The organism is Aliihoeflea aestuarii (genome assembly GCF_024105665.1).
In the GTDB taxonomy this organism is placed as follows: domain Bacteria; phylum Pseudomonadota; class Alphaproteobacteria; order Rhizobiales; family Rhizobiaceae; genus Aliihoeflea; species Aliihoeflea aestuarii.
In genome coordinates, this window is sequence record NZ_JAAAMK010000009.1 from 56,980 (window position 1) to 162,527 (window position 105,548).

Here is a 105,548-nt window from a genome sequence, read left to right on the forward strand (position 1 = left end):
GCAACTCGGCGCCATCGACGGTGCGGAAGCTCAATTGACGGGCGCATACGGCATTCGCCTGCATGAAGTGGCGAAGAATGTCGCGTTCACGAACCACATCCAGTTGTTTACGGGCCTCGCGACATCCGAGGCCTGGTGGCAGTCGCTGCCCGAAGACATTCGCGCCATCGTGGATGAGGAATTGCAGCGCGCCGGTGACGAGGCGACGCGCATGACGGTCGAGCGCCTCGGGGAGGTTCAGGCTGAGATGGAAGCGGCAGGCGTCACGTTCAACGAGGTGGATGTGGACGTGTTCCGCGAGGCGACGGACGGCGTCTATGCCGCCACCGGCCTTGCCGAGGCGCGTGAGGCGCTTGCACCCTATCTGCCGGGCGGCGCCGACTGATCCGTTCCGACGAGGGCCGGCTCTCGGGCCGGCCCTCGTCTTCCTGGAACCCGAACCCGCAGGTCATTCGATGGCGACGTTCTGGAAATTCTACGACCGGCTTGAAACGGCCCTCGCCTTCCTGGCGATCTGCGCAATGGTCGTGGCTGTGCTGATCGCGGCCGTGGGGCGGACGATCGGCGCGCCCGTCGCCTCCGCACCGCAATTCGCCCAGCTCTTCCTGATCTGGTCCTGCATGCTCGGCGCGGACCTGACCATGCGCGCGGGCGACCATATCCGGGTGACGGCGCTGCCGGATGCACTTCCCGCTATGGGACGTCGGGTGCTGACGATCCTTTCGATCGCGCTCATCTTGCCCTTTCTCGGCTTCATCGCCTGGAAGGGTTATGAGCTGTCGATGGGCAACTGGCAGCGCCCGCTCGCGACATCCGGCCTGTCTTATGGGCTCGTCACGCTCGCGCTGCCCGTCGGTGCGGTGCTGATCGCCATCTCGTTGCTGCGCCGCTGGTGGGAAGGAGGCCTGCTCAAGGTCTTCGAGCCTGACGACGAAAATCCAGAGACTGTTCTATGACAACTGGCCTCATCCTTGCTGCCGCGCTGGGGCTCATTGTCCTCGGCATGCCCGTCGCGTTCGCCATCGGCATCGCCGGCACCGGCTATTTCTTTTTGCCCCATGTCTTTCTCCCCGAAAGCACGGCGGTGCAGCGCATCGTCGCCGCGTCGCAATCCTTCCCTTTGCTGGCCGTTCCGCTGTTCATCATCCTCGGCAATCTGATGAACGTCGCCGGCATCACGCCGCGCCTCGTTTCGCTGGCGACGACGCTGGCAGGCTGGATGCGCGGCGGACTGGCGCAGTCGACCGTCGTGCTCTCGCTTTTGATGGGCGGCATTTCAGGATCGGCGGTCGCGGACGCCGCCATGCAGTCGCGCATCCTCGGCAAGCCGATGATCGCGCAGGGCTACGGCCGCGGTTTCACCGCCGCCATCCTGTCCGTTGGCGGACTGATCGTCGCCACGCTGCCGCCGAGCCTCGGACTGATCCTCTACGGTTTTCTCGGCGAGGTCTCGATCGGCCGCCTGTTCATCGCCGGCGTCGTGCCGGGCTTTCTGCTCACCATCATTTTGATGATCGTTACCTGGTTCATGTCGATCAAACGCGGATACGATCCGATCAACGATCGCCTGCCGACGCGGCACGAAGTCTGGCGCGAGTTCAAGGGCGGCTTCTGGGCGGTCATGTTCCCGATTTGGCTTCTCGTCGGCATCCGCTTCGGTTTCTTCACACCATCCGAAGCGGGCGCCTTCGCCATCGTATACGCGCTGTTCGTCGGGTTCGTCATTCATCGTCAGATGACGATCGCGGATCTGATCGACGCGCTCGGCAAGAGCGTGCGCGATGTCGGCATGATCATGCTGGTTATCTTGCTGTCGGGCACGTTCGGCTATGTTCTCACCTTCGAACGCGTGCCGCAGTCGATCGCCGAAGTCGCGCTGACGGCGTTCAATAATCCCACGGCTTTGCTGTTTACGATCGCCGGCTTTCTGCTCGTCATCGGAATGTTCGTGGAGGCGACAGTGCTCGTGATGCTTCTGACGCCGATCCTCGTGCCGGTCATCACCGCTGCCGGCATTGACCCGGTTCAATTCGGCATTGTGATGATGACCATCGTCACCTTCGGCGGCATGACACCGCCGGTCGGCGTTTCGATGTTCACGGTTTGCGGAATCCTCAAGAGTTCGTACAAATCCTACACGATCGAGCTCGTGCCCTTCGCTGCTGCGGTTCTGTTCTTCGTTTCGATGATGATCCTGTTCCCGCAGATCGTCCTCTTCCTGCCAAACTGGCTGATGTGATGACCCTGCATCCCGACCGTCTTTTTCCTTCCGATCCGGCAATGCGCGAACTCGCCCGCAGCCTTTATGCGAGCGTCGCCGATGCACCGATCGTGTCACCGCACGGTCATACCGAACCGCGATGGTGGGCGCTCGACGAAAGCTTCGCCGACCCCGCTACGCTGTTCGTCACCCCGGACCATTACGTGACGCGCATGCTGGTTTCCCAGGGCGTTCCGTTCGAGGCACTCGGGATCGGAGCCGCAAAGGAAGAGGACCCGCGCGAGATTTGGCGCACTTTTGCAGCACATTTCCACCTCTTTCGGGGAACACCCTCACGCCTTTGGATCGAGCATTCGCTGGAGACTGTTTTCGGCATCACCGAGCGGCTTTCCGCGGCGACGGCGGATGCGATCTATGACCGAGTGGCCGAGGCGCTGCCGCGCGACGAATTGCGCCCGCGCGCCATCGCGGAGCGGTTCCGCATCGAAGTGGTCGCGACCACGGACGGCGCACTGGACGATCTATCCTATCATCGTCAGGTGCGCGAAAGCGGCTGGCCCGTCCGCATCGTGCCCACCTATCGCCCTGACGCGGTGGTGGATCCCCAAGCCACCGGTTTTGCGGAGAATGTCGAGGAACTCGGCCGTGTCGCCGGCATTTCGACGGCAAGCTGGCAAGGCTATCTCGACGCTCACCGCGCGCGGCGTGCCTTTTTCCGCGATCATGGCGCCACCGCGACGGACCATGGGCATGCAACGCCGCAAACGGCGGACTTGCCGCCCGATGAAGCGGCCGCCCTTTACGAGAAGGTACGCACCGGCAAGCTCGACAATGGCGCGGCAGAGCTTTTCCGCGCCCAGATGCTGACCGAAATGGCACGCATGTCGGCGGAGGACGGGATGGTCATGCAGCTCCATTCCGGTTCACACCGCAACCACTCTGCCCATGTGCTGCAAACCTATGGCCGGGACAACGGTTTCGATATTCCTCTGCCGGTTTCGTTCACCGACGCGCTTCGCCCGCTCCTGAACGCCGTTGGGCATGATCCCGATCTGCGTCTCATCCTGTTCGCGCTCGACGAGGCAACCTACACGCGCGAACTCGCACCGCTGGCAGGAGCCTGGCCGTCGATCCTTCTCGGCCCGCCATGGTGGTTTCACGACAGCTTTGAAGGGATCATGCGTTACCGTCGCCAGGTGACCGAGACGGCAGGCTTCTATAACAGCGCCGGCTTCAACGACGACACACGCGCGTTGACTTCGATCCCCGCGCGCCACGATCTTGCACGGCGCGCCGACGCCAGCTTTCTGGCCGAACTCGTGACCACACACAGGCTAGACGAGGACGAGGCGCACGATTTGGCGTGGCTCATGGCTGGTGACCTGGCAAGGAAGGCGTATCGCTTCTAGCACTGCTTTAGACCAGACGGCGGATGTGTGTCCTCGCGCCTCTGATCGCGCAGGCTACAGCCTGAAGTGCAACTCAACGCCTGTTGCTGACCATCAAATTATAGAACCCCGAACTCGTCAAAAGCCTGCTTGGCGGGCATTCCGTTCCTGATCGCCGTTGCGACTTCGACGGAGTCGTCACGACGGGCTTCGACGCGGCAGGCGTGCAGGCGGTTGCCACCGGGCTTTTCGACGCCGGACTGTCGCGAGAAGACGTCGCGAAGGTCATGGGCGGCAATGCGCCCCGCGTGCTGAGCGCTGGCGTTCGTCCGCTACAGCCGTGCCCCCCTAACATTACGGTGGTCACCCCATCTCTGCCAGTTTGAATGAAAGGAGCCTTTGACCGCTACGACGCCCCAATTCAGGGCTTCGTGGTGAGTTGACAGCTACTGAAGCAGCCATGACCGTAGCCGTCCTCACATTCCTAAAGCAGTCGGGCACCGGGGCCGTCTTCCGCCAGATGATCATCCGTGTTGACCAGAGGGCAACGTTTCACGCTCAGGCATCCGCAGCCAATGCACATCGCCATCTTATCGCGGAGCGCCGTGAGAAGCTCGATCCGCCGCGTCAAATCGTGATGCCAGTTTTCGGCAATGCGCTCCCAGTCGTATGTGTTGGGGGACGTGTCCTTTGGCAGTTGCGAGAGCGCTTCGGCTATCTCGGCTAGCGGGATGCCCGCGCTCTGCGCGATCTTGATGACCGTCACGCGTCTCAGGATTTCGCGCCGATAGACCCGATGATTGGCCGAAGTTCTTTCGGATGCGATCAGCCCCCTGCGTTCATAGAAATGGAGCGTGGAAACCGGTAACCCGCTGCGGCGCGAAAGTTCGCCGACCGACAATTCCGTCTTCGCCATTCGGAAGCTCCTTGACCTCAACCAATGTTGAGGCCGTAGCAACATATCCGTCAAGAGGAGACGGGCATGGCGGACACGGGCAGCGACGCAGGGAACACCGACACATTCTTATCCTGGAGGGAGTTTCTTGGAAGCCCTTATGCGACATCTCTCGCGCTGGTTTGCATGGCCGTCTGGCTGCACGCCGCCGACAGCCTGATCGTCGCCACGATGCTCCCCTCCATCGTGTCCGAAATCGGCGGGACCGCCTTAATCGGCTGGTCCGTCTCGCTATATGAAATCGGCTCGATTGTCGCGGGAGCCACCAGCGCGCTGCTGACCATGCGCTTCGGCCTGCGCGCGCCGATGAGCATGGCCGCCATCCTGTTCGGGTTCGGCTGCATCCTCAGCGCCGTCAGCCCGACCATGCCATTGCTTTTGACGGGACGCGCCCTGCAAGGGCTGGGTGGCGGCGGTCTGGTGGCAATAGGCTTCGTCGCGGTCGGGCTGATCTTCCCGCGCCGCTACATTGCGCGCGCGATGGCGGCTGTCTCGACCCTTTGGGGCGTCTCGGCATTCGCCGGGCCGCTGGTCGGCGGCTTCTTCGTGGAATATGCGACTTGGCGGTGGGGCTTCGTCTTCTTTGCCTGCCAAGCATTCGCGCTCGCAATCTGGATCGTCCTGCGGAGCGACAAGGGCGCGACACGGTCCACGGCCGACGTCGCTGCATTCCCTGTCGGGCGTCTGGCCTTGCTATGTCTTGCCGTCGTTCTGGTCGCCTTTGGCGGCGTCGAGGTCTCGGTCCTGCGGACGCTCACTTCTGTCGCCGCTGGTCTGGTCTGCCTTATCGGCTTTCTTTGGCTGGACGCGCGCGCGGGCGACACAAGGCTTCTTCCGCGTCACCCATTCGATCCGTGGCGGCCGAATGGTGCCGCGCTGCTCATGATTCTGTCCATGTCGATGGCGACCATCGCCGTCACGGCGTTCGGGCCGCTGCTGATAACAGTCATCCACGGCGCATCCGCGTTGACCGCCGGTTACATCGTCGCCTGTTCGTCCATCGGCTGGACGGTCATGGCCGTTCTGGTCAGCGGATTGCCCGAGCGGTTCGACCGGCTGATGATTGCGCTCGGCATGACGGTCGTAAGCTTAAGCATCTTCGGCTTTTTGTATGCGGTTCCCAACGGCCCTATCTGGCTTATCGCCATCTTCGCGGCCATGGAGGGTGGCGGCTTCGGGGTGGCATGGACATTCATTCTCAGGCGAACGGTGGCGCTCGCCGATACGGGCGAGGTTCAGCGCGTTTCCGGAGCGATCCCTACGGTACAGAGGCTCGGCTACGCTCTCGGCGCGGCCTATGTCGGGATCGTGGCGAATGCTTCGGGCTTTCTGACCATGGAGACGACCGCAGACGCGGCGCAGGTTGCCCGATGGGTCTTCGCATCATGCGTGCCATTCGCAGCGATCGGGCTGATCGCCATGAGCGCATTGATGCGGGATCGGACAGGGCGCATTGTCGAAGACCGGCGCTAGAAACCCTTTTTGCGGCGCGAACTGATCGCCAGTTTCTCGACCAGTTCATCGGTAATGGGCCTGCTCGCCGAGAAATGGGGAGCCTTAGGAATTCACGTTGTTCCTTCTGGTGGATGACGTTCATCCATGAGGCTGCCGATGGTTGCCAGAAGCTCGGTCTGGGCCTCAAGTGCTTTCAGACGCGTTTCACATCTGAGAAGTTCCTGGCTGTGCTGCTCGACCGATTGCGCCAAGCTCTCGTCCGAGGGCATCTGATCGAACGCTTCGAGCGCGAATCCGGCGTCGTTCCGGCGCTCCTCGTAGCGGCGGCGCAAGCCGTGCTGCTCCCGCTCTATCTCCTCACGAAGTGACGACAGCGTCGTGGCCAGGCGCATGAACCGCAGCCGGTCGGTTTCCTCATCCCGGGCAGCGTTCCGCGTCCGGAAAGGTTTGAACAATTTCATCGGTTCCCTCCTCCGGCCTCTAACGGGATGCAACGGCAATGTTGCGCCTTGCCAGCGATTCTTCCCACGCCAGCGCGTGATTGACGATAAGCTCCAGATCGTCATGTTCGGGTTGCCAGCCAAATTGCCGCCGCGCGCGATCCGCGTTGGCGACCACCGTGACCGCGTCGCCCGGTCGTCGCCCCGCCACATGAACGGGAAAGTTGACGCCGCTCACCCGCTTGACCGCCTCGATCACCTCATGGACCGAGTATCCACGACCATACCCGCAATTGGCAATAAGGCTTTCGCCGCCATCACGCAGCCTTCGAAGCGCCAGATAGTGCGCGTTCACGAGATCGCTCACATGGATGTAGTCGCGTATGCAGGTGCCGTCCGGTGTCGCGTAATCGGTCCCGAAGATGTCGATATGCCGGCGTTTGCCGATGGCCGCCTCGGCCGCAACCTTGATCAGGTGCGTTGCGCCGCGGCTCGATTGTCCGGTCCGGCCGTTCGGATCGGCACCGGCGACATTGAAATAGCGCAGCGCCGTATAGCGGATGTCATGCGCCGCAGCAGCGTCCCGCAGCATGAGTTCGGTCATCAGCTTCGACGTGCCGTAAGGGGATTCGGGCAGTGCCGGCGTGTCCTCGCTAAGCCTTGCCTCACCGGGCGAGCCATAAACGGCGGCCGTCGAGGAAAAGATGAAGTTCGCAACGCCGTTTCGAACGGCCGCAGCGATCAGCGAGCGGGATTTGACGGTATTGTTGAGATAGTAGCCGAGCGGGTCGGCGACGGAATCCGGCACGACGATCGAGCCCGCGAAATGGATCACTGCATCGACGCCATGCTCGCTCATCACCCGGTCGACGAGGCGGTCATCGCCAATGTCGCCTATGATGAGCGCGACATCGAGCGGCAGCACCCAGTCGAAGCCGGTCGATAGATTGTCGATCACCACGACGTTCTCTCCCGCTTCGACCAGCTTCCATACCATGTGGCTGCCGATATATCCGGCACCACCCGTCACCAGAACCGTCATTTGAGCTTCCCGTGCAAAAATTGGAATCATGTCGACTGCCGAGCTTCGCGTGACTTCGGCTTGACCGCGCCTGCGACGGGAAGCCTCTTGCCGGCATTGAGGAGAAATACCGGCAAGGCGAAACGGTTGATCAGATGCAGGCCGATGATTGCCGCGACGAGGGCAAGGAACGGCTGCAGGAAGAACGAGATCGGGAAAAGATCCGATCCGTAATTGCCGAAGACCCGCCGCAGCAGAATCCCGCCGAAAGTGAAAAGGATGGCGTGGCTGCAAAAAAGGAAAAACGTGTAAGGCTCCAGCCGGATGAAGAGCGCCGAGAACCGTGACCGGCGCACGATATCCGTCAGGAGCCAGAATCCGGCCGCCATGGTCAGGCGCAGCAGCGTGTCGAGCACGATGCGCAGCGTCTCGTTCATGTCGCCGATCGAGATGCGCCCGATGCGAATGGCGAGGAAGACCGCGACCATGACGACGAGCCCCACCAGGAATGGGCGCAGGATACGGTCCAGCTTGAGCTCTTCCATGCCGACCAGCCGAAGCCACATGCCGAGCGCGAAGAACAGCAGCAGTTGCGGGCGCTGCATCACATACCAGTCCGAGCCGATCAGCATGTAGACGACGAGCAATACGAAAACCGCCGGGACCGAGCGGCGCAACCCCATCAGCAGAAGCGGCGACAGAACACAGCACACGAACAGATCGCGCAGGAACCAGAGAGGCACGACCAGCGGCCATTCGGTCACGGCCAGAAAGGCGTTGGCGATGCCGAGCACGGTCGCCTCCGGCATATCCTGCCAATTGCCGGACAGCATGCCATAGGCAAGAAGAAGCACCAGCATGACCGCGTTCCACGAAACCAGCGGTATCGCGATGGTGCGCAGCTTGGATGCGATTACATTCCCCGAGCCTGACTTGACGAGGCTCGAGACGATGAAATAGCCCGACACGATGCCGAGCAGCGAAACGGAACTCAGCCCGATCAGCCGCGTCAGGGTGAAATAGACGATGTCGAAAAAACCGGCCTCGCGATCGTAGACATTCTCGGCTATTCCAGGCTGCACATGCACGAAGGTCATGAAAAAGATGCAAAGCGTTCGCGCGATCGCCACGCGTTGCGACATGGAAGGCGAAACGGGTGGCACGGTGGAAGATGCAGGATGGTGCTGCAGCATCGGCTTCTCCGGTCTTGCGCGGCACGGATGGTCTCGCCAGGTTCGGCGTGCGCAGGCTTGAGATGATTTGATGACAGGCTGGAAACTGCCCAGGCTTTTCTCGTCGGAAGACGGCGCAACGACGAGCCGTAGCCTCCCGAAGCGGCTTCGCATCGGCATAGAGGGCGTCGCGACCTATGCCGTCGGTGACGTGCATGGCTGTCTGGACGAGCTTCTGGCTCTTGAAAAGCTCATGATCGACGACGCGGCGAAGTTCGCCGGCGAGAAATTGATCGTCATGCTCGGCGACTATGTCGACCGCGGCCCCCGGTCGGCTGACGTCCTGGAGCATCTGTCGAATCCGGCTCCTGCGAACTTTCACCGGCTTTGCCTTCTGGGCAATCACGAGCGATTCATGCTCGATTATCTCGACGATCGAATCACGCTGGCCGACTGGCTGACGGTGGGCGGCCTGCCGACCATCCTGTCCTACGGTGTAGAACCTGCCGTCGTTCAGGCGCTGAATTCCGATCCGGCGAGCGTCGACGCCAAGGTCAGGGCCGCCATTCCCGCCCATCATGTCGATCTGCTTCGAGCGATGCCGATCCTGATCGATACCGGTCACTATCTGTTCGTCCATGCCGGCATCCGGCCCGGCATCCCGATCGACGACCAGCGCGACGAAGACCTGCTCTTCATCCGCTCGTCGTTTTTCGAGGTTTCGGACAGGCTGCCGCGCTACGTCGTTCACGGGCACACGCCCATCGAAAAGGCCGAACGCATCGGCCGCCGCGTGAACCTCGACACCGGCGCGTTCAAGACCGGACGCCTCAGCGCTCTGCGCATCTGGCAGAATCGCGGCCGCTTTCTTTCGAACATGCACTAGCCGTTCTGCTCGCCGTAATAGGCGGCATAGCGATGGAAATAGCGTTCGGCCCCGCCAGGCGCGCCGTATTTCGGCAGACGCTTCATGTCCGTCTTGTTGAGGATGACGCCGATGGTCTTGGCGGCGATTTGCGGCTCGCCCTGCAAGGTCTGGCGGACGAGCGCGCGTGGCGTGCCGCCCCATTCGCTGACGAAAATAAAGCCGTCTGCCAGCGGCGCAAAGGCGCTGGCATCGATCACGGGACCGAGCGGAGGCAGATCGACGACGATGTAGTCGAAGTGACTGCGCATGTCTTCGATCATGGCGCTCATGGCTTCGCCGGAAATCAGTTCGCTCGTGTGTGACAGACGCCCCCTGATGACGACCGGCAGCACGGACAGACCCGATTTCTGATCGGCCAGCAGCGTATTCTTCCAGGACACGCGTCCGACCAGAGCTTCGACGAGGCCCGTCTTCGGCTGGGAGCCGAGCCGGCGGCTGAGACCCGGATTGCGCAGATCGCCGTCGATCAGGAGCGTGCGCGCGCCATTGGCGGCGAGCAGTCCGGCGAAGTTTGCGGCCGCGGTCGTCTTTCCCTCGCGCGGCAAGACGGACACGAAGCCGATGACTTTCGAGGGCTTGTCGTGGAGAACGACGTCGCTCGACAGCTTGGCCCTGCGCAACGTATCGGCAAAAAGCGAGGCGGGCGAGAACACTGCGATCCTGAGCAGGCTTGATCCGGTATGGTCGAGCGCATTCGGCTCTCCAGTCGGCGTGCTTCCCTGTACCTTCGCCGTCGATCGCGTCGACCCCAGAAGCGGCAGATAGCCAAGGAAGTCGAGGACCAGATCATCCCGCACGTCATCGCCGGTGCGGAAGAACCGTTCGCGGAACTCCAGAAGGCCGCCGAGGCCCGCACCCGCCATCAGGCCGAGCACCATCGACAGGCCGAGGACCAGCGCCTTGCGCGGGCTCGACGGCGAAACGGGATTGCCGGCCTGCGAGATGATTCGCGCCTCGGCGATCGGGAAGGATTGCTGCTGCGAGGCTTCCTCGTAGCGGGCGAGGAAGGTTTCGTAGAGCGTGCCCAGTGCCGAGGATTGCTGCTCCAGTTCGCGCAGTCTGACCATCGACTGGCCGGTTGCCGAGCTTTCACCGCTCATCGCGCCGACATTTTCGCGAAGCGAAGTCTCGCGGGTACGCGCCACTTCATATTCGTTTCGATAGCTTTCGGTGACCTGCCTCAACTCCTGAAAGATCTGGCGGCGCAACTCGCCGCTTTGCGCGCGCAACGCCACCGCCTGCGAGTGATCCTCGCCGAAACGCCCTTCGATCTCGTTCGCACGCTCGCTGATCGACAGGTAGCGGGCCTTCAGCTCCGTCAGCACCGAACTTTGCGCCAGGTCGGTCGGAATGATGGCGTTTTCGACGGCCGCTTCCTCACCGCTGTCGATGATGGACCTGTACTGGTTGTAGCGGGCCAGCGTATTGGCCGTTTCGGCCTGTGCAAGAACGAGCTGGTTGTTGAGATCGGACAATTGCTGCTCGGACACGAGTTCGCCGCGTGCTGCCGTCAGCCCGTTTTCGGCGCGAAACTGCTCCGCGGCGAGCGAAGCAGCGAGCCAATCGGCCCGCAACTGCTCCAGCCGTGCCTGCAACCAGGTCACCGCATGCTGTGTGGCATCGAAATTGGCGTCGAGCTGGTCGGAGAGATATTGATCGGCGTAGGCCCGCGCGATCGCCCCCGTAAGCTCGCGATCCTTGGCGCTGTACTTGACTTCGATGACGTAGCTTCGGCCGACCCGCTCGGCGACGAGGTTTTGCTGCAGGATCGCGGTGGCACGCCCGATCCGCGCGTCTTCGCTCGGCTCGCCCGAGCGAGAGGTGCCGGAGGCGAAACGCACGATCGATGTGACCTGACTGCGCAGCCAACCCTGTGGAGATTGCGGCGGGTCGAGAAATGCGGGGTTCTCGTGCAGGTCCAGCGTTTCGACGACCACGCGGGCAAGCCGCGCCGACTTCAGGATTTCCACCTCGCTGGCGACCATGGAATCGGCCTGGCTCGGCCCGGGACGCGGCTCGCGTTCCTGGGCGAATTGCGTCAGGCTTTCGTCGAGCAGAATCCGCGTCGCCGCCGTATAGGTCGGCGGCGTCAGAACCAGCATGACCGCGCCCAGGAAAAGGCCGACGCCTGCACAAAGCATGACGAGCGACAGCCGCCGACGCGCAATGGCGAGCAGGCGGTCGATGTCGATGAACTGGTCGGTTTCGTCCAGTTTCGTCAGGCGTCTTGTATCGAGGGCGCGGTTGCTGTGATGCATATGGGGTCGCGCCAAAGCGCGTCTCGCTTTCTGTCTCGGCTCAGGCGGAGCGATTTATGCGCGATGGCGTGCCGGCGCCGCGCGCATGGAGGGCGACAAGCTCGGCGATTGGTCCGTAAACGAGGTCGCGCAGATCTTCACGCGCCAGCGCCATCGCGACATTCGCCTCGATGAAGCCCGCCTTGGAACCGGTGTCGAACATGCGCCCGGTGAAGGGTGCCGCATGAAACGGCTGCGTCCTTGCCAGTCGGGCCATGGCGTCGGTGAGCTGGATTTCGTTGCCTGCACCGCGCTCCTGCGTGCCGAGAAGATCGAAGATTTCGGGCTGCAGGATGTAGCGGCCATTGATGTAGTAGTTCGACGGCGCCTGCGACGGCTCGGGCTTTTCCACCATCTCGGTGATCGCGAAGCCCTCCGCAACCGGCTCGCCCTTGCCCACGATGCCGTAGCTTTTGGTCTCGAGCGGATCGCACTGCTCGACCGACAGGACATTGCCGCCCGTCGAGCGATAAAGCTGCATCGCCGTTGCAAGGCATCCCTGAACGCCGAACGACACCATGTCGGGCAAAAGAAGCGCGAACGGCTCGTCGCCGACCAGATCGCGCGCGCACCACACTGCATGGCCGAGCCCGAGGGGCACCTGCTGGCGCGTAAAGCTCACATTGCCGGCATCGAGCTGCAATTCCTCGATCACCGCCAGTTGGGCGGTCTTGCCGGCACGGGTCAGCGTCTCGATCAGTTCGGGCTGAATGTCGAAATGATCCTCGATGACGTGCTTGTTCCGACCGGTGACGAAGACGATGTGCTCGATGCCGGCCTCGCGTGCTTCATCGACTGCATATTGCACGACGGGCCGGTCGACGACTGTCAACATCTCCTTCGGCATTGCCTTGGTCGCGGGCAGGAACCGGGTTCCGAGGCCCGCAACCGGGATCACCGCTTTTGTGACTTTCTTCATCGTTTTATCCGTTTCATGGTTCTATTGGCCCCCGCCGAAAACCGTCGCCGTCACGTTTGTTCATCCACCGCCCGCCAGAGCGCCTCGATGCCCTGCGAGCCGCCGCAGGCGAACCATGATGGGCATCTTCAGGTGCCGTATCGCCGATGGGTCACGCCATGCCGCGCGTATCGCACCGAGCGCGGACCGGGCTTTGATATGACCGACGATATCGAGAAAGGCAGCGGCCTCCTGGAGGCTGCGGGTGCGCAGGGTCTGGGCGGCCGCAGCTTCCTTATCCAGCGCATGGCGCACCAGAAACCGATCGTCGGCCTCCAGCATCGCAGCGACATGATAGGGCTTGAGAACGCGCGAGACCGATCCGTCGACAAGGTGATACCGATAGCCCGGAATCTGCTCGACGATGCACCGTGCGCCGTGCGCAAGCGCATCGGCAATGAGCAGATAATCTTCGCCGATACGCAGTTCCTGGTCGTAGACGATGCCATGCGCCTGCAGAAATTTCCGTTCGATCACAGGCTTCAGGTAACCGAGCGAGAATTCGCCCCCGAACAAGGGATTGCCGGCAATGAACGATGCGAGGGTGATCGACGGCAGCGCACTCAGCCGCTCGCGTCCGAACATCGGTCGAACGGATGGCGACGCGCCGCGCTCGTCGATCACTTCGAGATCGTCCAACACGATCTGCGCATCCGCGTCGCGCGCGCGCGCAACCAGCCGTTCCATACGATCGGGCGCAACGGTGTCGTCGGCGTCGAGAATGGCGATGTAGCTGCCCTTTGCAAGGGAGAGACCGGCATTGCGGGCAGCGCCGGGTCCTTCGTTGACCCGCTTTTCGACCAGCACGATGCGATCGTCGGCAATCTCCCGCACACGCTCGCATGTCGCATCCGTCGACCGGTCGTCGACGACGATCACCTCGACCGTGACGTTGTGTTGCGCGAGCGCGCTTTGCACCGCCCGGCCGATCGTCTCCTGCGCATTGAAAGCGGCGATGACGAAACTGACGTCAGGCTGCATGATCGCGGCTCCTCTGGACGGCCGTGGGCTCGCCGTAAAGCGCGATTTCGCGCACGCCCAAAAGGCTGCTGACCACGCCTCCATGCATGATCCCGCGCAGCGCATAGCGATTGCGCAGCACCGGAGAAAATGCCGTCAGCGCCGCCCCGCCAGCGCAGAACGCGACCTTTGCCGCCGCAAGCGCCACCGATGCCAGGGACACGCCTCCATTGGCCTGAGCGATGAGCCGCCCATGAGTCTGGCCGGTGCGGAAGCGGCGTTTCGCGAGCCATCCAAACCGGGCGCGATCTGCCGGGACCGGTTCGCTCGCAAGGGCTTCATCGGCGAAAGCCAGACGCCCGCCATCGCGAACCATGCCGGCGAAATATTCGGTATCCTCGCCGCCGCTACGCCCCAGCGCGAGGTTGAAGCGACGCCCTCGCAGCGAAGGTGCCGCGATGTGCATCAGGACGTTGCAGGTATAGCCGGTCAAAAGCTTGCCGCGCACGAAAACGGGGTTGGTCGAGTGGAAATCGCCGCGACGCATCCATTTGGGTGCAGCCTCGTCATAGATTGCCTCGACCGGCCCAAGCACCGCATCCGCACCTGTGCTGCGCGCCGTCTCGACCAGGGCCGCGAGCCATTGCGGCGACGCGCTGCAATCGTCGTCGATGAAGGCAAGCCACTCGCTTTGCGCGTGGTCGAGGCAGGCATTGCGGGCGAGCGAAATGTTCGATGCCGGGCAGTGGACATAGGCGACGGGAAAAGGCAGCCGACCGGCCATATCACGTACGACCGCTGCGGCGCTTGGCGTCACATCATTGTCGGCGACGATCAGGCGCAGTTCCACTCCCTCCGGCACCGAGAGCGCTCCCAGCGAACGCAATGTGTCGGCGAGTTGCGGACGCCGATAGGTGCAGACTGCGATGTCGATGCGCAGCTTTTCCGTCATCGTGCCGCCGTCCTTCCGGTTGCGCGTTGCGGCGTTACGAGTTGCAGCCAGAACCCGGCCGACCACGCCAGATGCATGATCATCGCCGAGACCCCGGCAAGCAGGCCGTGACGCTGGCGGCGGACCAATGCGAGCCATGCGCCATAGCCAAGGCACGCGGCTGCCCACAGCAGCACCGGCACGATGGCGGCGACGCTGACGACCGCGAGCAATGCGCCTGCAACGGCGGGCGCGATCATCAGCGGGATCATCTGGCGGATTTTCGGGATGGAGCGGTGCTTCACGACGTTGCGGGCACGCCCGCGACCATAGGCGAGATACTGCCGGAAAAGCGCGCCGGGCGTCGAGCGCGGGTAGTATGTCATCACGGTGCGATCCGTCATCCAGATATGAAAGCCGGCGACGTTCAGCCGGTGGTCGAGCTCGGCATCCTCGTTATGGCTGAAGCTCTCGTCGTAGCCGCCGACCGCCCGGAAGGATGCGACAGACATGAGCGCGTGATGTCCATGGTCGATCCACCGACCATTCGCCCCGGCCCTGTGCTTGGAGCCGCCATTGCCGAGCGGCGAATTCTGAGCCAGCGCCGCCGCCTGCTGAAACGGCACGCCGCCCTCGGTCTTCATTGCAACGACCACCGAATCCGCGCCGGTCCGCACGGCCTCCTGAACCAGCCGGTCGCAATAGTCTTCCGGATAGCCGCCATGGGCATCGATGCGGATGAAATAGTCGAACGCGTCGCCATGGAGGACAACGGCGAGATTGACGGCCGCGCTCTGGATTCGGCGCGGGTTTTCAACCAGGCGAACACGCGGATTGCGCGCGGCGATGCCCTCGACGAGGGTGATCGTGCCGTCGCTGCTGCCGCCGTCCATCACCAGGATCGGCATGTCGAGACGCTCGGCGGACGGCATAAGTCGCGCGATCAGGTCCGCGATATGGGCCGCCTCATCAAGACATGGGATGACGACCATGACCTTCGGCGCCTCGGCATCACGTTCGCCCGCCATCATACGCTCTTCGAGTTCCTTGAGCGTCATGCCGCCACCTTCGATGCCGGTTCACGACTGGTTGCGGCCAGCCGTGCGACGAGGTCGCGGCAGTCGTCGCGGGTCGCGGTCCAGGTCGCACCATCGATCGCGTGGAGCCGTGCCCGCTGTTCGGCAAAAAGCCGATCGGCCCGTTCGTCAAAAAGCTGCACCAGACCGTTTGCCGAACAATCGTCGAGCACGATACCGATGCCGCGATCGGTCAGGAACCGTCCTGTCTCGGTGCCGGCTCGCGCGATCGGCACCGCGCCGTATCTTCCGCCTTCATAGAGGCGGTTCGGCAGGAGCCATTCGGAATTCATGCCTTCCTCGAAGAAGTCGATCGCCCAGTTGAAATCAACCTCGCGATAGATCGCTTCGAGATCGTCCGGATTGCGATAAGCCCCGTGGAAGGTGACATGCGGCGCGGCCGCGACACGGGCATCGAAATCGGGAATCGCATCATAGGCCGGCCGGCCGCGCAGGATCAGTTCGATCCGCCCGTTCAACCTGCGCGCCGCCTCGATCAACATGTCCAGTGAGCGGGTACAGCGCAGCGCACCGAACCAGCCGATCTTCCACGGCTCGCCATCGATATGTGCGGGCAGACGTGCGGGTGATGAGCTATCAAGATCGAAGACCTTGTTTTCAAGCAGCATCGCCGGCGCGTCGATCTGTCCGTAGGGCTCGAAATATTCGCGCAGGAAAGCCGGCGAGCTCGTCAAAAGCATTCGAACATCGCGCCCGAAACGTCGCTCGGCGGCTCGCATCGTGCGGGCAACGGCACTCTCGCCCAAAAGCAGGCGATGGATGTCGAGGCTCTCATAGACGATCGCCGGCCGCGTCGGAAAAAGACCGGCTGCCCGGTCGGCCAGCGCCAGCATCTCAAGGTTGCGTGCAATGACGACATCCGGTCTGGCGATCCTGCCCAACCGCGTCCGCAACGCCATGGCCGCTCCGGCCACAGCCGCGATGCGTTGCGCGAATTTGCCGTCCCGCGTCACGCCGAGGTCGATCGGCGCGTTCGTGCCAAGCCGTGCGGGTGCCGCGCGGTCGTCGCGCCGGAAACCGGCGACCGTGACCTGAGCACCGCCCGCCTCCAGCATCGCGGCGCGGCGGCTGACGGCGGCATCGGTCAGGTCATGAACGAGGTAGAGCACGCTGAGCATGGTTCTAATCGGTTCCGGCGAGACGGGTCGGCGCTAGTCGGCGCAGACGATGGATTCGGGGAACTGGCATTCATCGCCCGCTGCGGTGAATGCCACTCGCTGGTATTCGGCCGCGATTGGCTCTTCGGGCGCTTCGAACTGTCCCATCCATGAGACCAGCGTGTCCGAACCCCATAGGCTCAGATAGATCTTCGAAGCATGGCTCGGCAGCTTTTCCGGGTCGGTTTCTTCGTGGACGAGTTCGCCATTGAGATACCACGCGATGCGGCCTTCCTCCCAGACGAAGGCATAGTCGTTGAAATCGTTCGCCGCCCCGCCGGGCACCTCGACCAGTTTCTCGGCACCGACATTCTCACCGTCGACATATTGGTTGACCTGTACTTTCGACGGATCCTTTCCGAGCACCTCGAAGTCGATCTCGTCATGCGGCTGGTTATGAACCGGGCCGATATAGGTGAAGAAGCTGCTGTTGAGTCCGGAGCCCTCGACTGCCTTCATCCGAACCTCGTAGGTGCCGTAGCCGAACCGTGCATGCGTCTGCACTTCGCCGCAGACATAGTCGCGGTCATTGTAGGTTTGCGCCGCGAAGCCGAGGCGCAACACGCCGTCTTCCGCCGAAACCTGATCTTTCGACCAGGTACAATTCTGATGATCGCCGTTCGACCAGCCGTCGGAAACATACCAGCGGCTCGATGCCAGTTCATCGAACTCCTCGACAAACGATTCGCCGCCCTCGACCGCATGCGCCAGCGACGCTCCGGAAACCAGCGTCAGGTTCGCGGCAAGGCCGATCAGAATGTTCCGGGCGGTAGATGAACGGTGTGGGTTCGGTTGGTGGGCCATGGGTCGCCTTCCTTCTGTGTCGCCCCCTCCCAAGGGCATCGTCACAAACCTCCCGATGAAGCTTATGGTGCGCTGCAAATAGCCTTACGACCAGATGAGAATGTGACTGCGGACATGATCGGGGATAACGAATTGTGAGACAGCGTTAGTATCCCTTCTGTCGAAGCGGGCTCGCCCGAGCCGCAAACCCGTCATTTGTATGCTGCACTGCGATAATCGTGCGGTAACGCGATCAGGACACCGGGCTTGTCTGCGGACGCCCGCGAAGCTTTCCGATCATGCCCCATAGATCGCGCAGCAGCGCGCGTTCGGTCAGGAGGATGAGCACCGCATAGACGGTCGCACCGACGGCGCCGCCGATGATGATCTGGATCACCGCGCCGAAATTCATCTCGCTCAGTTGCTCCAGCAGGAAGCGTACCGCGAGCGCCATGGCAAATGCGCTGAGCATGGGTCGGCAGGTGACGACGAAGTTGCGCAGGAACGGCAAATCATCCGTCCGAAACACGGTCCAGCAATAAAAGACGAGCGTGATGGCGTTGGCGATGCACAGCCAGATCATCGCCGATACGAGGCCGCCGGATATCGCGCCATAGGTCACGGCGGCGCTGACGAGCACGGCACGAGCAACGGCCACCCACCACAGGACATGGCTTTTCCCGACGCCTTTCAGATACGGAATATAGGTGCTGCACGGAGCCAATATGCCCTTGGAGAGAGCCAGAAGGCCGAGCACCGGCCATGCCCAGGCCCATTGCTGCCCGAAAATGACATACATGCCCGGCTCGGCGATGGCCCAGATGCCGAACATCAGGGGCGCGAGGACGAGACTGCAGACCTGCGTCGACAGGAATAGCGCGCGCGTGCGCCGCTGCCGGTCGTCGGCGATATGGCTGAACGTGGGAAAGAGCACCCCCATCAGCGCGGCGAGAACGACCTGGTTCGGGATGCTTGCGAAGCGATTGGCCGCCGAGTACGCGCCTGCCTCCGCAATACCCAGAAATCGCGATACGATCACGAGTGGCGACTGAAACGTGATGAAGTTGAATATCTCCGAACCCATCAAACCTGCACTGTAGCCCCAAAGGGCGCGGATGCGCTCGAACGAGAACATCAGGCGCGGCCGGTAGCCGGTTGCGTAGAACAGCCCGATAAGCCGAAGCGTGGCGGAGATGAAAAGCTGAGCGACGAGCGCCCACAGCCCCCAGCCGGCAAGCGCCAGCACAACTGCCGATACGGCTCCGACGGATTCCGACAGAACGCTCCAGAACGCGTCCCGGTCGAAGGCCATCCGCCGCGCCAGCAGCGCATAGGCGACGTCGCCGCAAAGCTGGATCGGAATTATGAGGGCCATCACCTTGACGACGCCGCCGCCGCCAGGCGCGCCCAACAATGCGGCGAGCGGCTCGGCAAAGACGTAGAGGGCCACGGCCATCACGATCGCCATCGCGACATTCGCCCAGAAAACCGAATGCACCGTCGTTTCGTCCTGCGTGCGTTCGACGACCAGAGCGGCGGCCAGACCCGCGCCGCCGATCATGGTGAGGAACAGAACGACCAGTTGCGCGACGGCGACGATGCCGAACTCTTCCGGTGTCAACAACCGGGCAAGGATCGGGACGGTGACAAATTTCAGCCCGAATGTGCTGGTCTTCGACAGCATGCTCCAACCGACATTGTTGGTCACGGTTCTGAGCGAGATCACTGGCGGCATCGGGCAGTCTTCTTTCTTCGTGGTCGCAAGCTCATACAATTTCGCGCCACCGACATGCATCCGGCGCATCTTGCGTCCCACCGCCCGAGTGGCGGCGTGAAGCGCGGTTCCTCCCTAGTCAGCAAAGGCGCACCAAGATGACGAAGTGCAGCGTGGTCATCCCCTATTACCAACGCGACGCGGGCATATTGCGCCGCGCTCTCGTCTCGGTGTTCGCACAGTCACACGCCAATTTCGACATCATCGTGGTCGACGACGAATCTCCCTGCCCGCTCGAGCCCGAACTCGACGGCTTCAGTGCCCAAGAGCGCGCTCGAATCCATATCGTGACCCAGAAGAACGCTGGCCCGGGCGCGGCCCGAAATGCCGGTATGGACGCGGTTGCGGCCGACAGCGATTATGTTGCCTTCCTCGATTCAGACGATGAATGGACGCCCGATCATCTCAAAATCGCGGTCGATCACATGTCACGTTTTGAGGCCGACTGTTATTTCGCGTCGATTTCGGGCGGTGACGCGTTCTACTACCACTTCGGCGTGTCCGCGCTTTCTGACGTGACCAATATCGTACGGCTCAATGACGAGCCGCCGATCGTCGAAATTCCGGACATAGCCAGCGTCATGCTGCGGAACTGGAGCTTCATGCATCTTTCGGCAATGGTGATCGGCGCGAGGCTTTTCCGCACCACGCGCTTCGAGGCGAGCCTGCGCCTCGCAGCGGAGGATGTGCTCTTCTTCTACGAATGCGTGCGCAATTCCGGCCGGACGATCCTTTCGGACGCCGTCGGTGCGACGCGCGGCGAAGGCATCAACATCTTCCACGGCGTCGACAGTGCCTCGCCATTGTTCCTGAAGCAGCAGTTCAACACCTGGGCAGCGCTCGACCGGCTCGGCACGCGCTTCTCGCACGGTCCGGACGATCGCGCCTCGATCGAGGCGTACAAGCAGACGGCGCGCCAGCAGGCTCTTTGGGGGCAGGCGCGGCTGGTGCGGAACCGGCGCGCGCCGCAGTTTCGCCAGCTCGCCCACTGGGCATGGCGCGACCCGCGCATCGTGACGAGCGCGATGCGGCTGGCCGTCGGAAAGCTCCTGCCGAAGGCCGCTCAGCGATGACGCCATTCTACTGGGAATCCGCACACGGCAATTTCGGCGACGACCTCAATCTCTGGCTCTGGGACTTTCTGCTGCCGGGCTTTCGCAGCGTCGCGGACGACGTTCTGCTCGTGGGCGTCGGCACCGTGCTGAATGCCAGCCTGCTGCCCGAACAGGGACGCAAACTGGTGATCGGCAGCGGTTTCGGCTACGGAAAAGCTCCCGACATGACCGGGTCCGATTGGGACGTGCGCGCACTGCGTGGACCATTGACGGCCGCAAAGTTCGCGTATGATCCGTCTTTGGGCATTGTCGATCCGGCCGTCATGGTGACCGACATGCCCGAATTCCAGACGATCGCGAAGACCGGCGGAGCCGTGTTCGTTCCCCATTGGGAATCGACGATCGGCGGGCTTTGGCCGCAATTATGCGCCCTTGCAGGGATCGGCTACGTCGACCCTTGCGGCGAGGCCAAAAACGTCATTCGGCAGATTGCGGGTGCCGATCTCGTCATCGCCGAATCCATGCACGCGGCGATCCTGGCCGATGCGTTCCGCGTACCCTGGGTCGCCGTGTCGACATCCGACAGCATCAACAGCTTCAAGTGGAACGACTGGGCACGATCGCTCGGCCTGACCTATGTGCCGCGCCGCATACCCCTTTCATCGCGCGCCGAAGCGATCACCAAGGGGGCCCGTTTCTGGGGTGTCGACTACGCCGAGCGGACGCATGCTGCGGCGGCAAGAGATGACGATATACTCGTCGAGGACCTTCGCAAGACGGACGCAGCGAGCGGCTTGCGGGGGGCGACCAAGACCCTGCTTGGAAGCCCTGCCGCGTTCGCGTTGTGGCGTGCCGCCCGCGCAACACCGCAACTGAGCGACGCGGCTGTCTTGCAGGCACGCAAGGAGCGCCTGCGCTCTGTCCTCGATGAGGTGCGCCGCGACTATTTCTGAGCCGTGACACGCCCGGCGAGCAGATAACGCGGAGGCTCCACTTCGCGAACCGGCGAGCCTGCCCGACGGCTCTTTGCCGCATGCCATTTGTCCGATGCCACACCGGCGATGACGGCCGGCATCGCGAGCGGGCGCAGCATCATTCCCGCTGCCGCGCCGAACAAGCCGGATTGCGCCTTGCGATCGAGGAAGTTTCGCAATTCGTAACGCGCGCGGATATGGCGTTCGTGTCTGCGCAGGATTTCCGCGTCCTGCTTGCCAAGCGGAAGAGTTGCGAGAATTTTCCTGTCGGCCTCATAGAGATGCTTGAGGTCAAGCGTACGATGCCGGCCGCTCAGCGAGTCCGCGCGCACGGTTGCACCGTATCCGCAATGGCGCACCACCTTGTAGCGTGCCCCAAACGCCAGTGCGCGGGCATAGAGATCGAAATCCTCGCCAAGCCGCAAAGACGGATCGTAGCGAAGGTTGTGCCGGTTCAGGAAAGACCGGCGCATCACCGGCTTCAGGAAGCCGATTTCGCCTCGTTCCGCACCCTTGCGCGAGATGTTGCCTTCGATGAATTCCTTGAAACCGACGAAAGACGGTTCGGGATCGAATACCGGAACCTGTGGCATGCTTTCGGCAAGGCGCTCATCGAGAAACAGGATGTTGTCGGCGACGAAATCCCAATCCTCGCCATCCAGCATGAAGTCGAACCGACCGGAAATGAAGAAATCGTCGGCATCGAGGATCGCAAGGAACGGTGCCGACGAATTCTCGATCGCGACATTGCGGGCATGCGCGGGTCCGTGATTTTCAGGCAGGCGCAGGACACGCAGCCGGCCGGACCCATCGTCGGCCGAGCGTGCGGCATTTTCTGTCGCATCGTCGCGTGATCCGTCATCGACGACGACGACTTCCGCCACGCGTGCCTCGGCAAGAGCTGATGAGGTTGCCCGGGCGATCGTCGCGCCGGCATCCTTGGCCGCGATGATTACGCAGACATCGGCATGAGGAGACTGTTCGCGACGTGGCGCCATGCTGACCATTCCTTCCCGGCCCGATATCAGGGCCGCAGCATATGCGCTTTAGCCGTTCGAGAGCGAGACATCGATCAGAACTGTGGCGAGACGTTGCAGAAGAAAAGGTCGGTGGTCAAAGACGCCGGGAGTCCGGCAAGCCGCCGATGCGGCCTGGTTTCGTCGGGCTGGACGGGTCGGAACTGGGCACTTCGGCGCGCGCGTCCTGCGCAGAACGCTTACCTTCGGGCTTTTCGCGCGCCACGAGCCAAAGAACGGCCACCGCATAGCCCGCCTGGATCAGGACGGCGCAAATGAGCGTGTTGATCAGGGTCGTGGCTACGGATTGCGTCAACGCATACGTCACCACCGCGAAAATCGCGATGGCCACCAAGAACCCGCGCAGAAACAACGAGAAAGACATTCTCCACCCTAAGCAGGCAACCGGACATGAACCATTTCGGCAGGACTTTTGATCAGTCTCTTGCCGAATCCGTTACAAAGCCGCAGCGCACTTTTCCGACCTATAATGGCTCCTGCCCTGCTCCGCAATTGAAACCTCACATCAAGCAAATGTTATGCTGCAATGCGATAAATCAAGATGAATGTATTCGAGCATGAAATTTTATCTATTTCTGATAGCATTATTAAATTGAGATATTTAGAATTAATTTCTATGGAACATAGAGAAATACAGCACAATTAAATGCAATTAAAGATCGGCATTTATAGTTGAAATCCAGATTCTGAAGCCAGCAAAATCCCTTATAATTACCAATAGTTACAAATTATGATGCAATTTTGGCCAGATGTCGGATTGTGAGCACAGATTACCCTTATCCCTCTCCGGCGATTCATGTTGCAATGCAAAGCGACGATCGCCTGCGTCCAAGCTTGGAGAGCCGAATGAAACCCGCCCAACGTGCGCTCACGCAAGGTGAGAAGCCCGACCTTGCCCGAGACGAACTCCCGGCGATCGGTGGCGTATGGAAAAGGTGCTTCGATGTTTGCGGTGCACTTGCCGGCCTGATTGCGCTGAGCCCGCTCCTGCTGATGCTGGCCGCCATGGTCAAGCTCTCGGACGGCGGCAGCGTCCTTTACCGCCATGGTCGCATCGGACGAAACGGCAAGGTGTTCGACTGCCTGAAATTCCGCACCATGGTGCCCAATGGCGACGAAGTGCTGGCCGCGTATCTGGCCCAACATCCAGAAGCCCGCGAAGAATGGCTCGCCACGCGCAAGCTCAAGGACGACCCCCGCGTCACACGTCTCGGCGTCGTGCTGCGCAGGCTCAGTCTCGACGAACTGCCCCAGATACTGAACATCCTTCAGGGCGACATGAGCATCGTCGGCCCGCGCCCTGTGGTGAAAAAGGAACTGGAACTCTACGGCAAGGCCGCGAGCTACTACCTGAATTCGCGGCCCGGCCTGACCGGCCTTTGGCAGATAAGCGGCCGCAACGACGTCTCCTACGACCAGCGCGTCGCCTACGACATGCACTATGTCGAGAACTGGTCGATCGTCTTCGACATGAAGATCATTTTGCGGACCGTGCCGGCAGTTTGCATGGCTCGGGGCAGCTACTGATGCGGATTCCGTTGGTGCGCGGCCTTGCCGGCGCTCTTTGCGTTCTGGCCGGCTCGGCTTCGCTCGTGGTCGCCGAACCTTACACGCTCGGCACGATGGACAAGCTCAACATTCGCATCGTCGAATGGCAGACGGCAGAGGGCACCGTACGAGACTGGTCCTCGATCAGCGGCGAATATGTCGTCGGTCCGTCCGGCGTCATCTCGGTCCCGATCGTCGGCGAGATCGAGGCCGACGGCCGGACGACCGCCGAACTGGCAACCGAAATCGGCGACGCTTTGCAGCAAAAGCTCGGTCTCATGGACCGCCCGGAAGCCTCCGTCGAGCTTTCGGAATACCGGCCTTTCTTCCTGGCCGGCGACGTGGCGACGCCAGGGCGCTACCCGTTCGATCCGGATCTGACCGTGCTCAAAGCGGTCAGCATTGCAGGCGGCATGCGCCGCTCGTCGCAGACGGGGATGCGCGTAGAGCGCGACTTCATCAACGCAAGCGGCGACGCCGAGGTGCTTCGCGCCGACCGCGCCCGCCTGATCGCCAAGAGAGCCCGCCTTCAGGCCGAAAGCGCCGGTCGGATGGAAATCGAGTTTCCCGACGAGTTGGCAGATACCGAGCACGGGCAGAACCTGATCGAGGACGAGACGGCTTTTCGTCAAGCGCGCGCCGAACGCCTTGAGCGCCAGCTTGCTGCCTTCGACGACCTCACGGAACTTCTGGAAAACGAAATCGTCGCGCTCGAACAGAAGACCAGAAGCCAGAACGAACAGATCGAACTGGCGCGCAAGCAATTGGCCGGTATCGGTGACCTTGCCGACCGTGGCCTCGTCGTCAACGAACGCGTGCTTTCGATCAGCCGTTCGATTGCCGATCTCGAGGGCCGGGTTCTCGACATGGAAACGGCGGCACTGCGTGCCAAGCAGGACATCGCTCAAGCAACGCAGGACGCCAACACGCTGCGCAACGATCGCGACGCCGAAGTCGCTCAGGAGCTTCAGCAGACCGAAGCCAATCTCGAAGCGGCGAACCTGAAAATCCTGACCAGCAACAGCCTGATGCAGGAGGCGCTCGCAATCGCGCCTGAAGCCGCGGGTGCGGCCGGCGCGGTCGAACCGGACATCACCTATTCGATCGTGCGCGAAGTCGACGGAGAGTCGCGCGAAATGCCGGCCCAGGAGCAGACGCCGGTACTGCCGGGCGATGTCGTCAAGGTGAAGATCGAACCTGTCGCTGCATCGGCCTTCGAGCCGCGCAGCTAGGACCAGCCGATGCGCATCGCCAAGGCAGCGCTGATCACGCCGGAGCGTAATTTCGCCTATGGCCTGACCGCGATTGCGCTTTCGATCTTCGTCTTCGCGTATTCGACCCGTTTCGGCCAGATATCGATTTTGGTCTTCTATGCCCTCTGGCTGCCACTGGTCCTGGTCGACTATCGCCAGGTGCTCGGCAACTATGCGCGCTATCACTGGATTCTGGCATTCGGCGCCTTTGCGTTGCTTTCGACCTTCTGGTCTCTGTCGCCCGGCACGAGCGCGCGCGCCAGTGTGCAATATGCAACCCACATCGTCTGCGCCCTCATTGCAGCACGCGTCATCGGCGCGCGAACGCTGAGCTACGGCATGGTCGCAGGGACCGCGCTCGTGCTCGCCTACTCCTTTCTCTTCGGCGGGTATCATTTTGACCCGCTCGACGGCACCTATAGCTTCGTCGGCGCCTTCTCGTCGAAGAACCAGCTCGGCTTCTACGCGTCGCTCGGCGTTTATTTCGCTTTTGTCGTCGCCTTTCTCCTGCGCGCGCCCGTCTTGGTAAGGCTTGGCGTGATCGCAATCGGCGGTATTTCCGCCTACGCGCTCGTCGCCTCGCAATCGGCAACGTCGCTGATCGGCATCGTTCTCACGCTCGCCGCAATGTGCGCAATGCGCCTGGTGCTGATGTTCTCGACCGGTACACGCAAGATGATATTTGTCTGTGGCGCGATCCTTGCCGTCACGGGGATTTTCATTGCGCTCAACGCCGGAGCGCTCGATGCCGTGCTCGCCATTTTCGGAAAAGACGCCACGCTGACGGGGCGGACATATCTGTGGTCCGAAGGTCTGGCCTCGATCGCACAGGCCCCGCTGCTCGGCGTCGGCTATCAAGGCTATTGGGTCCAGGGCTTCGCAGAAGCCGAGCGGTTATGGGCCGAATTCTACATCGCGACGCGGACCGGCTTTCATTTCCACAACACCTATATCGAAGCGCTGGTCGAACTGGGTGCAGTTGGCTTCATGCTGATCTGCGTGCTGATCGGCCGCGTTCTTTTCGCTCATCTGGGACGGCTTCTGTCCCATGCCAGCGATCCGTCGGCTTACATCCTCTTCGGGCTGGCGGTGCTGCTTCTCATCCGCTCGTTCGTCGAAGTCGACATTCTCTACCCGTATACGATCGGATCGTTCCTAATCTACTACGCGGCAGGCCAGTGGGCGCTCCGCCCCGCGCCCGGGCAGGATCGGGCAAACACTCCGCCGCTCGGTGCCGCTTATGTCGGCGTGCCGTCAAGACCAGTCGCATCGCCTTGACGACAACAGGCCGTTCAGGTTCCGGAACCCGGCGTCTATAGTGCGATCGGAAACATCGCAGCGGCGATGGTGCGGGTGGTCGGAATCGAACCGACACTCCTTTCGGAACCGGATTTTGAGTCCGGCGCGTCTACCAGTTCCACCACACCCGCACGGTGCTGCCCCTGCATGCAACATGCTCAAGGGGTGGTCGACCGCTCCTATACAACAGCTGCCTGACGAATTCTAGGTTTAAGTTGCGTTGTTAATAACCCCGACATTTCAGCATATTAGCGGCCTTTCGCTCCATGACATGCTGCTCACCGCCCAGTCGTCACAGGTCTCTGTGAGCGAGGCATCTCACCGGCAAAGGCCGGGTTGGAGAGGATGCTTCGAGCAAGTTCGTCCGCTGACCTGTCGCTGCCCAAAACGAGGCTCGATTGACGGGCCGCTTCCCTGCGTGATCCGGGAATTGGTCTGCACATGATCTCAGGTGTCGGCGCTCGATTGGCACAGCGCACAAAGCGCCCTGTTACGGTCGTTCTGTTCGTCACCGCGCTTGCGGGCAATTCATCCATCGCAGCGCAGAATAAGGAACTATGGGAAGAACATCAGGACCGGCTCCTGCGCTGCAGCGAGCCGCTTCGACCACCTGAGTGCTCTATCGAGTTCATGACCGGTGGCCGAATTTTAAGCGACTGCGACAAGGTCGATTGCGGTCCGGTAGCATCACGGTCTTGCGGGCGGCGGGCGGCTTTGCCATACGGGGCGGGCATTCAAGCTCACCGCCTCTTCTCGGGGCCATCCGGTCCGGCTCGACCGGGTAGATCTCCCATCGCCGATTCGGACGGTTTCATGATCAGACGCCTTTACGACTGGACGATGTCTTTCGCACGCACGCGCCATGCCGAACGTGCGCTGGCAGGCGTATCCTTCATCGAAAGCTCGTTTTTCCCTATTCCGCCAGATGCGCTCCTCATTCCCATGGTCCTGGCCGAGCGACTGCGCTGGTTGCGCTACGCGCTGGTCTGCACGATCGCGTCCGTGCTGGGCGCGCTCCTCGGCTACGTGATCGGCGCGTGGCTGTTCGACGCCATCGGAAGGCCGATCCTCGCCTTCTACGGAAAAGAAGATTCGTTCACGCAGGTCGCCGACTGGTACAACACATGGGGCGGCTGGGGCGTGCTCTTCGCCGCCGTCACGCCCTTCCCCTACAAGGTGCTGACGATCTTTTCGGGCGCAACCGGCCTCAACCTCGTCACCTTTGTGATCGTCTCGATCATCGGGCGCGGCTTTCGCTTCTTTCTGGTCGCCTGGCTTCTCTACCGGATCGGCGAGCCGATTCGCCTGTTCATTGAAAAGCATCTCGGCCTTCTTTTCACGGCATTCATGGTATTGCTGATCGGTGGCTTCGTCGCCATCCGCTACATGTTCTAGGGCATCGCTCCATGTCTCTCGCCTCTCCCGTTGGCCGCCTCCAACATTTCGCGCTTGCCTTTCTGGCGGTGGCTATGACGGTGACGGTCGGCACTGCACTCGGCTTCCAGCATCTGGGCGGCTATATTCCGTGCAAATTGTGCATCGAGCAGCGCACGCCCTACTATATCGGCATTCCGGTCATCTTGGCGGGCCTTGCAGCCGCTCTGGCGAAAGCGCCCGCCTTCCTCGTCCGCGCGATTATCCTTGCGGGCGCATTGCTGATGACATGGAGCCTTTATCTGGCGGTCTTCCATGCCGGCGTCGAATGGGCGTGGTGGCCGGGGCCGACCGATTGCGGCGTGGCGGTCATGCCCTCGACAGGCGGCAACCTTCTCGACGCGCTCGACAGTGTCGTTCCACCCTCCTGCGATCAGGCGGCGGGGCGTTTCATCGGCCTGTCGTTTGCCGGCTGGAATGCGGTAGCGAGCTTCTTCCTTGCCGCCATCGGCTATGTCGCGGCGTTCAGGAAGGCGTGAGTTCGCGACCCGAAATTCGTCAGTGTGAGTCGAAAATGGTGGCCTGCGAGAACCGGAGCGGAGCGTACTTTCGGACGTGAGCACCGGAAGCGCAGCACGACGCTGTTTGCAGGCCACTCTGGCGGATTTCCCTCACGGCTCCAGTTCGACATCCCAGTAGAGATAGTCCATCCAGCTTTCGTGCAGATAGTTGGGCGGAAAGAGCCGTCCATTGTTGTGCAGATCATGGACTGTGGGCTGATAGGGCTTTTGCTGCGGCCACATCCTGGCCTCGCGCGGCAACATGCCGCCCTTCTTCAGATTGCAGGGCGAGCAGGCGGCGACGACGTTCTCCCACGTCGTGGCACCGCCGCAGCGGCGCGGAATGACATGGTCGAAGGTCAGATCCTCATGCGTGCCGCAATACTGGCACTGGAAACGATCGCGCAGGAAGACGTTGAACCGGGTGAAGGCGGGGTGGCGCGAGGGCTTCACATAGCTCTTCAGGCAAACCACGCTCGGCAGCTTCATTCGGAAGGACGGCGAGGAAACCGCGTGCTCGTACTCCGCGACGATGTTGACCCGATCGAGGAACACGGCCTTGATCGCGTCCTGCCACGACCAGAGCGACAGGGGATAGTAGCTGAGCGGGCGATAGTCCGCATTCAGCACCAATGCAGGCAAGCCATCCGGCGAGACGGCAACCGTCAAGACCTCACCTCCATGCGTCAGCAGCGATCATGCGCATAATCTACGCCTGTCGTGACAAGGATGTGAAGCGGCTTGTTGACGCGGCGTCACTTATCCAGTCTTCGTTTCGCGCGCCGCATCCTGCGGAGTGAGCACCGCATCGGCGCTGCGGCCCATCGTTGCGTGATGATAGGCCCAGAACAGGCGCGCGGCCACGCCGCGCCAGGGCGACCACGCCTCGGCAATGACATGAAGGTCCTTTTCGCCCGGCCGCTTGTCCATGCCGAAGGCCCGGCCGACCGCATTTTGCAACGCCACGTCCTTGACCGGAAAGATGTCCGGGTGCCCTGCCGAAAAGAGGAGATAGATCTGCGCCGTCCATGGGCCGATGCCGTGAAGCTGGGTCATCTGCGCGATCGCGTCCTCCGCTTCGAGCAGGCAGAGCGCGTCGAGATCGACCGCGCGCCCTTCGAGAGCCCCCGCCAGCGACAGGATCGTCTTCTGCTTGGGCCGCGAGAGACCGGCAGTTCGCAGCATGTCCTCACCGCCTGCCAGAATCGCCGCCGGCTCGATCGGATCGGCCAATGCGCTGAGCTTGCGCATCATCGATTGCGCCGAGGCGCGCGAGACCTGCTGCGACACGATGATGGAAACGAGGCTCGCAAAGCCCGGATCGCTACGCCGAAGCGGCACCTCCACAGCCGTCTCGACGACGGCGGCAAGCCGGGCATCGGCGGCCACGAGCGCCGCCAGCCCTTCCGAAATATCGTCCAGCGTCTCGATCCGGCGCATCGGCTTTGTCCTTGTTCCTCGCCTCCATGCAGCGTAGCAATCGGGTGAACCCTCCCGCAATGATGAGCGCGAATGCCTCGACCCGTCTTCCGCTTTGCGCCGAGCCCCAACGGACCGCTTCATCTCGGCCACGCCTATTCGGGCCTTCTCAATCACGATCTCGCGCGTGAGGTCGGCGGCCGCTTCCTCTTGCGCATCGAGGACATCGATCGCGACCGGTGCCGTCCTGCATTCGAACGCGCGATCCGCGACGACCTCGCCTGGCTCGGCCTCGAATGGGAAGAGCCCGTGCGCCGGCAATCCGACCATTTCGCGGACTATCGGGCCGCGCTCGACCGGCTGATCGAGGAAGACCTCGTCTACCCCGCCTTCCTGTCGCGCGGCGACGTGCGCGACTATATCGCGGATGAGGAAGCGCAAGGAACCTCGTGGCCGCGCGACCCCGATTGCGCACCGCTTTATCCGGTCATCGAGAGAAACCTTTCCAGACGCGAACGTAACGCCCGGATGGATGCCGGCGCGCCCTTCGCATGGCGGATCGACATCGACGCCGCGCTTGAACGCCTTGCGGGACCGCTCGACTGGCTGGAAGACGGCGCGGGCCCGCAGGGCGAAACCGGTATGATCGCGGCGAATCCGAGGGCATGGGGCGACTTCGTGATCGCACGCCGCGATATTCCGACGAGCTATCAACTGTCGGTCGTCATCGACGACGCGCTACAGGGCATTACCCATGTGGTGCGCGGGAGCGATCTGTTTCACGCGACGGCCGGCCAGCGGCTCCTGCAGGAACTGCTGGGCCTGCCCGTCCCGGTATATTTCCACCACGATCTCGTTTTAGGCGAGGACGGGCGCAAGCTTTCCAAAAGCCGCGGCGACAGCGGCCTTTCGGACCTGCGCCAGGCCGGGATGACGCCGCACGACATCCGCCGGATGGTTCACCTGATTTAAAGCCGCAGGCGCGTGGCCACCGCCTTGATCGCGGTAAGCGCGACGATGGCGGCGCATGCCCCGGCCGTGCCGTAGATGATCCCCATCCGCAAATCGCGAAATACGTAGCCGAAATGGTTGCCGATCCCGATGGTGAGGAAGAAGCCTGCGGCAAGTACGAAGGTATTTCCCACCGCGCCGAAACCGTCCTCCCCAAGGATCGTATCGAGGAAAAGGCCGAGCAGAAACGACAGGATCACGACCGACGCCAGCGCCAGCGCCATCCAGATGAAACTCAGATTCATAAGCATGCGATATCCTTCCCTGTTCAGGTCAAGGATGCGCCCCGTCTGCAATCACCCGCATCGAGGCCAAACTGCGCTTCAATTCTTTCGATTTGCTTGAACGGACGGCAGCAATTAGAGCGGCTGGTAGTCCTCCAGCGAGACTTCGATGCCCTTCCTCATTCGCTTTGCGCCCGTCGCCTTCGTGCTCCTGTGGTCCACCGGTTTCATAGGCGCGCGCTACGCGATGCCATGGGCGGAGCCTTTCGCCTTTCTGTCCGTGCGCTTCGCGCTGACAGTGCTCTGTCTTGTTCTGCTGCTGGTGGCGATCTCGTGGCGTCCGATGAAGCCGGTGCAGGCCATCAATGCGATGGTCGCCGGGGCCTTGATCCACGGCGTCTATCTGGGCGGCGTCTTCTGGGCGATTTCGCGCGGCATGCCGGCCGGGCTGTCGGCCCTCGTCGTCGGGCTTCAGCCGCTCGTCACCGCCATTCTCGCTTCCGCCTTCCTCGGCGAAAGGCTGACGGTGCGTCTGTGGACGGGCATGGCGCTCGGGCTTGCCGGCGTCGCGATCGTGCTGGCACCGAAGCTCGGCTCCATCGGCGGCGTGACGGGCGCCACATTCGGCGCCTGCATCGTCGCGACGCTTGCCATCAGCGCGGGAACGGTCTGGCAAAAGCGCTTCGTGGCGAGCGGCGACCTCGTCATCGGCACCATCTGGCAATATGTCGGCGGATTTGCGCTCGTGCTCGCGGCGACCTTCGCCTTCGAAACGCAGACCTATGAATTGACCGGCGAACTCGTCTTCGCCATGGCCTGGCTGGTCATCGTCCTGTCGCTCGGCGCGATCTTCCTGTTGATGTATTTGATCCGCGAGGGCGAGGTCGCCAAGGTCGCCTCCCTGTTCTTCCTCGTGCCGTCGGTGACCGCCGCCATCGCGTGGGCGCTCTTCGGCGAGGAACTCAACCTCGTCCAGATGGGCGGCATGGCCTTGACCATGATGGGCGTCCTGATCGCGACCCGGCAGGGTCAGCCGGGAACGCGGGCGCGCGCCTCGAAATAGCGTTTCATCGCTGCGTTCAGCTCGCCGCCCATGATGAAGATCACGGAGACGATGTAGAGAAACACCAGCGCGATCATGATCGACGCCAGTCCGGCATAGGTCGACGCATAGGATGAGAATTGCGACAGATAGTTCGCAAAGAGCGTCGAACCGACGATCCAGCCGATCAGCGTGAAGATCAGGCCCGGCACGATGTCGCGAAACCGGCGACGGCCGGCCGGCAGCCAGAAATGGACGGCCGCAAGCCCAACCACGATGACCAGCGAGGCGACGATGAAGCGCCACAGCGTGATCGTGCCGGTATAGGGATCGAGCCAGGGCGCATTGCGTTGCGCGATCCCGGCAATCAGCGGCGCGACGACCAGCAGCGCCGAAACGACGACGAACCCGACCGTCGCGATGAAAACGAAAGCCAGGCTTTGCAGGCGAAGGGTGAAGATCGACCGGGTCTCGCTCACGCGATAGGCGCGGTTGAGCGAGACGCGCAAAGCCTCGATGCCGTTCGAGGCGAAGAATGCCGCGATGACGACGCCGATCGTCAGGAAGTCGCCGCGCGGCACGGTGAGGACGTTCGTCACCTCATGTGCGATCGGTCCCGCGATCTCATCCGGCCAGGTGTCGAAAACGAGATGCACGGCCGTATCCGCGAAGGCTTCGGCACCGAGAAAACTCGCCAGCGACGTCGCGAAAATGAGGAATGGGAAAAGCGCGAGCAGGGACGACAGGGCCAGATGGCTCGCCATCGCCCAGCCGTCGTCGTTGTTGAAATGTCCGAGCGCATCGTAAAGCACCCGTTTGGTCGCGACGATTTGTCGGATCATCGGCGGTCCTGCAAAGACATCGGCCAATTCTGCCTCGGAGCGCTTCTGCCACATAGGGTCAAGCTACGATTCCCGCCAGCTTTCGGTTTCAATTTATAGCGTCGTCCTTTCCCGAAACTCACCGGGTGAGGCAATCGGCCGCCGCTACTGGAAGATTGCGCGGGTGCGGTCCATAATACATCACGACGACTTCTCCAATCCCCATCCGCCGTCGGGAGCCACAGGCCACGGCATTCCTCCGATCGGAATCATCGATGTCCACCGCCTTCAACGTCATCGCCGTTCTCTTCATGGTCGCGGTCGCCTTCGTGCTCGTGCGCGGGCTGATCAACATGATGAGGGGCGGCTCCGGCAATACGTCCAACAAGCTGATGCAGGCACGCGTCGTCCTCCAGTTTCTCGCTTTGGTGTTCGTGCTCCTCGCGCTCTACTTCTCGCGCCAGTCGGGAGGCTGAATTGGTCGTTCTCAACCGCATCTACACACGCACCGGCGATGATGGAACCACGGCGCTGAGCAGTGGCGAACGCCGCCCGAAATACGATTTGCGCGTGTCGGCCTACGGCACCGTCGACGAGGCGAATGCCTGCATCGGCATGGCGCGGCTGCATACGGCTGCCGCCCATAGCGACATCGACGCGATGCTGCTGCGCATCCAGAACGACATGTTCGATCTGGGCGCCGATCTGGCGACGCCGGATACGGGCGAAGAGCTTTCCTACGAACCGCTGCGCATCGTCGCTTCGCAGGTGGCCCGCGTCGAAGCCGACATCGATTTGTTGAACAAGCGGCTGACGCCCTTGCGCACCTTCGTGCTGCCGGGCGGTTCGCCCGCCGCCGCCGCGCTGCACCTTGCCCGCACCGTCGCGCGCCGCGCCGAACGGCTGATGGTGGAGCTGTCGCGCGTCGAGGGCGAGATCGTCGGCGCGGACGCGATCCGCTACGTCAACCGCGTGTCCGACTTCCTGTTCGTGGCGGCGCGCGCGGTCAACGATGACGGCCAAGCCGATGTGCTTTGGGTTCCCGGCAAGAACCGCTAGAGGGTCGGGACCTGCTGATTTGATAAAAAGGGCGTTTCAGATGGCAAGATATGCGAGAAAAAGCCCGAAGAGCGGGGTTAGTGCCCCGGTCGAGGGGTTTGACGAAGCAGGTCGGCGCCATCTGAAACGCCATTTTCAAATAAGCGGGTCCTGACCCTCCATGTTCATCCCGCTTCACGACGCCAACCATCTTCGCCACATCAAGAAGCAATATGTCACCATCGGGCTGATCGCCGCGAACGTCATCGTCTATTTCCTGACGGCGGCGGGCGGCTGGGAGGCCGCGCAGGCAGCCGCTTTCTCCTACGGCTATATTCCCTCCGTCGCGTTCGACTATGCCGACCTGCCGCCCGAGCTGGAGGCTGTGCCGGGTATCGCGACCTACATCACCTACGCCTTCCTGCACGGCGATATCTTCCATCTGGGCGGCAACATGCTCTTCCTGTGGGTCTTCGGCGACAATGTCGAGGACGCGATGGGGCACTGGAAATTCCTGCTTTTCTATCTTGTCTGCGCGGTGGCCGGCGCATGGCTGCACGGCGTGATGGCTCCCTTGTCCGACGTGCCGCTGATCGGCGCGTCGGGCGCGGTCGCGGGCATCGTCGCCGCCTATCTCCTGTTGCATCCGCGCGTGAAGATCTGGATTCTCGCCTTCGCCCGCATCCCCTTGCGCATCCCGGCGTGGATCGCGCTTGCCCTTTGGATCGGCTTCCAGTTCGTGATGTTCGCCATCGCCGGTGAAGACCAGATTTCATGGGCCGCCCATATCGGCGGCATCGTCGCGGGCGCGGCGCTCGTCACCGTCCTGAAGCGACCCGAGGTGCCTCTGTTCGACCGCAGCATCGTGACGCCGGATGCTGTCGTGACGGACAATTCCGCCGAGCGGATCGCGAGCGACGTGCATCGTCCGCGAGGTCCCTGGGAGCGGTGACATTTCAACCGTTTCGACCCGCCATGCCCATATTGACGCCTATTCCGGCACGAACTAGGGTCCGCCGCGATTGTACCGGGGCCGCGCCTGATGGCGCACCGCCCCGGGATGTCGATTTCAGACATGTGCGTCGGATCGGCTTTGCTAATGTGTCCGCTCGCACAAACGGAAAGGTTTCTCACGCATGAAGGTTCTGGTCCCCGTCAAGCGGGTTGTGGATTACAACGTCAAGATTCGCGTCAAGTCGGATGGGTCGGGCGTCGATCTGGCCAATGTGAAGATGTCGATGAACCCGTTCGACGAGATTGCCGTCGAAGAGGCGATCCGTCTCAAGGAAGCCGGCAAGGTCGAGGAGATCATCGTGGTCTCGATCGGCCCCCAGCAGGCGCAGGAGACGATCCGCACGGCGCTCGCGATGGGCGCGGACCGCGGCATTCTCGTCAAGGTCGACGAGACGACCGAGCCGCTGACCGTCGCCAAGATCCTGAAGGGCGTGGTGGACCAGGAACAGCCCGGCCTCGTCATTTTGGGCAAGCAGGCGATCGACGACGACGCCAACCAGACCGGCCAGATGCTGGCCGCGCTGCTCGGCTGGTCGCAGGGCACGTTCGCCTCGAAGGTGGAACTTGGCGACGGCTCGGCCAAGGTTACGCGCGAGGTCGATGGCGGCCTCCAGACGATCGATTTGAAGCTGCCGGCCATCGTGACCACCGACCTGCGTTTGAACCAGCCGCGCTATGCCTCGCTGCCCAACATCATGAAGGCCAAGAAGAAGCCGCTCGACGAGAAGTCGGCCGCCGATTTCGGCGTCGAGGTGGCGGCGCGCCTCAAGGTGTTGAAGACGGAAGAGCCGGCCGGCCGCAAGGCAGGCGTCAAGGTCAAGGACGTGGCGGAACTGGTGTCCAGCCTCAAGTCCGCCGGCGTGATTTGAATTTAGAGGGATAGGAGAACACGAAATGGCTATTCTTCTGATTGCCGAACACGACAATGCCACCCTTTCCGACCAGACGGCCAAGGCGCTGTCGGCCGCCAGCCAAATCGGCAGCGATGTCGACGTGCTCGTCGCCGGCAAGGGAGCGCAGGCCGCAGCGGACGCGGCAGCCAAGCTCGCCGGCGTGCGCAAGGTTCTGCTGGCCGAAGCCGATGAACTGACCGAGCGCCTCGCCGAGCCGCTCGGCGCCCTGATCGTCAAGCTCGCCGACGGCTACGACGTTATCGTTGCGCCCGCGACGACCATGGCCAAGAACGTCATGCCGCGCGTTGCGGCGCTTCTCGACGTGATGCAGATTTCCGAGATCACGGACGTCGTCTCGGCCGACACGTTCAAGCGCCCGATCTATGCCGGCAACGCGATCCAGACGGTGCAGTCGAGCGACGCCAAGAAGGTGATCACCGTGCGCACGGCCTCCTTCCAGGCGGCCGGCGAAGGTGGCTCGGCCTCCATCGACACGATTTCGGCAGCCGACGATCCGGCCCTGTCGACTTTCGTCGAGAACCGGATCGCTGAATCCGACCGTCCCGAACTGACCTCGGCGAAGATCATCATCTCGGGCGGGCGCGCGCTCGGCTCGAAAGAGAAGTTCGAGGAAGTCATGCTGCCGGTCGCCGACAAGCTCGGCGCGGCGGTCGGCGCGTCCCGCGCGGCGGTCGATGCCGGCTACGCGCCGAACGACTGGCAGGTCGGGCAGACCGGCAAGGTCGTCGCACCGGAGCTCTACATCGCCGCCGGCATTTCCGGCGCGATCCAGCATCTGGCCGGCATGAAGGACTCTAAAGTCATCGTCGCGATCAACAAGGACGAGGAAGCGCCGATCTTCCAGGTTGCCGATTACGGCCTCGTGGGCGATCTCTTCACCATTCTGCCGGAGCTCGAAAAGGCGCTCTGACCGGCCGATCGCGAATTGTTGCAAATGATAAGGGCGGGGCTGGACGAACCAGCCCCGCCCTTCTACTTTGCATCGCAACATAAGAAGACGGCCAGATACCGAAGGCGCGTCTCGACGGGATTGCATGACGATGACAGGAACGATCAGGACGATCGGCGTGATCGGCGCCGGACAGATGGGCGGCGGCATCGCGCATGTCGCAGCCATGGCGGGCTATGGCGTCAAGCTCTACGACATCTCGTCGGACCGGATCGAATCCGGCATCGCCACGATCAGCGGCAACCTCGCCCGTCAGGTCTCGTCCGGAAAACTGGAGGAGCCGCTTCGCCAGAAAGCGCTTGCCGCCATTGCGCCGGCGGCCGAATTGCAGGACCTGGCCGATTGCGACCTCGTCATCGAGGCGGCCAGCGAGGACGAAACGATCAAGCGCAAGATCTATGCGCAGCTTTGTCCGCTCCTCAATCCCGAAGCGATCCTGGCGACCAACACGTCGTCGATCTCGATCACGCGGCTTGCCGCGCAGACGGATCGGCCCGAACGCTTCATCGGCATCCATTTCATGAACCCGGTTCCGGTCATGAAGCTCGTCGAGCTTGTTCGCGGCATCGCGACCGAGGATTCGACCTTCGAAAGCGCGCGCGACTTCATCAACAGCCTCGACAAGACGATCACCGTGGCAGAAGATTTCCCTGCCTTCATCGTCAACCGCATCCTGTTGCCGATGATCAACGAGGCTATCTACACGCTCTATGAGGGCGTCGGGTCCGTCGAGGCGATCGACACGGCCATGAAGCTCGGCGCGAATCATCCGATGGGACCGCTTCAGCTTGCAGACTTCATCGGCCTCGATACGTGCCTGTCCATCATGCAGGTGCTCTATGACGGGTTGGCGGATTCGAAATACCGCCCCTGCCCGCTCCTGGTGAAATATGTCGAGGCGGGTTGGCTCGGCCGCAAGGCCGGACGCGGCTTTTACGATTATCGCGGCGAACATCCGGTGCCGACGCGCTAAAATTAGGCAACCCTAAATTGTGGCATTTCAGCCACCGCGTCGAATTTCAGTCATCATCACGTCACAGTTTACTCTTGATTGCGCAACTTTCTGACATCCTCTCCGTTGCTGCGTCGTTCTCACTGGAGGGATTCCCTAATGAAGCGCATTTTAATTGCGGGCTTTGCCTCGCTTGCTGCCAGCACCGCGATGGCTGCTGACGTGATCTACCAAGAACCAGCTCCGATGCCGATGAATGTGGTATCGGGCGTTAGCTGGGAAGGTTTCTACGCCGGTGTTCAGGCCGGTTACGGATTCGGTTCCGCCGGGGATGTATCGATCTCGCCATTCACCTTCGGTCCGCTGATAACGGCTTTCACCCCGCTCGGTGATCCGGCGGGCTCCAGCATCGCACGGGCGAGCGACTTCTCCGACGGCTTCGTCGGCGGTGCACATATCGGTTATGACTGGCAGCGCGGAAACATCGTCTTCGGCGGCGTCCTCGACATCAACTACACGGATGTCAGCAGCGTCGAGAGCATCTTCTCCCGCTCGCCGGCCGAATACACGTTCGTACGTGATATGAACTATATGGCGACGTTGCGTGCGCGTCTCGGCTACACCTTCGCCGACAACCGCTGGCTCGCCTACGTCACCGGTGGTGCAGCCTATGGCGATTTCGACATCGCCTACATTCAGGGAGCCGCCTCGCCTGCGTCCTTTACCACCAGCGGCGATACCGACAGCTTCGGCTACACGGTCGGTGGCGGTTTGGAGACGATGCTGACCGACAATCTGTCGATCGGCGTCGAGTATCTCTACACGCGCTTCAGCAACGACTTCCAGGCGAACCTGACGGGCGGCCCCTTCGGCGGTCCGGGCAGTGCGAACCCGGCACCCGGCACGACGCTGGAGCCGTCGGATTTCGACTTCCACACCGTCACGGCAAAGATTTCGTACCGCTTCTGATCGCGGGACGACATTGCAACAGCGAAAGGCCGGCGTTCAGCCGGCCTTTTTCATTTCCGATTCCATCCGGGCCGCGACGCGGTTGCGACCCGCCGCCTTCGCCTCGTAAAGCATATGATCCGCTGTCGAGAACATTGCGCGAAAGGTCGTTTTCCCGACGAAAGGCGCGCAGCCGATGCTGATCGTCAGGCGATGCATCGTGCCGCACGGCATCTCGATCGGCATATTCTCGACGGCGCGCCGGATTCGGTGAGCGATCCCGACCGCCTCGGCGGCGGTGACACCGCGCACCATGACGGCGAATTCCTCCCCTCCCACGCGACCCACCAGATCGCCCTGCCGCACGCATTGGCGGATGACCGTCGCGATCCGCACGAGCGCGACATCGCCCCGGTCGTGGCCATACGTATCGTTGATCTGCTTGAAATGATCGGCGTCGATCATCAACAGCGCGCCTTGCGCGGCATCGCCGCTGTGCTGCATCGCCTTTTCGACATGCGCGACCAGCGCACGCCGGTTGAGGCATTTCGTCAGATGATCGGTTGATGCGAGTTCGGCAAGCTGATGGTTCGCACTCGCCAGCTCCCGCATCTTGAGCGTCAGGTAGAAAAACAGCGGCCCCGCGAGGATGATCGGCAAAACCGCGGCGCTGATCAAACCCTGTCGCAGGGCATCATCGTCGAAATTGCGAAACGCGATCCAGTTATAGGTCAGCGAAATGGCAAGGCAGCCAAGCGTGCCGCAGATCGTCCAGCGCGCAAGCATCGATGCGCCGCGTCTCGATATCCGGCTACGCGCGGATGGGGGCATACTGTCCAAGCCGTCCCTCCTCCAAGTCAGCTTTTCCCGATTTTTAGTCGCCGCGAATAAAGATTCGGTTAGACGAAGCGCCCGTTTTGTCGGGACCTGTCCATCTTCCTGTTAAGGCAGTGCACAAATGGCGATTGCCCAGGCTTTACAAACGCAAAGCGAGGTTGGAATATCCCGCCCAATCCGGGCTCGATCCAGATCCGGGCGTAAACCAGACTCAGGAACACTCTCCAAAGGGAGGCATAGCATATGTCCAATTTCCGCAAGATCTTTGCTGCTTCGGTGGCAGGCACGGCCCTGCTGGCAGCCGGCGCCGCATCCGCGCAGGAAGAGATCAACGTCGGCATCATCCTCGGCTTCACCGGCCCGCTCGAAAGCATCACGCCGGGCATGGCCGCAGGCGCAGAGCTGGCTTTCTCGGAAGTCAATGAAAGCGGCCTTCTGCTCGACGGCTCGACGTTGAACCCGATCCGCGCCGATTCCACCTGCATCGACAACGCTGCTGCGACCGCTGCTGCCGAGCGCCTCGTGACGACCGACAACATCGCCGCCATCATGGGTGCCGACTGCTCTGGCGTGACGATCGGCATCGTCAATGCCGTCGCCGTACCGAACGGCGTCGTCATGATCTCGCCATCGGCGACGTCGCCTGCGCTGACCACGATCGAGGACAACGACTACTTCTTCCGCACCGCACCGTCGGATGCACGCCAGGGTGAAGTTCTGACCGAAGTCCTGACCAGCAACGATATCTCGTCGGTCGCCGTTTCCTACACCAACAACGACTACGGCAAGGGCTTCTCCGACGCCTTCGTCGCGGCCTTCGAGGCGGCCGGCGGCACGGTGACGATCGCCGCTCCGCATGATGACGGCAAGGGTGACTATTCGGCCGAAGTCGGCGCGCTCGCGGCGGCCGGCGGCGACCTTCTCGTCGTCCTCGGCTATGTCGACCAGGGTGGCGTCGGCATCATCCGCTCGTCCGTCGATACCGGCGCGTTTGATCGCTTCGCGCTCGGTGACGGCATGTACGGCCAGAGCCTGATCGACGCGATCGGCGACGATCTCGAAGGCACGCTCGGCGTTCTGCCGGGCGCGGAAGGCGAAGGCTCCGAGCTGTTCGCCGGCCTTGCCGAAACTGCCGGCTTCGACCCGACCAGCTCCTACACCGGCGAAAGCTACGACGCGGCGGCGCTGATCGCGCTCGCCATGCAGAAGGCCGGCTCGGCCGACCGCACCGCGATCCGCGACGCGATCCTCGAGGTCGCCAACGAGCCGGGCGAGCCGATCCTGCCGGGTGAGCTTGCCAAGGGCCTCCAGATCCTCGCCGATGGCGGCGACATCGACTATGTCGGCGTCACCAATGTCGAGCTGATCGGCCCCGGCGAAGCTGCCGGCACCTACCGCGAGTACATCGTCGAGAACGGCGAGTTCAAGACTGTCGGCTATCGCTGATCTTCGGCAAGTCGTGTAAGATTATGGCCCGGCGATAACCTCGCCGGGCCATTTTCGTTCAAAATCGTCGCACTCACGAGACTGTTTGAGTCCCGCTATCGACTTTTGGGTTTTCAATCGCTATTGGCGCTCCCACGAATTGCGGGGCGTCAGGCCGTAGCCTTGCAAATCCGGCGCGGGGGAGCGTCAGGGACCGTTGCGAGAGCCGATGCGCAAACGCGCATGACGGGCTGCCGTATCGGATTGCACCCCTTGCGACGGCACAATCAAGAAAAACGCGGCCAAGGGGAATTGCATGATCAAAGTGGACGATCTGCATATGCATTTTGGGGGCATCAAGGCGGTCGATGGCGCAAGCATCGAAATCGCCAAGGGCTCCATCACCGGTCTCATAGGCCCGAACGGTGCCGGAAAGACCACGCTCTTCAACGTCATCGCAGGTCATTACAAGCCGACATCGGGTACGGTCTGGCTCGACGGCGAGGACATCACCGGCATGGCGCCGCACGAGCTTTTCCACATGGGATTGCTGCGCACCTTCCAGATCGCGCACGAATTCTCGACGCTGACCGTGCGCGAGAACCTGATGATGGTGCCGCCGGCCCAGCCCGGCGAAATGCTCGTGGATGTGTGGTTGCGGCCGGGCAAGGTTCGCGAACGCGAAATCGAAGTGCGCAGGCGCGCCGACGAAGTCATCGAATTCCTCGAGATCAGCCACGTCGCCGACGAACTGGCCGGCAACCTCTCCGGCGGCCAGAAAAAGCTTCTGGAACTTGGCCGCACCATGATGGTCGACGCCAAGATCGTCTTTCTCGACGAGGTCGGCGCGGGCGTCAACCGCACCCTTTTGAACACGCTCGGCGATGCGATCATCCGCCTCAACAAGGAACGCGGCTACACGTTCTGCATGATCGAGCACGACATGGATTTCATCGGCCGTCTTTGCGACCCCGTCATCGTGATGGCGGAAGGGCATGTGCTGGCCGAAGGCACCGCCGACGAGGTCAAGGCCAACGAGCAGGTCATCGAGGCCTATCTCGGTACGGGCCTTCGCGAAAGGCCGAAGAAGGGAGCCGTCCAATGAGCTTCCTGATCGGTGAGAACATGACCGGCGGCTACGGCGGCGCGGACATTCTCCACTCCTGCACCATCGCCGTCGAGAAAGGCGAGATCGCCGTCATCGTCGGCCCCAACGGCGCGGGCAAGTCGACCGCCATGAAGGCGATGTTCGGCATGCTGGGCCTGCGCGAAGGCCAGGTGCGCCTCGGCGAGACGGACATCACCACCCTGTCGCCGCAGGATCGCGTGAAGGCAGGAATGGGCTTCGTGCCGCAGACCTCCAACGTTTTCGTCACGATGAGCGTCCAGGAAAATCTGGAAATGGGCGCCTATATCCGCACCGACGATTTCTCCGACACGATGGCGCAGGTCTTCGACCTGTTCCCGATCCTGAAAGAGAAGCGCAAGCAGCCGGCGGGCGAACTGTCAGGCGGCCAGCGCCAGCAGGTCGCGGTCGGCCGCGCGCTGATGACCCAGCCTTCGGTCCTGATGCTCGACGAGCCGACGGCGGGCGTTTCGCCGATCGTCATGGACGAACTCTTCGACCGCATCCTCGACGTCGCCGCCACAGGCATCGCCGTCATGATGGTGGAGCAGAACGCGCGTCAGGCGCTCGCGATCGCGGATCGCGGCTACGTGCTCGTTCAGGGTCGCAACCGCTTCACCGATACCGGCGAAGCGCTTCTCGCCAATCCCGAGGTTCGCGCCTCGTTCCTGGGAGGTTGACGATGGATTTTCTCAATGCCCTCGTCATGTTCGCCAATTTCGTGTTCCTGCCGGGTCTGGCCTATGGCGCGCAGCTCGCGCTCGGCGCGCTCGGCATCACGCTCGTCTTCGGCATTCTTCGCTTTTCCAATTTCAGCCATGGCGACCTGATGGCCTTCGGCACCATGATCACCATCCTGGTGACCTGGTGGCTGATCGGCGCCGGCATCACGCTCGGGCCATTGCCGACCGCGCTTCTGGCACTGCCGATCGGCATTGTCGGCGCAATCCTCATGTCGCTCGCCATCGATCGCCTCGTGTTCCGCTTCTATCGGCGGCAAAAATCGGCTTCGATCGTGCTGGTCATGGCCTCGGTCGGTGTCATGTTCATTCTGAACGGCATCGTCCGCCTCATCATCGGCCCCAACGATCAGCGCTTCGCCGATGGCGAACGCTTCCTGATCACGGTGCGCGAGTTCCGTGAATGGACCGGCCTTGCCGAGGGACTGGCGATCCGCCTGCCCGTCGCGATCACGGTCGTCGTCGCGGTCGTCGTCGTCATCGCCCTGTTCTGGTTCCTCAACTATTCGCGCACCGGCAAGGCCATGCGCGCCTATTCGGACAATGAGGATCTGGCGCTTCTGTCGGGCATCAACCCGGACAAGGTCGTGCGGGTGACGTGGATCATCGCGGCGGCGCTGGCGACCATCGCAGGCGTGCTCTACGGCCTCGACAAGAGCTTCCGCCCCTTCACCTACTTCCAGCTTCTCCTGCCGATGTTCGCAGCCGCGATCGTCGGCGGCATCGGCCAGCCGATCGGCGCGATCGCGGGCGGCTTCGTCGTCGCCTTTTCGGAGGTGACGCTGACCTACGCCTACAGGCGGGTGCTCGAATATATGGGCTTCCAGCCTGAAGGGCTCGTGCAGCTCCTGTCCACCGAATACAAATTCGCGATCTCCTTCGTCATTCTGGTGATCGTCCTTCTCATCCGGCCGACCGGCATATTCCGCGGGAGAGTGCTGTGAGCAATCGCAACCGCATCATCGTTCTCTACAGCGCCATGGCGGCGCTGCTCCTGATCGTCGGCTTTTTCCAGAGCTGGACGCTTGCCGTCACGATCCTGAATTTGTGCCTGATCTCCGCAATCATGGCTCTCGGGGTCAACATTCAGTGGGGCTATGCCGGCCTGTTCAATGTCGGCATCATGGGCTTTGCCGCGCTCGGCGGCCTTGCCGGCGTGCTCGTCGCGATGCCGCCCGTTCCCGGCGCATGGTCGGCAGGCGGCGTCGGTATCGGCCTGTCGGCGATCGCGCTGCTGGGCACCATCGGGCTGATCGTGCTGGTGCGTTCGCGCATTCGTGGCAAGCGGGGCAACGCGATCGCGATCCTGATCGCCGTTGTCGGCTATTTCGTGATCCGCCATTTCTTCGATCCGGCCGTAGCCGCCATCGAAAGCTATGACGCCGCGCGCACCGGCTATCTCGGCGGCCTCGGCCTGCCGATCGTCCTGTCGTGGTTTGTCGGCGGCCTTTTTGCGGCCGGTGCGGCATGGATCGTCGGAAAGGTCGCACTCGGGCTTCGGGCCGACTATCTGGCCATCGCCACGCTCGGCATTTCCGAGATCATCATCGCCATCATGCGCAACGAGGAATGGCTCACACGCGGCGTCAAGAACGTCGCCGGCCTGCCCCGCCCCGTCGCCTACGAAGTGCAGTTGCAGCAGCAGCCATGGTTCCTCGACCTCGCCACGACGCTGGGAATGCACCCTGCCTTCGCCTCGTCGCTCTATGTGCGCGTGTCCTATGCGCTCCTGTTCGCGGTCGTGCTGATCATCATCATGTTCCTCGCCGAACGGGCCCTGAACTCGCCCTGGGGCCGCATGATGCGCGCCATCCGCGACAACCGCGACGCCGCCGCCGCGATGGGCAAGAACGTCACCAAACGCCATCTCCAGGTCTTCGTCCTGGGCTCAGCCGTGGTCGGCGTCGCCGGCGCGATGCTGACGACGCTCGACGGACAGTTCACGCCCGGCCAGTACCAGCCCCTGCGTTTCACCTTCCTGATCTGGGTGATGGTGATCGTCGGCGGGTCCGGCAACAATTGGGGCGCGGTCCTCGGCGGTTTCCTGATCTGGTTCGTCTGGGTCGAGGCGGAGCCCGTCGGCGGCTGGCTGATGTCGGTCCTGACCTCGGGTCTCGGCCCCACGAACGCGCTCCGGCTCCATCTCGTCGACGCCGCACCCTATATGCGACCGCTGATGATGGGCCTCATCCTGCTGCTGTGCCTGCGCTTTGCACCGCGCGGGCTGATCCCCGAGCGCGTCTCACGCGCCAGGCACTGACACGAAAAAGGGCGGCATCGAGCCGCCCTTTTGTTTGAGTGACTTGAGCGGTTTTAACGTCGAGGAATAGATTCCTGTGACGAGCACAGGAATCCATGCCTCAACCGTCCCACCTGCACCACGGCGCCGAACTCTCTCAAATCGCCGCTTCGATCAGCGCCTTCGCGTCCTCGCTCGCCCATTCGGCCGGCCCGTTCATGTGGCCGAGCAGGCAGCCGTCGGCATCGACCAGCAGCGTTACCGGCAGGCCGAGCGCCAGGTTGCGGCGGCGAAGTTCGTTGAAGATCCCGAGTGTGTTGTCGCGGTAATAGCCGAGCGAGGCGACGCCGATCTCGTCGAGAAACGCGGTCGGCTTCTCGTCGTCGCCGGTATCGACATTGACGGCGACGACCTCGAACGTCTCGCCGCCCATTTCGTCCTGCAACTCGTTCAGCGCCGGCATCTCCTCGCGGCACGGCGCGCACCACGTCGCCCAAAGATTGACGAGCGTCACCTTGCCGATATCGCTGAGTTGCATTCTTGTGCCCTGCGGGTCGTTGAAGGCGAGATCGCCGACGAGGCGCGGCGGATCGGCCGGCAGCATCGCCGCCACTTCACCTGTGATCAGCGGGTCGAGCAGTGCGACCTTTTCGGTCTTCGCCTCACAGGCGGCGGCAGCGGCGGGATCGACTGCGGCAGTCGCGGGAGCCTGCTCGTTGTTGCCAGATGGCCCGCCCATCACGTATACGCCGAGCGCACCGGCCAAAACGCCGGCGACGGCCGCGAGCCCGATCAGCCGGCCCGTCGGAAGGTTCGATTGTCCATTAGCCATAATCTGTCTCCGGGGACGCGGAATATCACGATGAGCGAAAAGAAGGCCAGCAACCAGATGTGGGGCGGACGATTTGCCTCGGGTCCAGCCGCGATCATGGAAGCGATCAACGCCTCCATCGGCTTCGACAGGAAGCTTTACGCGCAGGACATCCGCGGCTCGCTCGCACAGGCGGACATGCTGGCAGAGCAAGGCATCATCACGACCGAGGACCGCGACAAGATCGTTGGCGGCCTGAACCAGATCAAGCAGGAAATCGAAGCCGGCACGTTCGAGTTTTCGGCGCGCCTCGAAGACATCCACATGAATGTCGAGGCGCGGCTCGCCGACCTGATCGGCCCCGCCGCCGGACGGCTTCACACGGCCCGCTCGCGCAATGACCAGGTGGCACTGGATTTCCGCCTTTGGGTGAAGGAGGAATTGCAGCGCCTCGATGCCGCGCTGACCGGCCTGATCGACGCATTCCTGACCCGCGCGGAAGAACACGCCGCGACCGTCATGCCCGGCTTCACCCATCTCCAGACCGCCCAGCCCGTCACTTTCGGCCATCACTGCATGGCCTATGTCGAGATGTTCGGGCGCGACCTGTCGCGCGTGCGCGATGCAATCGAGCGCATGGACGAATCGCCGCTTGGCGCAGCCGCCCTTGCCGGCACCGGCTTTCCGATCGATCGCCAGATGACGGCGAAAGCGCTCGGCTTCCGCGAACCGACCCGCAACTCAATCGATACCGTGTCCGACCGCGATTTCGCGCTCGAATTTCTGTCGACCGCGTCGATCTGCGCGACGCATCTGTCGCGTCTAGCCGAAGAGATCGTCATCTGGTCGACACCGCAATTCGGCTTCGTGCGCCTGTCCGACCAGTATTCGACCGGCTCCTCCATCATGCCGCAGAAGAAGAACCCGGACGCCGCCGAACTCATCCGTGCCAAGACCGGCCGCATCAACGGCCACATGATCGCGCTTTTGACGGTCATGAAGGGCCTGCCGCTCGCCTATTCGAAGGACATGCAGGAAGACAAGGAAGCCGTATTCGACGCGGCCGAAACGCTCGACCTGATGGTCGCCGCCATGACCGGCATGATTTCCGACATGACCGTCCAGAGCGCCGCGATGAAGAAGGCGGCCGGCTCCGGCTATTCCACCGCGACCGACCTTGCCGACTGGCTGGTGCGCGAAGCGGGCCTGCCCTTCCGCGAGGCGCATCATGTGACGGGCCGCGCCGTCGCGCTGGCGGAGGAAAAAAAGGTGACGCTCGACCGGCTGTCGCTCGTCGACCTGAAGGCCATCGACGAGCGCATCACCGACGACATCTTCTCGGTTCTCTCCGTGCAGGCGTCGGTGAAAAGCCGCACCTCCTTCGGCGGCACCGCTCCGCAGGAAGTGCGCCGCCAGATAAGCTACTGGCGAAAGCGTCTGAAACAGGATGCAGGCCGCGCCAAACTTCGCTAAAGACGAACATCAATCGCATCGATCCGGACGAGGCTCATGGCATCAGGCAGGTTTTTCGCGTCGCTCGCACTCGTGATGGCAGTATCCGTCGCCGTTTCGGCCTGCGGTCGCCGCCCCGGCTCGCTGGACACGCCCTATCAGGCGGCAATCGACGCCCGTCAGGAAGCTGCCGACAACGACCAGCCCTTGCCGCCGGAGCCGACACCGCCGGTCGCCGATCGCCCGTTCATCCTCGACCGCCTTCTCTAAAGAAGCATCGCCCGTGAACCATTTCGATTATCGCAACGGTGTGCTGCATGCCGAGGACGTATCCGTGCTCGACATCGCGGCCGAAATCGGCACGCCATTCTACTGCTACTCCACTGCCACGTTGACGCGCCACTATAAGGTCTTCGCGGATGCCTTCGCGGACATGGACGCACTCGTCTGCTACGCGATGAAGGCCAACTCCAACCAGGCGGTCCTGAAGACGCTCGCAAATCTCGGCGCAGGCGCCGACGTGGTCTCGGAGGGCGAATTGCGCCGCGCGCTGGCGGCCGGCATCCCCGCGCAAAGAATCGTGTTTTCCGGCGTCGGCAAGACCGCGCGGGAGATGGATCTCGCGCTTTCCGCAGACATCCATTGCTTCAACGTCGAATCCGAGTCCGAACTCGAACTCCTGTCCGAACGCGCGCAGATGGCCGGCAGGACCGCGCCGGTGTCGCTGCGAATCAACCCGGATGTCGATGCGAAGACCCACGTGAAGATTTCGACCGGCAAGGCCGAGAACAAATTCGGCATCGCCTGGAAGCGCGCCCGCGCGGCCTATGCGCGCGCCGCCGAACTGCCGGGCCTCAAGATCATCGGCATCGACACCCATATCGGCAGCCAGATCACCGAACTCCAGCCGTTCGACGATGCCATCGCGCTGCTGATCGACCTCGTCGGCCAGCTCAAAGCCGACGGTCATGCGATCGAGCATGTGGATATCGGCGGCGGGCTGGGCATCCCCTATCATTTCGACAACCAGCCCCCGCCCTTGCCGGACGCCTATGCCGAGACGGTTCGCCGCCGCCTGAAGCCGCTCGGGCTCAAGGTGATCTTCGAACCCGGACGCCTGATCGCCGGAAATGCCGGCATTCTCGTCAGCCAGATCATCTATGTGAAGGAAGGCGAGGCGAAGAACTTCCTGATCGTCGATGCGGCGATGAACGATCTCGTGCGGCCGACGCTTTACGATGCGTTCCACGAAATCCGTCCCGTCGTGGAACCGGGCATGGAGGCCGCGCGCATGATTGTCGACATCGTCGGCCCGGTCTGTGAGACCGGTGACTATCTCGGACAGGCTCGCGACCTGCCGGCGATGAAAGCGGGCGACCTGATCTACGTAGCGACGGCCGGCGCCTATGGTGCGGTCCAGGCCGGCACCTACAATTCGCGCCTTTTGGTGCCCGAAGTGTTGGTTTCCGGCGATCGTTTCCATGTCGTGCGCCCGCGCCCGACCTATGACGACCTGATCGGCCTCGATTCAGTGCCGGACTGGCTGGAATAGCACCCGCATTTCACGATTTGGTGGCCGGCCTCGCCTTCGCCGCGTTTGCTGTTATCCTGCCCGGTGAACGCAAGGACGGCGAATGGCATTTGAGCGCCTCAGATTGAGCGAACTTTTCAGGCCGGGCCGCATCGTCGGCCTGCGGCGCACGCGGCTCGCCACGCGGGCGACGATCCTGACCGAACGCCTCTGGCCGCTCGTCCTGCCCCTGTTGACCGTCATCAGCCTGTTCGTCAGCCTTTCATGGCTCGGCGTTTTCCGTCTCCTGCCGGATTGGCCACGCCTCATCCTCGTCGCGCTTTTCGCCATCGCTGCCATCGCCGCGCTCTGGCCGCTGCGCGCCATGCGTCTTCCGTCATCCAGCGATGTCGACCGGCGTATCGAAACCGCCAATGCCCTGCGCCACGCGCCGCTCCGCAGCCAGGACGACCGGCTTGCGGGAGATGCGGACCCATTTGCCGCCGCGCTCTGGCAGGAGCATCGCAAGCGCCTGTCGGCGCAACTGACCGGCTTGCGCGGCCAGCTTCCGCACACGCGCATTCCCGAGCGCGATCCATGGGCGCTGCGCGCCATCGCGCCGCTCCTTCTGGTCGTCGCCTTCGCCTATTCGCTCGGTCCCGGCGGCGGCTCGCTGGGCGATGGCTTCCGCGCTGCTGCCGGGCCGCAATCCGTTCCCCCGCGCATCGACGCATGGGTCACGCCGCCGGCCTATACCGGGCAGGCGCCGCTCTATCTGACGGCCGAGGCGAACCGCGAGCAATCCATGTTCACCGTGCCGCAAGGGTCCAATGTCGCGGTCCGCGTCATGGGCGGCTCCGGCTCGGAGCAACTCGTTTTTCTCGATGCCCACACCGCCGCCGAGACGGCGCTTCAATCCGAGACCGTAACGGAGACGACGCCCCGCCGCGGCACGACGGCCGCCGCAAGCCAGTTCTCCGGCGTGCTGGACGCGGACGGGCTCCTCTCCTTGAAACGCGGCGCGGAAGGCGACGACATCGCGTCATGGTCGTTCAACGTGACGCCCGACGATCCGCCCGTAATCAACCTGACCGACGAGCCGACGCAGGCAGCCAACGGCACGTTGCAGTTGAACTACGAGGTGAGCGACGATTACGGCGTCGCATCGGCGCAGGCGCTCTTCGAACCTGCGGACGCGGTGGAAAACGCACGCCCGCTCTACGACGCGCCCGAAATGCGCCTGACGCTTCCCCGCCGCAGTGGCGAGGACAACGCCGCGCGCACCTCGCGCGACCTGACTGATCATCCGTGGGCGGGAACGCTTGTCGAGATGGTGCTGGAGGCTGAGGACGGCGCGGCACAGACGGGTCGAAGCGAACCGACGCGCTTCACCCTCCCCGAGCGCCCCTTCCGCAATCCGCTGGCGCTCGCGCTCATCGAACAGCGCCAGATACTGGCGCTCGACGCCAACGCCAAGCCGCGCGTCGTGGATCTGATGGATGCGATCACGTTGCGCCCCGAGGACACGATCCCGGAACTGACGCATTATCTCGGCATCATGGCGGCCCGCTCGCGGCTCGATGAAGCGCGCACGGACGACCAGTTGCGCGGCGTGGTCGATTATCTGTGGGAAATCGCCGTCACCATTGAGGACGGTGCGCTGAGCGATGCCGAACGACGTCTGCGCATGGCGCAGGAAGCCTTGCAGGAAGCGCTCGAGGACGGCGCGTCCGACGAGGAGATCGCCGAACTGATGGCCGAATTGCGCGAGGCGATGCAGGAGTTTCTGCGTGAATTCGCCGAGCGCGCCATGCAGAACCCGCAATCGGCCATGCCGATGCCGGATGACATGCAGCAATTGAGCCAGAGCGATCTGGAGCGGATGATGGACCAGATCGAGAACCTCGCCCGGTCCGGCGCGCGCGACGAAGCGCAGGAACTCCTGTCGCAGCTTCAGGACATGATGAACAATCTGCAGGCCGGCAACCAGCAACAACAGCAGGGCGGCGGCGAGCAGAGCGAAATGAACCAGCAGCTCAACCAGTTGGGCGAACTCATGCGCCGCCAGCAGGAACTGATGAACGAGACCTTCCGCATGCAGCAGGGCGAACAGGTCGAGCCGGGTCAGGGCGGCCAGATGTCGCCCGAGGACTTCGCCGACGCGATGCGCCAGCTACAGGAGGGACAGGGTCAGATTCAGCAGGATCTTCAGGCGATGATGGAGGCGCTGGAAGGCATGGGGCTCGAGCCCGGCGAGGGCTTCGGCGAATCCGGCGAGGCGATGGGCCGCGCCGGCGATGCGCTCGGCGAAGGCCAGGGCGAACGCGCCGTCGGCGAGCAGGGCCAGGCGCTTGAGGCGCTGCGGCGCGGCGCGCAGGACATGATGCAGCAGATGCAGCAGGCCATGGAAGGCGAAGGCGGCGGCCAGCAGCCGGGCGGACGCAGCCGCCAGGGCGCCGACCGCGACCCGCTCGGCCGCCCCCGCGCCACGACCGGCCCCGATTTCGGCGACACCGTCCGCGTTCCCGACGAGATCGACGTCCAGCGCGCGCGGCAGATTCTGGAATCCATCCGCGAGCGGCTGGGCAATGCGCTCAGCCCCGAATTGGAACGCGATTATCTGGAACGGCTGCTGGAGATGCGGTGAGAGAGGTTACGCTGCGCCTGTCATGAACGGCGAGGCATGGATTCCTGTGCCGAGCACAGGAATGACGGCATTAAAAGTTGATGCCAATCTCACACGGCTAAGATTTTCTTTGCCGACTCTACCATCGTCATTCCTGTGCTCGTCACAGGAATCCATGCCTCGACGCAGGCACCAGAACGACTTGCGTTTAATGCATCAGCGCGCGCGATACCGCCGAGCGGATATCGGCGAGCGTAAACGGCTTGTCGACGACATCGAGCACGACGCGTTCGAGATCGCTCGCCCGCTCGCGCTGGTCGGCGTAGCCGGTCATCAGCAGGATGCGCAGCGCCGGGAAGGTCGCTTTCGCCTCTTTCGCCATTTCGATGCCGTCCATGGCCGGCATGCGGATGTCTGACAGCACGAGATCGTAAGCCCCCGCCTCGCGGGTCAGAATCTCAAGCCCCTCCATCCCGTCTTCCGCGATTTCGACCAGATGCCCGTCGACCGCGAGCGCGCGCGCCGTAAATGCACGGACCGAGGCATCGTCCTCGACGACCAGAATGCGCTTCATTCCGCATCTCCCTTGACCACGCCCACGAAAGGCAGTTCGCGGAAGGCGTGGGCGACATCCATGCCGTAGCCGACGACGAAATAGTCGGGACACTCGAAACCGGTGAAATCGGCGTCGAGATCGGTCTGCCGGCGCATCGTCTTGTCGAGCAGCACGGCGATGGAAACGCTTTTCGCGCCGCGCGACATCATCAGTTCGCGCGTGAATTTCAGCGTCTTGCCCGATTCCAGAATGTCGTCGATCAGGAGCACGTCGCGCCCGGCGACCTCGTTGTCGATGTCGCGCAGCACCCGCACTTCGCCGCTCGTCGTCCCCGCGCCGTAGCTGGAAATGAAGATGAACTCCACTTCCGGCGACAGTCCCGTATCGTGCATGGCGCGGATGAGATCGGCGGCGAAGATGAACGAACCCTTGAGGATCGAGATGACCAAGAGGTCCTCGTAATCCCGCTCGGCGATTTCCTTGGCGAGTTCGAGATTGCGCCGGGCGATGGCCGAGGCGGAATAGAGAACTTCGATATCCTTGCCGCGGACGACGGGCATTAGCGGCTTCCTTCCTGAAACGTGATCGATACGGATGCGACGCCGTTTGCCGGAGCGTCGAGACGGCTGGAAAACCCGTAATTCGCGCCCGGCGCAAGGGGGGAACGGTCGGTTTCCAGATAATAGCGCGTGGTCGCCCCGCCCGTTTCCATCACAGCAATCGTGATCGGCGGCACGGGCAGCGCGTTCGCGCCATGGTTTCGCACCGAGCCTTCGACGAGCAGATGCGCGTTGCCGTCGGCGCGCAGAAGGCGGCTCGTCACATCCTCGATCTGCAGCGCCTGCGCCGGTGCGTTGCGGATGGTGGCGGCCAAGGGCTCCAGTACGAGCCGGTGTCCTCCCGACATCCAGAACGCAAGGAAGACGGAGAGAAGGCAGGTCGACCAGAATAGAAGCGGGCTGGCCTTGCGGCCTTTCAGTGTCTGGCTTTCGCCGTTCTCGACGGAGCGCGTCTCTGCCGCAACAGGTTCCTCGACGGCCCGGCGCGCGGTCTGCACGTTTCCCGCCTCAGGGATTACCTGCCCGGAGACGAGCCTGCTATGATCGGGAACGCCCTGCATGGCGATGAGACAGCTCCTGCCGGTTCTTTGTCCTGAACTACCCGCTAATCGTTAAAGCTTCGCTTGATCGGTCCCGATACGCCAGCGCAGGCGGCCTGCGAATTTGGACGTGGGACCATGACACGCTGCCATCTTGCGACGAATGAGAGATCGGCATGGAAAACTACGAGATCGTTTTCGTGATGGTCGCCGTCATCGTCTTTATATGCCTCTGCGTTCTTGCCTGGATGGACCGCCACAGCGATCGCCTCAACTATCGTTTCTCGCGGCATCGGCGGCGCGCGCCGGCATGGCTTCGGGAGATACACAGGAACGGCGAAAGCGGCCGACGCGACGACGATGAAGGCAAGCCTTAGTTTTTTAACCCCCCGTTAACTATGCCGGACCAAGGTTGAAATCTCGCCTGCCTCGTGCGCAGTTCTGATTCCGGTGAAGGTCGGTGCGGTGATCCATTTCGAAAATGTCGGCTTGCGCTATGGGATGGGCACGGAAGTGCTGCGCGACGTCTCGTTCCATGTGCCGGCGCGCTCCTTCCAGTTCCTCACCGGACCGTCCGGCGCGGGCAAGACGACGCTTTTGCGCCTGCTTTTCATGTCGCTGAAGCCCACGCGCGGCCTCATCACCGTTTTCGGCAAGGATCGGTCCCGAATCTCGGCGCGTGACCTGCCGGCCATGCGCCGGCGCATCGGCGTCGTGTTCCAGGATTTTCGCCTGCTCGACCATATGACGACCTATGAGAACGTGGCGCTGCCCCTGCGGGTGCGCGGTCGCGACGAATCCAGCTATCGCCAGGACGTGATCGAGCTTTTGAAATGGGTCGGGCTGGGAGAGCGCATGCATGTTCTGCCGCCCGTCCTTTCCGGCGGCGAGAAGCAGCGCGCTGCGATCGCCCGCGCGCTGATCGAGCAGCCGGACATGCTTCTGGCCGACGAGCCGACCGGCAATGTCGATCCGCCGCTGGCGCGTCGCCTGCTGCGTCTTTTCATGGAACTGAACCGGCTCGGCACGGCCGTCGTCATCGCGACCCACGATCTCACGTTGATGGATCAGGTCGATGCGCGGCGCATGGTTCTGACCGGTGGCAGGCTCGACATCTATGACTGAGATCGCCGAACCGGCCGTCGCAATGCCCGCCCGCCGCATGAGGCGCGCGCCCACTCCGATCGTCCCGGTGCAGAACGTTGCCGGCACGGCGCTCGTCGTCGTCATCGCCATCATGACGTTCCTGTCCTGTCTGACGCTCGGCGCGGTCACGCTGGTAAGGGACGCATCGAGCGCCTGGCAGACCGAAATCTCGCGCGAGGCGACGATCCAGATCAAGCCGGCCGACGGCATCGATATGGAAACCTCGCTGCTTGCCGCCCAGCGCATCGCGGCAGGTTTTGCCGGCGTGCGTTCCGCATCCATCGTTGACGAGGCCGCAACCGCGCGCCTGCTGGAGCCGTGGCTCGGAACCGGCCTCGATCTCGATGAACTGCCGGTGCCGCGCCTGATCGTCGTCACCATCGATCCGCTCGCCCCGCCGGACTTTCCGACCATGCGAGCCCTGCTGTCCGGCGAGGTGCCCGGCGCCTCGCTGGACGATCACCGCACATGGGCCGACCGGCTGGTCGCGATGGCGAACACGACCGTGGCGATCGGCCTGTCCATCCTTGCCCTGATGCTGGCGGCGACCGTGCTCACCGTCGTCTTCGCAACGCGCGGCGCGATGGACGGCAACGGCCACATCATCGAAGTCCTGCATTTCGTGGGCGCGGAAGCGCGCTTCATCGCGGGCGAATTTCGGCGCCACTTCCTGTGGACCGGCCTTAAGGGGGCCGCGATCGGCGGAGCCGCCGCCATCGTCGTCTTCATCGGATTTGCGATCTGGTCCTCGGCAAATCTAGCGACACCGGAGGGCGATCAGGCGGCCGCCCTGTTCGGCAATTTCGCGATCGGCCCCACCGGCTATCTGGGCGTGGCGCTGGTGGCCGCCACCGTCACGATCTTGACCGGCGCGACGACGCATTTGACGGTCGCCGGCTATCTTTCCGAACTCGACGGACGCCAGAACGCCTGACGTTTAGCGCCTTCGATGGAAATCTTTTGTGTGTTCGCGCGTTTCGGGGCACTACCTTAGTGAGGATTCGCCGCGCAAAGGCGTGCGGCGCGAAAATTGTGGTGCTCAAGGACATGCGAGGACGCAGCGCGTATGAATTAAAGCGCGACACGGCAAGGCGGGGTCTGCCGGCGCTGGTTCGCGCCTCGATCATCGTGGTTCTGTGCCTCGGCTTCGTGTTCGCGGGCGGCTTTCTGGTGTTCGCAACCCATGTCGGACGGCTGGAGACGCCGGCGGACCCTGGCAGCGCCGATGCCATCATCGTCCTGACCGGCGGCGTGGCACGCCTCGACGCCGCGGTTCAGCTCCTGCAGGAGGGACGCGGCAAGCGGCTGCTCATTTCCGGCGTGAACCCGGTCGCCCGCCCGCTCGACATCCAGCGCGCGACCGGCGCCGACGGCGACCTCTTCACCTGTTGCGTCGACATCGACCGCGACGCGCTCGACACGATCGGCAACGCCGCCGAGAGCGCCAAATGGCTCGAGCAGAACGCGTTTCGAAGCGCGATCGTCGTCACCAACAATTATCACATGCCGCGCAGCCTTCTCGAAATGGGCCATGCGCTGCGCAATGCACGGCTCACGCCCTATCCCGTCGTGACGAACCGGCTCGACGGCGGCCAGTGGCTGGGAAGCCGCAGCGCGCTGCGGGTGTTGTTCACCGAATACACCAAATATCTCGCGGCTCTGGCGCGCACCACCGTCCTGCCGCCGCGCGCGGGCAATCCGGCTTCGGTCGTCGTGGAGGCGGGAGCGACGCCTGACTCGGTGGAGCGCTGAAAAGACTAGACCGGCATTTGCCTTTGCGGCGCCATCGTGTAACCAGCGACGGCCTGAAACAGTGCGAGCCCGCCAGATGCTGCAAATCCGTTCGCTGGCCTTCAACGTGGCCTTTTATGCGAGCCTGATCGTCCAGATGCTCGTCTGGACGCCGATCTACTTCTTCCTGCCGCGCCATCTGGCCTGGTTCGTTCCGCGCGCATGGTCGCGTTCAAGCCTGTGGCTGATGAAGGTGATCGCCGGCACGCATCAGAAGATCGAGGGCGTCGAGAACCTTCCGCAAGGCGGATACATCCTCGCGCCCAAGCATCAGTCGCTGTGGGACACGATCTCTTTCTTCCCGTACATGGCCGACCCTGTCTACATCCTGAAACGGGAGTTGATGTGGATTCCGTTCTTCGGCTGGTATGTCGGCAAGATGAAGATGATCCCGATCCATCGCGGCAGCCGTTCCAAGGCGCTGCGGCAGGCCGTGAAAGTCGCGCGCGAGCGCATGGCTGAGGGCCGCCAACTGATCGTCTATCCCGAAGGCACCCGCCGCCCGCCCGGCGCGGAACCGGCTTATAAATACGGCATTGCCGAGCTTTATGCGCAATTGAACGTGCCGGTCATTCCAGTCGCCCACGTCGCCGGCCTTTATTGGCCGCGCCGCAAGTTCCTGCGCTACCCCGGCACGATCCACGCGAAGTTCCTGCCCGCCATCGAGCCCGGCCTGGAAAAGGAAGTGTTTCTCGAACGCCTCGTGCGCGAGACGGAAGCGGCCTGCGACGAGCTTCTGATCGAGGTCGCGCGCGACCCGAAGGGACCGCCATTGCCGCAGACCGCTCTGGACCGGCTCAAGACGCTCGGCGTCGAACCTGCACCACGATCTACCTGATTCGCCTCGCGACGTTTTCGAGCCACTGATCGCGGATGCCGAGCGCATCCAGATGCGCGACGGTGTTGAGGACATATTCCTCGTTCGGACCCGACACGCCGACCGCGCCATTGACGGCCAGCGCGGCATGCTCGGCATCGAGTCGCCCGGCATATTGCGGGTGGCCGCGATCGACCACATAGGTCAGCGCCTCGACCATCGGCCCGTTTTCGAGCCGCACCGGCAAAAGGCGTTCGTGATAGACATTGGTAACGAGTTCGCGCTCGCGCAGATAGGTCGTGACCTCGTCGCGCAGCGCATCGGGCACGCGAAACGCCATGCCGATGCAGGAGCCTCCACGGTCGAGGCCCAGCACCAGACCGGGCCGCTCGGCGGTGCCGCGATGAATATGCGAATGCACGCATAGAGCGCGCCGGTATCCGTGAAGCCGCGCCCGATGCGTCTCGGTATGTGCAAAGCCCGGCCGCCACATCAGCGAGCCATAGCCAAAGACCCAAAAATCGCCCATATCGCCTTGGAACTGTTGATCGCCGGTCGAGCCGGCCGGAACTGGGTAGCGAGGCAGACCGCATGGCGTCAAGACAATCCGGGGGCAGTTCGGTTCGCCGCTTCGTGTTCCTTCTGATCGCCATCATCGTCGTGATTGCCGGCTACACCTATGGCTGGAACTATGCAGCCGACCGGCTCGTCACCGAAGCCAATGCCCGGGTCGCAGCGATCAACGCGGGCGGCCGCCGTGCCAGTTGCGAGAATGCGGAGGCGCGCGGCTACCCCTTCCGCATCGGGCTGTTCTGCCGGTCCGTCATGTATGTGGATGCGCCGTCCGGTGTCGCCATCCGCGCCGGGGCCATGCGCACCGCCGCGCAGGTCTACCAGCCAAACCGCATCGTCGGTGAACTGGACGGCCCGGCCATCGTCGAATTTCCCGGCCTCAACGCGCAGGAAGTGACGTGGGAATCGCTGCAATCCTCGACGCGCCTGACCGGCACGCGCCCGGACATTCTCTCCATGGTCGCGACCAACATCGCGATCGGTCCCGATTCGGCGCCCGCCGGCCAGCGCCCGGCAGCGTCCGCCGACAGCGCCGAGTTCCACATGCGCCCGGCAGGCAGCGGTCGCGACATAGCCTGGCGCTTCGAGCGCCTCTCGCTCGACCCGGTATTGCTTGGCGACGGCACGCTGCCGCTCCTGAGCGGCGAGGCCGATGTGAACTTCCCCGTCGACCCCTCCCCGGCCTTTTCGGGAAGCGGACTGCGAGGCCTCGGCGCAACCATAAATTCGATGGTGCTGCGGACCGCCGGCAACGAAACGGCGGCACGCATCACGGGGCCGATTTCCATCGACGAAGCAGGACTCATCGATGCGCAACTGACGATGTCGCTCGAAAACCCGCAGGTCTTCGCGCAGATCATGGCCGAGTTCTTCCCCGCCGCCCGCGACCAGATCCGGATCGCCTTCATGGGTGTCGCGATGCTCGGCGACACGCCATCCATGCCCGTTCGCATCGAGAAGGGCGCGGTCTCGATCGGCTTCCTGCGGCTGGGCAACATCCCGCCGGTTTGAGGCCTAGCCGCCCTTCGGCTTCGCTGCCTGACGGCCGAAGTCCGGCACATCGACCTCCTGACCGGCATCGATGATCGAACGGCGGATGTGGCGCGTGCGGGTGAACAGGTCGAAGAGCTTGTCGCCGTCGCCCCAGCGGATCGCGCGCTGCAGCGAGGCGAGGTCTTCGGAAAACCGCGCCAGCATTTCGAGGATCGCGTCCTTGTTGTGCAGGCACACATCCCGCCACATGGTCGGATCGGACGCGGCCAGACGGGTAAAATCGCGAAAACCCGACGCGGAATATTTGATCACTTCGCTTTCGGTGACCGACTGGAGGTCGTCGGCCGTGCCCACGATGTTGTAGGCGATGATGTGCGGCAAATGCGAGACGATGGCGAGCACCATGTCGTGATGCTGCGGGTCCATCGTGTCGATGTTCGACCCGCATGCGCGCCAGAAATCGGCAAGCTTTTCCAGCGCGGCCGGATCGGTGCCTTCGAGCGGCGTCAGGATGCACCAGCGATTGGCGAAAAGTTCGGCAAAGCCGGCATCCGGTCCGGACTTTTCCGTACCCGCAAGCGGGTGGCCGGGAATGAAGTGCACGCCGGCCGGAATATGCGGACCCATTTGTGCGATCACCGACGCCTTGGTTGAGCCGACATCGGTGACGATTGCGCCCGGTTTCAGCGCGTCCTGGATCGCCATCGCCACGGATTCGGACGCCCCAACGGGTACGGAAACGATGACGAGGTCGGCATCGCGCACCGCCTCGGCGGCATCGGCGAGATAGCTGTCACCCAGCCCCAGTTCCTCGGCGCGTCGCAGCGTGTCGGCGCTTCGCGTGGAAACGACGAGATGGCCGGCCAGCCCCTCGCGGCGGATGATGCGCGCCAGCGACGAGCCGATAAGGCCGATGCCGACAAGCGCGATACGTTCGAAATGCGGTTTCGTCACGTCAAATCTTCATGAATTCGGTCAAGGCGGAAACCACGCCACGATTGGCCTCTTCCGAGCCGATCGTCATGCGCAGCGCGTTGGGAAATCCGTAGCCGGCGACGCGGCGCAGAATATAGCCGCGCTCGGTCAGATACGCATCCGCCGCCTCGGCCGAGCGCCCGTTCTGCGGGAAATGAACCAGAACGAAATTGCCGACGCTCGGCGTCACGCGCAGGCCGATCTTGGTCAATTCGTCCGTTACCCACGGCAACCATGCCTCATTATACGCGACCGCTTCTTCGACATGGTTCCGGTCGCGGATCGCAGCCGCACCTGCCGCGATCGCCAGCGCATTGACGTTGAAGGGGCCGCGCACGCGGTTGACCGCGTCGATGATCGCGGCCGGCGCATACATCCAGCCGATGCGAAGCGCCGCAAGGCCGTGGATCTTGGAAAAGGTGCGCGTCATCACGACGTTCTGCGACGCCGACACGAGTTCCATGCCGGATTCGTAGTCATTGCGGCGCACATATTCGGCATAGGCCGCGTCGAGCACGAGCAGAACGTGCTTCGGCAGGCCAGCATGAAGCCGCCGCACGTCCTCGAAGGGCAGATAGGTGCCGGTCGGATTGTTGGGATTGGCGAGGAAGACGATCCTCGTGCGCTCGGTGACGGCCGCGAGGATGGCATCGACATCCGCGCGCTCGTCCTTTTCCTCGACCACAATCGGCACGCCGCCGGCCGCAAGGATCTGGATGCGATAGACGAGGAAGCCGTGCTCGGTGAAGATGCCCTCGTCGCCCGCCGTCAGATAGGTCTGCGCAAGAAAACCGAGCAGTTCGTCCGATCCGTTCGAGCACAGGATGTTCTGCGCGTTCAGGCCGTGAACTTCAGCGATGGCCATGCGCAATTCGGTGGCCGAACCGTCCGGGTAGAATTCGGCATGGGAGAGCACCTGCGCCGCCGCATCTAGCGCATCCGGCGACGCGCCGAGCGGCGTCTCGTTGGACGACAGCTTGTGAACCTTGCCTTTCGACGCGTCGCCGTGCTTGCCGGGCACATAGGCTGCGATATCCATCACACCGGGGCGGGGCTGCGGGCGAAGCGTGTCGGTCATGGTCGATTGTCCACGTTTGGGAAGGCGGCTTTCATCTATCAAGCTTTGCGATTGACGCAAAGGGCGAGCGTGCCTAAAAGCGCCTGAAGACCCGTGGTGATTTGGCCGGTCGGCTTGCAGCCACGTTAAACAAATTGCTAAAGGGCCGCCTGCAACAGTCCGTCGGGACCGGCCGTGAATTCGTCGCCGGTCCTTTTTCGTTCTGGAGTGCGCCATGCCGATCAAGATCCCCGACCAGCTTCCCGCCCGCGACGTCCTCGTGCGCGAGGGCGTGTCCGTCATGGACGAGCAGACGGCGCTCCGGCAGGACATACGCCCCCTGCAGATCGGTCTTCTCAACTTGATGCCGAACAAGATCCGCACCGAAACGCAGTTTGCAAGGCTGATCGGCGCGACGCCGCTCCAGATAGAGTTGACGCTCGTGCGGATCGGCACCCACAAGGCAAGGAACACGCCCGAGGATCACCTGATCTCGTTCTACCGCACATGGGAGGAGGTTCGCGAGCGCAGGTTCGACGGCTTTATCGTGACGGGGGCGCCTATCGAATTGCTGCCGTTTGAGGAGGTCGGCTACTGGGAGGAACTGACGCAGATCCTGGATTGGACGACGACGAACGTGCACTCGCCGTTCTTCATCTGCTGGGGCGCGATGGCTGCAGCCTGGCATTTTCACCAATTGCCGAAATACCCGCTTGAGGAAAAGGCATTCGGCGTGTTCCGCCATCGCAACAACGCGCCCGCATCGCCCTATCTCACCGGCGTCTCGGACGATTTCGCCGTGCCGGTGTCGCGCTGGACGGAAGTCCGCTCGGCCGACATCCGGCCCGGCTCCGGTCTCGAACTCCTGATGGAATCGGATGCGACCGGGCCTTGCATGCTGGCGGAAAGGGCCGGCAACCGCCTCTATATGTTCAATCACATCGAATATGATTCCACGTCGCTGAAGGAAGAATACGACCGCGACGTCGCCGCCGGCGTGAAGACGCGGCTGCCCCACGCCTATTATCCCGACGACGACCCGGCACGCGCGCCGCTCAACCGCTGGCGCTCGCACGCCCATCTTTTGTTCGGCAACTGGATCAACCAGGTCTACCAGACGACGGCTTATGAGCTCGACGACATAGGCAGATCCGGGCGCCCGTAAAGGGCCGGATCGGTCAGGAAACCGGTCAGCCGCGCTTTTCTATGACGAAGCGATGACCGCCTTCGACGACCTCGCTCGAAAGGAGCCGGTGGCCGTCTTCCGCGCAGAACGCCGGAACGTCGATGCTTGCCAGCGGGTCCGTCGTCTCGATGGTCAGCGTGTCGCCGACCGTCATCGCCTGAAGGCGCTTGCGTGTCTTCAACACCGGCAGGGGACAGTTCAGCCCCCGAAGATCGTAGATTTCGCTCAAGCGGGTCTCAGTTGCCGAACAGGCTCATCAGACGGCCAAGACGCGACGGTTGTTCGGTTGGCTGCGCCGCGACCACCGGCGCTGCGGCCTCTACGGCCTCCGCTGCCGTTTCGGCGGGCGGCGGCGCGGCGGGAGCGGCGACTGGCGCTGATTGCGGTGCGGAGCGTGTAATCGATGCCGTCGTCACCGCGGGACGCTCGCTCGGCGGACGCGTGGAGACCATGATTCCGGACTGCTCGAAATTCGGCGGTTCCTGGCTGACGCGTTCACCGCGCGCGCGCTTTCGCGACCAGTCGGCCACGAGCGTCGCTTCCTTGACGCCTGTGATCGACGCTGCGGGCTTCGATGTCGACGTCGACAAAGCCGAGGTGAATGCGGCGTCGAACGTCGTCTGGTAGGTCTTGTAGGCCGTCTGCAAGGCTTCGGGCTGCGTCGCGGCCGGGCAGGCCCCGGTCGGCGAGAAGGCGCTCCCGTCGGCGGTGAACTGGTTGAACACGTAGCGGCGCTCGCACACGTCGACCTTCGGCGGCACCTTGGTGATCTCGAAGTGGTCGTAGCCTTCCTTGAGCATGGTCCAGAATTCGTAATTCGGATCGCTCTTGTAGCGCGCCATGTTCTGCGCGGTCATGCGGAAGGGGAATGCCTGGAGCTGGAATGCCTGCTGACCACCCTTGAAGGCATCGCGCGCAAACGCGTAAATCTGCTCCACACTCTCGTCGGTCATCGAATAGCAGCCCGACGATGAACACCCGCCATGCACCATCAGATGCTGGCCCGAGCGGCCATGCGCGCGGTCGTAGACATTGGGAAAGCCGATGTTGAACGAGAGGTGATAGCTCGAATTCGGGTTCATCTGGTGTGAGGCCACCGTGTAAAACCCTTCGGGTGCCTGCCGGTCGCCCTCGGTGAATTTCGGGCCGAGCTTTCCCGACCATTTGCAGATTTCATAGGTCTGGACGAGATCATAGCGACCGTTGTCCTTCTGCTTCCAGACCTCCAGAACCGCCTCTTCCTTGAAAAGGCGCACCATGATGGGCGACGTGGTCGTCATCCCCTTCGCCTTCATCGTCTGAACGATCTTGGCCGGCAATTGCCGCTCGGCCTTCGGCGCGATGTCTTCGAGGGACGCATTGCAGCCCGCCAGCATCGTGGCGGCGGCGAGAAGGGTTACGTGCGCAAGGCGAAGATTCATGGTCGTGGACGGCTCTCGTTCATCCCGGGCGACGCATGGCGCGATCCGTCCCGTAAAATCCGACGCTAGACTGGTTAACCTTGAAAAACCCTTACTACAACATAAAAAAGCTGACCACCTGACGCTGGGAGAGTATCAACCGATATTCCGGCCGATGGCCAGGAACTTTTCGCGGCGATGTTCGCGGTAGTCCATGTTCGCGCTGCGCAGTTCCTCGAAACCGCGCGCGATCTGCTCGCCGGCGGCCTCGATGACGTTCTCGCGCCCGCGATGCGCCCCGCCGAGCGGCTCGGCGATGATCCCGTCGATGATCTTCAGGCCGAGCAGATCCTGCGCGGTGATCTTCATGTTCGTCGCCGCATCCTTGGCGCGGGTGGAATCGTGCCACAGGATCGAAGCCGCGCCTTCCGGCGAAATCACCGAATAGATGGAGTGTTCGAGCATATAGACCTTGTTGGCGACCGCGATGGCGATCGCGCCGCCCGAACCGCCCTCGCCGATGACGACGGAAACGGTCGGCACCTTCATGGAAAGGCATTTCGAGGTCGAGCGCGCGATGGCCTCGGCCTGGCCGCGCTCTTCCGCGCCGATGCCCGGATACGCGCCCGCCGTATCGACCAGTGTGACCATCGGCACGTCGTAGCGATCGGCAAGTTCCATGATGCGCACGGCCTTGCGGTAGCCCTCGGGCCGCGCCATGCCGAAATTGTGCTTGAGGCGAGTCTTGGTATCGGAGCCCTTCTCCTGGCCAAGAACGGCGATCGGTTGCCCGCGAAAGCGCGCGAAACCGCCAATGATGGCATTGTCCTCGCCAAAGCCGCGATCGCCGGCGAGCGGTGTGAAATCGGTGAAAAGGCCGGAAACGTAATCCACGCAATGCGGCCGGTCGGGATGGCGCGCGACCTGCGCCTTCTGCCACGGCGTCAGTTGCCGGTACGTATCGCGCAACGCCTCGCGCGAGCGCTTTTCCAGCCGGGCGATCTCGTCGCCGACATCGACCGATTCTCCACTGTCGGCAAGCTTCCTGAGTTCGAGGATCTTGCCTTCGAGGTCTGCGACGGGCTTTTCGAAGTCGAGATAATTATACATGGACTCTCTGGCTTATCCGGAAGATCGGCATGGAAGCGGCCGGGACGGCCAATGCTTGAATGATGCGGGCTTCACATAGCGGTCGAGACGTTAATCGGCAAGCGGATGGTGATTCGAAACCAGTTCGCTCAGTGTCTTGTCGAGAACGTGGGTGTAGATTTGCGTGGTCGAGATGTCGGCATGGCCCAGCAATTGCTGGACCGCGCGCAAATCGGCTCCGTTCTGCAACAGATGGCTGGCAAAGGCGTGGCGCAGGACGTGGGGCGAAAGGTCGGCGGCCTTGATGCCCGCACGCGTGCCCAGCGCCTTCAGCTCGCGCGCCAGCACCTGGCGGGCGACATGCCCTTCGCGCGAGCGGGCCGGAAACAGGAAGCGATTGTCCGTCCATGCCGGATCGGCCTCGCGCAGATCGACCCACGCCTTGAGCGCGTCCCGTGCCTCCGGTGACAGGGGCACGAGCCGGTCCTTGCCGCCCTTGCCGCGAACCATGAAGAAGCGTTCGGGCCGCAGCGCAATCGTGAGCGGCAGTTGCACCAGTTCGGAAACGCGCAGGCCCGTCGCATAAAGCAGTTCGGCCATCGCATGAAGACGCAGGCAACCGGCACGCGCAGCGCCGGAACGCTCCGGCTGCGCCGCTTCGAGCGCTGCCCGCGCCAAAAGGCGCTCTACGACCGTTTCCCCCATGCTTTTGGGCAAGGGGCGGCTCTTGCGCGGCGCATCGATGGTGGCTGTCGGATCGTCGGTGCGCAGACCCTCGGCGTAGAGGAATTTGTAGAACTGGCGCAGCGCGGACAGACGGCGCGCCTGCGACGACGCGCTGAAGCCGCGGATCGCCAAATCCTCCAGATAGTCGCGCAAATCGGCGGCGGAAGCCGCCGCCACCCCGCTGCGATGCGCGGCGAATTGCTGGGCATCGTCCAGGTCGCGTCGATAGGCTGCGAGCGTGTTGTCGCTCGCACCGCGTTCCGTGCTCATCATTTCAAGGAAGGATTCGATCCTCAGGGCACTTGTCATGCACCGACCTTCGGCGTGAATCCTTATCGTTTGATGAAGCCGGGGAACCAACGGCGTGTTCCATCCGTTTGATGCCTGTCAAGGGAACGAGGACATGGAACACATCGCTGCCATTCTTCTGATGATCGGATGCTCGGGCGACCTCGTCAAATGCGAGGAAATCGCCGTACCGACTTTCGCATACGAAACGATGGAAGAATGCGACTCGGATCTTCATTCGGTGCGATCCGCCGCCGATGGAACATATCCGAGGATGTTTGCCGAATGCCTTTCCGTCGATCCCCTGCTCGTCGAGGCTGATGCCGAGCTGGTCTGGGACATCGAGGACGGCAAGCTGGTCGCGTCCCTTGAGCCATTGGCGGAACCGCAGGCGACGATTGCGATGTCGAGCGGAGACGCTATTTCGAACCGTTGGGAATAAACGACTTGATTATTAAACCGCATGCACTTCATTTACACGCCGAAGGGCATGCCCATCCTACTGGAGGCTGTAAATGAAAAAGACGATGATGGCTTTGGCCGCTACCTTGATGATCGCAGCAGGCTGCACGACCGCCGAGCAGACTGCAGTCGGCGGCGCAGCACTCGGTGCAGGCGTCGGCGCAATTGCAACCGGCGATGTCGGTGGTGCAGCGGTCGGCGGCCTGATCGGCGGCACGGCCGGCTATTTGGTTGGCCGCAATCAGCAACGCGACGGCTGGTGCATCTATCGCGACCGCCGCACGGGCGAGCGCTACGAAGCACGTTGCTGATCCGCTGAAGCGGAAGTTTAAAAAGGGGCGCTCCGGCGCCCCTTTTTCGTTGACGATCAGGCCGCGATCTTCAGCGCGCCGGGGCCTGGAACCGCACCGGGCGGGCATTTGCCCAAGATGATCATGCCGAGCACCTCGTCCTGGCTGACGTCCCCGGTCCGCGCCGTGCCGACCACCTGCCCGTTCTTCATCACAACGACGCGGTCGGCGAGATCGAACACGTCGTGGATGTCGTGACTGATCAGGAAGATGCCGATGCCGTCATTCTTGAGCTGCAAAACGAGTTCAGACACCTGCGCCGTTTCCTGCGGGCCGAGCGCGGCGGTCGGCTCGTCCATGATCAGGATGCGGGCGTTGAAATGGATCGCGCGGGCGATGGCGACCGACTGGCGCTGTCCGCCCGACAGTTTCATCACCGGTTCCTTGAAACGCTGAAAGCGCGGATTGAGACGCCCCATCACCTTGCGCGTTTCCGATTCCATCGCCACGTCGTCGAGCGTGCCCCAGGGCGTGCGCAATTCGCGACCCAGAAAGAGATTGGCGGCGGCGTCCACATTGTCGGCCAGCGCCAGCGTCTGGTAGATCGTCTCGATCCCGTATCTCTTCGCGTCGCGCGGATTGGAGATGTCCACGTCCTCGCCATTGACGCGGATCGTGCCGGCATCGCGCCTGTAGGCGCCCGACAATATCTTGATCAGCGTCGACTTGCCCGCGCCGTTATGGCCCAGAAGCGCGACGACTTCGCCGGGAAAAAGATCGATGCTGGCATCGTCGACGGCATGAATGCCGCCGAACGAAATGGAAATGTTGCTCATTTCGACGAGCGGAGTGCGGTTTTCCATCTGTCCCTCCTCAACCGACGCGGCGGCGATAGATCGTGTCGAGCCATACGGCAACGACCAGCACCGCGCCGACGACGATGTTCTGCAACGGCGAATCGACGCCCAAAAGGATCATGCCCGTGGCGAGCGATTGCATCAGAACCGCGCCGATCATCGCGCCGGCAATCGTGCCGACGCCGCCGGACAGCGACGTTCCGCCGATGACGGCGGCGGCAATCACCAGAAGCTCATCCAGCGTCCCTTGCGCGTTCGTCGCGGCATTGAGGCGGGCCGTGGAGATGCACGCGCCGATGGCCGCCAGCCCGCCCATCAGCATGAAGATCTTCATGGTGATCCAGCGTGTATTGATGCCGGCGAGCGCTGCGGCCTCCGGGTTGCCGCCGATCGCGAAGACGTAGCGGCCGAAACGCGTGCGCGTTGCCAGAAAGGTCATCGCGATGCCGACCGCGATCGCGATCAGCACCGGAATGGCGATGCCGTGCGCGATGAACAGCCCCCCTTCGGGAATTTCGATATTGTTGGCCTGTGCGTAGCGGTTCACGATTCCGGCCGGCCACGGATAGGAATTGGCGACGTGGACGGCGCCGAGGATGAGGACGCAGGCGACCGTGCCTAAAAATCCCTCGGCCCATAGCGGGCGAAGCGGGAACTTGAAGCGCCGGCGCTGCTTGCGCGCGTTCCAGATGAAGAAGATCACGGCGGCGCAGGCGATCAGGCCGACCACCCAGCTCCATGTCGCCCCGATCGCTCCTTCCGCCCCGCCGCCCAGAAGACGGAAAGTCGGGTTCATCGGCGCGACGGTCTGGCCGCTCGTCACCCACCAGGCCGCCCCGCGCCACACGAGAAGGCCGCCAAGCGTCACGATGAAGGCCGGCACCTGCATATAGGCGATGATGTAGCCGTGCAGCGCGCCGATCGCGACGCCTGCCACAAGACCGATGAGGATCGCCAGAATCCAGATCGCGGGACTTGTAAAACCGAGATATTGCGGCAGGTAGGTCACCTGCGCCACGCCCATGATCATGCCGGTGACGCCGAGGATCGAGCCGACAGAAAGGTCGATGTTCCGCGTGACGATGACCAGAACCATGCCGGTCGCCATGACGGCGACGGATGCGGACTGCACCGACAGGTTCCACAAATTTCGCGGTGTCAGGAACAGCCCGCCCGACATGACGTGAAAGATGATCCAGATGACCGCCAGCGCGCCCAGCATGCCGAGCATGCGGGTATCGAGTTCGGTGGCTTTCATGAAGCGGGCGACAGAGCCCTGCTGGGACGCACGGGCCGAATCGACCGGCGCGGGAGACGTCGTGTCCGACATCGGTTCCTCCATCGCGAGCGCTGAAAACGCTGCGCATCACACTTTATGGATACGCCGCGGCTTTCGTCAAACCGCGGCGTCTTGGTCGGCGAAGCGCCGGTCTTAGTCGCAGGCCGCGGCCGAGCCTGCTGCAACGCCCTGGCACACGACATCCTTCGAGACCCACCCGGCGTCGATGATGACGTCGAGATTGTCCTTCGTGATCGCGACCGGCGTCAGGAAGACGGCGTTCATGTCGACCCCGTTGGGGCCGTCCGACCACTGCACCACATTCGCGATGTCGGTCATGGCCGCGCCGCCGGCGAGTTCGTTGGCGATTTCCGCCGCTGCCTTGCCGAGTTCGCGCGAGTCCTTCCAGATCGAGACGGTCTGGGTACCGAGCGCGATGCGATTGAGCGCGGCATGGTCGGCGTCCTGCCCCGAAACCGGCACGGAACCGGCAAGTCCCTGCGCGTCGAGCGCGGCGATCGCGCCCCCGGCCGTGCCGTCGTTCGAGGCGACGACTGCGGCGACCTCGTTATTGCTCTGGGTCAGGAACTGCTCCATGTTGCGCTGCGCGTTGGCAGGCAGCCAGCCATCCGTATAGGCTTCGCCGACATTGGTGATCGCGCCGGAATCGATCGCGTCCTGAAGCACTTCCATCTGCCCCGCGAACAGGAAGTCGGCATTCGGATCGGACGACGAGCCCTTGATGAAGACGTAATTGCCCTCGGGCTGGACGTCGAACACTGACTGGGCCTGCATGCGGCCCACTTCCTTGTTGTCGAAGGTCAGATAGAAGGCGTCCGGATTCTCGATCAGGCGATCGTAGCCCACGACCGGGATGCCTTCGTCGACGGCGTTCTGCACGGCCGGAGCGATGGCCGAGGAATCCTGCGCCAGAATGATCAGCGCATTGGCGCCCTGGCTGATCAGCGATTCCACGTCGGTGAGCTGCTTGGCAGCCGAAGACTGCGCGTCGGCGGAAATGTAGCTGTTTCCGGCGGCCTCGATCGCTTCCTTCATCGCCGCCTCGTCGGTCTTCCAGCGCTCTTCCTGAAAGTTCGACCAGGAAACGCCGATGACGAGCCCTTCGGCCTTCGCGGCGGCGACAAGCGTCATCGACATCGCGACACCCGCCAGCAAGGCGGTTGTGAAAATCTTCATGATATCCTCCCTGCGCCGCGAGCGGCGCCTCCTTGGTTTGCCTCTCGGCAGCGGGAAGCTCTTTTTTTCGAGCCTCGAAAAAAATAATGACGCAGCATTTCCGGTGTGTCAATATCCTTCGAAAGGTGCATTAAGACGCCTTGGAGGAACCTGCCATGACCATGGGCGTACGCCACGACGATTTGCGCAAGCGAAACCGCGCAATGGTGATCGCCGCTGTTCGCCGCGAGGGCCAGCCGTCGCGCACGGATCTCGTCAACCGGACAGGCCTCAGCCATTCCACGATCTCGGCAATCTCCTCCGACCTGATCGCCGAAGGCGTGCTGCGCCAGGTCAAGGGCACCGGCAACGACATCGTCCGGCGCGGCCGGCCCCAGGTCTCGCTCGGGCTGGAGCCGCGGGCGGGAACCGTGCTCACCGTCGTTCTTCTGCTCAATACGCTTTCGGCGACCGTCATCGATTATTCCGGCCGGACCATCGCGGAGCGGCGCGAGCGCCTGTCGACGCTGACCATCTCCAGGGACGAACTGGTCGACGCGGTCTGCGCAATGGTCGAAGGCGTGCTGTCCGATTCGGGACATGAGGCGGGCGACGTGATGCGCATGACGATGGCCGTCCAGGGCATCACCGATTCGGACGCGCGCGCTTTGTTGTGGACACCGATCACGCCGCATAGCGGCATCGCCTTCGCCGACCTTCTCGAAAACCGTTTCGGCTTTCCCGTCACCGTACAGAACGACTGCAACATGATCGCACTCGCGCTGCGCGCGCGCGATCCCGAACGCTACCGCGACAATTTCGTGACGATCCTGCTGTCGAACGGCATCGGCATGGGCTTGGTGCTGCGCGGCGAATTGTTCACCGGGGCCTATTCGTCGGGCGGCGAGTTCGGGCACATGATCCACCGGCCGCATGGGGCGCTGTGCCGGTGCGGGCGTCATGGCTGCATCGAGGCCTATGCCGGAAACTACGCGATCCTGCGCGCGTCGGAAGGCTACAGCGATCAGTCCGAGCCGGACGCGGATGTCGATCAGGACACCATGCTGCGGCTGGCAGGCGACGCAAGACGGCAGGACGGCCCCGCCCGCGACGCGTTCACACGGGCGGGCGAGGCGCTGGGTTACGGGCTGGGGTCATTGTTCGCCCTGATCGATCCGGCTCCCGTGGCGGTCGTCGGCCCCGGCACGCTCGCCTTCGACATCATCGAACCGGCGATCCGAAAGGCGATCGCGCAGACGGCCGGCGGGCAGCACGATGCGGTTATCTCCTTCGACCTGCAAACCGACGAGATGCCGCTGATCCTCGAAGGTTGCGCGCGCAAGGCGCTCGAAGCGGTCGACACCGAACTGTTCGCACCCGGCTATATCAACGCCATGCAGGCGGCGGCGGGTTAGAGCAGTTCCAGCAAAAGTGTGCAGCGGTTTTGCATCCGGAACTGCGTAAAAAAACCTTCAGCTTTCGTTGATCGAATAGCCTGCGCCGCGGATCGTGCGGATCACGTCCGGCGCGCCGTTCGGATTGATCGCCTTGCGCAGGCGTCCGACATGAACGTCGACGGTTCGCTCATCGATATAGTTCGTCTCGCCCCACACGCTGTCGAGCAGATGTCCGCGCGAGAAGACGCGGCCGGGATGCTGCATCAGGAATTCCAGAAGCCGGAATTCGGTCGGCCCCAGATGCACCTCCAGCGGGCCGCGATAGACGCGGTGCGCCTCCCGGTCGAGCACGATGTCGCCGACTTTGAGCACGCTCGAAAGCACTTCCGGCTTCGCACGCCGCAGAAGCGCGCGCACGCGGGCGACGAATTCGGGCGTCGAGAAGGGCTTGACGAGATAGTCGTCCGCTCCGGTCGCAAGTCCGCGCACCCGGTCGCTTTCCTCGCCGCGCGCCGTCAGCATGATGATCGGCAGACGTTCCGTTTCGGGCCGCATCCTCAGCCGCCGGCACAATTCGATGCCGGAAACGGCCGGAACCATCCAGTCGAGGACGAGAAGGTCCGGCACGGTTTCCTGAAGCCGGATTTCGGCGTCGTCGCCGCGCATGATCGTCTCGACCTGATAGCCTTCCGCCTCCAGATTGTATCGGATCAGCACGCCGAGCGCTTCCTCATCCTCGACGACCATGATCTTCGGCGCCATCATTTGCGGGTCCTCACCGCGGATCGCCGGAAATCGACGTCTCGTCGATCTTTGGCCGGTGGACCGGCAATTGCTTGCCCACCATCATGTAATAGGCATTCTCGGCGATGTTCGTGGCGTGATCGCCGATGCGCTCGAGATTTTTGGCGCAGAACAGAAGATGCGTGCATGGCGTGATGTTGCGCGGATCTTCCATCATGTAGGTCAGGAGTTCGCGGAACACGGCCGTGTAGTGGACGTCGATTTTCTCGTCGTCGGCCCTGAGCGTGACGAGCGCGTCGGCGTTGCGCCCGACATAATTGTCGATGACGCCCGCGAGCTGCGCGCGCACCAGACCGGCCATCGTGTCGATCGAATGGGACAATTTGCGCTGCATCACGCCCGAGCCGACGGCGTTGACGCGCTTGGAGATGTTCTTGGCCAGATCGCCGATGCGCTCCAGGTCGCTCGCCATGCGGATCGCACCGACGACCGCGCGCAAATCCTGCGCCATGGGCTGGCGCTTGGCGATCAGCGTGATCGCCCGCTCGTCGATCTGGCGCTGCTTGTCGTCCATCGACAGATCGTCCGAAATGACGCGCTGGGCGAGCCCGACATCGTTGTCGAGCAGCGACTTCGTCGCCGACGACACCATGTCCTGCGCCAGATCGCCCATTTCGCGGATCAGCCGGTCGATTGCGCCGAGTTCCTCGTCGAAAGAGGCTACGATATGTCCACCCATGGTCCCTGCCCTCTTCCCGTCGGTCAGCCGAAGCGGCCGGTGACGTAGTCTTGCGTACGCTTGTCGTTGGGCGCGGTGAAGATCGTTTCCGTCGGCCCTTCCTCGACCAGCAGTCCCAGATGGAAGAACGCCGTGCGCTGCGACACGCGCGCCGCCTGCTGCATCGAGTGCGTGACGATCGCGATCGTGTAGTTGGCGCGCAATTCGTCGATCAGTTCCTCGATCTTGGCGGTTGCGATCGGGTCGAGCGCGGAGCAGGGCTCGTCCATCAGGATCACCTCGGGCGAGACGGCGATGGCGCGGGCGATGCACAGGCGCTGCTGCTGGCCACCCGAAAGCCCGGTGCCCGGCTCGTGCAGACGATCCTTCACCTCTTCGAAGAGGCTCGCTTTGCGAAGGCTGGTGACGACGATCTCTTCAAGCTCGGTCTTGTTCGTCGCAAGCCCGTGGATCTTCGGCCCGTAGGCGACATTCTCGAAGATCGATTTGGGGAACGGGTTCGGTTTTTGAAACACCATGCCGACGCGTGCGCGCAGTTCCACCACGTCGATCTTGGGATCGTAGACATCCTGCCCGTCGAGCTTGATATCGCCCTCGACGCGGCAGCCCTCGATCGTGTCGTTCATGCGGTTGAGGCAGCGAAGGAAGGTGGACTTGCCGCAGCCCGAAGGGCCGATGAACGCGATGACGGAGCGATCCGGCACGTCGACGCAGACGTCGAACAAGGCCTGTTTCTGCCCGTAGAAAACGTTGACGTTCTGCGCCGTCACCCGCGCCTTGGGCGCCCGCTGCTGCTTTGGCGTATTTGCGACGTCGACGAAGGGACCGGAAGACATGTTCATGTCGGTATTCTCCGATTTGGCGATGTTGGTCATCTGCGGCGCTCCAATCGGCTGCGGAGGAAGATGGCGATCGCGTTCAGGCTTATCATGAGCGCCAGAAGAACGATAATCGCGGCCGATGTGCGCGCCTCGAAAAAGTTGCGGTTCTCGTTGCCCTGCCACAGATAGATCTGGACCGGCAAGGCGGTGGACTGGTCGAAGGGCGAGCCCGGCACCGACGCGACGAAGGCGTTCATGCCGATCAGAAGCAGCGGGGCGGTTTCGCCGAGCGCCTGCGCAACGCCGATGATCGTAGCGGTGAGGATGCCCGGATAAGTGACCGGCAGGACGTGGTGGAACACCGTCTGCGTCTTCGACGCGCCGAGCCCGAGGGCCGCCTGCCGGAGCGACGGCGGCACGGCCCGCAGCGACGAGCGCGTCGCGATGATGATGGTCGGCAAGGTCATCAGCGTCAGCACGAGACCGCCGACGATGGGCGCCGAAAGCGGCAGGCGGAAATAGTTGATGAAGACCGCCGCGCCCAGAAGACCGAACACGATGGAAGGCACCGCCGCCAGATTGTTGATGTTGACCTCGATGATATCCGTCAGCCGGTTCTTCGGCGCGAACTCTTCTAGATAAATCGCGCTGGCGACGCCGATCGGCACCGCAAGCACGATCACCACCATCATCATGTAGAGCGAACCCATGAAGGCGCCCGCAAGGCCCGCGCTTGCCGGAGCCGAGCGTGAATCCGTGTTGGTGAAGATATGCCAGGCGAACGCCATGCGGATATTGCCGTCGGCATAAAGCTCGTCGGCAAGCGCGCGCGCGGGGGCCGACAATTGCTGCTGCGAATCTGGCAGGTCGCGGTTGATGTTGCCCTTGAGCCAGTTGTCCGCATTGGCCGAGGCGAGGAGCTGCATGTCGACGGTTTGGCCGAGCAGATTCGGATTGGCGACGAAGGCGTCGCGCAGCTTGAAGCGTTCGGCGCTGTCGATCAGCGACTGCAGGTCGCGGGAGCTGATTTCGGAACCCGGCGCGAGGCTGCGCACCGCGTCCTCGACCACGCGGTTCCAGTTCACGAGCGTCACGTCGCGCTGCCAGCGAAGATCGGCCGCGCGGAAGTCGGCAGCCGATTGACCGCTTTCCCGCACCGGCCTCGGCTCGAGGTCGATGAGTTCCTGAGAGAACGTCACCGGCACCGTCAGCGTCGCCTGCTGGAAAGCTGGCAAGCCCTTGGAAAGGATCATCGCGAACAAAATGGCGACGAAGGTCAGCGCCGCGGCGATGGCGACGATGCCGTAGAGACGGAACCGCTTTTCGCGGGCGTGGCGCTTCCCAAGGCCGGCGCGAATGCGCTTGAGCCGCGCCTGCGAGCCGTCCGTCGGGGATGCGTTCTGGCTGAGATCAGTCATGACTATTCGTACTGCTCCCGGAAGCGGCGGACGATGTAGAGGGCGGCCATGTTGAGGAAGAGCGTCATCACGAAGAGCGTCAGGCCGAGCGCGAACGCGACGAGCGATTGCGGCGAGGCGAAATCCTGGTCGCCGGTAAGCTGATTGACGATTGTCACCGTGACGGTCGAGATCGGCTCGCCCGGATTGGCGCGCAGAAATGGGCTGTTGCCTGCCGCCAGAACGACGATCATGGTTTCGCCGATGGCGCGGCTGACGGCCAGAAGAAAGGCGCCGACGATGCCGGGAAGCGCGGCCGGCAGCACCACCCGCTTGATGGTTTCGGACTGCGTCGCGCCAAGTCCGATCGAGCCGTCGATCATGGCGCGCGGGACCTGGCGCAGGATGTCGTCGGACAGCGAGGAGATGAAGGGGATGATCATGATCCCCATCACGATGCCCGCCGTCAGCGCGGACGTGGCACGGATGTCGACACCGATCGATGCACCGAAGGCGGAGAGTGCCGGGCCGACCGTGACGAGCGCGAAGAAGCCGTAGACGATGGTCGGAATGCCCGCCAGAATCTCGATCATCGGCTTGACGATGGAGCGCACGCGCGGCTTGGCGTATTGCGACAGGTAGATCGCCGTCATCAGGCCGATCGGCAGCGCGACGAACATGGCGATGCCCGCCACCATCACGGTGCCCCACAATAGCGGGAGCAGGCCATACTGGCCGCTGCCCGCACCGGTCGTCGAAAAGCGTGGGTTCCAGACGGTGCCGAAGAAGAAGTCGATCGGGCTGACGAACGTGAAGAAGCGCGCCGCCTCGAAGACGAGTGACAGGACGATGCCGAGTGTCGTCAGGATCGCGACGCCGGAGCAGGCGAGAAGCAGATAGCGAACCAGCCGCTCGACCTCGTTGCGCGCCCGAAGCCGGGTGGCGATGCGGCGGCGTGCGAAATAGAGCGACACGCCCGCAAAGGCGGCGGCAGCCGCCAGCACCGTCGCCGACGCGATGAGCTGGAACCGGCGCAGTGCCTCGCCGGCCGCAGCCTCGTAGGGCTGGACTTCGCCCGCCACGCCGAAGCCGGAGGCGATGGCCCGCACACGCTGGATCGCGCTTTGGAGGGCCGCACCGCCCGTATCGACGATTTCGGCGGGCAGATTGGCAAGGATGAATGCGCGTGATGCCGACGTTCCGAACAGGGCCCAAAGGCCGAAGATCACGAGCGCGGGCGCAATTGTCCAGATCGCAACCAGCGAACCGTGATAGGCGGGCCGGGAATGTAGGCGGCCTTCAGGCGTTGCCAGCCGGCGGCTCAACGACCAGCCCTGCTGATAGGCGAGGCTGAGGACGGCAAGGAGAAGAAGCGCCACCATCCAGCTATTCATGTCGTCGTCTCCGCTTGGCCCGCGAATTCCTGTAGCAGCAGAAGGCCCGGTCTATGACGGGCCTTCTGCCTTTTCCAAAGCTTGTCGCTTAGAGCTGGTCGGCCGTGATCGCCTCGCGGGCGTCGAACTTGGCCTGAACGTCGGCAGTCTCTTCGGCCGGAGCCGGGATCAGGCCTGCGCCTTCGAGCGCACCGCCTTCGCCGGCCATCTGGTCGGAGAGGAAGAAGGAGACGTATTCTTCAAGACCCGGCACGACGCCGATATGCTCGCCCTTGACGTAGAAGAAGAGCGGACGCGACACCGGGTATTCACCCGCAGCGATGGTTTCGAGCGAAGGCTCGATGCCGGAGATCGTTGCGACCTTCAGCGTGTCGCGGTTCTGGTCGTAGAAGGACAGGCCGAAAACGCCGACCGTGTCGGCATTCGACTGAAGGCGCGCGAGCGTCTCCGTGTAGTCGCCGGCGATTTCGATCACGACGTCCTGACGCAGCGCCGTGCAGGCGGCCTCCATTGCCTCTTCTTCCATCTCCGGCAGTTCGGCAGCTTCGCAACCCTCGACGAGAACCCGTTCCTCGAAGACTTCGCGGGTGCCGTGATTGGATGCCGGGATGGCCATCGAGATCGGCTGGTTCGGGAGCGAATCGTCGATCTCGTTCCAGGTCGTGTACGGGTTGGCGACCATCTCGCCGTCGACCGGAACCTGAGCGGCGATTGCCTTGAAGACGTGGACCGGTTCGAGCGCGAAGTCCTCCTTGTCGGCCGACACGGCGAAGACGATGCCATCATAGCCGAACTGCACTTCAAGAATCTCGTTCACGCCGGCGCCGTTGCAGGCCTCGATTTCGCCAGCCTGAATGCGGCGCGAGGAATTGGCGATGTCGATCGTGTTGTCGCCGGTGCCCTGGCAGAACTGGCGAAGACCGCCGCCCGAACCGCCCGAGCCGACGACCGGCGCGTTGAATTCGGGAAACGCGTTGCCGAATTCTTCGGCAACGATGGAAGCGAAAGGAAGAACCGTCGACGAACCGGCAATCTGGATCGTGTCACGCGACTGGGCGGTCGCGGCACCGGCCGAAGCGGCGATGGCGATTGCAGCCGCGGATGCTGCGAAAACGAACTTTTTCATGGAGCCTACCCCTGTTCAGAAATCTCTTCTGCTGCCGCACTTGTCGGCGACGAGAGTGGCAATAGCGGCCGTTTGTAACAGTTAGATGACAGTTCGATGTCAGTCCGGCGAAGACGCGCGAAACGACGACAAGAACGCGGACCTGTCCCGCCTATTCGGCTTCGGAACTGCGATTTCCCGATCGGTCGCCAAGCCACGCCTCGATTTTCTCGGCGAGCATTCTGGGGCTGATCGGCTTGGCCAGATAGTCGTCCATGCCCGCCTCCAGGCATCGGTCGCGATCACCCTTGAGGGCATGCGCCGTGACGCCGATGATCGGAACGGGCATATCCGGATCGTCCGCCTCGCGAATGTGCCGTGTCGCTTCCAGTCCGTCCATGACCGGCATCGACACGTCCATCACGATCAGTCGCGCGCCGCCGTTTCGATAGCGGTCCAGCGCCAGCTTCCCGTTCTCGACGATTTCGAAGGTGAGCCCGATCTCCTCGAGTATCTGCCGGAAGACGAGCTGGTTGACCTCGTTGTCCTCCGCAACGAGCACGTCGATATATCGCACCTGCCTGCGAGGTTCGGGCGCGGCTTCGCATTGCTGCACCTTTTTCGCAGGCTTGGCGGCGCGCAGCGGAACCACCACGCCGGCCGCCTCGGCACGGCGTCGCTGGATCGTGTCGACGAGTGTCTTGAGCAGCACCGCAGAACGGGCCGGTTTGATGAGCTGTGCTTCGATGCCGAGTTCCCGGCCCGGCGCGCCGGTCACCGCCTGGTCGACCGAACTCAGGAGAAGAATCGGCGTCTTCGCGATTTCCGCCGTCCGACGGATGATGCGCGCGGCATCGACGCCGGTCATTTCGGGCATCTGGTAATCGAGGATGACGCAATCGACGGCGATGCCTCGCCTTGCCGCTTCTGTCAGAACGGCGATGCCTTCGGCCGCGTTCTGCGCCGCACAGGCATCGAAATCCCAGCCCTGCATCTGTTCGAGCAGGATTTCACGGTTGATCGGATTGTCGTCGATGACGAGGATACGCGCCCCGCGCACGTCGAGCGCGGGCGATCGCTGGGCGGCCTGTTCGTCGGCATGGGGCAGGTCGACCGAGAACCAGAACCGCGATCCCTTGTCGATCTCGCTTTCGACGTCGATGCGCCCGCCCATCAGCCCGACGAGCCGCGAGGAGATCGCAAGGCCAAGGCCCGTGCCCTCGTGGCGACGGGTCGACGACGCATCCACCTGGCTGAACTTTTCGAAGACGAGCCCGAGTTTGTCGGCCGGAATGCCCATGCCGGTATCCGTCACCGAAATGGTGAGCCGCGTGCCGGTCTGCGACGCGACCCCGTCGACATCGACGAGAACGTGACCTCTTTCGGTGAACTTGACCGCATTGCCCATCAAATTGGTGACGATCTGCCGAATGCGTCCGCCGTCGCCGACGAAGCGACGCTTCAGGCCCGGCGCGAAGCGGACGATCATTTCCAGATCCTTTTCCTTGGCGCGCGTGGAGACGAGCGTGGCCACGTCTTCGATCGCTTCGGCAAGGTCGAAGGGCGCCGGGTCCAGCACGAGCTGGCCCGCGTCGATCTTGGAGAAATCCAGGATGTCGTTGATGATCGTCAAAAGCGCGTTGCCGGATTTGACGATGATGTCGGCAAACGTCTTCTGCTTGGTGTCGAGATCGGTCTTCCACAAGAGCTCGGCCATGCCGAGCACGCCGTTCATGGGCGTGCGGATTTCGTGGCTCATATTGGCGAGGAATTCGGATTTCGCGCGGTCGGCGAGTTCGGCCCTTCGCTGAGCCTCGACCATTTCCGCTTCGCGCCGCTTCATCACGGTGATATCGAAATAGGAAACCAGCCGCCTGCCGTCGGAAAGCGGCGTCACCGAATAGATCATCGTGCAGCCGTCGGCGCGCGTGAACTCGCTCGGCGGCACGTCGCCGTCCGCTATGCGCCCGAGCCGCTCGGCGACATAGCGTTCCCAGTCCGCGTCACCGACATCGTAGATGCCCTTTTGTCGGCTGACCTCCATCATCTGGCGGGCATGAACGCCGACCGGAATGTCGCTCGGATCGACCCGCCAGATACGATAGTAAGCTTCGTTGATGATCTCGGTGTTGAGGTCGCGGTCGAGCACGACCACGCCGAGATCCATCGTGTCGAGCGTGCGCTTGAGGTCTTCGTAAAGCCCTTCGGCACGGTCGCGCGTCACCGCCAGTTCGCGCTCGCGCGCCCTCGCCTCGGTGACATCGGTGCAGATGATGAGGCTGCCGGCCCCGTCGATATGGATTTCACGGTGGATGACATGCCGGCCGTCCCTGAAGGCGAGCGGCATTTCGAAGCTGGGTCCGTGGCTCCTGTCGACGATCTTGCGTTTCAAACGGGCCGGATCGATACCGCCCGTTTCCCAGACGTCGCGATCGATGGCAGCGTCGATGAGTTTATCGAACAGGACACCGGGGCGCATCAATTCGGCCACGGGGGCGTACATCGCCAGCATGGCATCGTTGAAATCGACGAGACGACCATCCGGACCGCAATAGCAATAGGCGTCGTTGACGGCACTGCGTCCGGCTGTTCGGCGCCCCGCGCCGCCCACGACCTGAACGCTGCGTGCTGCGGCATTCGCCAGAATTGCATTCATTTCCACGATCAAGTCCCCCGCGACCCGATGGATGAACGCGACACTGCCCGACGCATACTTAACGATGCGCTAAAGAAATGAATATGTGTTGTATTTTGTGAATGCAGCCGCTGAACGCGACAACCGGTCTTCGGCTGTCGGGTCGCTTTCGGGCGCGGGTCGACTGGAGGGTCAGAATTCCTTTGCGAGCGAAACCTTGAAGAACCGTCCGGGCTCGGAGAAGTAAGCCTGGTTCGCAGTCGTTATGCCGGTAGTCGAGCGCAGATTGATGGCGTCGTAATATTCCTTGTCGAACAGATTGTAGACGCCGCCGCGAATGGTGAAGCCGTCGAGCTGTTCCGGCTTCCACCAGGCGGTCACATCCACGATGCCGTAGCCGGGTGCTTTGAACGTCGCGTCGGAATTGTCGGAAACGCCGCTGACACCGATGAAGGTCAGGTCCGTTCCCCAGGTCTGCGCCGCATATCCCACCGTAGCGACGCCCTTGAACGGTGCGACCGAGCCGAGATACGCCCCCGTTTCGAGGTTTTCGCCGCGTGCGAAAGCGAGCGAGCCCATGATGTGGAAGCCGTTATCGAACCTTTTGTGAACCGCCGCCTCGATACCGGAAATCCGCACGCGATCGAGATTCTGGAACTCCGTGATCCCGAACGGATAGACGGCCGGATTTTGATCGTCTGCCGACACAGCCTCGATGAAATTGCGATAGCGATTGTGGAACAGGCTGGCCCTGACGCCGAAATCCTCGTCGCCATAGCGCACGCCGATCTCGATGCCCTGGCTGGTCTCGGAGACGAGTTCGTCATTGCCGCGGCGCAGATAGGTGCCCGGTCCGCCGAATGTCGAGTAGAGTTCGCCCGAGGTCGGTGCTCGGAAGCCCATGGCCCACTGGCCGTAGAGCTCGATGGTGTCGGACGGGCGATAGGCAAGCCCCAGCTTGGGCGAGACAGCCGTATCGCTGAAGCTGTTCGGCAGGCCGGGCCTCGTCGGATTGCGCGCGAATTCCGGGGTCATCTTCGGATCGCGCTCGACCCAGTCGAAACGGGCGCCCGGCGTGATGAAGAAGCCGGTTTGACCGATGCCGATCTCGTTATCCACGAAGAAGCCGACCTTCCGGCTGTCCACTTCCGGCTCGTCGGCCTGATTGGTGTGCAGGTTCGAGCAGGTGCGCTCATAGAAGACCGAGCAATTGTCGCCGCCTGCCGTGTATTGTTGCGAGGATGACCCGGACAGATCGAGCCCCATCGTCAGGCGATGGCTGAAATCGCCGATAGTGAACGTGCGTTCGCCCGAGCCGATGAAACCGATTGTCGTCTCGTCATAGGTATTGTCGCGCCAGATGGGACCCCGCACGGTTGACGAACGAATACCCTCATAGCCGCTGCCGCGCTGCTGATCGATCCAGTAAAGCGACGCGGCGGCGAAATCGACGAAGCCGCCACCATCGTATCTGTAGTCGAGAGACACGCGATCGCGCGCGCCGCTTTCGAACGACGCGTAATTGCCCGGCAGGTAATTGCCTCCCACCGTTTGCATGCGCCGATCGTCCACATCGCGGTCGCGGCGAAAGCGCTCTGCCGTCAGACCGACCGTGTGCCCGCCTTCCAGATCGTGGCGTAGCTTGAAGAGCAGATTGTGCTGGTCGTAGTCGGCCGGGTTCGGCAAGGTACGGGTCGGGCCGTAAGCGTCGAGCGAGCCCATACTCTCCCGTTCGTTGCCGCGCCTGTAGGCGCCCTGCAAAAGAACCGAGGTGTTGCCGGCGCGCGCCGCAACGGCAGCGCTCGGCGTGAAGCTGTCGTCAGATCCGTCATAGACAAGACCCGTCACGCCTCCCCATGTGCGCCCGTCACGGATCAAATCGTCGGGTTCGAGTGTGCGCAGGCCGAGGACGCCGCCAAGCGCGCCGGGTCCCGCGCGGCTTGAATCGGAACCGCGCACGATGTCGATCCCGGCAAGCGAAGAGAATTCGAACAGGTCGACGCCGCCCGAGGAGCCGCGTGTCGTATCGTTGAGATACGGCACCGGAATGCCGTCGATCGTGGTGAGAACGCGCGGGCCTTCGAGGCCGCGAATATTTATGGCGCCCGTGTTCCGGTTGAAGTTGACGCCCGGCTCGAGGCTGCGGCCGAGATCCTCGATCGACGTGATCTGGCGTTCGGAAAGTTCCTCGCGCGTCGCCGTGGACGCCAGCGGCGTATCCGCGACCGCACCGGGAGCGGAGGCCGTCTGCCCGCCATGCACGATGATCTCGCGCAGCGTGTAATATCCCTCCTCCGTCTCGTCGGCGCTGGGTGTGGTCTGCGCGAACGCTACCGAAGTGAGAACGGTCGAAAGGCCAAGAATAGCGGCAAGGTTGCGACGCGACGCCATGTAACTCTCTCAAAAATAGATGTTTCGAGGGTTGGCTGCCGGCGGAATCGCGGTGGCTAAGTGGCGTCAGACCCCCCTTGGATCGTGCGCCCCGATAAGGCCATAATTTAATAGGAGTAAAACAGTCAAGTTAAAAAGTGATCTTCGGTACGGCAAGCGCGCCGAAGCGGGGAATCTCCGCCTCCACCGGAGACAGGCTCACCTCTGGAAAAGTGGCTTTCGACGAATGCGCTGCGCGCGACATCCCCGAAATGAGATAACCGCGCGCCTCCTGCACGACCGGCATATTGCACGGCAAAGCACGATCAAGTGATGCCGATTGGCCAGCCGGAGTCAGCCTGATCGGAAAAGCGTGCCTGGCGATCCAATATTTTCATGTCCTATTGACATAACAATATGATGTTGCTTTCTCTATGCCCACTGTTTTGCATGCGGGAGGAAAAACTCATGCTTGATTTCAGTTCAGGCGCACTGCGCCTTCTACGGGCCGCAGCAGTGGCGCTCGTCACCCTTGGCGTTTCGGCGACGACAGCGTCCGCGCAGGACTGGCCGACGCGGCCCCTCACCTTCGTCGTGCCCTTCGACGCCGGCGGCAGTGCCGACCGAATGGCGCGCGGCGTGGCCGATCACATGTCACCCCGGCTCGGCGTTCCGATTCAGGTCGTCAACCGGCCGGGCGGCGCGGGCGCGCTCGGCGCGACATGGTTCATGCAGCAGCCGGACGACGGCAGCCACGTCATGTTCATGCAGGCGACGCCTTATCTCGCCAGCGCGATCCTCGTCAGCGGCGCGCCGGTGCAGTGGACCGACTTCCAGCTGATGAACGCGCAATGGAACGATTACGGAATCATCGCTGTCCATCGCGACAGCCCTTATGAGACGCTTGCCGACCTCGTCGAGGCGCTTCGCACCCCCGGTGCGGTTTCGTCCGGCATCATCGTGGGCAATGGCGGGCATCTTCAGACGCTGATCCTCAATGACGCGCTCGGCATCCCCAACGAGAATATCCGCTTCGTCACCTACAGTGGCGGTGGCCCGCTTCGCACGGCACTCGCCGGCAATCAGGTCGACTTCGAGATTCTGGCCGCCGAAGCGGCCGAACCCATCCGCGACCGTATCCGTGTCCTTGCCGTCGTCAACGACGAAGACGTGGACGATTGGGGCGCGCCGCCGCTCAACGAGGCGCTCGCCGAGATGGACGTGGAACCGGTCGCCTTGATGGGCGGAAACATCACCGGCCCGATCGTTCACGCGTCGCTGCCGCAAAGCAATCCGCAAAACTATGAAATCCTGCTCGACGCCTATCGCGAGACGATCGAGAGCGAGGAATTCCAGGAGTGGGCACGCCAGGCGCGTATGGGCGCCGACTGGGTCGGTCCGCAGGACAGCCAGGCACTGATCGACGAAGCATACGAGAATGTCTCGCGTTACGCCGATCAGGTGAAATAGGATCATGTCGCGCGTGATCGAAGACAAGGCGGCTGATGCCGTAAAGCCGGTCAGGCCAATCGGCGCGACTATCTTCATGGCGGTGCTCGCGCTGGCGATGATCGGCTATGCGGTCAGCGTCGTCGTTGCCGCCCGCGGTGCGACGGACTGGATGATGGTCGCGCCGGTGGCGGCCGTCGGCGTCCTGGCGCTGGGTTTTGCAGTTATGGAGGACTGGCGGGAAGCGTTCGCCCGCGCCGCTGCGGGCGTCGCAGCCAAGCGCGAGGGATGGAAGTCTTCGCTTCCCGCATTGGGCTTCATGGCCCTTCTGGTGGCCTATGTCGCTGCAACCCCGTTCGTCGGTTTCGATCTTGCCACTATGGTCTTCGTCGTCGCATCCCTGATCCTTCAGGGTGAACGTCGTCCTCTGGTCGTGGCGGGCATAGGCATCGCGGCGTCACTGGCGATCGTGTGGCTGTTCGTGCACGTCTTCGCCATCGCGCTGCCCACCTTGTTCCTGTAAAAAAGGTGCCGACATGATCGACATGAGCGCTGCAAATGACGGCATCTCGCTGCTGTTCGGCGATGCCCAGGCCTGGATCGTCGTTCCGATCGGCATTCTGATCGGCCTGGTCTTCGGAGCCATTCCCGGTATCTCGATTTCGGTGGCAATGGCCATTTTCCTGCCGGCCACCCTTTACATGGATTTTCTGCCGGCGATCCTGTTCCTGACGGCGATCTTTACCGGCGGCGGTTTCGGCGGCGCCATCCCCGCCATCCTGATGAACATTCCCGGCACCTCCTCGGCGGTCGCCACTGCGTTCGACGGCTATCCGATGGCCCAGCAGGGACGCCACAGCGAGGCGCTCGGCATCGGCCTTGCCGCCTCGGTGATAGGGACTTTCCTGGGCTATATCGCGCTCTTTCTCATCGTTGAGTTCGTCGCAGAATGGGTACTGCGCCTCGGCCCTACGGAAATGTTCGTCGTTGCGCTGTGGGGCCTCACGCTCATCGCGCTTCTCAACACCGGCAGCTTCGCCAAGGGCATCGTGGCCGGGATGATCGGCATTCTCATCGCCACGATCGGCTACAGCGATGCGGGCCAGATGCGCGGAACGTTCGGCTCGATGTATCTCCTTGACGGCATTCCGGCCATTCCCGCGCTGATCGGTCTTTTCGCGGCATCCGAACTCTTCAATCTGATCGGGCGGGACTATCTCGTCCGCGACGAGTCGCTGCGCACCGTCAGCATGGCCAAGATCGTCGGCGGCATGAAGGACGCGGTGCGCCGCCCACTCGAGATATTCAGGAGCAGCGCGATCGGCGTCGGCATCGGCCTCGTGCCGGGCGTCGGCGCGAGCATCGCAAACCTTGCCGCTTACGGCGTCGCCAAACGCGCAGCCAAGGACCCCGCCTCGTACGGAGCCGGAAATCCGGGCGGCGTGATCGCGTCGGAAGGGGCGAATTCCAGTTCCGAAGGCGCATCGATGGTTTCGCTTCTGGCACTCGGGATTCCCGGCGGGGCAGGCACGGCCGTTCTCCTCGGCGCCTTCGCCATGCACAATGTGACCGGCGGCCCGCGCTTCATTTCCGAGAACAAGGACATCGTCTACGCTCTGATCTTCGGCAACATGGTGCAGGCGGTGCTTTTGCTGTTCATCGGCGTGGTGTTCGTGCGCTTCGCCGGCGTCATCGTGAAGGTGCCGCTGCGCATCCTCGCGCCGCTGGTCATGGTCATGTCGGTGCTGGGAGCCTACGCGCTGACCGGCAACATGGTCGGACCGGTCACGGTCGTCGTGGCGGGTATCCTGGGCTGGTTCATGCGCCGCTACGGTTTTCCGGTGGCCGCCACGGTCGTCGGCCTTTTGGTTGGCGGCATGGCCGAGGGCGAACTCGTTCGCAGCTATCAGGTCAGCGGCGGCGATCTGAGCTTCGTCGCCGGGCGCCCGATCACGCTCCTGCTCATCGCGCTGCTGGTCCTGTCGTTGATGCCGCGCCTGATCGTCAATCTTCGCCAGCGCGGCAAACCTGCGGCAAGCACGGGAGACGCCTCATGACCACCGGCCAGCCGAGAACCCTGTTCGCCAAGGTCTGGGATGCGCACGTCATCGGGACGGACGGCGATCAGAACCTGTTGTGGATCGACCGGCATTTCGTCCATGAAGGCTCGTTCCATGCCTTCGGCAAGCTGAAGGAGAGCGGGCGGCCGGTGCGTCACCCGGAACTCACCTTCGGCGTGGCGGACCATTACGTGCCGAGCGATCACTCCGCGCCGCCGAAGGACACGGAGGTCGCGAACATGATCGACCTTTTGACCCGCAACACGACCGCGCACGGGATCGACATCTTCGCCATGGGGGATTCCCGTCAGGGCATCGTCCATGTCGCCGCACCCGAGCAAGGGCTTTCCCTGCCGGGCCTCACCATCGTGTGCGGGGATTCGCATACGGCCACGCATGGAGCATTCGGCGCGTTCGCCTTCGGCATCGGCGCGTCGGAAGTGGCACATGTCCTCGCGACGCAGACGCTCTGGCAAAAGCGCCCCAAAATCATGCGCATCACCGTCGATGGCGTCCTCGGCGAGATGACGAGCGCCAAGGATCTCGCGCTCTACATCATCAGCCGCATCGGCACAGGCGGCGCGACCGGCCATGTCGTCGAGTATGACGGCAGCGCGATCCGCGCCCTGTCGATGGAAGGGCGCATGACCTTGTGCAACATGACGATCGAAGCCGGCGCGCGCGCCGGCATGGTCGCGCCGGACGAGACGACCGTCGCATGGCTCGAGGGTCGCCCGCTCGCGCCCAAGGGCGCGGACCTCGATGCGGCCAAAGCTTTCTGGGCGAAATTGCGCACGGATGCCGGCGCTGCGTTCGACAAGGAAATGCGCTTCGACGCCGCCGATGTCGGGCCGATGGTCACCTGGGGCACCAGCCCCGAAGAAGTCGCCGGCATCGCTGCGCATGTGCCCGTCGCAGAAGATTTTCAGGCGAGCCGAGACTATATGGGGCTGGAAGCCGGGCAGGAAATCGCCGGCATAGAAGTCGACCAGGTATTTATCGGCTCGTGCACCAATTCGCGGCTTCAGGATCTGCGCGAAGCCGCATCGGTTCTGAAGCTCGGCAAGGTCGCGGTTCCCACGATGATCGTTCCCGGTTCGGCCGCCGTGAAGAAAATGGCCGAAGCGGAAGGCCTCAACCGGATTTTCCGCGACGCGGGAGCGCAGTGGCGCGACAGCGGATGCTCGATGTGCGTTGCGATGAACGGCGATGCCGTCGCGCCCGGAAAAAGATGCGCGTCCACCTCGAACCGCAATTTTCCCGGCCGTCAGGGACGCGGCGCGCGCACGCATCTGATGAGCCCCGCAATGGCGGCGGCGGCGGCGCTGACGGGACGCATAGTCGACGTTCGCACGATTAGCGCGAAACCGGACACGGGAGCAGGACAATGAAGCCCTTCGTCGCTCATGAAGGACAGGCGGTCGTCCTTCCGGTCGCCAATGTCGACACCGACCAGATCATCCCGGCGCGCTTCCTGCGCAAGCCGCGCTCGGCCGGGTACGGCAACTTTCTTCTGCACGATCTGCGCTTCGACGCGAACGGGCGGAGCGTCGCCGACTTTCCTCTGAACCGAGCCGAAGCCCCCTCCTTCCTGATCGCCGGTTCGAATTTCGGCTGCGGGTCTTCGCGCGAAGGCGCGGTCTACGCCCTCGTCGACTACGGTTTTCGCGCCGTCATCGCGCCGCGCATCGCAGACATCTTCCGCAACAATTCGGTGCGCAACGGCCTCGTCCCGATCGAACTGCCCGACGATGAGTACGACCGTCTTGCGCAAGCCGTCGAGGCCGACCCGGCGCGTGAGATGAAAGTCGATCTTCAAACATGCACCCTCTCGCATCCCGCGCTTGCGCCGATCTCCTTCGTGATCGACGAAGGCTCGCGCAAGAGATTGTTGAAGGGGCTGGACGACATCGCCGAAACGGCCGAGCGCTTCGGTGCGATCGAGGATTTCGCCGCTTCCTACCGCAAAGACCGGCCGTGGACATGGCCGGCGTCGCCGGACAAGGAGGCGCGTTGAGCTCGCCGCGCATCGATGGTGATGCCGCCGGACGGCGCAAGGACCCGTGGCCCAAGCATCATCAGGTCTACCTCGTCCTGCGGCAGGAAATCGAGGAGGGAACCTTCGCGCCGGACGAGCCGCTGCCCAACGAGTTCGAACTGGCGGACCAGTTCGCCGTCTCGCGCATCACGGTCCGAAAGGCGATGGAGCGGCTCGATCGCGAAGGCTGGGTGGAGCGGCATCGCGGACGCGGAACCTTCGCGCGTCGGCCCTCCGGGCCCTCACCTGTCGAGGCGTCCGTTTCCGGCACGATCGAAAACCTGATCGCGATGGGACTGCGCACGGATGTTGACGTCCTGTCGCTGGACTACGTGGCTGCTTCCGCCGAAGTCGCCGCCGCGTTGAAAATCCCGGCGGGTGACATGGTGCAGAAGGCCGTGCGCCTGCGCAGCCTGGAAGGCCGCTCCTTTTCGCATCTCGTGACCTATGTGCCCGAAAAACTCGGCCGCGCCTATGGTGCCGACGAACTTTCGCGCCTGCCGCTTCTGGTTCTTCTGGAGCAGTCGGGCGTCAAGGCCGGCTCGGCCCGCCAGAGCATATCGGCGACGCTGGCGGCACCGGAAGTGGCAGCGCTTCTCGGCGTGGAGGCTGGCTCGGCGCTTCTGGCGATCCGCCGCGTCGTCAGCGATGCCGGCGGCCGTCCGATCGAATATATCAAGGGCCTCTATCGCCCCGACACCTACGAACATCGAATGACGTTCGAGCGCGGAACGCAGGATGGCGGTCCGTTCTGGGCAGTCGACCGGCAAAGCACATCGTAAATACCAGAAAGGCGAACCTCGCGACATGACCACACTTTCCGCTTTGCTCGATTCCGACCGGAACGTCGTTCTTGCTCCGGGCGTCTACGATCCCTTCACGGCGCATCTTGCGACGGAAGCCGGGTTCGAGGTGCTGTATCTGTCGGGCGCGAGCATCGCCTATACGCGGCTCGGCCGTCCCGATATCGGGCTGGTTTCCATGTCCGAAGTCGCCGAGACCATCGCGCTGGTGCGCGACCGCACGCCCGTCCCGTTGATCGTCGACGCCGACACCGGCTACGGCAATGCCCTCAACGTGCAGCGGACCATGCGCGTTTTCGAACGGGCCGGCGCATCGGCGATCCAGCTTGAGGACCAGTCGTTTCCCAAGCGCTGCGGTCATCTTGCGGGCAAGTCGCTGGTGTCGGCCGCGGAGATGGGCGGCAAGATCCGCGCCGCCGTGGATGCACGCGCGAACCGCTCGACGCTCGTCATCGCCCGCACGGACGCGATTGCCGTCGAAGGCTTCGATGCGGCCATGGAACGCGCAAATCACTATGTCGAGGCGGGAGCCGACGTTCTGTTCATCGAAGCGCCGCGCAGCCGCGAGCAGATGGTGAAGGTCTGCGAGACCTTTTCATCGCGCATTCCGCTTCTCGCCAATATGGTGGAAGGCGGCCAGACGCCGATCGGCAGCGCCTCCGAGCTTGGAAAGATCGGCTTCAAGATCGTCATTTTCCCCGGCGGCATCGTGCGCGCGGTCGTGAAACAGGCGCAGGATTACTATGCCAGCCTCAAGACGAACGGTTCGAACCGGCCTTTCGCGGACCGCATGACGGATTTCGATGGCCTGAACGCGGCGATAGGAACGGCGGACCTTCTCTCGAAGGGGAACACCTACGAGAGCTGAAGCGCTCGGCGTGCAGAGCTGAGCGTCACTCTGCCTTCGTCAGATCGTAACGCAGGATGACGCCGCCCGTCTTGAGCGGTCGCGCTTCCAGCAGGCTCATGGTCCGGCTTTCGCCGCCCGGCTTGAACAGAGGCGTGCCGGACCCGCGCACCACCGGGGCGAGGCAGATGCGGTATTCGTCGACGAGATCGTTCGCAAGCAGCGTTTCCAGAAGATCGGCGCTGCCGAAGATATAGATGTTCCTGCCGGGCTGCTGCTTCAGCGCCCGGACCGCCTCGGCCACATCGCCCTCGATCGGATGGGCGTTGGTCCATTCGACCCGTGTCCGGCTGCGTGATGCGATGCGTTTGTCCACCGCGTTCATGAAATCTGCGATCGCGCCCGTCTCGGTGGCCCAGTACGCAGCCATGCCTTCGTATGTTCGTCGGCCGAAGATCAGGACATCCATGTCCTCGCCCTGATCGAGCGAAAAGCGCTCCAGTTCCTCGCCCCAGACCGTTTCGTGGAAATCGAGCTGCCAGGGGGCTTCACCCTCGAAATACCCGTCGAGGGTCATCACGTTCCAGGCAATCAGCTTGCGCATGATGAACTCCGAGCCTGTGATGTCTTCCTCGGTTCGGCCATTCGGCATTCCTCCCGTTGTCGCAGGACAAGCAATCCTATCCTGCGACAACGAACTGGGCCTGTCGACTGCGGTCATGCCGCTTTACGTCACCCTTGCGGCGGCAGCGGTGAAAGGTCGGTCGTTTGTCGTGCTCCCCGGTGCTGCCACCAATCCCCGAGGAAAAGAAGAATCGGAGCCGCGATGAAGATGGACGATGTGGTCGCGACCACAATGCCGAACAGCATCGGTATCGTGAAGCTCGACACGGAATGACCACCCCATATCGTCATCGGCAGAATCGCCAGGAAGGTCGTCATCGAGGTGAAGATGCAGCGCGACAGCGTCTGGTTGATCGACATGTCGATGATCTCGCGCAGGCTGCGCCTGCGATTGAGGCGCAGATTCTCGCGCATCCGGTCGTAGACGACGACCTTGTCGTTCACCGAATAGCCGATGATGGTCAACAGGGCCGCGATGGCGGTCAGGTTGAAGTCCAAACCGAGAAGGGCGAACAGGCCGACCGTCTTGGTCGTGTCGAGGATCAGCGTGGCGATCGCGCCGATGGCGAAGTTCCATTCGAAGCGCCACCAGATGTAAGCCAGCATGCCGAGCCCGGCCAGAACCACCGCGATGATGCCCGACTGGGCAAGTTCGCCGCTGATCTTCGGCCCGACCACTTCGGTGCGGCCGATCGAGGCTGTCGGATCGACCGAGACGAGCGTCGACCTGACCTGTTCGACGGCCTCCGTCTGCGCCGCTTCGCCGCCCTGCTGCGGCTGAAGACGGATGAGCAGCCCGTTGTCGCCCCCGACACGCTGAAGGCCGACCTCTCCCAGCCCCAGCCCGTCGAGCTTCTGGCGGATGAGGCCGAGGTCGTTCGGCGCGGCGGTCGTGGCTTCGACCTGAATGCCGCCGGTGAAGTCGATGCCGTAGTTCAGGCCCGGATAGATGAACAGAGCGATAGAGCCGAGCGACAGAAGGATCGACACGCCGATGCCGAAGAAACGCGCGCGCATGAAGGAAATGTTCGTGCTTGCCGGAAGCAGCCTGACCAGCGGCTCCATCGAGATCGTCTTGATCCTGCCGATACGCACCCGCTCCATCATCAGCAGGCGTACAATGGTGACCGCCGTGAACATGGAGATCATGATGCCGAGCATCATCGTGATCGCGAAGCCGCGGATCGGTCCGGACCCGAAATAGAAAAGCAGCACCATGGCGATGATCGTCGTCACATTCGCATCGACGATGGTGCTGTAGGCTTGCCTGAAGCCCCGGTCGATCGCAGCAATCGCGCTGACGCCTTTCTTCGCCTCCTCGCGAATGCGTTCGTTGACGAGCACATTCGCATCGACCGCGATGCCGATACCGAGAATGATGCCGGCAATGCCGGGCAGCGTCAGCGTCGCGCCGATCAGAGTCAGCGCGGCGAACGTCAGGATCAGGTTCAAAAGCAGCGCCGCATTGGCGATCATGCCCCAGCTTCCGTAGAGCAGGACCATGAATGCCATCACGGCCGCAAGCCCGCCGACTCCGGCATAGATTCCCATGTGAATGACGTCGGCGCCGAGGTCCGGCCCGACCGTTCGTTCCTCGATGACGGTCAGCGGGGCCGGCAGCGAGCCGGAACGTAAAAGGGCCGACAGGGTAACTGTTTCATCGACGGAGAAATTGCCGCTGATCTGCCCGGCACCGCCCATGATCGGCTCACGGATGACCGGCGCGCTCAACACCTTGCCGTCGAGCACGATCGCGAACGGCTCGCCGACATGCGCGCTGGTGATCTGTCCGAAATCGCGCGCGCCCGTGCCGTCGAAGCGGAAATCCACGATCGGCGCTTTCGTACGCTGGTCGAAAGAGGCGTGTGCGTCTTTCAGATGACTGCCGTCGACGGCGATACGGTCTTCCACGACATAGGTCTGGTCGCTATCGGCGGCGGTCAGGATGCTCGCGCCGGCAGGTGCTTTTCCTTGCGCGGTCGCGGGCACGACGAGATGAAACGACATCTTCGCCGTGCTGCCCAGAAGGCTGCGCAGGCGCGTCGGGTCCTGGAGGCCCGGCAACTGGACCAGGATCCGGTCCGCACCGACCCGCTGAACGCTCGATTCGGCGACGCCGACTTCGTCGATGCGGCGGCGCACGATTTCGAGGCTCTGCACGATGGCTTGATCGACCCGCGACCGCATGCCCGCATCGCTGGGTGAGACGGTCACGCCCTGCCCATCCTGCGTGATCGTCAAGGTGGCGGAACCGGGACGATAGCCGATCCCGCTGAGAGGCTCGCTCATCTGTGCAAGGTCGGTTGCGCCCGACGCTGCGGCTGCATCGTCGGCGAACCGCGCCGTGACGCCCTCGGCGGTCGTGGTGATCGCTTCAGGCTTCAGGCCGCTGGCGGCAAGCGTGTCGCCCGCCTCTTTCGCCAGTTGCTGGACCCAGTCGGCCTTCATTGCGCGCTGGTCGACTTCCAGCGTCAGTTGTGACCCGCCTTGCAGGTCGAGACCAAGATTGACCTGGGAATGCGGAAGCCAGGACGGGAACCGGTCGAGTACCGAATGCGGCAGCACGTCGGGCAAGGCCACGGCAAAGCCGAGCAGGATGACGAGCGCGTAGAACGCCTTCGTCCATTTGGAGGTTTTCATGAAAAGTTGTCCGTATGGCCGCCGAAGCGGCGACAGTCTCAGGCAGGCTCGCGCCCGCCGCGATCAGGCGCGGACAGAGACTGGAGGTGCGCGCGGGCGTGCGCGGATCGCCGCAGGAAAGGCCGTGGCTGCGTATTCGAAGCCGACAGGCGCGGTGCCTGCCTTGGACAGGACCAGTTGAACGAGTTCTGGAAGAAGCGCCGCGTTACCGTCACCGCCACCTGGCGAGGATGTTGAGGCAGACGTCTCAACGACGCTTGCCACGACCGCGAGCGCCTTGAACGAATGGCCCGCGCCATCGACCTGCTGGACGGATTTTTGAAACTGCGCGGCAGGTGAAGACCAGGCCAACCCGACGCACAGAACCGCGAACGCAGCGATCAGGGCTGCGGACAGGCGATCCATGGTCAAATGCCGGTGCATGGCGCTCGGAGGGATACTCTTTTGCCGCCAGACACAAATCTGGCCGTTCAGTTCGCTTTTGTGTGCGCTCCAAACCACCTGAAATCAAGAGCCGCCACCATTACATATCGTCAATGTGACGTTGCGAACCCGGTATTTGGCATAAACCTTCCAAGCCTCGCACGAGTTCGCTAAGCTATCTCGCAGATACTCCCGGCGCTGGCTGAAACGACCGAAAAATACGGATCGCGAACCGGATATGACCGCAATTCGAGCGCGAGTTGGAGACCGGCACGATCGACGGCGATGTTCTGGGCATCGTGCTCTCGATGGAAAGGCCCGAATTCATGGACGAGGATCTGCGCATCCGGCATCTGCGCCTTGCGGCAAGGTGCGGATAAAGCTCGGGCTCACCCGGCCCACGGCGTACCGACCAGCGGCAGCGGCTCCTGGAAAATCCAAAAGATTTCCGTTTCGCGCGCGCACCGGAAGCCCTCGAAACATGTCTCCGGCCGTCCGGCCGCCAGCCGCCGCTCGCTGCCGAGGATCAGGGTGAAGAAGCTGTCCCAGTCGACGCAGACGAAGAGCGAGCCGTCCCCGGCGAACAGCCTTCGCGGCCGAAAGTCCGGGGTGGCCTTTCCCTCGATCCATCTTCCTTCGGACGGAAAGTCATCCAGGCAGATTTGCTGTGCCGAGTCCGCGTCGAACTCGTCGGCCCAGATGATGCGATCCAGTCCCGCGGCGGTCAGGAAGCGCAGCATGGCTCTTTCCATGACGGGCTGGAACTCACCCTCGGTCGGCAGGAAAATCCGTCTTTGCGCACAATGCGCCACAAGCTTTGCGGCACCTTCCGGATCGGCGAATTCGGGACGCAGCGCGCGTATATGCGTGCGCAGCGCCCGGTTCAACGCCAGGTGATCGGTAAAACCGACCGCCTCGCCCATCTGGCGCCATCCGACCGGCCGACCCCGAATTTTGGCCGCATGATCGACCTGATCGGCGTCGATCACCATGTTCTTTCGCTCACCGGCGCGGTGCTCGTCCGCCCATGCCACGATGTCTACCCCGTCGGGAATCTCGGATCGTTCGACGATGTGCGTCCCATGCTCGCATTGCGCGGGATCGAGACCGTCGATCGTGACGAACGGATGCAGCGCGACGAAGCCGCGATCATAGGCACCGCCATAGAAGGGCAGGATCGGCGTATCCGCCATTGGCATACGGAACATCCCCTGCTCCGCCAGCGCCGCTATGTTCATCGGGTCCTCTATCGGCATAAAGCCGCCCGGCATCGAGAACGCTCAACTCTGCTCATAGATCACCCAGGCCCGATCGAAGCGGCGCGCCGCCAGATCCTCGTCGCGCAGAAGGAAGTTCACGGAGCCGGGCAACATGTTGCCGATCGCCTCATCGGGCCGAGTTGGAAGATCAGGCGCCATGCTCCGGCATCCGCAAGCAGGGCCTTCGCCTTCTTTCCCCTGTAGGCTTTGGATAAGCCGGCATCGATACCGTTTGCGGCAAGCTGGGCCGTGCTTTGCATGCCCTGCTGGATCGCGCGCGGCCAGCCCCCGACCTGATGGCGGTCCCGCTCGGGCTCCCCCGGCCAGCCGACCTCATCCATCAGCCAGGTGTCATATTTCTCCTTATGCCGGCCGTGCATGCGAGCCTCACTCGTGGCAAGGCTTTCCATCAGCATCGAGGTGATCGCCTCGCGCATAGCCAAAGTTGCCGGTTTGAGCATCGCGCCGCGCGCATCGGCGATCTTCGCCAGTTGCTTGGGAAGATCGGCGCGCACGAGTGCATCTTCGGGCGAGGTATCGTGAATGACCCGGAAGGCTGGGCGGGATGCCGGATCGTATGACGCCGGAAGGCAAAGCAGATCGTAGAACAGGTAGAGCCGACCTTCATCGGGCAATGCGGGATCGAAGCCGGCAAGCCGCGACAAGGAGGCAAGGTCGAAATGGGCGATGTTGTCGCGCTCCAGTTCCTGAAGCGTCACCTGCGTCCAGTCGTCGACGATGTCATTCGCGGTCATCGCGCGATATTGCTCGTCGGTGATCGGGCTGCCGTCCGGATTCTTGCGCCAGCAGTCGATATATTCCGCATGACCGATGCTGGTGCCGTCGCCCAGCACGACGCCGGCGAAAGCAGAGCGGATCCCATTCTCGACGTCGCGCCTCGCGGCAGGAATATCCGCCTGCAAATGACCTCTCCATCATCCTCGACGCCTGAACCTAACCCGGCCAGCCGCTCGCCGAAAACCCGACGGGTTCGAAAATCAATGCGAGGCGGCCGCGTGAATCTGTAGGCGCACCCTGCGTCACAATTCGTCCGCGAAGCGGTATCCGACGCCCGGTTCGGTGCGGATGATCGCCGGCCGAGCGGGGTCGCGCTCGATCTTCTGGCGGAGCTGGCCGATGAAAACGCGCAGATAGTGCAGATCGTCGCCATGGGCCGGCCCCCATATGGAGGTGAGCAGCGTGCGGTGCGTGACGACGCGCCCTGCATGGCGGGCGAGCAGGACGAGAAGATCGTATTCCTTGGGCGTCAGCCTGACCGGTTCTCCGTCGCGCGCGACGAGACGGCGCAGCGTGTCGATCTCGAGGCCATCGACGCAGACGCGCTCCGTTTGCGCATCGGCGCGCAGCCGGTGACGCAGCGCCGTGCGGATGCGGGCCGTCAGTTCGCCGATGCCGAAAGGCTTTTCGATATAGTCGTCGGCGCCCAGATCGAGCGCGGCGACCTTCTCGCTCTCGCGGTCCCGCGCGGACAGGATGATGATCGGAACCGTACTCCAGCCGCGCAGCTTGGCGACGACATCCTTTCCGTCCATGTCCGGCAGGCCGAGATCGAGGATGATTACGTCGGGGGCAGCCGTCGCTGCCGCTTTCACCGCTTCCGCACCGGTCCGGGCCTCGATCACGTCGTAACCTGCGGCCGTCAAAGCGGGCCGCAGGAAACGCTGAATCTGCGGTTCGTCATCGACGACGAGAATGCGATCCGCGCTCATTGCGGTGCCGCCTCCTTGCCGTTCTCGGGTATCGGGAAGCGCAGCATCATCCTTGTGCCCTTGCGGCGAAAGGCCGGGCTTTCGGCCCTGATCGTGCCGCCCATCGCCTCGACGAAACCTCTGGCGATCGACAGGCCGAGACCCGTGCCGGGAGCCCGGCCGTCCGGTTTGCCGCGCCGGAAGAACTTCCCGAAAACGGCGTCGAGATCGTTGGCCGGGATGCCCCGCCCCATATCCGTGACGCAGATGACGATCTCCCTTTCATCCGTGCGGATGTCGATCCGCACGGGCTCGCCGGCGGCATATTTGGCCGCATTGTCCAGGAGATTGAACAGAACCTGGCCGAGCAACACGCTGTCTCCCCGCATGAGGGGAAGTTCGGGCGCGGCACTGGTCTCGACCGCGAGTTCCGGGAAATATCGCGCGCAGCGCTCGACGGCGGCCCGGACCACGTCCCCGACATCGATCCAGTCCTTGCGGGCGTCGAGCGTGCCCGCTTCGATGCGGGTCATGTCGAGAAGGTTTGCGACGAAGCGGCTGAGGCGCGCGCTTTCCTCCTCGATGGTGGCCAGAAGATCGTTGCGACTTTCCGGCCCCATCCGGTCGCCAAGCTGGCGAAGGCTGGTGACGGCGCCGGTGATCGTGGAAAGCGGCGTCCTGAGATCATGCGATATCGAGGACAAAAGGGCTGCCCTGAGATTGTCGCTCTGAAGCTTCGCGGCCTGGGCGATGCTCTCCTCGGCGAGCCGCGCACGGTCGATGGCGATGGCCGTCTGGTCCATGACGGCGTAAAGGATCCGTTCGGAGACGCCGTCCACGGACCGGCCGTCCCATTTCAGTCCGCACACGCCCAAGACCCCTTGAGGGCTTGTCATCGGCCTGAACTGGTAGCCGCTCGCCGGAAGGGTTCCCGTATCGCTTCCGGCCGTTTCCTTTCGCTCGAACGCCCAGCGGGCGGCGGTCATGTCGGTGACGTCAAGGTCCGCGTCGGGCGGCCAGGCGGAGGCGAGAACGAGCTCCCCATCCTGCGGCATCAAGATGACGGCAGCTTTGCCGAAGGTCTCGTGAAGCTGGGAGACCGCCGCCCACAGCACGTTTTCCGCCTTTGCCGTTCCCGAGAGCTTCCTGGCGAAGTCGTAGAGGGACTGAACCGCCACGGCCCGCGCACGGGCGGCCCGCGCCTGCTCGCGCACCCGCGAGGCAAGTCCTCCTGCAAGCAGCGCCGCACCGATGAAGATGAAGAACGCGAAGACCTCGTGCGGCGAGGCGATCACGAAGGTCTCGAGGGGCTGAATGAAAAAGAAGTTGTAGGCGAGCCCCGAAAGGATCGCGGCGAGAAATGCAGCGACATAGCCGGCGCGGATCGCGGAGAAGACCACTGACATCAGGAAGAGCAGCGACACATTCGGCAGGTCGATCGCACGGTCGACCCCGATGGCGATCAGTGAGGCGGCCGCAACGCTGGAAAAGGCGATCATGACCGATCGCAGGTTTTCGCGACGATCGGGACGCCGAAACCTGCGCACGAAACTTGGCGGTTCCTCCTGATCACCGGTCACAAGATGAACCCCGAGACCTGCGCCGCGCGCCGCCAGTTCGTCGGCAAGAGAGGCACGCACCCATGACAGCCAGCGCGGGCGCACATGAACGCCGATGACGATCTGCGTCGCGTGCTCGCGCCGCGCCAGCTTCATGAGTTCGGAGACGAAATCGGTCGCCGCGATACGGCGCGTCTCGGCGCCGAGCCTTTCGGCGAGCTTGAAGAGCGCGTCGATACGCGCCGGCGCCGCATCGGCCGGTTCGCGATCGGCACGCTCCAGCGACACGACGATCCACGGCGCATTGAGACCGGATGCAAGACGGCTTGCGGTTCGGACGACCTTTTCGGACAAGGCATCGGGGCCGACGCACACGATCAGCCGCTCGGCCGATGCCCAGGCTCCTTCGATCGCATGCCGCTTGAGATAATCGACCATGTCGTCGTCGACATGATCCGCAGTGCGACGCAGGGCCATCTCGCGCAGCGCGGTGAGGTTGCCCGGCCGGAAGAACTGATCGATCGCCCGCTTCGCGCTTTCGGGCAGATAGACCTTGCCCTGCTTCAGGCGCTCGATCAGTTCGGCGGGCGGAAGATCGACCAGCACGACCTCGTCGGCCCTTTGAAGGACGGTATCGGGCACCCGCTCGCGCACGCGCACGCCCGTGATCTCGGCCACCACGTCGGACAGGCTTTCGAGGTGCTGAATATTGAGCGCCGTCCAGACATCGATTCCGGCGGCGAGCAATTCCTCGATGTCCTGGAAACGCTTCGGGTGGCGGGCACCTTCGGGATTGCTGGATGCCAGCTCATCCACGATGATCACATGTGGCCGGCGCGTCAGAGCGGCATCGAGGTCGAAAGCCTCGACTTGTCGCCCCCGATATTCAAGTTGCTTCCTGGGCAGCGCCTCCAGCCCGTCCAGAAGCTGCGCGGTCTCGGCGCGGCCGTGCGTTTCAGCGACCCCGACGACGATATCGACGCCGTTCGCCTGCAGTTTTCCAGCCCGCGACAGCATGGCGTAGGTCTTGCCCACGCCCGGCGCGGCCCCCAGGAAAACGGTCAACCGCCCGCGACCGTGCTGCCTGGCTTCGGCAAGAAGGACATCGGGGTCCGGTCTGTTGTCCTTTGAAGTGCCGCTGGAGGCCATGCGCCGGTCAGGTATTCAGTTCATCGAGAGCGATATTGAGATGTAGCACATTCACGCGCGGCTCGCCGATGAAACCGAAAACCCGGTCTTCTTCGAATCGGGACACGAGATCTGTTAAGTCGGCTGCATCGAGGCCGCGGGCTCGCGCCACGCGCTCGATTTGCGCACGCGCAAATTCGGGCGAGATATGCGGGTCGAGACCTGACGCGGAGGCCGTGGCCGCGTCGGCGGGAACAGTGCCCGTGACGCCGGCCGCCCTCAACCGTTCAACATCGGCGGTGACACGTTCGCGCAGCTTCGCCGAGGTCGGACCGAGATTGGAGCCGCTCGACGCGGACGCGTTGTAGGGCTCGGGCCCGGTGGCCGACGGGCGCGGCCAGAAGTATCGGTCCGAGGTGAAGCTCTGCCCGATCAGGGCGGAGCCGGCGACGGTTCCGTTTCGAACGATCTGGCTACCGCCGGCCTGTGCCGGCAGGAGAACGCCTGCCAATCCTGTGATGGCGAGGGGATAGCCCAGCCCGAGAAGCAGCGTGAAGAGCACGGTGAGGACGAGGGCGGGACGGATATGCTTGATCATGATCACACCAGATGAAGGGCCGTGACGGCCAGGTCGACGAGCTTGATCCCGACAAAGGGCAGCGCCAGTCCGCCAAGGCCATAGACGAAAAGGTTACGGCGCAGGAGAGCGGCGGCGCCGACCGGACGATAGGCGACGCCCTTGAGCGCGAGCGGAATCAGCGCCACGATGATGAGCGCGTTGAAGATCACCGCTGACAGGATCGCCGATTGCGGCGAGGCGAGCCCCATGACATTGAGCGCGCCAAGCGCCGGATAAGTCGTCACGAACAACGCGGGGATGATGGCGAAATACTTCGCGACATCATTTGCGATGGAGAAGGTGGTGAGCGAGCCGCGCGTCATCAAAAGCTGCTTGCCGATCTCGACGATCTCGATGAGCTTGGTCGGGCTGGAATCGAGATCGACCATGTTGGCGGCCTCGCGGGCGGCCTGGGTGCCGGTCTGCATGGCGACGCCGACATCGGCCTGGGCCAGTGCCGGCGCGTCGTTCGTGCCGTCGCCGCACATGGCGATCAGGCGGCCGCCCCGCTGCTCCCTGCGAATATAGGCGAGCTTGTCTTCCGGGGTCGCCTGAGCGAGGAAGTCGTCGACACCGGCCTCGGACGCAATCGCGGCCGCCGTCACCGGATTGTCGCCCGTCACCATGACGGTGCGGATGCCCATGGCCCGCATCCGGGCGAAGCGCTCCTTGATGCCGGGCTTGACCACATCCTTGAGGTGGATGACGCCGAGCAGACGCTGGCCATCCGCCACCGCAAGCGGCGTCCCTCCGGTGCGCGCGACACGGTCGACAGCGGCACGGAACTCGGCCGGTGCGGCGTCCTTCGCGATGTCGGCGAAGCGCAATACGGCATCGACCGCCCCTTTCCGGACCCGCCGTCCGCCCGCATCGACACCGGACAGGCGCGTTTCCGCAGCGAAGGGGATCGTCGCATCGGGCGCGAATGAGGGATTGGACACGCCATATTCGCCCGTCGCCAAGGCGACGATTGAACGGCCTTCCGGCGTCTCGTCGGCAAGGCTTGCCAACAAGGCTGCCTCGGCAAGTTCCGCTTCGGTCACGCCCGGTACGGGGAGGAAATCGGCCGCCATACGGTTGCCGAAAGTGATCGTGCCGGTCTTGTCGAGGAGGAGCGTATCGACGTCGCCGGCCGCCTCGACCGCGCGGCCGGATGTGGCGATCACATTGAAACGTACGAGCCGGTTCATGCCGGCGATGCCGATGGCCGACAGGAGACCGCCGATCGTCGTGGGGATCAGCGTGACGAGAAGCGCGGCAAGCACGGTGACGGAGAGAACGGTGCCCGAATAGCCGGCAAGGCCCCAGAGCGTCGTGACGGCGATCAGGAAGATCAGGGTCAGTCCCGACAACAGGATCGACAGCGCGATTTCGTTTGGCGTCTTCTGGCGCTTCGCCCCCTCGATCAGCGCGATCATGCGGTCGACGAAGCTCGATCCCGGCGCGACCGTGATCCGGATCTTCAGATGGTCGGACAGGACCTGCGTGCCTCCGGTCACGGCCGAACGGTCGCCGCCGGATTCGCGGATCACAGGAGCGGATTCGCCGGTGACGGCGCTTTCGTTGACCGAGGCAATGCCCTCGATCACCTCGCCGTCGCCGGGGATCAGTTCGCCCGCCTCGACGATCACGATGTCGCCCACCGCAAGAGCGGTCGCGGGGATCGTCCGGGTGCCGCCGGCATCGCCGGACACGAGCCGCGCGGACAGGTCCGAGCGTGCGCGCTTGAGGCTGTCAGCCTGCGCCTTGCCGCGCCCCTCCGCAACGGCTTCGGCAAAGGTGGCGAACAGCACCGTAAACCATAGCCAGGCGGCAATCTGGCCGGAAAACCCCGCATCGCCGCCGAAGAGCAGATCGCGCAGGAACAGAAGCGTGACGAGCGCCGCGACAATCTCCGTGACGAAGATCACCGGGTTGCGCATGAGCTGGCGCGGATCGAGCTTCTTGAAGGCCGACACGATGGCCGGGGCCAGGATAGCGCGGTCGAAGAAGCCCGGCGTTTCTGCCGGAAGGGGGGCCGTTGTGGCGTGCTGGCTGGACATGACTACGCTTTCTTTCAGAAGGTCTGGCCGGCCAGCATGGCGAAATGTTCGACGATGGGGCCGAGCGCCAGTGCCGGGAAAAATTGCAGACCGCCGAGAATGAGGATGATGCCGATCAAAAGGCCGACGAAGAGCGGCGTGTGGGTGGGGAATGTGCCGCCCGATGCAGGCGTCTTCACCTTGGCGGCGATCGAGCCGGCCATCGCCAGGACGGGGATCGCATAGGCGAAGCGCCCAAGCAGCATGGCGATGCCGAGCGTCGTGTTGTACCAGGGCGTATTGCCCGAGAGACCGCCGAAAGCCGAGCCGTTGTTGCCCGCCGCCGACGTGTAGGCGTAGAGGATTTCAGACAGGCCGTGCGGCCCCGGCGTGCCTATGCTGGCGACGGCGACCGGCAGCATCGCCGAGACTGCGGTGAAGCCGAGGATGGCGGCCGGCAGGATGAGAACCGCCAGCATGGCATATTTCATCTCGCGGCCGTCGATCTTCTTGCCGAGCAGTTCGGGCGTGCGACCGACCATCAGCCCTGCGACGAACACCGAGAGGACGGCGAAGACGACGAGTGCGTAAAGGCCCGAGCCGACGCCGCCCGGCAGCACCTCGCCAAGCTGGATCAGGAACATCGGCACAAGGCCGCCGAGCCCGGTCAGCGAGCCGTGCATGGCATTGACGCCGCCATTCGACAGGCCGGTCGTCACGGCGGCATAGAGCGCGCTTGCCGCCTGCCCAAAGCGAACCTCCTTGCCTTCCATGTTGCCGCCGCCGGCATGGAGCCCGAGCGAAGCGAGGATCGGATTGCCCTGCGTTTCGGCCCAGTAAACGGCGCCGACGCCGGCAATCAGCAGGATGGCGATCGCAACGAGCAAAGCCCAGCCCTGACGGCGGTCTCCCACCATCTGGCCGAAGGTGTAGACCAGCGCGGAGGAAACCGAGAGCATCGCGAAGATGTTCACGAGGTTCGACAGAGCGGTCGGGTTTTCGAAGGGATGGGCGGCATTGACGTTGAAGAAGCCGCCGCCATTCGTGCCGATCTGCTTGATCGCCTCCTGGCTGGCGACGGGGCCGAGCGCGATGACTTGCCGACCGCCCTCGAGCGTGGTCGCCGTCATCGAGGCATCGAGCGTCTGCGGCAGGCCGGTGGCGACGAAGATGAGGGCGACGAAAACGGACAGCGGCAGGAGCACGTAGAGCGTCGCCCGCGTGAGGTCCACCCAGAAATTGCCGAGCGTCGCCGCCTTCGACCGGGCAAAGGCGCGGGTCAGCGCCATCGCGATCGCGATGCTTGTCGCGGCCGAGACGAAATTCTGCACCGTGAGCCCCGCCATCTGGCTGAAATGGCTCATCGTCGACTCGCCGCCGTAGTTCTGCCAATTGGTATTGGTCAGGAAGCTGACGGCCGTATTGAAGGCGAGGTCAGGCGGGACATTGGCGAAGCCCTGCGGATTGAGAGGCAAAAACGCCTGCAGCCGCAAGATCGCGTAGAGCGCGACGAAACCGGCGACGGAAAAGGCGAGCATCGCGAACGTATAGGAAAGCCAGCCCTGCTCCTTGCCCGCATCGACGCCGGCAAGGCGATAGAAACCCGTCTCGACAGGCGCGAGAACGCGGGACATGAAATTGCGCTCGCCCGAAAAGACACGCGCCATGTAAAGCCCGAGCGGCTTCACCGCCACGAGGACGGCAAGAAACAGGACTGCGATCTGCAGCCATCCGATAAGTGTCATGGAACGCTCCGGCGATCAGAACCGCTCGGGACGCAAAAGCGTCGCGAGGAGATAGACAGCAAGCAGCACCACCACGCCGAGCCCGATGAATGCTTCGACCATGTCACAATCCTCACGACAGTCGCGCAAGAAGACGGGCATAGGCGCCGAAGCCGATAAGCGCGCCTACGCCGACGAAAAGAAAGACGATGTCAGCCAAGATAAGTCTCCTGAACATGGTGTTTCAGGAGAAATAGCGCTGACCCGCATCAGATATCGATTGCGGATACGCGGCGCGCGCGTAAGGAAAACATAAGGACGAGCAGCTACCGCCTGCCGTCCGCACTAGATCGAGTTTCGAGGATCAACGCCGACGCCTGGTCGCGCCTTCACGCGGCCCTGCTTGCTCGAAGCGTCTCCTTGAACAGTTCGAAGGCCGTCGTGCCCTGCCGATCGGGGTAATAGAGGTGGTAGCCGGCGAACGGCTCGCACCACGGCTCCAAAAGGCGAGTGAGACGGCCATCGGCAATCGGCGCCGCCACCAGATCCTCCAGGATGTAGAGGACACCGAAACCCTCAAGGGCGGCAGCCACCAGCAGATCGCCGTCGTTGAATACCGGCCCGCGGCCCGGCGCGACCGTCACAGTATGGCCGTCACGCTCGAACGACCAGGGAGACAGGCCGCCATACGCGTCGCCGTAGGCGATGCAGCGGTGCGCTGTGAGGTCGGCGGGCTCCATCGGTAGCGGATGGTCGCTCAGATAACCGGGAGCGGCCACGACCGCGACGCGGAGCGGAGGCCCGACCGCAAGCGCGATCATGTCCTTCTCCAATCGCTCGCCGAGCCGGATGCCCGCATCGTATCGGCCCGCCACGACGTCGGTCATCCCGTCCTCTACATACACTTCCACCTCGATGCCGGGGTAGCGACACATGAAGGACGGCAGCATCGGCCACAGCACGGTGTCCGCGGCGTGTTTGCCGGTCGTGATCCGGACGGTGCCGATCGCTGCCCCGCCTGCCTGTGACAGCGCCTCGATCTCGTCGTCTAGCCCTGCCAGTGCCGGCGACAGGGTGGCGAGCAGGCGCTCGCCGGCAGCGGTCGGGGCGACGCTGCGCGTCGTGCGGGCGAGCAGGCGAAAACCGAGCTGGCCCTCCAGTCGCTTCATGGTCTGGCTCAACGCCGACTGCGTGACCCCGAGCCGCCTCGCGGCACGCGTGAAGCTGCGGTCGGCGGCGATGGCCGCGAAGACGGCGAGGTCGCCGAGTTGATCCGGACGCATTGATGATCCCTGCTACTAAGGCCTATTATTTATTAATCAGTTATCTCGATAAATTAACACAACTACATAGCTCCCGACAGCGGAAGGAATAAGAGCAGCTATGAGCAAGGTGTGGTTAGTGACGGGCGCAAGCCGAGGACTTGGACTCCAGATCACGCGAGCGGCGCTAGATGCGGGCGAAACGGTGGTGGCAACGGCGCGGTCCACTGATACGTTGCGCGATGCCTTCGGGGGCGAACACGACCGCCTGCACGCCCTCGAACTCGATATCACTGATGCCGAAGCGGCGAACGCGGTCGCTGCCGAGATCATCGAGCGGTTCGGTGCGATCGATGTGCTGATCAACAATGCCGGCTACGCCGAACTGGGCTTCTTCGAGACCTTCACCGATGAAGCGGTGCGGTGCCAGTTCGAGGTCAATGTGTTCGGCACGATGAACGTCGCGCGCGCGGTCGCCCCTCACATGCGCGAGCGTCGCGCAGGCCTCATCGTCACCATCTCGTCAGTCAGCGGGTTGGTTTCAAACGGCGGTGGAGCGGTCTACTCGGCGTCGAAATTCGCGGTCGAGGGATGGATGGAGGGCTTTGCGCAGGAGTTGGCGCCGTTCGGCGTCCGCTCGCTCCTGGTCGAGCCGGGGATGCTGCGCACCGACTTCATGGACGGCAAGTCGGCGCGCTTCGGTAGCATCGATATTCCGGACTATGCCGAAGCGATCGCGCAGTATCGAGCGTTCGTGGACGGGGCCAATGGCAATCAACCGAACGATCCCAAGCTGCTCGCCGCGCGGATCGTGGTGCTTGCTTCGCAGGACGATGTGCCATCACGGTTTATATTCGGCGACGACGCACGGCAGTGGGCGGGCGCGAAGGTCGATCAATTGCGGCACGACATCGCCCGATCCACCGATCGCGGCTGACACGAAAAACCATCGCTCTGACAAGGGAGGTGGTTGCTTGGCCTAGCCGTCCGAATAACCACTCGGAGAGAGGCTTCGGCGACCCCTAAACAGAGTAAATGGGTCGAAACTGCCGTCGCGATTTAAAGATATATCGGGCTGTAGCGTAAAGTCGGCGTTTTTGCATGCGGACTGGTAAGTGTGCAGTGATCGGCGGCAATATCGGGATATAGAGGGCGATCGGAGAACGACCCGAGACATAGGTGACGTTTTGTACCGGACACATGGGTAACACTTTTCGGCTTTGCCGGGAGGTGTTGATGCCGTGGATGGAGTGTTCGGTGATGGAAGAACGTCTACGCTTCGTGGC

Annotated in this window: 101 protein-coding genes, 1 tRNA gene, 1 pseudogene and 1 riboswitch (1 of these 104 running past the window's edge); of the genes and pseudogenes, 48 read left to right on the forward strand and 55 right to left on the reverse strand. The window is 63.2% G+C overall.

Going from position 1 to position 105,548, the window contains the following annotated elements:
* The 4 genes from GTW25_RS16335 to uxaC form a co-directional block, all read left to right on the forward strand.
* Positions 1-385, forward strand: partial view of a C4-dicarboxylate TRAP transporter substrate-binding protein gene (locus GTW25_RS16335; protein WP_252913282.1) — the final stretch only. The gene continues 596 nt to the left of window position 1, outside the view; only the last 385 of its 981 coding nucleotides appear in the window; its start codon lies beyond the left edge, outside the window; its stop codon occupies positions 383-385.
* A 70-nt stretch (positions 386-455) separates the two neighbouring features.
* On the forward strand, positions 456-956 hold the full coding sequence (locus GTW25_RS16340; RefSeq protein ID WP_252913283.1) for a TRAP transporter small permease: 501 nt from the start codon (positions 456-458) through the stop codon (positions 954-956).
* Positions 953-2,239: a TRAP transporter large permease gene (locus GTW25_RS16345; RefSeq protein ID WP_252913284.1), complete on the forward strand. Its 1,287-nt coding sequence runs from the start codon at positions 953-955 to the stop codon at positions 2,237-2,239. The genes GTW25_RS16340 and GTW25_RS16345 overlap by 4 nt, the downstream gene beginning before the upstream one ends.
* Positions 2,239-3,630 carry a glucuronate isomerase gene (uxaC, locus tag GTW25_RS16350; protein WP_252913285.1) on the forward strand — a complete coding sequence of 464 codons (1,392 nt, stop codon included), beginning with the start codon at positions 2,239-2,241 and terminating at the stop codon, positions 3,628-3,630. Before GTW25_RS16345 ends, uxaC begins: the two co-directional genes overlap by 1 nt.
* Before the next feature lie 463 nt (positions 3,631-4,093).
* Here uxaC and soxR read toward each other — a convergent pair whose 3' ends face one another.
* Positions 4,094-4,525, reverse strand: a complete 432-nt coding sequence (soxR, locus tag GTW25_RS16355) for a redox-sensitive transcriptional activator SoxR (protein WP_290128095.1) — start codon at positions 4,523-4,525, stop codon at positions 4,094-4,096.
* Between the two features lie 165 nt (positions 4,526-4,690).
* Between soxR and GTW25_RS16360 the strand changes: the two genes are divergently transcribed.
* Positions 4,691-6,037 carry an MFS transporter gene (locus GTW25_RS16360; RefSeq protein ID WP_252913287.1) on the forward strand — a complete coding sequence of 449 codons (1,347 nt, stop codon included), beginning with the start codon at positions 4,691-4,693 and terminating at the stop codon, positions 6,035-6,037.
* Between the two features lie 92 nt (positions 6,038-6,129).
* Here GTW25_RS16360 and GTW25_RS16365 read toward each other — a convergent pair whose 3' ends face one another.
* The 3 genes from GTW25_RS16365 to GTW25_RS16375 are packed head-to-tail and all read right to left on the reverse strand — an operon-like array spanning position 6,130 to position 8,673.
* Complete coding sequence (locus tag GTW25_RS16365) at positions 6,130-6,480, reverse strand: hypothetical protein (RefSeq protein ID WP_252913288.1); 351 nt, start codon at positions 6,478-6,480, stop codon at positions 6,130-6,132.
* Positions 6,481-6,499: 19 nt separating this feature from the next.
* Complete coding sequence (galE, locus tag GTW25_RS16370; RefSeq protein ID WP_252913289.1) at positions 6,500-7,501, reverse strand: UDP-glucose 4-epimerase GalE; 1,002 nt, start codon at positions 7,499-7,501, stop codon at positions 6,500-6,502.
* A 26-nt stretch (positions 7,502-7,527) separates the two neighbouring features.
* Complete coding sequence (locus GTW25_RS16375) at positions 7,528-8,673, reverse strand: acyltransferase family protein (RefSeq protein WP_252913290.1); 1,146 nt, start codon at positions 8,671-8,673, stop codon at positions 7,528-7,530.
* Positions 8,674-8,743: 70 nt separating this feature from the next.
* On the opposite strand from GTW25_RS16375, the gene GTW25_RS16380 reads away from it, so the two are divergent.
* Positions 8,744-9,538, forward strand: coding sequence for a metallophosphoesterase family protein (locus tag GTW25_RS16380; protein WP_252913291.1), 795 nt, complete (start codon positions 8,744-8,746; stop codon positions 9,536-9,538).
* On the opposite strand, the gene GTW25_RS16385 is transcribed toward GTW25_RS16380, so the two are convergent.
* The 8 genes from GTW25_RS16385 to GTW25_RS16420 form a co-directional block, all read right to left on the reverse strand.
* Positions 9,535-11,838 carry a polysaccharide biosynthesis tyrosine autokinase gene (locus GTW25_RS16385; protein WP_252913292.1) on the reverse strand — a complete coding sequence of 768 codons (2,304 nt, stop codon included), beginning with the start codon at positions 11,836-11,838 and terminating at the stop codon, positions 9,535-9,537. The genes GTW25_RS16380 and GTW25_RS16385 overlap by 4 nt on opposite strands.
* A 40-nt stretch (positions 11,839-11,878) precedes the next feature.
* Positions 11,879-12,796, reverse strand: coding sequence for a UTP--glucose-1-phosphate uridylyltransferase (locus GTW25_RS16390; RefSeq protein WP_252913293.1), 918 nt, complete (start codon positions 12,794-12,796; stop codon positions 11,879-11,881).
* 60 nt (positions 12,797-12,856) lie between these two features.
* A complete protein-coding gene (locus GTW25_RS16395; RefSeq protein ID WP_252913294.1) occupies positions 12,857-13,816 on the reverse strand; it encodes a glycosyltransferase family 2 protein in 960 nt (319 codons plus the stop codon).
* Entirely contained in the window at positions 13,806-14,747 is a 942-nt protein-coding gene (locus tag GTW25_RS16400) for a glycosyltransferase family 2 protein (RefSeq protein WP_252913295.1), read from the reverse strand. The genes GTW25_RS16395 and GTW25_RS16400 overlap by 11 nt, the downstream gene beginning before the upstream one ends.
* Complete coding sequence (locus GTW25_RS16405; RefSeq protein ID WP_290128096.1) at positions 14,744-15,784, reverse strand: glycosyltransferase family 2 protein; 1,041 nt, start codon at positions 15,782-15,784, stop codon at positions 14,744-14,746. The genes GTW25_RS16400 and GTW25_RS16405 overlap by 4 nt, the downstream gene beginning before the upstream one ends.
* On the reverse strand, positions 15,781-16,941 hold the full coding sequence (locus GTW25_RS16410) for a glycosyltransferase family protein (protein ID WP_252913296.1): 1,161 nt from the start codon (positions 16,939-16,941) through the stop codon (positions 15,781-15,783). Before GTW25_RS16410 ends, GTW25_RS16405 begins: the two co-directional genes overlap by 4 nt.
* A gap of 33 nt (positions 16,942-16,974) precedes the next feature.
* Positions 16,975-17,784, reverse strand: coding sequence for an endo-1,3-1,4-beta-glycanase ExoK (exoK, locus tag GTW25_RS16415; protein WP_252913297.1), 810 nt, complete (start codon positions 17,782-17,784; stop codon positions 16,975-16,977).
* Between the two features lie 232 nt (positions 17,785-18,016).
* Positions 18,017-19,498, reverse strand: coding sequence for a lipopolysaccharide biosynthesis protein (locus GTW25_RS16420; RefSeq protein WP_252913298.1), 1,482 nt, complete (start codon positions 19,496-19,498; stop codon positions 18,017-18,019).
* A gap of 137 nt (positions 19,499-19,635) precedes the next feature.
* Between GTW25_RS16420 and GTW25_RS16425 the strand changes: the two genes are divergently transcribed.
* A complete protein-coding gene (locus tag GTW25_RS16425; protein ID WP_252913299.1) occupies positions 19,636-20,610 on the forward strand; it encodes a glycosyltransferase family 2 protein in 975 nt (324 codons plus the stop codon).
* Positions 20,607-21,545, forward strand: coding sequence for a polysaccharide pyruvyl transferase family protein (locus tag GTW25_RS16430; protein ID WP_252913300.1), 939 nt, complete (start codon positions 20,607-20,609; stop codon positions 21,543-21,545). Before GTW25_RS16425 ends, GTW25_RS16430 begins: the two co-directional genes overlap by 4 nt.
* Here GTW25_RS16430 and GTW25_RS16435 read toward each other — a convergent pair.
* On the reverse strand, positions 21,536-22,564 hold the full coding sequence (locus GTW25_RS16435; RefSeq protein WP_252913301.1) for a glycosyltransferase family 2 protein: 1,029 nt from the start codon (positions 22,562-22,564) through the stop codon (positions 21,536-21,538). The genes GTW25_RS16430 and GTW25_RS16435 overlap by 10 nt on opposite strands.
* A gap of 115 nt (positions 22,565-22,679) precedes the next feature.
* The gene (locus GTW25_RS20520) at positions 22,680-22,934 is read right to left on the reverse strand and encodes an exopolysaccharide production repressor protein (RefSeq protein ID WP_308206267.1); all 255 of its coding nucleotides are present in this window, start codon (positions 22,932-22,934) and stop codon (positions 22,680-22,682) included.
* Positions 22,935-23,449: 515 nt separating this feature from the next.
* Between GTW25_RS20520 and GTW25_RS16445 the strand changes: the two genes are divergently transcribed.
* The 3 genes from GTW25_RS16445 to GTW25_RS16455 are packed head-to-tail and all read left to right on the forward strand — an operon-like array spanning position 23,450 to position 26,682.
* A complete protein-coding gene (locus GTW25_RS16445; RefSeq protein ID WP_372493210.1) occupies positions 23,450-24,130 on the forward strand; it encodes a sugar transferase in 681 nt (226 codons plus the stop codon).
* Positions 24,130-25,383 (forward strand): polysaccharide biosynthesis/export family protein, encoded by a 1,254-nt coding sequence (locus GTW25_RS16450; RefSeq protein ID WP_252913302.1) that lies wholly within the window; start codon positions 24,130-24,132, stop codon positions 25,381-25,383. The genes GTW25_RS16445 and GTW25_RS16450 overlap by 1 nt, the downstream gene beginning before the upstream one ends.
* A gap of 9 nt (positions 25,384-25,392) precedes the next feature.
* The gene (locus tag GTW25_RS16455; RefSeq protein WP_252913303.1) at positions 25,393-26,682 is read left to right on the forward strand and encodes an O-antigen ligase family protein; all 1,290 of its coding nucleotides are present in this window, start codon (positions 25,393-25,395) and stop codon (positions 26,680-26,682) included.
* A 67-nt stretch (positions 26,683-26,749) separates the two neighbouring features.
* Here GTW25_RS16455 and GTW25_RS16460 read toward each other — a convergent pair.
* Positions 26,750-26,834: transfer RNA gene (locus tag GTW25_RS16460), tRNA-Leu, on the reverse strand.
* A 682-nt stretch (positions 26,835-27,516) separates the two neighbouring features.
* Here GTW25_RS16460 and GTW25_RS16465 point away from each other — a divergent pair.
* Together GTW25_RS16465 and GTW25_RS16470 are read left to right on the forward strand one after the other, a co-directional pair.
* Complete coding sequence (locus GTW25_RS16465) at positions 27,517-28,098, forward strand: YqaA family protein (RefSeq protein ID WP_252913304.1); 582 nt, start codon at positions 27,517-27,519, stop codon at positions 28,096-28,098.
* A gap of 11 nt (positions 28,099-28,109) precedes the next feature.
* Entirely contained in the window at positions 28,110-28,616 is a 507-nt protein-coding gene (locus GTW25_RS16470) for a disulfide bond formation protein B (RefSeq protein WP_252913305.1), read from the forward strand.
* 132 nt (positions 28,617-28,748) lie between these two features.
* Here GTW25_RS16470 and GTW25_RS16475 read toward each other — a convergent pair whose 3' ends face one another.
* Together GTW25_RS16475 and GTW25_RS16480 are read right to left on the reverse strand one after the other, a co-directional pair.
* A complete protein-coding gene (locus GTW25_RS16475) occupies positions 28,749-29,306 on the reverse strand; it encodes an HNH endonuclease (RefSeq protein ID WP_252913306.1) in 558 nt (185 codons plus the stop codon).
* Positions 29,307-29,396: 90 nt separating this feature from the next.
* Positions 29,397-30,077 carry a DNA-3-methyladenine glycosylase family protein gene (locus GTW25_RS16480; protein ID WP_252913307.1) on the reverse strand — a complete coding sequence of 227 codons (681 nt, stop codon included), beginning with the start codon at positions 30,075-30,077 and terminating at the stop codon, positions 29,397-29,399.
* Between the two features lie 72 nt (positions 30,078-30,149).
* On the opposite strand from GTW25_RS16480, the gene gluQRS reads away from it, so the two are divergent.
* Positions 30,150-31,028 carry a tRNA glutamyl-Q(34) synthetase GluQRS gene (gene gluQRS, locus GTW25_RS16485; protein ID WP_252913308.1) on the forward strand — a complete coding sequence of 293 codons (879 nt, stop codon included), beginning with the start codon at positions 30,150-30,152 and terminating at the stop codon, positions 31,026-31,028.
* On the opposite strand, the gene GTW25_RS16490 is transcribed toward gluQRS, so the two are convergent.
* Complete coding sequence (locus GTW25_RS16490) at positions 31,025-31,318, reverse strand: hypothetical protein (protein WP_252913309.1); 294 nt, start codon at positions 31,316-31,318, stop codon at positions 31,025-31,027. The two genes, gluQRS and GTW25_RS16490, sit on opposite strands and share 4 nt — an antisense overlap.
* A 142-nt stretch (positions 31,319-31,460) precedes the next feature.
* Here GTW25_RS16490 and GTW25_RS16495 point away from each other — a divergent pair, with 142 nt between their 5' ends.
* Positions 31,461-32,354 (forward strand): DMT family transporter, encoded by an 894-nt coding sequence (locus GTW25_RS16495; RefSeq protein WP_252913310.1) that lies wholly within the window; start codon positions 31,461-31,463, stop codon positions 32,352-32,354.
* Here the strand turns inward: GTW25_RS16495 and GTW25_RS16500 are convergent.
* Complete coding sequence (locus GTW25_RS16500; RefSeq protein WP_252913311.1) at positions 32,321-33,175, reverse strand: YihY/virulence factor BrkB family protein; 855 nt, start codon at positions 33,173-33,175, stop codon at positions 32,321-32,323. The two genes, GTW25_RS16495 and GTW25_RS16500, sit on opposite strands and share 34 nt — an antisense overlap.
* A 254-nt stretch (positions 33,176-33,429) precedes the next feature.
* Here GTW25_RS16500 and GTW25_RS16505 point away from each other — a divergent pair, with 254 nt between their 5' ends.
* The 7 genes from GTW25_RS16505 to GTW25_RS16535 all read left to right on the forward strand — a co-directional run bounded on the left by GTW25_RS16505 (position 33,430) and on the right by GTW25_RS16535 (position 38,990).
* Entirely contained in the window at positions 33,430-33,630 is a 201-nt protein-coding gene (locus GTW25_RS16505) for a twin transmembrane helix small protein (RefSeq protein ID WP_252913312.1), read from the forward strand.
* Between the two features lies 1 nt (position 33,631).
* Positions 33,632-34,213 (forward strand): cob(I)yrinic acid a,c-diamide adenosyltransferase, encoded by a 582-nt coding sequence (locus GTW25_RS16510; protein ID WP_252913313.1) that lies wholly within the window; start codon positions 33,632-33,634, stop codon positions 34,211-34,213.
* A 160-nt stretch (positions 34,214-34,373) separates the two neighbouring features.
* Positions 34,374-35,144: a rhomboid family intramembrane serine protease gene (locus GTW25_RS16515; RefSeq protein WP_252913314.1), complete on the forward strand. Its 771-nt coding sequence runs from the start codon at positions 34,374-34,376 to the stop codon at positions 35,142-35,144.
* Between the two features lie 184 nt (positions 35,145-35,328).
* A complete protein-coding gene (locus GTW25_RS16520) occupies positions 35,329-36,075 on the forward strand; it encodes an electron transfer flavoprotein subunit beta/FixA family protein (RefSeq protein WP_252913315.1) in 747 nt (248 codons plus the stop codon).
* Between the two features lie 25 nt (positions 36,076-36,100).
* A complete protein-coding gene (locus GTW25_RS16525) occupies positions 36,101-37,030 on the forward strand; it encodes an electron transfer flavoprotein subunit alpha/FixB family protein (protein ID WP_252913316.1) in 930 nt (309 codons plus the stop codon).
* 130 nt (positions 37,031-37,160) lie between these two features.
* Positions 37,161-38,042 (forward strand): 3-hydroxybutyryl-CoA dehydrogenase, encoded by an 882-nt coding sequence (locus GTW25_RS16530; RefSeq protein ID WP_252913378.1) that lies wholly within the window; start codon positions 37,161-37,163, stop codon positions 38,040-38,042.
* Between the two features lie 138 nt (positions 38,043-38,180).
* Positions 38,181-38,990 (forward strand): outer membrane protein, encoded by an 810-nt coding sequence (locus GTW25_RS16535; protein WP_252913317.1) that lies wholly within the window; start codon positions 38,181-38,183, stop codon positions 38,988-38,990.
* 36 nt (positions 38,991-39,026) lie between these two features.
* Here GTW25_RS16535 and GTW25_RS16540 read toward each other — a convergent pair whose 3' ends face one another.
* Positions 39,027-39,800, reverse strand: coding sequence for a GGDEF domain-containing protein (locus GTW25_RS16540; protein WP_252913379.1), 774 nt, complete (start codon positions 39,798-39,800; stop codon positions 39,027-39,029).
* A gap of 249 nt (positions 39,801-40,049) precedes the next feature.
* Here GTW25_RS16540 and GTW25_RS16545 point away from each other — a divergent pair, with 249 nt between their 5' ends.
* The 5 genes from GTW25_RS16545 to GTW25_RS16565 all read left to right on the forward strand — a co-directional run bounded on the left by GTW25_RS16545 (position 40,050) and on the right by GTW25_RS16565 (position 45,357).
* Positions 40,050-41,252 carry an ABC transporter substrate-binding protein gene (locus GTW25_RS16545; RefSeq protein WP_252913318.1) on the forward strand — a complete coding sequence of 401 codons (1,203 nt, stop codon included), beginning with the start codon at positions 40,050-40,052 and terminating at the stop codon, positions 41,250-41,252.
* A gap of 295 nt (positions 41,253-41,547) precedes the next feature.
* The gene (locus GTW25_RS16550) at positions 41,548-42,336 is read left to right on the forward strand and encodes an ABC transporter ATP-binding protein (RefSeq protein WP_252913319.1); all 789 of its coding nucleotides are present in this window, start codon (positions 41,548-41,550) and stop codon (positions 42,334-42,336) included.
* Entirely contained in the window at positions 42,333-43,037 is a 705-nt protein-coding gene (locus GTW25_RS16555) for an ABC transporter ATP-binding protein (RefSeq protein WP_252913320.1), read from the forward strand. Before GTW25_RS16550 ends, GTW25_RS16555 begins: the two co-directional genes overlap by 4 nt.
* Before the next feature lie 2 nt (positions 43,038-43,039).
* On the forward strand, positions 43,040-44,041 hold the full coding sequence (locus GTW25_RS16560) for a branched-chain amino acid ABC transporter permease (protein WP_252913321.1): 1,002 nt from the start codon (positions 43,040-43,042) through the stop codon (positions 44,039-44,041).
* The gene (locus tag GTW25_RS16565; RefSeq protein ID WP_252913322.1) at positions 44,038-45,357 is read left to right on the forward strand and encodes a branched-chain amino acid ABC transporter permease; all 1,320 of its coding nucleotides are present in this window, start codon (positions 44,038-44,040) and stop codon (positions 45,355-45,357) included. The genes GTW25_RS16560 and GTW25_RS16565 overlap by 4 nt, the downstream gene beginning before the upstream one ends.
* A gap of 136 nt (positions 45,358-45,493) precedes the next feature.
* Here the strand turns inward: GTW25_RS16565 and tlpA are convergent, their stop codons facing one another.
* Positions 45,494-46,168, reverse strand: coding sequence for a thiol:disulfide interchange protein TlpA (gene tlpA / locus GTW25_RS16570; RefSeq protein WP_252913323.1), 675 nt, complete (start codon positions 46,166-46,168; stop codon positions 45,494-45,496).
* 30 nt (positions 46,169-46,198) lie between these two features.
* On the opposite strand from tlpA, the gene argH reads away from it, so the two are divergent.
* The 4 genes from argH (at position 46,199) to GTW25_RS16590 (ending at position 51,756) form a co-directional block, all read left to right on the forward strand.
* Positions 46,199-47,620: an argininosuccinate lyase gene (gene argH / locus GTW25_RS16575; protein ID WP_252913324.1), complete on the forward strand. Its 1,422-nt coding sequence runs from the start codon at positions 46,199-46,201 to the stop codon at positions 47,618-47,620.
* Between the two features lie 36 nt (positions 47,621-47,656).
* Positions 47,657-47,869 carry a hypothetical protein gene (locus tag GTW25_RS16580; protein ID WP_252913325.1) on the forward strand — a complete coding sequence of 71 codons (213 nt, stop codon included), beginning with the start codon at positions 47,657-47,659 and terminating at the stop codon, positions 47,867-47,869.
* A 13-nt stretch (positions 47,870-47,882) separates the two neighbouring features.
* The gene (gene lysA, locus GTW25_RS16585; RefSeq protein ID WP_252913326.1) at positions 47,883-49,151 is read left to right on the forward strand and encodes a diaminopimelate decarboxylase; all 1,269 of its coding nucleotides are present in this window, start codon (positions 47,883-47,885) and stop codon (positions 49,149-49,151) included.
* 82 nt (positions 49,152-49,233) lie between these two features.
* Positions 49,234-51,756 (forward strand): TIGR02302 family protein, encoded by a 2,523-nt coding sequence (locus tag GTW25_RS16590; RefSeq protein WP_252913327.1) that lies wholly within the window; start codon positions 49,234-49,236, stop codon positions 51,754-51,756.
* A 187-nt stretch (positions 51,757-51,943) separates the two neighbouring features.
* On the opposite strand, the gene GTW25_RS16595 is transcribed toward GTW25_RS16590, so the two are convergent.
* The 3 genes from GTW25_RS16595 to GTW25_RS16605 are packed head-to-tail and all read right to left on the reverse strand — an operon-like array spanning position 51,944 to position 53,411.
* Positions 51,944-52,309, reverse strand: a complete 366-nt coding sequence (locus tag GTW25_RS16595) for a response regulator (RefSeq protein ID WP_252913328.1) — start codon at positions 52,307-52,309, stop codon at positions 51,944-51,946.
* A complete protein-coding gene (gene hpt / locus GTW25_RS16600) occupies positions 52,306-52,851 on the reverse strand; it encodes a hypoxanthine phosphoribosyltransferase (RefSeq protein ID WP_252913329.1) in 546 nt (181 codons plus the stop codon). The genes GTW25_RS16595 and hpt overlap by 4 nt, the downstream gene beginning before the upstream one ends.
* Entirely contained in the window at positions 52,851-53,411 is a 561-nt protein-coding gene (locus tag GTW25_RS16605; RefSeq protein ID WP_252913330.1) for a hypothetical protein, read from the reverse strand. The genes hpt and GTW25_RS16605 overlap by 1 nt, the downstream gene beginning before the upstream one ends.
* 444 nt (positions 53,412-53,855) lie before the next feature.
* On the opposite strand from GTW25_RS16605, the gene ftsE reads away from it, so the two are divergent.
* The 4 genes from ftsE (at position 53,856) to GTW25_RS16625 (ending at position 57,165) form a co-directional block, all read left to right on the forward strand.
* Positions 53,856-54,515 (forward strand): cell division ATP-binding protein FtsE, encoded by a 660-nt coding sequence (gene ftsE / locus GTW25_RS16610; protein WP_252913331.1) that lies wholly within the window; start codon positions 53,856-53,858, stop codon positions 54,513-54,515.
* Positions 54,508-55,470 carry a cell division protein FtsX gene (locus GTW25_RS16615; protein ID WP_372493212.1) on the forward strand — a complete coding sequence of 321 codons (963 nt, stop codon included), beginning with the start codon at positions 54,508-54,510 and terminating at the stop codon, positions 55,468-55,470. The genes ftsE and GTW25_RS16615 overlap by 8 nt, the downstream gene beginning before the upstream one ends.
* Positions 55,471-55,583: 113 nt before the next feature.
* Complete coding sequence (locus tag GTW25_RS16620; protein ID WP_252913332.1) at positions 55,584-56,288, forward strand: YdcF family protein; 705 nt, start codon at positions 55,584-55,586, stop codon at positions 56,286-56,288.
* A gap of 76 nt (positions 56,289-56,364) precedes the next feature.
* Complete coding sequence (locus GTW25_RS16625; protein ID WP_252913333.1) at positions 56,365-57,165, forward strand: lysophospholipid acyltransferase family protein; 801 nt, start codon at positions 56,365-56,367, stop codon at positions 57,163-57,165.
* On the opposite strand, the gene GTW25_RS16630 is transcribed toward GTW25_RS16625, so the two are convergent.
* Positions 57,158-57,673 (reverse strand): gamma-glutamylcyclotransferase, encoded by a 516-nt coding sequence (locus GTW25_RS16630; protein ID WP_252913334.1) that lies wholly within the window; start codon positions 57,671-57,673, stop codon positions 57,158-57,160. The two genes, GTW25_RS16625 and GTW25_RS16630, sit on opposite strands and share 8 nt — an antisense overlap.
* Positions 57,674-57,735: 62 nt before the next feature.
* On the opposite strand from GTW25_RS16630, the gene GTW25_RS16635 reads away from it, so the two are divergent.
* Entirely contained in the window at positions 57,736-58,728 is a 993-nt protein-coding gene (locus GTW25_RS16635; RefSeq protein ID WP_252913335.1) for a DUF2125 domain-containing protein, read from the forward strand.
* Positions 58,729-58,731: 3 nt separating this feature from the next.
* On the opposite strand, the gene GTW25_RS16640 is transcribed toward GTW25_RS16635, so the two are convergent.
* Both GTW25_RS16640 and hisC read right to left on the reverse strand, forming a co-directional pair.
* Positions 58,732-59,664 (reverse strand): prephenate/arogenate dehydrogenase family protein, encoded by a 933-nt coding sequence (locus GTW25_RS16640; protein ID WP_252913336.1) that lies wholly within the window; start codon positions 59,662-59,664, stop codon positions 58,732-58,734.
* Between the two features lies 1 nt (position 59,665).
* Positions 59,666-60,763 (reverse strand): histidinol-phosphate transaminase, encoded by a 1,098-nt coding sequence (hisC, locus tag GTW25_RS16645; RefSeq protein ID WP_252913337.1) that lies wholly within the window; start codon positions 60,761-60,763, stop codon positions 59,666-59,668.
* A gap of 83 nt (positions 60,764-60,846) precedes the next feature.
* Positions 60,847-60,924: riboswitch (SAM riboswitch) on the forward strand.
* A gap of 53 nt (positions 60,925-60,977) precedes the next feature.
* On the opposite strand from hisC, the gene GTW25_RS16650 reads away from it, so the two are divergent.
* Positions 60,978-61,907 (forward strand): homoserine O-succinyltransferase, encoded by a 930-nt coding sequence (locus GTW25_RS16650; protein ID WP_252913338.1) that lies wholly within the window; start codon positions 60,978-60,980, stop codon positions 61,905-61,907.
* A 25-nt stretch (positions 61,908-61,932) separates the two neighbouring features.
* Here the strand turns inward: GTW25_RS16650 and GTW25_RS16655 are convergent, their stop codons facing one another.
* From GTW25_RS16655 to GTW25_RS16670, 4 genes are all read right to left on the reverse strand, one after another.
* Positions 61,933-62,157, reverse strand: a complete 225-nt coding sequence (locus GTW25_RS16655; protein WP_252913339.1) for a sulfurtransferase TusA family protein — start codon at positions 62,155-62,157, stop codon at positions 61,933-61,935.
* A 7-nt stretch (positions 62,158-62,164) separates the two neighbouring features.
* On the reverse strand, positions 62,165-63,349 hold the full coding sequence (locus GTW25_RS16660; RefSeq protein ID WP_308206268.1) for a L,D-transpeptidase family protein: 1,185 nt from the start codon (positions 63,347-63,349) through the stop codon (positions 62,165-62,167).
* 135 nt (positions 63,350-63,484) lie between these two features.
* Positions 63,485-64,438, reverse strand: coding sequence for an acetyl-CoA carboxylase carboxyltransferase subunit alpha (locus GTW25_RS16665; protein ID WP_252913340.1), 954 nt, complete (start codon positions 64,436-64,438; stop codon positions 63,485-63,487).
* Between the two features lie 90 nt (positions 64,439-64,528).
* The gene (locus GTW25_RS16670) at positions 64,529-65,452 is read right to left on the reverse strand and encodes a site-specific tyrosine recombinase XerD (RefSeq protein ID WP_252913341.1); all 924 of its coding nucleotides are present in this window, start codon (positions 65,450-65,452) and stop codon (positions 64,529-64,531) included.
* Positions 65,453-65,546: 94 nt separating this feature from the next.
* On the opposite strand from GTW25_RS16670, the gene GTW25_RS16675 reads away from it, so the two are divergent.
* Both GTW25_RS16675 and GTW25_RS16680 read left to right on the forward strand, forming a co-directional pair.
* Positions 65,547-65,873 (forward strand): hypothetical protein, encoded by a 327-nt coding sequence (locus tag GTW25_RS16675; protein WP_252913342.1) that lies wholly within the window; start codon positions 65,547-65,549, stop codon positions 65,871-65,873.
* 73 nt (positions 65,874-65,946) lie between these two features.
* Complete coding sequence (locus GTW25_RS16680; protein WP_252913343.1) at positions 65,947-66,204, forward strand: YMGG-like glycine zipper-containing protein; 258 nt, start codon at positions 65,947-65,949, stop codon at positions 66,202-66,204.
* Positions 66,205-66,260: 56 nt separating this feature from the next.
* On the opposite strand, the gene GTW25_RS16685 is transcribed toward GTW25_RS16680, so the two are convergent.
* From GTW25_RS16685 to xylF, 3 genes are all read right to left on the reverse strand, one after another.
* Entirely contained in the window at positions 66,261-67,046 is a 786-nt protein-coding gene (locus tag GTW25_RS16685) for an ATP-binding cassette domain-containing protein (protein ID WP_252913344.1), read from the reverse strand.
* A gap of 10 nt (positions 67,047-67,056) precedes the next feature.
* A complete protein-coding gene (locus tag GTW25_RS16690; protein WP_252913345.1) occupies positions 67,057-68,370 on the reverse strand; it encodes a sugar ABC transporter permease in 1,314 nt (437 codons plus the stop codon).
* A gap of 102 nt (positions 68,371-68,472) precedes the next feature.
* Positions 68,473-69,516: a D-xylose ABC transporter substrate-binding protein gene (xylF, locus tag GTW25_RS16695; protein WP_252913346.1), complete on the reverse strand. Its 1,044-nt coding sequence runs from the start codon at positions 69,514-69,516 to the stop codon at positions 68,473-68,475.
* 155 nt (positions 69,517-69,671) lie between these two features.
* On the opposite strand from xylF, the gene GTW25_RS16700 reads away from it, so the two are divergent.
* On the forward strand, positions 69,672-70,910 hold the full coding sequence (locus tag GTW25_RS16700) for an ROK family protein (RefSeq protein WP_252913347.1): 1,239 nt from the start codon (positions 69,672-69,674) through the stop codon (positions 70,908-70,910).
* A gap of 57 nt (positions 70,911-70,967) precedes the next feature.
* Here GTW25_RS16700 and phoB read toward each other — a convergent pair whose 3' ends face one another.
* From phoB to GTW25_RS16740, 8 genes and pseudogenes are all read right to left on the reverse strand, one after another.
* Entirely contained in the window at positions 70,968-71,657 is a 690-nt protein-coding gene (phoB, locus tag GTW25_RS16705; RefSeq protein WP_252913348.1) for a phosphate regulon transcriptional regulator PhoB, read from the reverse strand.
* Positions 71,658-71,667: 10 nt separating this feature from the next.
* The gene (gene phoU / locus GTW25_RS16710; RefSeq protein ID WP_252913349.1) at positions 71,668-72,375 is read right to left on the reverse strand and encodes a phosphate signaling complex protein PhoU; all 708 of its coding nucleotides are present in this window, start codon (positions 72,373-72,375) and stop codon (positions 71,668-71,670) included.
* Between the two features lie 23 nt (positions 72,376-72,398).
* Positions 72,399-73,217, reverse strand: a complete 819-nt coding sequence (gene pstB, locus GTW25_RS16715) for a phosphate ABC transporter ATP-binding protein PstB (protein ID WP_372493219.1) — start codon at positions 73,215-73,217, stop codon at positions 72,399-72,401.
* 29 nt (positions 73,218-73,246) lie between these two features.
* Positions 73,247-74,614, reverse strand: a complete 1,368-nt coding sequence (gene pstA / locus GTW25_RS16720; RefSeq protein ID WP_252913350.1) for a phosphate ABC transporter permease PstA — start codon at positions 74,612-74,614, stop codon at positions 73,247-73,249.
* Positions 74,615-74,616: 2 nt separating this feature from the next.
* Positions 74,617-75,987, reverse strand: a complete 1,371-nt coding sequence (gene pstC, locus GTW25_RS16725) for a phosphate ABC transporter permease subunit PstC (protein WP_252913351.1) — start codon at positions 75,985-75,987, stop codon at positions 74,617-74,619.
* An 88-nt stretch (positions 75,988-76,075) separates the two neighbouring features.
* A complete protein-coding gene (locus tag GTW25_RS16730) occupies positions 76,076-77,113 on the reverse strand; it encodes a substrate-binding domain-containing protein (protein ID WP_252913352.1) in 1,038 nt (345 codons plus the stop codon).
* A 151-nt stretch (positions 77,114-77,264) separates the two neighbouring features.
* Positions 77,265-79,400, reverse strand: a pseudogene (locus GTW25_RS16735) (response regulator); the annotation flags it as partial.
* A gap of 519 nt (positions 79,401-79,919) precedes the next feature.
* Positions 79,920-82,118, reverse strand: a complete 2,199-nt coding sequence (locus GTW25_RS16740; protein WP_252913353.1) for a TonB-dependent hemoglobin/transferrin/lactoferrin family receptor — start codon at positions 82,116-82,118, stop codon at positions 79,920-79,922.
* A gap of 447 nt (positions 82,119-82,565) precedes the next feature.
* Here GTW25_RS16740 and GTW25_RS16745 point away from each other — a divergent pair, with 447 nt between their 5' ends.
* Genes GTW25_RS16745 through GTW25_RS16775 form a run of 7 tightly spaced genes read left to right on the forward strand, consistent with a single transcriptional unit; the run spans position 82,566 to position 89,315 of the window.
* Positions 82,566-83,567, forward strand: a complete 1,002-nt coding sequence (locus tag GTW25_RS16745; RefSeq protein WP_252913354.1) for a Bug family tripartite tricarboxylate transporter substrate binding protein — start codon at positions 82,566-82,568, stop codon at positions 83,565-83,567.
* Positions 83,568-83,571: 4 nt separating this feature from the next.
* Positions 83,572-84,069: a tripartite tricarboxylate transporter TctB family protein gene (locus GTW25_RS16750; protein WP_252913355.1), complete on the forward strand. Its 498-nt coding sequence runs from the start codon at positions 83,572-83,574 to the stop codon at positions 84,067-84,069.
* A 13-nt stretch (positions 84,070-84,082) separates the two neighbouring features.
* Positions 84,083-85,603 carry a tripartite tricarboxylate transporter permease gene (locus tag GTW25_RS16755; protein ID WP_252913356.1) on the forward strand — a complete coding sequence of 507 codons (1,521 nt, stop codon included), beginning with the start codon at positions 84,083-84,085 and terminating at the stop codon, positions 85,601-85,603.
* Positions 85,600-86,997, forward strand: coding sequence for a 3-isopropylmalate dehydratase large subunit (gene leuC, locus GTW25_RS16760; RefSeq protein ID WP_252913357.1), 1,398 nt, complete (start codon positions 85,600-85,602; stop codon positions 86,995-86,997). The genes GTW25_RS16755 and leuC overlap by 4 nt, the downstream gene beginning before the upstream one ends.
* The gene (gene leuD / locus GTW25_RS16765) at positions 86,994-87,623 is read left to right on the forward strand and encodes a 3-isopropylmalate dehydratase small subunit (RefSeq protein ID WP_252913358.1); all 630 of its coding nucleotides are present in this window, start codon (positions 86,994-86,996) and stop codon (positions 87,621-87,623) included. Before leuC ends, leuD begins: the two co-directional genes overlap by 4 nt.
* Positions 87,620-88,426, forward strand: a complete 807-nt coding sequence (locus GTW25_RS16770; RefSeq protein WP_252913359.1) for a GntR family transcriptional regulator — start codon at positions 87,620-87,622, stop codon at positions 88,424-88,426. Before leuD ends, GTW25_RS16770 begins: the two co-directional genes overlap by 4 nt.
* A 25-nt stretch (positions 88,427-88,451) precedes the next feature.
* Positions 88,452-89,315, forward strand: a complete 864-nt coding sequence (locus GTW25_RS16775) for an isocitrate lyase/PEP mutase family protein (protein ID WP_252913360.1) — start codon at positions 88,452-88,454, stop codon at positions 89,313-89,315.
* 25 nt (positions 89,316-89,340) lie between these two features.
* On the opposite strand, the gene GTW25_RS16780 is transcribed toward GTW25_RS16775, so the two are convergent.
* From GTW25_RS16780 to GTW25_RS16840, 13 genes are all read right to left on the reverse strand, one after another.
* Complete coding sequence (locus GTW25_RS16780; RefSeq protein WP_252913361.1) at positions 89,341-89,898, reverse strand: dihydrofolate reductase family protein; 558 nt, start codon at positions 89,896-89,898, stop codon at positions 89,341-89,343.
* A gap of 128 nt (positions 89,899-90,026) precedes the next feature.
* A complete protein-coding gene (secD, locus tag GTW25_RS16785; protein ID WP_252913362.1) occupies positions 90,027-92,558 on the reverse strand; it encodes a protein translocase subunit SecD in 2,532 nt (843 codons plus the stop codon).
* A 63-nt stretch (positions 92,559-92,621) separates the two neighbouring features.
* A complete protein-coding gene (locus tag GTW25_RS16790) occupies positions 92,622-92,963 on the reverse strand; it encodes a hypothetical protein (RefSeq protein WP_252913363.1) in 342 nt (113 codons plus the stop codon).
* A gap of 407 nt (positions 92,964-93,370) precedes the next feature.
* A complete protein-coding gene (locus GTW25_RS16795) occupies positions 93,371-94,219 on the reverse strand; it encodes a DUF2711 family protein (RefSeq protein WP_252913364.1) in 849 nt (282 codons plus the stop codon).
* 42 nt (positions 94,220-94,261) lie between these two features.
* A complete protein-coding gene (locus GTW25_RS20725) occupies positions 94,262-94,354 on the reverse strand; it encodes a DUF1963 domain-containing protein (protein ID WP_252913365.1) in 93 nt (30 codons plus the stop codon).
* Positions 94,336-95,163 (reverse strand): DUF1963 domain-containing protein, encoded by an 828-nt coding sequence (locus GTW25_RS16805; RefSeq protein WP_252913366.1) that lies wholly within the window; start codon positions 95,161-95,163, stop codon positions 94,336-94,338. Before GTW25_RS16805 ends, GTW25_RS20725 begins: the two co-directional genes overlap by 19 nt.
* A 117-nt stretch (positions 95,164-95,280) precedes the next feature.
* On the reverse strand, positions 95,281-95,970 hold the full coding sequence (locus tag GTW25_RS16810; protein ID WP_252913367.1) for a response regulator: 690 nt from the start codon (positions 95,968-95,970) through the stop codon (positions 95,281-95,283).
* Positions 95,967-98,657, reverse strand: coding sequence for an ATP-binding protein (locus GTW25_RS16815; protein ID WP_252913368.1), 2,691 nt, complete (start codon positions 98,655-98,657; stop codon positions 95,967-95,969). Before GTW25_RS16815 ends, GTW25_RS16810 begins: the two co-directional genes overlap by 4 nt.
* 7 nt (positions 98,658-98,664) lie before the next feature.
* Positions 98,665-99,234, reverse strand: a complete 570-nt coding sequence (gene kdpC / locus GTW25_RS16820) for a potassium-transporting ATPase subunit KdpC (protein WP_252913369.1) — start codon at positions 99,232-99,234, stop codon at positions 98,665-98,667.
* A 2-nt stretch (positions 99,235-99,236) separates the two neighbouring features.
* Positions 99,237-101,297, reverse strand: coding sequence for a potassium-transporting ATPase subunit KdpB (kdpB, locus tag GTW25_RS16825; RefSeq protein WP_252913370.1), 2,061 nt, complete (start codon positions 101,295-101,297; stop codon positions 99,237-99,239).
* A gap of 14 nt (positions 101,298-101,311) precedes the next feature.
* A complete protein-coding gene (kdpA, locus tag GTW25_RS16830; protein WP_252913371.1) occupies positions 101,312-103,021 on the reverse strand; it encodes a potassium-transporting ATPase subunit KdpA in 1,710 nt (569 codons plus the stop codon).
* A gap of 15 nt (positions 103,022-103,036) precedes the next feature.
* The gene (gene kdpF / locus GTW25_RS16835; protein ID WP_252913372.1) at positions 103,037-103,162 is read right to left on the reverse strand and encodes a K(+)-transporting ATPase subunit F; all 126 of its coding nucleotides are present in this window, start codon (positions 103,160-103,162) and stop codon (positions 103,037-103,039) included.
* A gap of 227 nt (positions 103,163-103,389) precedes the next feature.
* On the reverse strand, positions 103,390-104,283 hold the full coding sequence (locus GTW25_RS16840; protein WP_252913373.1) for a LysR family transcriptional regulator: 894 nt from the start codon (positions 104,281-104,283) through the stop codon (positions 103,390-103,392).
* 100 nt (positions 104,284-104,383) lie between these two features.
* Between GTW25_RS16840 and GTW25_RS16845 the strand changes: the two genes are divergently transcribed.
* Positions 104,384-105,199 (forward strand): SDR family NAD(P)-dependent oxidoreductase, encoded by an 816-nt coding sequence (locus GTW25_RS16845; protein WP_252913374.1) that lies wholly within the window; start codon positions 104,384-104,386, stop codon positions 105,197-105,199.
* Positions 105,200-105,548: the final 349 nt, after the last annotated feature.

Coding starts and splice junctions, on each gene's coding strand:
- GTW25_RS16480 (WP_252913307.1), bottom strand. CDS start 30,077: ATGCGCCGGATCGAGACGCTGGACGATATTTCGGAAGGGCTGGCGGCG.
- leuC (WP_252913357.1), top strand. CDS start 85,600: ATGACCACCGGCCAGCCGAGAACCCTGTTCGCCAAGGTCTGGGATGCG.
- GTW25_RS16545 (WP_252913318.1), top strand. CDS start 40,050: ATGTCCAATTTCCGCAAGATCTTTGCTGCTTCGGTGGCAGGCACGGCC.
- GTW25_RS16505 (WP_252913312.1), top strand. CDS start 33,430: ATGTCCACCGCCTTCAACGTCATCGCCGTTCTCTTCATGGTCGCGGTC.
- GTW25_RS16450 (WP_252913302.1), top strand. CDS start 24,130: ATGCGGATTCCGTTGGTGCGCGGCCTTGCCGGCGCTCTTTGCGTTCTG.
- GTW25_RS16750 (WP_252913355.1), top strand. CDS start 83,572: ATGTCGCGCGTGATCGAAGACAAGGCGGCTGATGCCGTAAAGCCGGTC.
- GTW25_RS16780 (WP_252913361.1), bottom strand. CDS start 89,898: ATGCGCAAGCTGATTGCCTGGAACGTGATGACCCTCGACGGGTATTTC.
- GTW25_RS16675 (WP_252913342.1), top strand. CDS start 65,547: ATGGAACACATCGCTGCCATTCTTCTGATGATCGGATGCTCGGGCGAC.
- argH (WP_252913324.1), top strand. CDS start 46,199: ATGAGCGAAAAGAAGGCCAGCAACCAGATGTGGGGCGGACGATTTGCC.
- soxR (WP_290128095.1), bottom strand. CDS start 4,525: ATGGCGAAGACGGAATTGTCGGTCGGCGAACTTTCGCGCCGCAGCGGG.
- GTW25_RS16400 (WP_252913295.1), bottom strand. CDS start 14,747: ATGACGGAAAAGCTGCGCATCGACATCGCAGTCTGCACCTATCGGCGT.
- GTW25_RS16670 (WP_252913341.1), bottom strand. CDS start 65,452: ATGACAAGTGCCCTGAGGATCGAATCCTTCCTTGAAATGATGAGCACG.
- GTW25_RS16790 (WP_252913363.1), bottom strand. CDS start 92,963: ATGGATCGCCTGTCCGCAGCCCTGATCGCTGCGTTCGCGGTTCTGTGC.
- GTW25_RS16360 (WP_252913287.1), top strand. CDS start 4,691: ATGGCCGTCTGGCTGCACGCCGCCGACAGCCTGATCGTCGCCACGATG.
- GTW25_RS16345 (WP_252913284.1), top strand. CDS start 953: ATGACAACTGGCCTCATCCTTGCTGCCGCGCTGGGGCTCATTGTCCTC.
- GTW25_RS16775 (WP_252913360.1), top strand. CDS start 88,452: ATGACCACACTTTCCGCTTTGCTCGATTCCGACCGGAACGTCGTTCTT.
- GTW25_RS16700 (WP_252913347.1), top strand. CDS start 69,672: ATGACCATGGGCGTACGCCACGACGATTTGCGCAAGCGAAACCGCGCA.
- GTW25_RS16455 (WP_252913303.1), top strand. CDS start 25,393: ATGCGCATCGCCAAGGCAGCGCTGATCACGCCGGAGCGTAATTTCGCC.
- GTW25_RS16740 (WP_252913353.1), bottom strand. CDS start 82,118: ATGGCGTCGCGTCGCAACCTTGCCGCTATTCTTGGCCTTTCGACCGTT.
- GTW25_RS16525 (WP_252913316.1), top strand. CDS start 36,101: ATGGCTATTCTTCTGATTGCCGAACACGACAATGCCACCCTTTCCGAC.
- GTW25_RS16520 (WP_252913315.1), top strand. CDS start 35,329: ATGAAGGTTCTGGTCCCCGTCAAGCGGGTTGTGGATTACAACGTCAAG.
- secD (WP_252913362.1), bottom strand. CDS start 92,558: ATGAAAACCTCCAAATGGACGAAGGCGTTCTACGCGCTCGTCATCCTG.
- GTW25_RS16590 (WP_252913327.1), top strand. CDS start 49,234: ATGGCATTTGAGCGCCTCAGATTGAGCGAACTTTTCAGGCCGGGCCGC.
- GTW25_RS16555 (WP_252913320.1), top strand. CDS start 42,333: ATGAGCTTCCTGATCGGTGAGAACATGACCGGCGGCTACGGCGGCGCG.
- GTW25_RS16680 (WP_252913343.1), top strand. CDS start 65,947: ATGAAAAAGACGATGATGGCTTTGGCCGCTACCTTGATGATCGCAGCA.
- pstA (WP_252913350.1), bottom strand. CDS start 74,614: ATGACTGATCTCAGCCAGAACGCATCCCCGACGGACGGCTCGCAGGCG.
- GTW25_RS16425 (WP_252913299.1), top strand. CDS start 19,636: ATGACGAAGTGCAGCGTGGTCATCCCCTATTACCAACGCGACGCGGGC.
- GTW25_RS16635 (WP_252913335.1), top strand. CDS start 57,736: ATGGCGTCAAGACAATCCGGGGGCAGTTCGGTTCGCCGCTTCGTGTTC.
- GTW25_RS16690 (WP_252913345.1), bottom strand. CDS start 68,370: ATGTCGGACACGACGTCTCCCGCGCCGGTCGATTCGGCCCGTGCGTCC.
- GTW25_RS16660 (WP_308206268.1), bottom strand. CDS start 63,349: ATGAATCTTCGCCTTGCGCACGTAACCCTTCTCGCCGCCGCCACGATG.
- GTW25_RS16550 (WP_252913319.1), top strand. CDS start 41,548: ATGATCAAAGTGGACGATCTGCATATGCATTTTGGGGGCATCAAGGCG.
- GTW25_RS16435 (WP_252913301.1), bottom strand. CDS start 22,564: ATGGCGCCACGTCGCGAACAGTCTCCTCATGCCGATGTCTGCGTAATC.
- GTW25_RS16530 (WP_252913378.1), top strand. CDS start 37,161: ATGACAGGAACGATCAGGACGATCGGCGTGATCGGCGCCGGACAGATG.
- GTW25_RS16380 (WP_252913291.1), top strand. CDS start 8,744: ATGACAGGCTGGAAACTGCCCAGGCTTTTCTCGTCGGAAGACGGCGCA.
- GTW25_RS16495 (WP_252913310.1), top strand. CDS start 31,461: ATGCCCTTCCTCATTCGCTTTGCGCCCGTCGCCTTCGTGCTCCTGTGG.
- phoB (WP_252913348.1), bottom strand. CDS start 71,657: ATGATGGCGCCGAAGATCATGGTCGTCGAGGATGAGGAAGCGCTCGGC.
- gluQRS (WP_252913308.1), top strand. CDS start 30,150: ATGCCTCGACCCGTCTTCCGCTTTGCGCCGAGCCCCAACGGACCGCTT.
- GTW25_RS16445 (WP_372493210.1), top strand. CDS start 23,450: ATGAAACCCGCCCAACGTGCGCTCACGCAAGGTGAGAAGCCCGACCTT.
- kdpA (WP_252913371.1), bottom strand. CDS start 103,021: ATGACACTTATCGGATGGCTGCAGATCGCAGTCCTGTTTCTTGCCGTC.
- GTW25_RS16630 (WP_252913334.1), bottom strand. CDS start 57,673: ATGGGCGATTTTTGGGTCTTTGGCTATGGCTCGCTGATGTGGCGGCCG.
- GTW25_RS16755 (WP_252913356.1), top strand. CDS start 84,083: ATGATCGACATGAGCGCTGCAAATGACGGCATCTCGCTGCTGTTCGGC.
- GTW25_RS16810 (WP_252913367.1), bottom strand. CDS start 95,970: ATGAGCGCGGATCGCATTCTCGTCGTCGATGACGAACCGCAGATTCAG.
- GTW25_RS16615 (WP_372493212.1), top strand. CDS start 54,508: ATGACTGAGATCGCCGAACCGGCCGTCGCAATGCCCGCCCGCCGCATG.
- leuD (WP_252913358.1), top strand. CDS start 86,994: ATGAAGCCCTTCGTCGCTCATGAAGGACAGGCGGTCGTCCTTCCGGTC.
- GTW25_RS16465 (WP_252913304.1), top strand. CDS start 27,517: ATGATCAGACGCCTTTACGACTGGACGATGTCTTTCGCACGCACGCGC.
- hisC (WP_252913337.1), bottom strand. CDS start 60,763: ATGACCGACACGCTTCGCCCGCAGCCCCGCCCCGGTGTGATGGATATC.
- GTW25_RS16375 (WP_252913290.1), bottom strand. CDS start 8,673: ATGCTGCAGCACCATCCTGCATCTTCCACCGTGCCACCCGTTTCGCCT.
- GTW25_RS16625 (WP_252913333.1), top strand. CDS start 56,365: ATGCTGCAAATCCGTTCGCTGGCCTTCAACGTGGCCTTTTATGCGAGC.
- GTW25_RS16390 (WP_252913293.1), bottom strand. CDS start 12,796: ATGAAGAAAGTCACAAAAGCGGTGATCCCGGTTGCGGGCCTCGGAACC.
- GTW25_RS16620 (WP_252913332.1), top strand. CDS start 55,584: ATGCGAGGACGCAGCGCGTATGAATTAAAGCGCGACACGGCAAGGCGG.
- kdpC (WP_252913369.1), bottom strand. CDS start 99,234: ATGATCAAGCATATCCGTCCCGCCCTCGTCCTCACCGTGCTCTTCACG.
- GTW25_RS16745 (WP_252913354.1), top strand. CDS start 82,566: ATGCTTGATTTCAGTTCAGGCGCACTGCGCCTTCTACGGGCCGCAGCA.
- GTW25_RS16490 (WP_252913309.1), bottom strand. CDS start 31,318: ATGCTTATGAATCTGAGTTTCATCTGGATGGCGCTGGCGCTGGCGTCG.
- GTW25_RS16665 (WP_252913340.1), bottom strand. CDS start 64,438: ATGTATAATTATCTCGACTTCGAAAAGCCCGTCGCAGACCTCGAAGGC.
- GTW25_RS16650 (WP_252913338.1), top strand. CDS start 60,978: ATGCCGATCAAGATCCCCGACCAGCTTCCCGCCCGCGACGTCCTCGTG.
- GTW25_RS16840 (WP_252913373.1), bottom strand. CDS start 104,283: ATGCGTCCGGATCAACTCGGCGACCTCGCCGTCTTCGCGGCCATCGCC.
- pstC (WP_252913351.1), bottom strand. CDS start 75,987: ATGAATAGCTGGATGGTGGCGCTTCTTCTCCTTGCCGTCCTCAGCCTC.
- GTW25_RS16420 (WP_252913298.1), bottom strand. CDS start 19,498: ATGCCGCCAGTGATCTCGCTCAGAACCGTGACCAACAATGTCGGTTGG.
- GTW25_RS20725 (WP_252913365.1), bottom strand. CDS start 94,354: ATGTTGCCCGGCTCCGTGAACTTCCTTCTGCGCGACGAGGATCTGGCG.
- GTW25_RS16340 (WP_252913283.1), top strand. CDS start 456: ATGGCGACGTTCTGGAAATTCTACGACCGGCTTGAAACGGCCCTCGCC.
- phoU (WP_252913349.1), bottom strand. CDS start 72,375: ATGGGTGGACATATCGTAGCCTCTTTCGACGAGGAACTCGGCGCAATC.
- GTW25_RS16395 (WP_252913294.1), bottom strand. CDS start 13,816: ATGCAGCCTGACGTCAGTTTCGTCATCGCCGCTTTCAATGCGCAGGAG.
- tlpA (WP_252913323.1), bottom strand. CDS start 46,168: ATGGCTAATGGACAATCGAACCTTCCGACGGGCCGGCTGATCGGGCTC.
- GTW25_RS16605 (WP_252913330.1), bottom strand. CDS start 53,411: ATGCAGGGCGTTCCCGATCATAGCAGGCTCGTCTCCGGGCAGGTAATC.
- uxaC (WP_252913285.1), top strand. CDS start 2,239: ATGACCCTGCATCCCGACCGTCTTTTTCCTTCCGATCCGGCAATGCGC.
- GTW25_RS16365 (WP_252913288.1), bottom strand. CDS start 6,480: ATGAAATTGTTCAAACCTTTCCGGACGCGGAACGCTGCCCGGGATGAG.
- GTW25_RS16595 (WP_252913328.1), bottom strand. CDS start 52,309: ATGAAGCGCATTCTGGTCGTCGAGGACGATGCCTCGGTCCGTGCATTT.
- GTW25_RS16730 (WP_252913352.1), bottom strand. CDS start 77,113: ATGAAAAAGTTCGTTTTCGCAGCATCCGCGGCTGCAATCGCCATCGCC.
- xylF (WP_252913346.1), bottom strand. CDS start 69,516: ATGAAGATTTTCACAACCGCCTTGCTGGCGGGTGTCGCGATGTCGATG.
- kdpB (WP_252913370.1), bottom strand. CDS start 101,297: ATGTCCAGCCAGCACGCCACAACGGCCCCCCTTCCGGCAGAAACGCCG.
- GTW25_RS16845 (WP_252913374.1), top strand. CDS start 104,384: ATGAGCAAGGTGTGGTTAGTGACGGGCGCAAGCCGAGGACTTGGACTC.
- kdpF (WP_252913372.1), bottom strand. CDS start 103,162: ATGCCCGTCTTCTTGCGCGACTGTCGTGAGGATTGTGACATGGTCGAA.
- GTW25_RS16540 (WP_252913379.1), bottom strand. CDS start 39,800: ATGCCCCCATCCGCGCGTAGCCGGATATCGAGACGCGGCGCATCGATG.
- GTW25_RS16470 (WP_252913305.1), top strand. CDS start 28,110: ATGTCTCTCGCCTCTCCCGTTGGCCGCCTCCAACATTTCGCGCTTGCC.
- GTW25_RS16500 (WP_252913311.1), bottom strand. CDS start 33,175: ATGATCCGACAAATCGTCGCGACCAAACGGGTGCTTTACGATGCGCTC.
- GTW25_RS16580 (WP_252913325.1), top strand. CDS start 47,657: ATGGCATCAGGCAGGTTTTTCGCGTCGCTCGCACTCGTGATGGCAGTA.
- GTW25_RS16430 (WP_252913300.1), top strand. CDS start 20,607: ATGACGCCATTCTACTGGGAATCCGCACACGGCAATTTCGGCGACGAC.
- GTW25_RS16560 (WP_252913321.1), top strand. CDS start 43,040: ATGGATTTTCTCAATGCCCTCGTCATGTTCGCCAATTTCGTGTTCCTG.
- exoK (WP_252913297.1), bottom strand. CDS start 17,784: ATGGCCCACCAACCGAACCCACACCGTTCATCTACCGCCCGGAACATT.
- GTW25_RS16795 (WP_252913364.1), bottom strand. CDS start 94,219: ATGAACATAGCGGCGCTGGCGGAGCAGGGGATGTTCCGTATGCCAATG.
- GTW25_RS16515 (WP_252913314.1), top strand. CDS start 34,374: ATGTTCATCCCGCTTCACGACGCCAACCATCTTCGCCACATCAAGAAG.
- GTW25_RS16405 (WP_290128096.1), bottom strand. CDS start 15,784: ATGACGCTCAAGGAACTCGAAGAGCGTATGATGGCGGGCGAACGTGAT.
- pstB (WP_372493219.1), bottom strand. CDS start 73,217: ATGAACATGTCTTCCGGTCCCTTCGTCGACGTCGCAAATACGCCAAAG.
- GTW25_RS16410 (WP_252913296.1), bottom strand. CDS start 16,941: ATGCTCAGCGTGCTCTACCTCGTTCATGACCTGACCGATGCCGCCGTC.
- galE (WP_252913289.1), bottom strand. CDS start 7,501: ATGACGGTTCTGGTGACGGGTGGTGCCGGATATATCGGCAGCCACATG.
- hpt (WP_252913329.1), bottom strand. CDS start 52,851: ATGCCCGTCGTCCGCGGCAAGGATATCGAAGTTCTCTATTCCGCCTCG.
- GTW25_RS16685 (WP_252913344.1), bottom strand. CDS start 67,046: ATGGAAAACCGCACTCCGCTCGTCGAAATGAGCAACATTTCCATTTCG.
- GTW25_RS16535 (WP_252913317.1), top strand. CDS start 38,181: ATGAAGCGCATTTTAATTGCGGGCTTTGCCTCGCTTGCTGCCAGCACC.
- GTW25_RS16815 (WP_252913368.1), bottom strand. CDS start 98,657: ATGGCCTCCAGCGGCACTTCAAAGGACAACAGACCGGACCCCGATGTC.
- GTW25_RS16385 (WP_252913292.1), bottom strand. CDS start 11,838: ATGCATCACAGCAACCGCGCCCTCGATACAAGACGCCTGACGAAACTG.